Annotated in this window: 108 protein-coding genes, 1 tRNA gene and 1 pseudogene; 51 read left to right on the top strand and 59 right to left on the bottom strand. The window is 64.4% G+C overall.

Features of this window, described 5'->3' with window-relative positions:
* Window positions 1-21 precede the first annotated feature (21 nt).
* Complete coding sequence (locus tag XH80_RS22580) at window positions 22-1,266, top strand: MFS transporter (RefSeq protein WP_271600461.1); 1,245 nt, start codon at window positions 22-24, stop codon at window positions 1,264-1,266.
* Between the two features lie 107 nt (window positions 1,267-1,373).
* On the opposite strand, the gene XH80_RS22575 is transcribed toward XH80_RS22580, so the two are convergent.
* Complete coding sequence (locus XH80_RS22575; RefSeq protein WP_271600460.1) at window positions 1,374-2,633, bottom strand: adenylate/guanylate cyclase domain-containing protein; 1,260 nt, start codon at window positions 2,631-2,633, stop codon at window positions 1,374-1,376.
* A gap of 151 nt (window positions 2,634-2,784) precedes the next feature.
* On the opposite strand from XH80_RS22575, the gene XH80_RS22570 reads away from it, so the two are divergent.
* Both XH80_RS22570 and XH80_RS22565 read left to right on the top strand, forming a co-directional pair.
* Window positions 2,785-3,942, top strand: coding sequence for an MFS transporter (locus XH80_RS22570; protein WP_271600459.1), 1,158 nt, complete (start codon window positions 2,785-2,787; stop codon window positions 3,940-3,942).
* Between the two features lie 32 nt (window positions 3,943-3,974).
* Entirely contained in the window at window positions 3,975-4,166 is a 192-nt protein-coding gene (locus tag XH80_RS22565; protein ID WP_057756774.1) for a hypothetical protein, read from the top strand.
* 7 nt (window positions 4,167-4,173) lie between these two features.
* On the opposite strand, the gene XH80_RS22560 is transcribed toward XH80_RS22565, so the two are convergent.
* Window positions 4,174-4,998: an N-acyl homoserine lactonase family protein gene (locus tag XH80_RS22560; RefSeq protein ID WP_271600458.1), complete on the bottom strand. Its 825-nt coding sequence runs from the start codon at window positions 4,996-4,998 to the stop codon at window positions 4,174-4,176.
* Window positions 4,999-5,243: 245 nt separating this feature from the next.
* On the opposite strand from XH80_RS22560, the gene XH80_RS22555 reads away from it, so the two are divergent.
* From XH80_RS22555 to XH80_RS43760, 3 genes are all read left to right on the top strand, one after another.
* Complete coding sequence (locus tag XH80_RS22555) at window positions 5,244-6,062, top strand: chromate resistance protein ChrB domain-containing protein (protein WP_057756435.1); 819 nt, start codon at window positions 5,244-5,246, stop codon at window positions 6,060-6,062.
* Window positions 6,062-7,447 carry a chromate efflux transporter gene (gene chrA, locus XH80_RS22550; protein ID WP_271600457.1) on the top strand — a complete coding sequence of 462 codons (1,386 nt, stop codon included), beginning with the start codon at window positions 6,062-6,064 and terminating at the stop codon, window positions 7,445-7,447. Before XH80_RS22555 ends, chrA begins: the two co-directional genes overlap by 1 nt.
* Before the next feature lie 102 nt (window positions 7,448-7,549).
* Window positions 7,550-7,942, top strand: a complete 393-nt coding sequence (locus tag XH80_RS43760) for a DUF3551 domain-containing protein (protein ID WP_333932791.1) — start codon at window positions 7,550-7,552, stop codon at window positions 7,940-7,942.
* Between the two features lie 277 nt (window positions 7,943-8,219).
* On the opposite strand, the gene XH80_RS22540 is transcribed toward XH80_RS43760, so the two are convergent.
* From XH80_RS22540 to rpoZ, 12 genes are all read right to left on the bottom strand, one after another.
* A complete protein-coding gene (locus tag XH80_RS22540) occupies window positions 8,220-9,764 on the bottom strand; it encodes a GMC family oxidoreductase (RefSeq protein WP_271600456.1) in 1,545 nt (514 codons plus the stop codon).
* A gap of 110 nt (window positions 9,765-9,874) precedes the next feature.
* Window positions 9,875-12,133, bottom strand: a complete 2,259-nt coding sequence (gene parC, locus XH80_RS22535; RefSeq protein ID WP_271600455.1) for a DNA topoisomerase IV subunit A — start codon at window positions 12,131-12,133, stop codon at window positions 9,875-9,877.
* Between the two features lie 63 nt (window positions 12,134-12,196).
* Entirely contained in the window at window positions 12,197-12,472 is a 276-nt protein-coding gene (locus XH80_RS22530) for a hypothetical protein (protein ID WP_220005286.1), read from the bottom strand.
* A gap of 101 nt (window positions 12,473-12,573) precedes the next feature.
* Window positions 12,574-13,326, bottom strand: a complete 753-nt coding sequence (gene recO, locus XH80_RS22525) for a DNA repair protein RecO (protein WP_271600454.1) — start codon at window positions 13,324-13,326, stop codon at window positions 12,574-12,576.
* 138 nt (window positions 13,327-13,464) lie between these two features.
* Window positions 13,465-13,845 carry a hypothetical protein gene (locus tag XH80_RS22520; protein ID WP_271600453.1) on the bottom strand — a complete coding sequence of 127 codons (381 nt, stop codon included), beginning with the start codon at window positions 13,843-13,845 and terminating at the stop codon, window positions 13,465-13,467.
* Window positions 13,846-13,866: 21 nt separating this feature from the next.
* Window positions 13,867-14,793 carry a GTPase Era gene (gene era / locus XH80_RS22515; protein WP_220005283.1) on the bottom strand — a complete coding sequence of 309 codons (927 nt, stop codon included), beginning with the start codon at window positions 14,791-14,793 and terminating at the stop codon, window positions 13,867-13,869.
* Window positions 14,783-15,664, bottom strand: coding sequence for a ribonuclease III (gene rnc, locus XH80_RS22510; RefSeq protein WP_271600452.1), 882 nt, complete (start codon window positions 15,662-15,664; stop codon window positions 14,783-14,785). Before rnc ends, era begins: the two co-directional genes overlap by 11 nt.
* The gene (gene lepB / locus XH80_RS22505; protein WP_057756462.1) at window positions 15,661-16,425 is read right to left on the bottom strand and encodes a signal peptidase I; all 765 of its coding nucleotides are present in this window, start codon (window positions 16,423-16,425) and stop codon (window positions 15,661-15,663) included. The genes rnc and lepB overlap by 4 nt, the downstream gene beginning before the upstream one ends.
* Before the next feature lie 250 nt (window positions 16,426-16,675).
* Entirely contained in the window at window positions 16,676-17,095 is a 420-nt protein-coding gene (gene acpS / locus XH80_RS22500) for a holo-ACP synthase (RefSeq protein WP_271600451.1), read from the bottom strand.
* Window positions 17,092-17,844: a pyridoxine 5'-phosphate synthase gene (locus XH80_RS22495; RefSeq protein ID WP_271600450.1), complete on the bottom strand. Its 753-nt coding sequence runs from the start codon at window positions 17,842-17,844 to the stop codon at window positions 17,092-17,094. The genes acpS and XH80_RS22495 overlap by 4 nt, the downstream gene beginning before the upstream one ends.
* Window positions 17,845-17,889: 45 nt before the next feature.
* Complete coding sequence (locus XH80_RS22490) at window positions 17,890-20,178, bottom strand: RelA/SpoT family protein (RefSeq protein ID WP_271600449.1); 2,289 nt, start codon at window positions 20,176-20,178, stop codon at window positions 17,890-17,892.
* A 208-nt stretch (window positions 20,179-20,386) separates the two neighbouring features.
* Complete coding sequence (rpoZ, locus tag XH80_RS22485) at window positions 20,387-20,779, bottom strand: DNA-directed RNA polymerase subunit omega (RefSeq protein ID WP_027522935.1); 393 nt, start codon at window positions 20,777-20,779, stop codon at window positions 20,387-20,389.
* A 331-nt stretch (window positions 20,780-21,110) separates the two neighbouring features.
* On the opposite strand from rpoZ, the gene XH80_RS22480 reads away from it, so the two are divergent.
* Window positions 21,111-21,758, top strand: coding sequence for a LabA-like NYN domain-containing protein (locus tag XH80_RS22480; protein WP_018644573.1), 648 nt, complete (start codon window positions 21,111-21,113; stop codon window positions 21,756-21,758).
* A complete protein-coding gene (locus XH80_RS22475) occupies window positions 21,739-22,413 on the top strand; it encodes a uracil-DNA glycosylase (RefSeq protein ID WP_271600448.1) in 675 nt (224 codons plus the stop codon). Before XH80_RS22480 ends, XH80_RS22475 begins: the two co-directional genes overlap by 20 nt.
* Here the strand turns inward: XH80_RS22475 and XH80_RS22470 are convergent.
* The 4 genes from XH80_RS22470 to dapA are packed head-to-tail and all read right to left on the bottom strand — an operon-like array spanning window position 22,410 to window position 24,905.
* Window positions 22,410-22,991, bottom strand: a complete 582-nt coding sequence (locus tag XH80_RS22470) for a peroxiredoxin (RefSeq protein WP_057756480.1) — start codon at window positions 22,989-22,991, stop codon at window positions 22,410-22,412. The two genes, XH80_RS22475 and XH80_RS22470, sit on opposite strands and share 4 nt — an antisense overlap.
* Before the next feature lie 27 nt (window positions 22,992-23,018).
* Complete coding sequence (smpB, locus tag XH80_RS22465) at window positions 23,019-23,492, bottom strand: SsrA-binding protein SmpB (RefSeq protein ID WP_024341117.1); 474 nt, start codon at window positions 23,490-23,492, stop codon at window positions 23,019-23,021.
* A 59-nt stretch (window positions 23,493-23,551) separates the two neighbouring features.
* Window positions 23,552-23,965, bottom strand: coding sequence for a large conductance mechanosensitive channel protein MscL (gene mscL, locus XH80_RS22460; RefSeq protein ID WP_057756776.1), 414 nt, complete (start codon window positions 23,963-23,965; stop codon window positions 23,552-23,554).
* A 49-nt stretch (window positions 23,966-24,014) separates the two neighbouring features.
* Entirely contained in the window at window positions 24,015-24,905 is an 891-nt protein-coding gene (gene dapA / locus XH80_RS22455) for a 4-hydroxy-tetrahydrodipicolinate synthase (RefSeq protein ID WP_271600447.1), read from the bottom strand.
* 295 nt (window positions 24,906-25,200) lie between these two features.
* On the opposite strand from dapA, the gene XH80_RS22450 reads away from it, so the two are divergent.
* Together XH80_RS22450 and XH80_RS22445 are read left to right on the top strand one after the other, a co-directional pair.
* A complete protein-coding gene (locus XH80_RS22450; RefSeq protein ID WP_271600581.1) occupies window positions 25,201-27,615 on the top strand; it encodes a transglycosylase SLT domain-containing protein in 2,415 nt (804 codons plus the stop codon).
* Window positions 27,616-27,900: 285 nt separating this feature from the next.
* Window positions 27,901-27,993: transfer RNA gene (locus XH80_RS22445), tRNA-Ser, on the top strand.
* Between the two features lie 122 nt (window positions 27,994-28,115).
* Here XH80_RS22445 and XH80_RS22440 read toward each other — a convergent pair.
* From XH80_RS22440 to XH80_RS22405, 8 genes are all read right to left on the bottom strand, one after another.
* Entirely contained in the window at window positions 28,116-28,382 is a 267-nt protein-coding gene (locus tag XH80_RS22440) for a hypothetical protein (protein ID WP_057756490.1), read from the bottom strand.
* A gap of 1,517 nt (window positions 28,383-29,899) precedes the next feature.
* On the bottom strand, window positions 29,900-31,378 hold the full coding sequence (gene gatB, locus XH80_RS22435; protein ID WP_271600446.1) for an Asp-tRNA(Asn)/Glu-tRNA(Gln) amidotransferase subunit GatB: 1,479 nt from the start codon (window positions 31,376-31,378) through the stop codon (window positions 29,900-29,902).
* Window positions 31,375-31,677 (bottom strand): hypothetical protein, encoded by a 303-nt coding sequence (locus XH80_RS22430; protein WP_271600445.1) that lies wholly within the window; start codon window positions 31,675-31,677, stop codon window positions 31,375-31,377. The genes gatB and XH80_RS22430 overlap by 4 nt, the downstream gene beginning before the upstream one ends.
* Window positions 31,668-33,143, bottom strand: a complete 1,476-nt coding sequence (gene gatA / locus XH80_RS22425) for an Asp-tRNA(Asn)/Glu-tRNA(Gln) amidotransferase subunit GatA (RefSeq protein WP_271600444.1) — start codon at window positions 33,141-33,143, stop codon at window positions 31,668-31,670. Before gatA ends, XH80_RS22430 begins: the two co-directional genes overlap by 10 nt.
* Entirely contained in the window at window positions 33,140-33,352 is a 213-nt protein-coding gene (locus tag XH80_RS22420; RefSeq protein ID WP_057756502.1) for a hypothetical protein, read from the bottom strand. The genes gatA and XH80_RS22420 overlap by 4 nt, the downstream gene beginning before the upstream one ends.
* A gap of 82 nt (window positions 33,353-33,434) precedes the next feature.
* Window positions 33,435-33,722, bottom strand: coding sequence for an Asp-tRNA(Asn)/Glu-tRNA(Gln) amidotransferase subunit GatC (gene gatC / locus XH80_RS22415; protein WP_220005171.1), 288 nt, complete (start codon window positions 33,720-33,722; stop codon window positions 33,435-33,437).
* Between the two features lie 77 nt (window positions 33,723-33,799).
* On the bottom strand, window positions 33,800-34,876 hold the full coding sequence (locus tag XH80_RS22410) for an NAD(P)H-dependent flavin oxidoreductase (RefSeq protein WP_271600443.1): 1,077 nt from the start codon (window positions 34,874-34,876) through the stop codon (window positions 33,800-33,802).
* A 17-nt stretch (window positions 34,877-34,893) separates the two neighbouring features.
* Complete coding sequence (locus XH80_RS22405) at window positions 34,894-35,874, bottom strand: NAD(P)H-dependent flavin oxidoreductase (RefSeq protein WP_271600442.1); 981 nt, start codon at window positions 35,872-35,874, stop codon at window positions 34,894-34,896.
* 97 nt (window positions 35,875-35,971) lie between these two features.
* Between XH80_RS22405 and XH80_RS22400 the strand changes: the two genes are divergently transcribed.
* Genes XH80_RS22400 through XH80_RS22390 form a run of 3 tightly spaced genes read left to right on the top strand, consistent with a single transcriptional unit; the run spans window position 35,972 to window position 38,294 of the window.
* On the top strand, window positions 35,972-36,862 hold the full coding sequence (locus XH80_RS22400; protein WP_271600441.1) for a LysR family transcriptional regulator: 891 nt from the start codon (window positions 35,972-35,974) through the stop codon (window positions 36,860-36,862).
* Between the two features lie 13 nt (window positions 36,863-36,875).
* Window positions 36,876-37,367, top strand: coding sequence for a Holliday junction resolvase RuvX (ruvX, locus tag XH80_RS22395; RefSeq protein WP_271600440.1), 492 nt, complete (start codon window positions 36,876-36,878; stop codon window positions 37,365-37,367).
* A 3-nt stretch (window positions 37,368-37,370) separates the two neighbouring features.
* Window positions 37,371-38,294 (top strand): AEC family transporter, encoded by a 924-nt coding sequence (locus XH80_RS22390; protein ID WP_271600439.1) that lies wholly within the window; start codon window positions 37,371-37,373, stop codon window positions 38,292-38,294.
* A 49-nt stretch (window positions 38,295-38,343) separates the two neighbouring features.
* On the opposite strand, the gene XH80_RS22385 is transcribed toward XH80_RS22390, so the two are convergent.
* From XH80_RS22385 to XH80_RS22375, 3 genes are all read right to left on the bottom strand, one after another.
* Window positions 38,344-39,108 (bottom strand): CPBP family intramembrane glutamic endopeptidase, encoded by a 765-nt coding sequence (locus XH80_RS22385; protein ID WP_271600438.1) that lies wholly within the window; start codon window positions 39,106-39,108, stop codon window positions 38,344-38,346.
* Between the two features lie 136 nt (window positions 39,109-39,244).
* Complete coding sequence (locus tag XH80_RS22380; protein ID WP_271600437.1) at window positions 39,245-40,888, bottom strand: acyl-CoA dehydrogenase family protein; 1,644 nt, start codon at window positions 40,886-40,888, stop codon at window positions 39,245-39,247.
* Window positions 40,889-40,907: 19 nt separating this feature from the next.
* Entirely contained in the window at window positions 40,908-41,657 is a 750-nt protein-coding gene (locus XH80_RS22375) for a M15 family metallopeptidase (protein ID WP_271600436.1), read from the bottom strand.
* Window positions 41,658-41,836: 179 nt separating this feature from the next.
* Here XH80_RS22375 and XH80_RS22370 point away from each other — a divergent pair, with 179 nt between their 5' ends.
* The 4 genes from XH80_RS22370 to XH80_RS22355 all read left to right on the top strand — a co-directional run bounded on the left by XH80_RS22370 (window position 41,837) and on the right by XH80_RS22355 (window position 46,068).
* Complete coding sequence (locus XH80_RS22370; RefSeq protein ID WP_143845774.1) at window positions 41,837-42,784, top strand: aspartate carbamoyltransferase catalytic subunit; 948 nt, start codon at window positions 41,837-41,839, stop codon at window positions 42,782-42,784.
* Window positions 42,784-44,091 carry a dihydroorotase gene (locus XH80_RS22365; RefSeq protein ID WP_271600435.1) on the top strand — a complete coding sequence of 436 codons (1,308 nt, stop codon included), beginning with the start codon at window positions 42,784-42,786 and terminating at the stop codon, window positions 44,089-44,091. The genes XH80_RS22370 and XH80_RS22365 overlap by 1 nt, the downstream gene beginning before the upstream one ends.
* 35 nt (window positions 44,092-44,126) lie before the next feature.
* On the top strand, window positions 44,127-44,723 hold the full coding sequence (plsY, locus tag XH80_RS22360) for a glycerol-3-phosphate 1-O-acyltransferase PlsY (RefSeq protein ID WP_271600434.1): 597 nt from the start codon (window positions 44,127-44,129) through the stop codon (window positions 44,721-44,723).
* Window positions 44,724-44,892: 169 nt separating this feature from the next.
* Window positions 44,893-46,068, top strand: a complete 1,176-nt coding sequence (locus XH80_RS22355) for a patatin-like phospholipase family protein (RefSeq protein WP_271600433.1) — start codon at window positions 44,893-44,895, stop codon at window positions 46,066-46,068.
* Here XH80_RS22355 and XH80_RS22350 read toward each other — a convergent pair.
* Window positions 46,060-47,304, bottom strand: a complete 1,245-nt coding sequence (locus XH80_RS22350) for an amidase (RefSeq protein ID WP_271600432.1) — start codon at window positions 47,302-47,304, stop codon at window positions 46,060-46,062. The two genes, XH80_RS22355 and XH80_RS22350, sit on opposite strands and share 9 nt — an antisense overlap.
* A 91-nt stretch (window positions 47,305-47,395) precedes the next feature.
* On the opposite strand from XH80_RS22350, the gene dprA reads away from it, so the two are divergent.
* A complete protein-coding gene (dprA, locus tag XH80_RS22345; protein ID WP_271600431.1) occupies window positions 47,396-48,538 on the top strand; it encodes a DNA-processing protein DprA in 1,143 nt (380 codons plus the stop codon).
* On the opposite strand, the gene XH80_RS22340 is transcribed toward dprA, so the two are convergent.
* The gene (locus XH80_RS22340) at window positions 48,535-48,945 is read right to left on the bottom strand and encodes a winged helix-turn-helix transcriptional regulator (RefSeq protein WP_271600430.1); all 411 of its coding nucleotides are present in this window, start codon (window positions 48,943-48,945) and stop codon (window positions 48,535-48,537) included. The genes dprA and XH80_RS22340 overlap by 4 nt on opposite strands.
* Before the next feature lie 83 nt (window positions 48,946-49,028).
* On the opposite strand from XH80_RS22340, the gene XH80_RS22335 reads away from it, so the two are divergent.
* Window positions 49,029-49,637 (top strand): FMN-dependent NADH-azoreductase, encoded by a 609-nt coding sequence (locus XH80_RS22335; protein WP_271600429.1) that lies wholly within the window; start codon window positions 49,029-49,031, stop codon window positions 49,635-49,637.
* Window positions 49,638-49,706: 69 nt separating this feature from the next.
* Here the strand turns inward: XH80_RS22335 and XH80_RS22330 are convergent, their stop codons facing one another.
* Both XH80_RS22330 and XH80_RS22325 read right to left on the bottom strand, forming a co-directional pair.
* Entirely contained in the window at window positions 49,707-49,889 is a 183-nt protein-coding gene (locus tag XH80_RS22330) for a hypothetical protein (protein ID WP_057756550.1), read from the bottom strand.
* 173 nt (window positions 49,890-50,062) lie between these two features.
* Complete coding sequence (locus tag XH80_RS22325) at window positions 50,063-50,836, bottom strand: SDR family NAD(P)-dependent oxidoreductase (RefSeq protein ID WP_271600428.1); 774 nt, start codon at window positions 50,834-50,836, stop codon at window positions 50,063-50,065.
* 121 nt (window positions 50,837-50,957) lie between these two features.
* Here XH80_RS22325 and XH80_RS22320 point away from each other — a divergent pair, with 121 nt between their 5' ends.
* Complete coding sequence (locus XH80_RS22320; protein WP_271600427.1) at window positions 50,958-51,425, top strand: winged helix-turn-helix transcriptional regulator; 468 nt, start codon at window positions 50,958-50,960, stop codon at window positions 51,423-51,425.
* A 299-nt stretch (window positions 51,426-51,724) separates the two neighbouring features.
* On the opposite strand, the gene XH80_RS22315 is transcribed toward XH80_RS22320, so the two are convergent.
* Window positions 51,725-51,964 carry a hypothetical protein gene (locus XH80_RS22315; protein ID WP_271600426.1) on the bottom strand — a complete coding sequence of 80 codons (240 nt, stop codon included), beginning with the start codon at window positions 51,962-51,964 and terminating at the stop codon, window positions 51,725-51,727.
* 225 nt (window positions 51,965-52,189) lie between these two features.
* Between XH80_RS22315 and topA the strand changes: the two genes are divergently transcribed.
* From topA to XH80_RS22295, 4 genes are read left to right on the top strand one after another with little or no spacing between them, the layout of a single operon-like run.
* Window positions 52,190-54,946, top strand: coding sequence for a type I DNA topoisomerase (topA, locus tag XH80_RS22310; protein ID WP_271600425.1), 2,757 nt, complete (start codon window positions 52,190-52,192; stop codon window positions 54,944-54,946).
* A gap of 7 nt (window positions 54,947-54,953) precedes the next feature.
* Window positions 54,954-57,320 (top strand): ribonuclease R, encoded by a 2,367-nt coding sequence (gene rnr / locus XH80_RS22305; protein WP_271600424.1) that lies wholly within the window; start codon window positions 54,954-54,956, stop codon window positions 57,318-57,320.
* Window positions 57,314-57,754: a DUF983 domain-containing protein gene (locus XH80_RS22300; protein WP_271600423.1), complete on the top strand. Its 441-nt coding sequence runs from the start codon at window positions 57,314-57,316 to the stop codon at window positions 57,752-57,754. Before rnr ends, XH80_RS22300 begins: the two co-directional genes overlap by 7 nt.
* Window positions 57,755-57,784: 30 nt before the next feature.
* Window positions 57,785-58,534 (top strand): NUDIX hydrolase, encoded by a 750-nt coding sequence (locus XH80_RS22295; protein WP_271600422.1) that lies wholly within the window; start codon window positions 57,785-57,787, stop codon window positions 58,532-58,534.
* 121 nt (window positions 58,535-58,655) lie between these two features.
* On the opposite strand, the gene XH80_RS22290 is transcribed toward XH80_RS22295, so the two are convergent.
* On the bottom strand, window positions 58,656-59,198 hold the full coding sequence (locus XH80_RS22290) for a hypothetical protein (protein ID WP_271600421.1): 543 nt from the start codon (window positions 59,196-59,198) through the stop codon (window positions 58,656-58,658).
* Between the two features lie 303 nt (window positions 59,199-59,501).
* Here XH80_RS22290 and XH80_RS22285 point away from each other — a divergent pair, with 303 nt between their 5' ends.
* The 4 genes from XH80_RS22285 (at window position 59,502) to XH80_RS22270 (ending at window position 63,789) form a co-directional block, all read left to right on the top strand.
* Window positions 59,502-60,827 (top strand): LLM class flavin-dependent oxidoreductase, encoded by a 1,326-nt coding sequence (locus XH80_RS22285; protein ID WP_271600420.1) that lies wholly within the window; start codon window positions 59,502-59,504, stop codon window positions 60,825-60,827.
* Between the two features lie 125 nt (window positions 60,828-60,952).
* Window positions 60,953-61,120: a 50S ribosomal protein L33 gene (rpmG, locus tag XH80_RS22280; protein ID WP_057756569.1), complete on the top strand. Its 168-nt coding sequence runs from the start codon at window positions 60,953-60,955 to the stop codon at window positions 61,118-61,120.
* Window positions 61,121-61,282: 162 nt separating this feature from the next.
* Window positions 61,283-63,139, top strand: a complete 1,857-nt coding sequence (locus tag XH80_RS22275; protein ID WP_271600419.1) for a tetratricopeptide repeat protein — start codon at window positions 61,283-61,285, stop codon at window positions 63,137-63,139.
* A gap of 119 nt (window positions 63,140-63,258) precedes the next feature.
* A complete protein-coding gene (locus XH80_RS22270) occupies window positions 63,259-63,789 on the top strand; it encodes a hypothetical protein (RefSeq protein WP_271600418.1) in 531 nt (176 codons plus the stop codon).
* On the opposite strand, the gene XH80_RS22265 is transcribed toward XH80_RS22270, so the two are convergent.
* Together XH80_RS22265 and XH80_RS22260 are read right to left on the bottom strand one after the other, a co-directional pair.
* On the bottom strand, window positions 63,786-65,180 hold the full coding sequence (locus XH80_RS22265; RefSeq protein ID WP_271600417.1) for an ammonium transporter: 1,395 nt from the start codon (window positions 65,178-65,180) through the stop codon (window positions 63,786-63,788). The two genes, XH80_RS22270 and XH80_RS22265, sit on opposite strands and share 4 nt — an antisense overlap.
* A gap of 415 nt (window positions 65,181-65,595) precedes the next feature.
* Window positions 65,596-66,828: an MFS transporter gene (locus XH80_RS22260; RefSeq protein WP_271600416.1), complete on the bottom strand. Its 1,233-nt coding sequence runs from the start codon at window positions 66,826-66,828 to the stop codon at window positions 65,596-65,598.
* Window positions 66,829-66,984: 156 nt separating this feature from the next.
* Between XH80_RS22260 and XH80_RS22255 the strand changes: the two genes are divergently transcribed.
* Entirely contained in the window at window positions 66,985-67,560 is a 576-nt protein-coding gene (locus XH80_RS22255; RefSeq protein ID WP_057756786.1) for a TetR/AcrR family transcriptional regulator, read from the top strand.
* A 306-nt stretch (window positions 67,561-67,866) separates the two neighbouring features.
* Here the strand turns inward: XH80_RS22255 and XH80_RS22250 are convergent, their stop codons facing one another.
* From XH80_RS22250 to mdlC, 3 genes and pseudogenes are all read right to left on the bottom strand, one after another.
* Window positions 67,867-69,261 (bottom strand): MFS transporter, encoded by a 1,395-nt coding sequence (locus XH80_RS22250; protein ID WP_271600415.1) that lies wholly within the window; start codon window positions 69,259-69,261, stop codon window positions 67,867-67,869.
* A gap of 17 nt (window positions 69,262-69,278) precedes the next feature.
* Window positions 69,279-70,730 (bottom strand): aldehyde dehydrogenase, encoded by a 1,452-nt coding sequence (locus tag XH80_RS22245; protein WP_271600580.1) that lies wholly within the window; start codon window positions 70,728-70,730, stop codon window positions 69,279-69,281.
* 57 nt (window positions 70,731-70,787) lie between these two features.
* A pseudogene (gene mdlC, locus XH80_RS22240) lies at window positions 70,788-72,392 on the bottom strand (benzoylformate decarboxylase); the annotation flags it as partial.
* Between the two features lie 119 nt (window positions 72,393-72,511).
* Here mdlC and XH80_RS22235 point away from each other — a divergent pair.
* The gene (locus tag XH80_RS22235; protein WP_271600414.1) at window positions 72,512-73,426 is read left to right on the top strand and encodes a LysR family transcriptional regulator; all 915 of its coding nucleotides are present in this window, start codon (window positions 72,512-72,514) and stop codon (window positions 73,424-73,426) included.
* 164 nt (window positions 73,427-73,590) lie between these two features.
* On the opposite strand, the gene XH80_RS22230 is transcribed toward XH80_RS22235, so the two are convergent.
* Window positions 73,591-74,964: a PleD family two-component system response regulator gene (locus tag XH80_RS22230; RefSeq protein WP_057756587.1), complete on the bottom strand. Its 1,374-nt coding sequence runs from the start codon at window positions 74,962-74,964 to the stop codon at window positions 73,591-73,593.
* A 13-nt stretch (window positions 74,965-74,977) separates the two neighbouring features.
* Window positions 74,978-75,343: a response regulator gene (locus XH80_RS22225; RefSeq protein WP_008130064.1), complete on the bottom strand. Its 366-nt coding sequence runs from the start codon at window positions 75,341-75,343 to the stop codon at window positions 74,978-74,980.
* Between the two features lie 265 nt (window positions 75,344-75,608).
* Here XH80_RS22225 and XH80_RS22220 point away from each other — a divergent pair, with 265 nt between their 5' ends.
* The 3 genes from XH80_RS22220 (at window position 75,609) to XH80_RS22210 (ending at window position 78,594) form a co-directional block, all read left to right on the top strand.
* The gene (locus XH80_RS22220) at window positions 75,609-75,920 is read left to right on the top strand and encodes a DUF3572 domain-containing protein (protein ID WP_220005200.1); all 312 of its coding nucleotides are present in this window, start codon (window positions 75,609-75,611) and stop codon (window positions 75,918-75,920) included.
* Window positions 75,917-77,206, top strand: a complete 1,290-nt coding sequence (locus tag XH80_RS22215) for a DNA polymerase IV (protein ID WP_271600413.1) — start codon at window positions 75,917-75,919, stop codon at window positions 77,204-77,206. The genes XH80_RS22220 and XH80_RS22215 overlap by 4 nt, the downstream gene beginning before the upstream one ends.
* 215 nt (window positions 77,207-77,421) lie before the next feature.
* Window positions 77,422-78,594 (top strand): MFS transporter, encoded by a 1,173-nt coding sequence (locus tag XH80_RS22210; protein WP_271600412.1) that lies wholly within the window; start codon window positions 77,422-77,424, stop codon window positions 78,592-78,594.
* Window positions 78,595-78,981: 387 nt separating this feature from the next.
* Here XH80_RS22210 and XH80_RS22205 read toward each other — a convergent pair whose 3' ends face one another.
* On the bottom strand, window positions 78,982-79,902 hold the full coding sequence (locus XH80_RS22205) for an adenylate/guanylate cyclase domain-containing protein (protein WP_271600411.1): 921 nt from the start codon (window positions 79,900-79,902) through the stop codon (window positions 78,982-78,984).
* A 1,098-nt stretch (window positions 79,903-81,000) separates the two neighbouring features.
* On the opposite strand from XH80_RS22205, the gene XH80_RS22200 reads away from it, so the two are divergent.
* The 7 genes from XH80_RS22200 to XH80_RS22170 all read left to right on the top strand — a co-directional run bounded on the left by XH80_RS22200 (window position 81,001) and on the right by XH80_RS22170 (window position 85,170).
* On the top strand, window positions 81,001-81,285 hold the full coding sequence (locus XH80_RS22200; RefSeq protein WP_271600410.1) for a hypothetical protein: 285 nt from the start codon (window positions 81,001-81,003) through the stop codon (window positions 81,283-81,285).
* 133 nt (window positions 81,286-81,418) lie between these two features.
* A complete protein-coding gene (locus XH80_RS22195; protein ID WP_271600409.1) occupies window positions 81,419-81,673 on the top strand; it encodes a DUF1127 domain-containing protein in 255 nt (84 codons plus the stop codon).
* 345 nt (window positions 81,674-82,018) lie between these two features.
* Entirely contained in the window at window positions 82,019-82,234 is a 216-nt protein-coding gene (locus XH80_RS22190; RefSeq protein ID WP_057756602.1) for a dodecin family protein, read from the top strand.
* A gap of 67 nt (window positions 82,235-82,301) precedes the next feature.
* Window positions 82,302-82,613: a hypothetical protein gene (locus XH80_RS22185; protein ID WP_271600408.1), complete on the top strand. Its 312-nt coding sequence runs from the start codon at window positions 82,302-82,304 to the stop codon at window positions 82,611-82,613.
* 149 nt (window positions 82,614-82,762) lie between these two features.
* Window positions 82,763-82,939, top strand: a complete 177-nt coding sequence (locus XH80_RS22180; protein WP_271600407.1) for a hypothetical protein — start codon at window positions 82,763-82,765, stop codon at window positions 82,937-82,939.
* A 39-nt stretch (window positions 82,940-82,978) separates the two neighbouring features.
* Entirely contained in the window at window positions 82,979-83,305 is a 327-nt protein-coding gene (locus XH80_RS22175; protein ID WP_271600406.1) for a GcrA family cell cycle regulator, read from the top strand.
* Between the two features lie 491 nt (window positions 83,306-83,796).
* The gene (locus tag XH80_RS22170; protein ID WP_271600405.1) at window positions 83,797-85,170 is read left to right on the top strand and encodes a cytochrome P450; all 1,374 of its coding nucleotides are present in this window, start codon (window positions 83,797-83,799) and stop codon (window positions 85,168-85,170) included.
* Between the two features lie 130 nt (window positions 85,171-85,300).
* Here the strand turns inward: XH80_RS22170 and XH80_RS22165 are convergent, their stop codons facing one another.
* Window positions 85,301-85,702 carry a RidA family protein gene (locus XH80_RS22165; RefSeq protein WP_057751440.1) on the bottom strand — a complete coding sequence of 134 codons (402 nt, stop codon included), beginning with the start codon at window positions 85,700-85,702 and terminating at the stop codon, window positions 85,301-85,303.
* Between the two features lie 104 nt (window positions 85,703-85,806).
* The gene (locus tag XH80_RS22160; protein WP_271600404.1) at window positions 85,807-86,652 is read right to left on the bottom strand and encodes a cell envelope integrity EipB family protein; all 846 of its coding nucleotides are present in this window, start codon (window positions 86,650-86,652) and stop codon (window positions 85,807-85,809) included.
* A gap of 254 nt (window positions 86,653-86,906) precedes the next feature.
* On the opposite strand from XH80_RS22160, the gene XH80_RS22155 reads away from it, so the two are divergent.
* The 4 genes from XH80_RS22155 to XH80_RS22140 all read left to right on the top strand — a co-directional run bounded on the left by XH80_RS22155 (window position 86,907) and on the right by XH80_RS22140 (window position 89,927).
* The gene (locus XH80_RS22155) at window positions 86,907-87,374 is read left to right on the top strand and encodes a RidA family protein (RefSeq protein WP_271600403.1); all 468 of its coding nucleotides are present in this window, start codon (window positions 86,907-86,909) and stop codon (window positions 87,372-87,374) included.
* 5 nt (window positions 87,375-87,379) lie between these two features.
* Complete coding sequence (locus XH80_RS22150; protein WP_271600402.1) at window positions 87,380-88,126, top strand: glycerophosphodiester phosphodiesterase; 747 nt, start codon at window positions 87,380-87,382, stop codon at window positions 88,124-88,126.
* 54 nt (window positions 88,127-88,180) lie between these two features.
* The gene (locus tag XH80_RS22145; protein WP_271600401.1) at window positions 88,181-89,437 is read left to right on the top strand and encodes a GNAT family N-acetyltransferase; all 1,257 of its coding nucleotides are present in this window, start codon (window positions 88,181-88,183) and stop codon (window positions 89,435-89,437) included.
* A 64-nt stretch (window positions 89,438-89,501) separates the two neighbouring features.
* Window positions 89,502-89,927 carry an HIT domain-containing protein gene (locus XH80_RS22140; RefSeq protein WP_271600400.1) on the top strand — a complete coding sequence of 142 codons (426 nt, stop codon included), beginning with the start codon at window positions 89,502-89,504 and terminating at the stop codon, window positions 89,925-89,927.
* 3 nt (window positions 89,928-89,930) lie between these two features.
* Here the strand turns inward: XH80_RS22140 and tsaA are convergent, their stop codons facing one another.
* The 4 genes from tsaA to XH80_RS22120 all read right to left on the bottom strand — a co-directional run bounded on the left by tsaA (window position 89,931) and on the right by XH80_RS22120 (window position 92,659).
* Window positions 89,931-90,422: a tRNA (N6-threonylcarbamoyladenosine(37)-N6)-methyltransferase TrmO gene (tsaA, locus tag XH80_RS22135; protein ID WP_271600399.1), complete on the bottom strand. Its 492-nt coding sequence runs from the start codon at window positions 90,420-90,422 to the stop codon at window positions 89,931-89,933.
* 32 nt (window positions 90,423-90,454) lie between these two features.
* Window positions 90,455-90,805 (bottom strand): AzlD domain-containing protein, encoded by a 351-nt coding sequence (locus tag XH80_RS22130; protein WP_271600398.1) that lies wholly within the window; start codon window positions 90,803-90,805, stop codon window positions 90,455-90,457.
* On the bottom strand, window positions 90,802-91,542 hold the full coding sequence (locus XH80_RS22125) for an AzlC family ABC transporter permease (RefSeq protein ID WP_271600397.1): 741 nt from the start codon (window positions 91,540-91,542) through the stop codon (window positions 90,802-90,804). Before XH80_RS22125 ends, XH80_RS22130 begins: the two co-directional genes overlap by 4 nt.
* 154 nt (window positions 91,543-91,696) lie before the next feature.
* Window positions 91,697-92,659, bottom strand: a complete 963-nt coding sequence (locus XH80_RS22120) for a lytic transglycosylase domain-containing protein (RefSeq protein WP_271600396.1) — start codon at window positions 92,657-92,659, stop codon at window positions 91,697-91,699.
* 82 nt (window positions 92,660-92,741) lie between these two features.
* Between XH80_RS22120 and XH80_RS22115 the strand changes: the two genes are divergently transcribed.
* A complete protein-coding gene (locus XH80_RS22115) occupies window positions 92,742-93,380 on the top strand; it encodes an HAD family hydrolase (RefSeq protein WP_271600395.1) in 639 nt (212 codons plus the stop codon).
* Here the strand turns inward: XH80_RS22115 and XH80_RS22110 are convergent.
* Together XH80_RS22110 and XH80_RS22105 are read right to left on the bottom strand one after the other, a co-directional pair.
* Complete coding sequence (locus XH80_RS22110; RefSeq protein ID WP_271600394.1) at window positions 93,377-94,417, bottom strand: phenylacetaldoxime dehydratase family protein; 1,041 nt, start codon at window positions 94,415-94,417, stop codon at window positions 93,377-93,379. The genes XH80_RS22115 and XH80_RS22110 overlap by 4 nt on opposite strands.
* A 28-nt stretch (window positions 94,418-94,445) precedes the next feature.
* Window positions 94,446-95,462 carry a carbon-nitrogen hydrolase family protein gene (locus XH80_RS22105; RefSeq protein ID WP_271600393.1) on the bottom strand — a complete coding sequence of 339 codons (1,017 nt, stop codon included), beginning with the start codon at window positions 95,460-95,462 and terminating at the stop codon, window positions 94,446-94,448.
* 206 nt (window positions 95,463-95,668) lie between these two features.
* Between XH80_RS22105 and XH80_RS22100 the strand changes: the two genes are divergently transcribed.
* From XH80_RS22100 to XH80_RS22085, 4 genes are all read left to right on the top strand, one after another.
* Window positions 95,669-96,625 (top strand): helix-turn-helix domain-containing protein, encoded by a 957-nt coding sequence (locus XH80_RS22100; protein ID WP_271600392.1) that lies wholly within the window; start codon window positions 95,669-95,671, stop codon window positions 96,623-96,625.
* Between the two features lie 154 nt (window positions 96,626-96,779).
* Window positions 96,780-97,805, top strand: a complete 1,026-nt coding sequence (locus XH80_RS22095) for an aldo/keto reductase (protein WP_271600391.1) — start codon at window positions 96,780-96,782, stop codon at window positions 97,803-97,805.
* Window positions 97,806-97,891: 86 nt separating this feature from the next.
* Entirely contained in the window at window positions 97,892-98,053 is a 162-nt protein-coding gene (locus XH80_RS22090) for a hypothetical protein (protein WP_167353994.1), read from the top strand.
* A gap of 148 nt (window positions 98,054-98,201) precedes the next feature.
* Window positions 98,202-99,623, top strand: a complete 1,422-nt coding sequence (locus tag XH80_RS22085; RefSeq protein WP_271600390.1) for an MFS transporter — start codon at window positions 98,202-98,204, stop codon at window positions 99,621-99,623.
* Window positions 99,624-99,699: 76 nt separating this feature from the next.
* Here XH80_RS22085 and clpA read toward each other — a convergent pair whose 3' ends face one another.
* From clpA to XH80_RS22070, 3 genes are all read right to left on the bottom strand, one after another.
* Window positions 99,700-102,108, bottom strand: a complete 2,409-nt coding sequence (gene clpA, locus XH80_RS22080; protein ID WP_271600389.1) for an ATP-dependent Clp protease ATP-binding subunit ClpA — start codon at window positions 102,106-102,108, stop codon at window positions 99,700-99,702.
* Window positions 102,109-102,400: 292 nt separating this feature from the next.
* On the bottom strand, window positions 102,401-102,733 hold the full coding sequence (gene clpS, locus XH80_RS22075; protein WP_027530069.1) for an ATP-dependent Clp protease adapter ClpS: 333 nt from the start codon (window positions 102,731-102,733) through the stop codon (window positions 102,401-102,403).
* A 677-nt stretch (window positions 102,734-103,410) separates the two neighbouring features.
* Window positions 103,411-103,749 (bottom strand): phasin family protein, encoded by a 339-nt coding sequence (locus XH80_RS22070; RefSeq protein ID WP_271600388.1) that lies wholly within the window; start codon window positions 103,747-103,749, stop codon window positions 103,411-103,413.
* A 389-nt stretch (window positions 103,750-104,138) separates the two neighbouring features.
* On the opposite strand from XH80_RS22070, the gene XH80_RS22065 reads away from it, so the two are divergent.
* Window positions 104,139-105,941 carry a D-alanyl-D-alanine carboxypeptidase gene (locus XH80_RS22065; protein WP_271600387.1) on the top strand — a complete coding sequence of 601 codons (1,803 nt, stop codon included), beginning with the start codon at window positions 104,139-104,141 and terminating at the stop codon, window positions 105,939-105,941.
* A gap of 224 nt (window positions 105,942-106,165) precedes the next feature.
* On the opposite strand, the gene XH80_RS22060 is transcribed toward XH80_RS22065, so the two are convergent.
* From XH80_RS22060 to XH80_RS22045, 4 genes are all read right to left on the bottom strand, one after another.
* Window positions 106,166-106,891: a DnaJ domain-containing protein gene (locus XH80_RS22060; RefSeq protein ID WP_271600386.1), complete on the bottom strand. Its 726-nt coding sequence runs from the start codon at window positions 106,889-106,891 to the stop codon at window positions 106,166-106,168.
* A 64-nt stretch (window positions 106,892-106,955) separates the two neighbouring features.
* On the bottom strand, window positions 106,956-107,711 hold the full coding sequence (locus XH80_RS22055) for a VWA domain-containing protein (RefSeq protein WP_271600385.1): 756 nt from the start codon (window positions 107,709-107,711) through the stop codon (window positions 106,956-106,958).
* Window positions 107,712-107,863: 152 nt separating this feature from the next.
* Window positions 107,864-108,724 (bottom strand): alpha/beta fold hydrolase, encoded by an 861-nt coding sequence (locus tag XH80_RS22050; RefSeq protein ID WP_057751481.1) that lies wholly within the window; start codon window positions 108,722-108,724, stop codon window positions 107,864-107,866.
* 472 nt (window positions 108,725-109,196) lie between these two features.
* Window positions 109,197-110,120 (bottom strand): division plane positioning ATPase MipZ, encoded by a 924-nt coding sequence (locus XH80_RS22045; protein WP_057751483.1) that lies wholly within the window; start codon window positions 110,118-110,120, stop codon window positions 109,197-109,199.
* 272 nt (window positions 110,121-110,392) lie between these two features.
* Between XH80_RS22045 and panC the strand changes: the two genes are divergently transcribed.
* A complete protein-coding gene (gene panC / locus XH80_RS22040; protein ID WP_271600384.1) occupies window positions 110,393-111,244 on the top strand; it encodes a pantoate--beta-alanine ligase in 852 nt (283 codons plus the stop codon).
* On the opposite strand, the gene XH80_RS22035 is transcribed toward panC, so the two are convergent.
* Entirely contained in the window at window positions 111,241-111,681 is a 441-nt protein-coding gene (locus XH80_RS22035) for a DUF1489 family protein (protein WP_271600383.1), read from the bottom strand. The two genes, panC and XH80_RS22035, sit on opposite strands and share 4 nt — an antisense overlap.
* Between the last annotated feature and the right edge of the window lie 91 nt (window positions 111,682-111,772).

The raw sequence follows: 111,772 nt of genomic DNA, 5'->3' as shown, positions 1-111,772 counted from the left end.
CGAGTTTGCAGGAAATGCGCCATGTCAAATGCCCCTCGGCTTCCCGACACCTTCAACCGCCTCGCTTGGTCCAACCTCACGGCGCAATCGGCCGAGCAGATCGCGCTGGCGTCCGCCCCCATCGTCGCCGTGCTGACGCTGGGCGTTGCCGAGGGCCAGACCGGCGTGCTCCAGACCGCGCTCACTTTGCCCTTCGTGCTGTTCGCGATTCCCGCCGGCCTGCTGGCCGATCGCATCTCCCGCCGCGCGCTGATGGCAGGTGCCGAGGCGCTGCGGGCGGTGGCGCTGGCGGCGATCGTGCTGCTGCTCTGGCTCGGCGCGCTCAACCTGCCGCTGCTGGCGCTGCTCGGCTTTGCCGCCGTCTGTGGCACGGTCGTCTACAGCGTCGCCGCGCCGGCGCTGGTGCCCTCGCTGGTGAGCGCCGAGCTGCTGTCGGCCGCGAATGCCCGCATCGAGCTTGCGCGCACCATCGCCTTTGCCAGCGGGCCCGCGCTCGGCGGCGCGCTGGTCGGCTGGTGGGGCGCGAGCCCGGCCTTCGGCTTCGCCGCGGCGCTGTCAGCGATCGCCGTGATGCTGCTCTCCGGCCTCTACGAGCCCGCGCGTGCACCGGTGCCACGACGCCATCCGTTCCAGGACATTCGCGAGGGCGCCGGTTTTGTCTTCCACCATCCGCTGCTGCGGCCGGTGTTCATCACCCAATTCATCTTCAACACCGGCTGGTTTCTGCAGATCGCGGTGTTCGTGCCCTACGCGGTGCGCCATCTTGGTCTGACCGCGGCCGGCGTCGGCACGGTGCTGACGATGTACGGCGTCGGCATGGTGATCGGGGCGCTGTTCGCCACGCGCGTGATGAACCGCATCGCCTTCGGCACCGTGGTCGGCCTCGGCCCGATCACCGGTTTTATTGCCGCTGTGGTGATGGCGCTGACGGTGCTGGTGCCCTCGCCCTGGCTTGCTGCCTTGAGCTTCTTCCTGCTCGGCGTCGGACCGATCCTCTGGGTGATCTCGACCACGACCTTGCGCCAGTCGGTGACGCCGCCGCGCCTGCTCGGGCGCGTCTCCGCCATCAACATCATGAGCTACGGCGCCCGCCCGCTCGGATCAGTGCTCGGCGCGATCGTCGGCGGCCTCTGGAGCGCGGAAGCGTGCCTCTATGTTGCGGCAGCCGTGTTCGGCGTGCAGGCGCTGGTGATCTGGCTGTCGCCGGCGGTGGCGCTCGACCGGCAGCCGGCGATGGTGGGCGACGAAGCCGCGGCGCGCTGCTAGGCGCACCGTCATTGCGAGCGAAGCAATCCAGTATCTCTCGGCGGGGCAGTCTGGATTGCTTCGTCGCAAGGACTCCTCGCAATGACGGAGATGCGGAAGCAGCCGGGCTAATTCGCCAGATACCGCTCATAGCTGCCGGTCACCGGCTCGCTCGCATCGACTTCAGGGTCGAGCGTGTAGAGATCCTGCGCGCGGCCGATGCCGCGGAGCGCATAGCGGCCGGTGGAAACGAGGTAGCGGCGGCCGGCGGCATCCAGGCCCTTGTAGAACTCGGCTGACGCCAGCAGCTCCCGATCGACCGAGCGGCTCATCGAGGCGATGCGGGTGACCTCGTTCACGGTCGGCCCCACCACGGTGAAATCGAGCCGGTCCTCGCTGCCGATATTGCCGTAAAAGACCTCGCCGACATGCAGGCCGATATAGGCGGACGTGGTCGGGCGGCCCTCCGCCGCCCGGCGCGCATTCAGCGCCGCGACGTTCTGGCGAAACAGGTGCTCGGCCCGCAGCGCGGCCCGCCGCGCATCGGCCATGTCCTCGCCCCAGAACATCGCCAGCACGCCGTCGCCGATCAGCTTCAGCACGTCGCCACCTGCCTCGTGGATCGCGTCGATCACGGCCTGGGCGTAATCGTTGAGGAACGGGATGATCTCGTCCGGCGCGATGCTCTCGCTGATCCCGGTCGAGCCGCGCAAATCCGAATACCAGAGCACGGCATTGATGCGCTCGGTGACGCCGCGCGAGATCCGCCCGCGCAGGACCTGCTCGGAGGCATCGCGCCCGAGATAGACCCGCCCCAGCGTCCGCACGATGTCGACCTGCTGCGCCGATTTGATCGCAAGTCCCAGCACCGGCACGAGATCGCGCAGCGCGGCGAGCTCGGCTTCGCTAAAACCTTCGTCCCGCCGCGTCGTCCAGTAGGAGTAGAGGCAGTCCATCTGCCCGAGCGCTCCGGTCTCGCCGAAGCGGTGCACGAAGGCCAGGAAATGGCGGTGACCGTGTTCGGCGAGCTCGCCGATCTGCGCGAAATCGAGCGAGGGCGCGTCGGCAAGATCGATCACCATCTCGTCGTGGCCATGCTCGAGCAGATGGTAGAACACCGAGCGGCGCCAGTTCTTGGCCGCATCGCCATCCGCCGTCGAGCCGTATTCGATGACGTTGCTCTCGTTGCTCGGCGTGTCGCTCCAGCGGAAGGCACGGCCCTCGTAGATCGGATGCAGCGTGTCGATGACGACGAGGCCGCGCGAGAGTTCCAGCCCTTCAGCGCGGCAGCGCTCGCAGAAGCCGCGCAAGAGTTCGGGTTCGGGAAGGCCGGTGAGCCCCTGGCCGGCCACCCAGTTCATCAGCGCAAGGCGGGAGGTGAGTTGCATACGCCATTATGGCGTGCATTCGTGACGAACGAAAGGCCGCAACCAAGGCTCGCACGGCCAGCAGGTCGAATATGCCGCCAACGCTGTTGACGCGCTCTCGCCTCGGGTCGCAAATGCCGAAGATGACACCAAAGGCCAGAAATTCGACGACATGAGCCAGCGCCAGCTTCCGATCATCCTCGCGCTCGGCACCACGCAGACTCTGGCCTGGGCTTCGAGCTATTATCTGCCGGCCCTGCTTGCCGATCCCATGGCGCACGACCTCGGCATCTCCAGCAACTGGATTTTTGGCGCGTTCTCAGCCTCGCTCGTGATCTCCGCGATGCTGGGGCCCCGCATCGGGCGACAGATCGACCTCGTCGGCGGGCGGCAGGTGTTGTCCGCCTCGAACCTGACCCTTGCGGCCGGCCTCGTCCTGCTCGGCTTCTCCCAGTCGGTGGCGGTGATGACCTTCGCCTGGTTCGTGCTCGGCATCGGCATGGCGATGGGGCTTTACGATGCCGCCTTCGCTGCGCTCGGCCGCATCTATGGCGCAGAAGCGCGCGGCTCGATCACCGGCATCACCTTGATGGCCGGATTCGCCTCGACCGTCGGCTGGCCGCTCACCGCCTGGGGATTGGCCCATATCGGCTGGCGCGATACGTGCTTCGCCTGGGCTGCCGCCAACGTCCTGATCGGCTTGCCCCTCAATTTCTTCATGCTGCCTTCGATCAAGGGCGCCAGGCAGGCCGCGGCAACGGCGGAGAAACCGCACGTCCCGCTCGACCGCACCATGGTCCTGCTCGCCTTCGTCTTTGCCGCGGTCTGGACCGTCACCGGCGCCATGGCCGTGCACTTTCCGCGCATCCTGGAGGCGACCGGTGCGAGCCATGTCGAGGCGATCGCGGCCGGCGCGTTGATCGGCCCGGCCCAGGTGGTCGCGCGCATTCTCGAAGCCAGCGTCCTCTCCCGCTTCCATCCATTGTGGTCGACCCGCCTGGCCTGCGTCACCCACCCGATTGGCGCGGCCGTCGTCGCCATCTTCGGCGCGCCGGCCGCGAGCGCCTTTGCGCTGCTGCACGGCTCCGGCAACGGCATCTTGACGATCGCGCGCGGAACGCTGCCGCTGGCGATCTTCGGCCCGAAGGATTTCGGCTACCGCCTCGGCATCATCGGCGCGCCGGCGCGGATGGCGCAGGCGATCGCGCCGCTGGCCTTTGGCCTGCTGATCGACATGATGGGCGCCAAGGTGCTGATGGTCTCATCCGCGCTCAGCCTGTCAGCGCTGGCCGCGCTGTTCCTGATCCGCGCAGAGAAGCGGCCGGATTGACCGTGCCGCCGCTTTCGCGCACAAGCGCTGGCATGACCGACGACAAGAGCCCGCCCCGCACCCTCAAAGGCCTGATCCGCTGGGCCATGACGCCGCCGCAGGCCTGGGGCGTCTATCTGCTGGCTTTGCTCCTGGTGTGGCTGGTCTCGTTCTATGCCGGGACGCTGAAGCCGAAGAAGACGCCGGACGCAAGCCCGCCGCCGGTCACCGCACCGAAAAGCTGATCCTGTTTCAGTTGTAAAACTCCGGCGACATCTTCTGGGTGTCGCGCTGGGCCTTGTCGTGGTTGATCCAGAGCTGCGCCTTTTCCCTGTCGAGCGTGTCGGCAATCTTCTGCATCGAGGCCGCGCTCTGGTCCTTGTTCGCGTTCATGCTGGGAACGCGGCGGTTGTCCCAATTGTCCTTGAAGTGAACGGCATCGCCTGAGAGCACCACCACGCCGGTCTTCGGCAGCCGCACCATCAGCGATTGGTGCCCCGGCGTGTGGCCGGGCGTCGAGAGAATGGTGATGCTGCCGTCGCCGAACACGTCCTTGTCACCGGCGAGCAGCTCGACGGGATGTGAGGGCTTGAAGCGCGGCTCGTTGTTGGCGTCGGGCCAGTCATACTCGGCTTTCTGCACGTAGAGCGTCGCCTGCGGGAACATCTCGACATTGCCGATGTGATCGGGGTGCGTGTGCGAGACGCCCATCACCTTGACGTCGGCGGGCTTCACGCCGATCTGCTCGAGCTGCGAAGCCAGCGTCTTCGGGCGCCGCCAGGTGACGGCCTTGGGATCGGCCGGCACGAGGCCGTTCGGCATCGTCGCGACGGCGTCGGGAATCCCGGTGTCCCACAGGAACCAGCCCTGGCTGTGCTTGATGAGATAGCAGGTGTCGACGAAATCCATCGACTTGCCTTCGTTTACCCCCGGTGACCAGCGCCCGATATCGCCGGCGACGCCCTCCCCGCAATTCATGATGTAAAGCCTTTCGACGCCCGGCTTCTGTGCGAACGCAGCCTGGGCGGACAGCGCGAGTGCGGCCATGGCGAGAGCGAGCTTGAATTCGCGGGTCATCCTTGGTCCTTCCTGCAGCCTTCTCTTTGCGACCGAGGATCAACCCCGCCCCCGCCGCAGAATTCCGCTTCCACGCACTCCAGGCCTGAGCGAATATCATTCTTGCGCACAATGCCATGGTATCAGGCGATTGACAGGTCGGCGTGGTTTCGCTGTAATCATGACCTGGGGATTTGAGCGATCTCCCCACGAGGCGACATGCCCAAGTATCGCGTCCCGTTCAGTTCCCACGAGGACGCATCAACATGCCTACATTCACGACCATATCTTCAGATAAATTGGCGCGCCTGATCGGCACGGCCAATGCTCCTGTCCTGATCGATGTCCGCACCGAGGACGATTTTGCTGCCGACCGGCGGCTGATCCCCGGCTCGATCAAACTCAGCCACGAGACGGTTGCGGAATGGGGCGGGCAATTTGCCGGCCGCCGCACCATCGTCTCCTGCCTGCGTGGAGAAAAGCTCGCGCAGGGCACCGCGGCGTGGCTGCGCCAGCTCGGCGCCGAGGCCGAAACGCTCGAGGGCGGTTTCGAGGGCTGGAAAGCAGCAAATCTGCCGCTGCTCGACACCCGCAAGCTGCCCCCACGCGATGCCAAGGGGCGCACGGTCTGGGTGACGCGCGCCCGGCCCAAGATCGACCGCATCGCCTGCCCCTGGCTGATCCGCCGCTTCGTCGATCCCGCCGCGGTGTTCTTGTTTGTCGCGCCGCCCGAAGTGGTCGCGGTCGGCGAGCGCTTCAAGGCTGCGCCCTTCGACATCGAGAACGTGTTCTGGAGCCACCGCGGTGAACTCTGCACCTTCGACGTGATGATCGAGGAGTTCGGCATTGCCACGCCGGCGCTGCTGCGGCTCGCGACTTTGGTGCGCGGCGCCGATACGGCGCGGCCCGATCTGGCCCCGGAGGCCCCAGGCCTGCTCGCAGCCTCGCTCGGGCTATCGCGCATGTACGATGACGACCTCGAACAGCTCGAGGCCGGCATGCTGCTCTACGACGCCTTCTATCGCTGGTGCCGCGACGCCACGGCCGAGACCCACAACTGGCCGACCAACAAGGTGAAGGCGTAATGGACACCCGTAACGTTCAAGCAGGAGCTGATGCCGGTCACGGCATCAGCTTCGGTGAGGCCTTTCGTGTCTGGCTCCGTGTCGCGTCGTTGAGCTTCGGCGGGCCTGCGGGCCAGATCGCCGTGATGCACCGCATCCTGGTCGAGGAGAAGAAGTGGATCTCCGAAGGCCGCTTCCTGCATGCGCTGAACTACTGCATGCTGCTGCCGGGACCCGAGGCGCAACAACTCGCCACCTATGTCGGCTGGCTGATGCATCGCACCGCGGGCGGACTGATGGCGGGCGGGCTGTTCATCCTGCCCGGCATCATCGCCATCATGGGCCTCAGCTATATCTATGCGGCCTACGGCAATGTCAGCTTCGTCGAGGCGCTGTTCTTCGGCCTGAAGGCCGCCGTGCTCGCCATCGTCGTCGAGGCCGTGTTTCGCGTCGGCAAGCGCGCGCTGAAGAATCGCATCATGATCGCGCTGGCCGCGATCGCCTTCGTTGCCATCTTTTTCTTCGCGGTGCCCTTCCCTGTCATCATCATCGCCGCCGGCCTGATCGGCTATGCCGGCGCCCGCGCCGGCCGCACCGAGTTCGCGCCCGCGGGTCATGGCCATGGCGGCAGCAACGCCGCAATCGACAGCATGCTCGGCGAAGCCGTGCCCGAACATGTGCGTCCCGACACCGCGCGTGCGATCCGCACCGCCGCGCTCTGGCTGTCCCTGTGGCTCGTTCCGGTGATCGTTCTGCTGCTGGCGCTCGGCCAGGCCAGCGTATTCAGCCAGATCGCGCTGTTCTTCTCGAAGATGGCGCTGGTCACCTTCGGCGGCGCCTATGCCGTGCTGGCCTATGTCGCCCAGCAGGCGGTTGAGCATTATCACTGGCTGAAGCCGCACGAGATGCTCGATGGCCTCGGCATGGCCGAGACCACGCCGGGCCCGCTCATCATGGTGCTCCAGTTCGTGGGCTTCATGGCGGCCTATCGCGATCCCAGCGGGCTGTCGCCGATGCTGGCGGCAACCCTCGGCGGCTTGCTCGCCACCTGGGTCACGTTCACGCCCTGCTTCCTCTGGATCTTCGTCGGCGCTCCCTATATCGAGCGGCTGCGGGGCAATACGGGCCTTGCCGGCGCGCTGAGCGCGATCACAGCGGCGGTCGTCGGCGTGATCCTCAATCTGTCGATCTGGTTCGCGCTGCACACGCTGTTCCGCGAGACCGTGCCGGTGCACGCCTTTCCGCTGGATTTCGACAGGCCGGTATTGACGAGCGTCGATCTGCCGGCGCTCGTGCTGTCGATCGCGGCCGCGACCGCGATCTTTCGCTTCAAGCTCGGCATGCTGACGGTGCTGGCCGGGAGCTGCGCCGCCGGCGTGGCGTTACGGATGGTGGGAATGATCTAAAGCGGAATTCCGCGAGCGTTGACGTGGATCAATACTGCCGACGTTGGGAGTGCGACCGGTGTGTTGAACCCGACTTGGAGTACCGACTTGGAGGACGCTCCAATGTGTAAATGGGCTTTGACGATTTTGACCGTGGCTATCGCCTTAGCAGCGGGGCACGCACGGGCCCAAAGATTCGATCCGGCTTTTCCCGTTTGCTTGAATGTCGTCTCTCGCGGAATCAGTCCATACTATCGGTGCACCTATACGACGATGGACCAATGCAGGGCGTCGGCCAACGGTCAGATGTGCGTCCTCAACCCATATTACGCCGGTGCGACGGCCGGAGGGAAGAAGCGGCGCAATTCTCACCAAACATACACGCCGCCTGTGCCGCCGGTCCACTACCGGGCCGCGCCGTACAATCAATTCAATGAACCTTATTATGGCGCCTCCCAGGGTTACGCACCGGGCGAAAAAGAACGATTTCTCCAAAGTACGAGACAATACATGTGACGGATGATGCGCCGGTCGGGCAAAGCAGCCCCGATCGGGAGGCGCTTCTGTCAAGCCCTTCGGGCGCGATGGACGTTGCAACTCGCCGCGAGAAGGCAAAGGTGCGTCTGTCGTTTGGAATTTAGATTGGAGAGCGATGGCCTCTCCGCTTGCTCCGTCATTGCGAGCGCAGCGAAGCAATCCAGGGTCTTTCCGCAGAGGGATTCTGGATTGCTTCGCTGCGCTCGCAATGACGCCGAGATACCCCCGAGGACCAGCGCACACGAGGCCCGCAGCACTACCGCATCATCATCCGCGCGATGGCTTCCCCGATCACCACCGTCGTGAAGTGGGTGTTGGCGCGGCAGTCGGACGGCATGATCGAAGCATCGGCGACGCGCAGGCCCGAGATGCCCTTCACGCTGCCATCAGGATTGACGACACCGTCGGCATCATTGACGCCGCTCATGCGGCAGCTGCCGGCGGCATGCTGGATGTCGCCGGTTTCACGCCGCAACAATGCATCGAGCTCGTGATCTGGCAGGCTGGCGGCCTGCGGCAATGTCAGGTCGGTGTCGGCGAGCCTGATCCAGTCGGCGATGCCCGACAGCGCCGGCTGCGAGGTGATCACCGCGAGCCGCTTCACCGCATCCATCATGCGCAGCATATCGCGGGGATCGGCCAGCATGTTCTCCTCGACGATGGGATCGATCGACGGATCGGTCGAGGCCAGCTTGAGCGTGCCGCGCGAATAGGCGTTGAACAGACCGGCGCCGATCGCTCCGGGCATGCCGATGCCGCGATGATTGAACGCGATCAGGATCATGTCGCGCTTGCCGCCCTCGGCGAGACCCGAGGAATAGGTCACGCAGCAATTGGTGTGGCGGGTGTCCGGATCGGTCGGCCGCAGATCCTCGTGGAGCTGGATCGTGGCGCGAAACAGTGGATGATCGAAGAAATGCTTGCCCACAGGCAGATCGCGTTCCACCGCGATGCCCATCGCCTTCAGCTCTTCCGCAGGCCCGATGCCCGAGCGCAGCAGGATCGCCGGGCTGTGGATCGCGCCGGCGCAGAGCACGATCTGGCGCGCGCTGATCTCGTGGGTGCCCTGCCCCTCGATGTGGACGCGAAGGCCGGTCGCCCTGTTGTCGCTGATCAGGACGCGATAGACCAGCGCACGCCCGCGGATCTCCAGATTGGCGCGGCCACGCACCGGCTCCAGATAACCCTCATTGGTGGTGATGCGGCGGCTGTCGCGGCTGTTGATGGGATAGCAGGCGACGCCCTCACCCTCAGGGCCGTTGAGATCGGCGCACCAGGGATAGCCGCTCGCGAGCGCCGCATCGCGCAAGCCGCGATCGATCGGGCCCCATTTCTCCGGCGGTGCGCGATAGACCGGCAACGGTCCGCCGCGACCATGGCCTGGGGTGTCGCCGAACTCCAGATCGTCCTCGATCACGGAGAACAGCGGCATCACCTCCCGGGCCGACCAGCCGGTGCAGCCATTGGCCGCCCACTCGTCGAAGGCATCGGCAACGCCGCGGATGGCGATCTGGCCGTTCATCATCGAGGAGCCGCCCAGCCCCTTGCCGCGCCAATAGAAACGCGGCTCCTGCCCGGCGACGCGGCGCGTCAGCAGATCGGGCCATTGCCACTTCTCCTGATATTCGCGCTGGTGGATGATCGGGATCGGGTTCGGCGTCCTGACTTCCCAGGGCGCCTCGTCGGCGCGCCAGTCGAGCCCCGCTTCGAGCAGCAGGACGCGTCGTGCCGGATCCTCGGACAGCCTTGCTGCAACCGCCGCGCCGGCGGAGCCACCGCCGACAACAATGACATCGTACATCGCGTTACTTCTCAACGTTCCCAAAGACCGGCATGACGGACGGTATCAGACCGTGCAGACCGATGCAGCAATGGAGGAGCATTGCTGCATATCAGGAACGAGAGCCACGCCTACCCGATCACCTTGCCGAACTTGTTCGACTTCGGAAAACCCTTCGGCGGCAGCCGGCCGGCGTCGGCGCGGGTGCCTTGCCATTCGGCGAGCTCCTTCATGCTCGCCGAGAATTCGCGCCCCGCGGAGTCCTTCCAGGTCAGGCCGGCCTTGGCGTCGAACACAGCGACGTCGGACAGGCCGCCGTCCTTGTACTTCTGCAAGCGCACGCCGCGGCCGCGCGCCATCTCCGGCACCTGCTCGAGCGGGAAGATCAGCATCTTGCGGTTCTCGCCGATGACAGCGACGGTGTCGCCAAGCACCTCGGTGATCGCGCGCGCCTCGTTCGGCATGTCGACGTTGAGGACCTGCTTGCCCTTCTTGGTGGTGCCGACGCAATCATCCTCGTTGACGACGAAGCCCTGGCCCTCGTGGCTCGCCACCAGGAATTTGCGGCCCCCCTTGTGCACGAACAGCGCGACGGGCGCCGCCTCCTGCTCGAGGTCGATGAACAGGCGGATCGGCTCGCCGTGGCCACGACCGCCCGGCAGCTTCGCAACGTCGAGCGAATAGAACTTGCCGTTGGTGGCGAACAGCAAGAGCTTCGAGGTCGTCTCGGCGAAGAAGGCGAAGCCGAGCTTGTCGTCCTGCTTGAAGGCCAAGCCGGAAAGATCCTCGACATGGCCCTTCATGGTGCGGATCCAGCCCTTGTCGGAGACGACCACGGTCACCGGCTCGCGCTCGACGAGGGCTTCCTCCATCGCGGCGAGATCGTGCTCGGGCGCATCAGCGAAGGTGGTGCGGCGCTTGCCGAGCGGCGTCTTCGGTCCGAACATGTCACGGACCTTGCCGACCTGCTCGCCGACCTTCTTCCACTGCTCGGCTTCGGACGCGAGCAGGCTCTCGATCCCCTTCAGCTCCTTGCGGAGATCCCGGTCCTCGTTGCGGATTTCCATTTCCTCGAGCCGGCGCAGATTGCGCAGACGCATGTTGAGGATGGCTTCCGCCTGGATCTCGGTGAGCTTGAACGCCTTGATCAGGGCCGGCTTCGGCTCGTCCTCGGTGCGGATGATCTTGATCACCTTGTCGAGATTCAGATAGGCGACCAGATGACCGCCGAGGACTTCCAGGCGGTGCTCGATCTGCGCCTTGCGATAGCTGCTGCGCCGGATCAGCACGTCGCGCAGATGGTCGAGCCATTCGCGCAAGGCTTCCGCGAGCCCGACGACCTTGGGGATGCGGCCCTTGATCAGCACGTTGAGGTTCAGCGGAATCTTGTTCTCGAGCTCGGTCAGCCGGAACAACGACTCCATCATGAGCGCCGCATCGACGTTCTTCGACTTCGGCTCGATCACGATGCGGACGTCTTCGGCCGACTCGTCCCTGATGTCGCCGACCAGCGGCAGCTTCTTCTGGTCGAGCAGCTCGGCGATCTTCTCGATCAGGCGCGACTTCTGCACCAGGAAGGGAATCTCGGTGACGACGACGACCCAGGTGCCACGAGCGCCCTCTTCCTGCTGCCACCTGGCGCGGACACGGAACGAGCCGCGGCCGGTGGTGTAGGCTTCAGCGATCGCCTGCTTGGAATCGACGCAGATGCCACCGGTCGGGAAGTCCGGGCCCTTGACCCACTTCAGCAGCGCCTTGGATTTCGCGTCGGGCTTCTCGATCAGGTGCAGCGCGGCGTCGCAGAGCTCGGCGGCATTGTGCGGCGGGATCGAGGTCGCCATGCCAACCGCGATGCCCTGCGCGCCGTTGGCGAGCAGGTTCGGGAAGCCGCCGGGCAGCACGATCGGCTCCTTCGATTGGCCGTCGTAATTGGGGCGGAACTCAACGCCGTCCTCGTCGATGCCGTCGAGCAAAAGCCGCGCGACATCGGTCATGCGCGCTTCGGTGTAGCGGTAGGCGGCGGGGTTATCGCCGTCGATATTGCCGAAATTGCCCTGGCCGTCGACCAGCGGGTAGCGCGAGGAGAAATCCTGCGCCAGACGCACCATGGCGTCGTAGATGGCCTGGTCGCCATGCGGATGGAACGAGCCCATCACGTCGCCGACGATCTTGGCGGATTTCTTGAAAGCCGTGCCCGGGTCCAGCCTGAGCAGGCGCATGCCGTAGAGGATGCGGCGGTGGACAGGCTTCAGGCCGTCGCGCGCATCGGGCAGCGCGCGATGCATGATGGTGGAAAGCGCATAGGCGAGGTAGCGCTCTTCCAGCGCTTCCTGCAGCCGGACCTCGTGAATTTCGGCCGGTTCTTCCGGTGGAACGATTCGTTTTCCCATGCCGCCCGGTTAAACCGTGGAAGCGAATCGGGCAAGGAGGGAGTGGTTCCCTGTGGGCTGCTCCTACCCTCCCCAACCCGCCGTCACGGTCGGCTGGACGCTGGCCGGGGGTGTCGCCGGCATATTGGTGACACAGCGGCGGGCCGCCTCGATCTCGGCATCGGTTGCGCCATGGGACCGCGCCCATGTCTCTGCCGCCGCAGCGGAATATTTCGCCACATAGTACCGGACAAGGGTGCAGGAGGCGCGCCGAAACACGCCAGGTTGCGGTTCGCCGGCCATTGCGTCGGGCGCAAAAGCAAGCAGCGCCGCCGTCAGCGCAAAACCCTTGATCAACATCTGGGCTGTCCCCCGTCGTGGAACCAGCCCGGCCAACGCGGAAGCCCCCATTTTGTTCCAGAAAACCCCATGTCATCAGGTATTGCAGGAGCGCGATCTGCTCATGGCGCCGGCAGCGCCGCCTTGGCCTGCTGCCGCGTCAGGGCGTTGATGAAGCCGGCACGCGCATCGGAATGGCCCTGCCCGCGCGGCTCCAGCACATGACGCAGCAGAAACAGGCCGGTCAGCCGAAAGCCGTCCTGGAGATCCTCGTCGGTGAGGTCGTCAGCGGCTTCGCCATGGCGCAGGAAGGGCGGCAGCCGCAACAGCCGGTCGCGCCACGGCTCGCCCGCGCCGCGCGACACCGCACCGCCGGATTTCGGCGAGACGTAGATCAGATCCGTGGTCTCCCCGGTCACCGCGCAGTTTTCGAGTGCCAGCCCGAAGCCGAGCTCGGAGAGCATGGCCAGCTCGAAATGGATGAGATGCACGGCCGCGCTGCCGACGTCGTCGAAATCGTCGAGCGAATGCTCGAGCAGCGCAAAGATGTCCTCGTGCGGATCGCGCTCGGGCAGCAGCCGCGCAATCGAGGCCAGATGGGTGATGCCGTAGACACCGTGGGAGGATGCCAGCAGCGTTGCGGCGCGCAGCTTCAATCCCTCGATCGCGTAGGTGCCGAGATGCTCGTCGAGCCGCGCCCGCCACATCGCGCTGACGCTGTTGCCGGGCTGCAAGAGCGGCCGCAGCCGCGAGCTGGCGCCGCCGCGCACCAGGCCGAGATGCCGGCCGTGCTGACGCGTCAAGAGTTCGACGATGGCGCTCGATTCGCCATGCCGCCGCACACCCAGCACGATGCCTTCGTCGGTCCATTCCATGGGGATGAAGCTTATCGCATTTCGAGCTGTCGTAGGGTGGGCAAAGCGAAGCGTGCCCACCCATTTTTCGTGATCGAGAGAGGTGGTGGGCACGGCGCAAGGGCGCGCCTTTGCCCACCCTACGGAACCTCTCGAAATCTAGGCGTTGAACCAGCCCTTCGCATCGCCGGTGAAGGAGAAATACAGCCCGAATGCCGTCAGCACGCAGGAGACGATCTCGATGGCGCTGTCGAGCTCCAGGCCCCGCTCGCCGAGGATCTGAGCGAGCGAGATCGCCGACAGCACCAGCGCCGCTGCCAGCACCCAGCGCGGCCAGTTCTTGCGCCAGCGCGCAGCCAGCCAGACGAAATAGACCAGCAGCAGGATCATCCCGCCGGCGAGCAGCGTCGCCGTCATGATCATCTGCTCGGTCATCTCGATGGATGGCGTGCGGTCCTGCACCGCCACCGACAGCGAGTCGAGCATCAGCGAGGCATAGAGCAGCGCTTCGAAACGCTGGACGTTGCGGGGCACGCTCATAAAATACCGATCTGTTCTTGCTTATTCTTTGGGGAATTCCAGGCCCATCTCGCGGTAGCGATCGGGGTCGTCACCCCAGTTCTCGCGCACCTTGACGAACAGGAACAGATGGACCGGCACGTCCAGGATCTGCATCAGTTCCTTGCGCGAGTCCGCGCCGATCGACTTGATGGTGGCGCCGCCCTTGCCGAGCACGATCTTGCGCTGGCTTTCGCGCTCCACGAAGATCGTCTGCTCGATGCGCACCGACTTGTCCTTGCGCTCCTCCCATTTGTCGGTTTCGACCGTCGACTGGTAGGGCAATTCCTGGTGCAGCTTCTGATAGATCTTCTCGCGCGTGATCTCGGCCGCCAGTTGCCGCATCGGCGCGTCCGACATCTGGTCCTCGGGGTAAAGATACGGGCCCGGCGGCACCATTTCGGCAAGCGTGCTGCGGACGTCGTCGACGCCATCGCCCGAGATCGCCGCGATCATGAAGGTTCTGACAAACTTCATGCGCTCGTTGGCCGCCTGCGCCAGCGCCAAGAGCTTCTCGCGCTGGACCAGATCGACCTTGTTGATGACAAGGATCTTGTCGTGATTGACGCTGGCGGCCTTGGCGAGGATCGCCTCGGCCTCCTCGTCGATGCCGGTCTTGGCATCGAGCAGCACGCAGACGAGATCGGCATCATGCGCCCCGCTCCAGGCGGTCGACACCATGGCGCGGTCGAGCCGCCGCTTGGGCAGGAAGATGCCGGGCGTGTCGACCAGAATGATCTGTGCGTTATTCTCGATCACGATGCCGCGGATCAGCGCGCGCGTGGTCTGGACCTTGCGCGAGACGATCGTGACCTTGGCCCCGACCAGCGCATTGACCAGCGTGGACTTGCCGACATTCGGCGCGCCGATCAACGCGACGAAGCCGCAGCGCGTCGCAGTGGGCGTCTCGCCGCTTGTTTCAGCCGTCATTGCCACCGCCAACGCCTTCACGTTCGATCATCACTGAAGCTGCTACTTTCTCCGCCGCGCGCTTGCTGCCGCCGATGCCTTCGGCCGGCGCCAGTCCCGGCAGGTCGACGGCGACGCGGAACTGCGGATCGTGATGCGGGCCGGTCCGCTCGACCTCGCGATAGACGGGCGTCGGCAATCCCTTGCCCTGCGCCCATTCCTGCAGCACGGTCTTGGGATCGCGCAACGGGCGCCGCGGCTTGTGCATGCGCTCGGTCCAGTTGCGCTTGACGAATTCGTCCGCCGCCGCATGGCCGCCGTCGAGGAAGATCGCGCCGATGACGGCCTCGCAGATGTCACCGAGGATGGATTTGCGCAGGCGGGCATCGGCGCTGGAGCCGACCGAGCCGAGCTTGATGTCGTCGAGCAGGCCGAGCGACTTGGCAACGTCGGCGCAGCTCTCCTTGCGCACGAGCTCGGCAAGCCGCTTGGACAACTCGCCTTCATCGGCATTCGGGAAGGCATGATAGAGCATGTCGGAGACGACGAGCCCGAGCACGTGGTCGCCGAGGAACTCCAGCCGCTGATAGCTGTCACCGCGCTTGCGCCCGGACTTCAGCGCCGAGACATGCGTGATCGCCTGCATCAAGAGGTTCGGATCAGCGAAGTGGTGGCCGATGCGGGCCTCGAGCGCCGCGTTGGCGTCGGCCGCCGCCTTGGCCTTGTCCTTGGCCTTGCTGCTCCGCGTCCGCTTCTTCTTCGCCGGCGCCTTGCCTTCAGGTGCCTTGCCCTCGGGAGTCTTGCTCGCAAGCGTCTTGGTTGCAGCTTCGCCGTCAGGGGCGGCTTGCGCCTCGATCGATTGGGTCGCGACGTCCTTGGCTTCGTCTTTCATCGGACGATTTTGAAGAAGCGATTCCAGCGCACCGACCACGGCCAGCGCCAGAACATCCAGGCATGCTCGCCCTCGCCGATCGAGAAGAAGATCATCTGGGCGCGGCCGATCAGGTTTTCCGCGGGCACATAGCCGACCTGGCCGAGGAAGCGGCTGTCGGTCGAGTTATCGCGGTTGTCGCCCATCATGAAGAAGTGGCCGGGCGGCACCGTATAGACGTTGGTGTTGTCCATGTAGCCGTTGTCGGCGCAGTCGAGCGTCTCGTAGGAGACGCCGTTCGGCAGCGTCTCCTTCCAGCGCTTCACCCGCGAGATGCCGCCGCCTTCGGAGCCGCACGGATCCTCGCCGACATATTCGCTCATGCGCTGGCGCTCGACCGGGGTATCGTTGATGTAGAGCAGACCGTCCTTCATCTGGATGTGGTCGCCGGGCAGTCCGATCACGCGCTTGATGTAGTCGGTGCTGTCGTCCTTCGGCAGACGGAACACGACGATGTCACCACGGTTCGGATCCGAGCCCCAGATCCGTCCCGAGAACAGCGGCGGCGAGAACGGGATCGAATAGTGGCTGTAGCCGTAGGAATATTTCGAGACGAACAGATAATCGCCGACCAGCAGCGTCGCCTTCATCGAGCCGGACGGAATGTTGAACGGCTGAAACAGGAAGGTGCGGATCACCAGCGCGATCAGGAGAGCATGGATCACGACCCGGACCGTTTCGCCGACGCCGCTCTCAGTTTTCGTTCCTGAAGTCACGCTCATTGCTCTCTCAATTCCGGCCGGCGATCACAGAACGCTCTCCCTCCGCGAACGGCCCACCCGGCTCGCAGCCCAAGGAGATTGTCCTGATTCTGATAGTGAGGGCCAATTCCGGCGTAAAGCCGAATTCACCCAGCCTGATTTGCGTCGGCAAACTTTTAGACGGTTGTCGCAGGCCACGCAATCAAGGATCGCATCAAAAACTCATAAGCCATTGATTTGTAACAAGAATTATAAATTGACCACTCGTCGTTCAGGGCTTGGCCAGCGGCACGGCGGAAATGATCACGAACGCCTGCGCCAGCGGCCAGTCATCGGTGATCGACAGATCAATCTGGGCCTCGAACCCCTCCGGCGTCAGGGCCTGGAGGCGGACCAGCGCTCCCCCGGTCAGCCGCATCGACGGCTTGCCCCCGGGCAGATTGATCACCCCCATGTCGCGCCACCAGACGCCCTGCCGGATGCCGGTGCCGAGCGCCTTGGAGCACGCCTCCTTGGCGGCAAAGCGCTTGGCATAGGTCGCCACCACCATCTTCTCGTTCTTGGCGCGCCGCTCCGCCTTGGCGCGTTCGGCGGCGGTGAAGATGCGGTCGAGGAAGCGCTCGCCATGGCGCTCGATCACCTTGGCCACACGGGTGATGTCGATCAGGTCGGAGCCGATGCCGATGATCATGCACGGCTCCGGCCGCGATCCATCGCCGCCCGCATCCGGCGCACCGTCTCGGCAAGACCGACGAACAGCGCCTCGCCGATCATGTAGTAGCCGATGTTGAGCTCCATGATCTCGGGTAGCGCGGCAATCTTCTCCGCCGTCGCATAGTCAAGCCCGTGCCCGGCATGGACCTCGAGGCCCGCGTCCTTCGCCAGTTTCACACCCGCCACGATCCGCTGCCATTCCGCCTCGGCCTTGTCGGTATGGCCGTCGGTGACGGCGTCGCACCAGGCCCCGGTGTGGATCTCGATCACGGGCGCGCGCAGGCGGGCCGCCATCGCGATCTGCGCGGGATCGGCGGCGATGAACAGCGAGACGCGAATGCCGGCATCGTTCAGCCGCGCAATATAGGGCGCGAGCGCATTCTGCTGGCCGACCACATCTAACCCGCCTTCGGTGGTCACCTCCTGGCGCCGCTCCGGCACCAGGCACACCGCATGCGGCTTGGTGGCGAGCGAGATCCGCATCATGTCGTCGGTCGCCGCCATCTCGAAATTCAGCGGCTTGGAGATCTCCGCCTTCAGCCGCGCCATGTCCTCGTCGCGGATGTGCCGGCGGTCCTCGCGCAAATGCGCAGTGATGCCGTCGGCGCCGGCCTCGATCGCCAGCAGCGCGGCGCGGACCGGATCCGGATGGCGGCCGCCGCGGGCGTTACGGACGGTCGCGACGTGGTCGATATTGACGCCGAGGCGGAGCGGAGATGCAGGCATTTCAGGACTCGCAAGTTCGGAGAGACAGGCGATGACGAAACACGCCTATCCATTAACACGTTCGACTTTGGCGACGACCGCCTTGGCGCGCAGCTGGGCCAGGATCGCGCTCAAATGCTTGAGATCGTAGACTTCGAGATCGATCGTCGTCTCCGTGAAGTCGGGCGAGCGGCGCTGCATGCTGATATTGTCGATATTACCGTCATGCTCGGCGATCACGGTCGCGATCTGCGCCAGCGCGCCGGGCTCGTTGACGTTTTCGACCTTGATACGCGCCGGGAAGCGCTGCGGCGCGGAGTCCTCGATGTCCCAGCGGACGTCGAGCCAGCGCTCCGGTTCCTCCTCGAAATCCTTCAGCGCCGGCGACTGGATCGGATAGATCGTGATCCCCTCGCCCGGCGTGACGATGCCGACGATGCGATCACCCGGGACGGCACCGCCGTTCGGCGCGAACTTCACCGGCAGGGCGGAATTGTTGCCGCCAATCGGGATCGCAACCGGACTGCGCGACGGCTCCGGCGACTTCTCCTTGACCTTGGCCGCGAGTGCACCCTTCTTGATGCCGTACCGCGCGACACGCTCTTCCTTGTAGTCAGGATACATCGCGCGGGCGACATGGGAGGCCTTGATCTCACCGCGCCCCACAGCCGCCATGACGTCCTCGATCGAGGTGCGAGCCAGCCGCGGCAGCGCGCCCTTGAGTTTGTCGTCGGCGTATTCGATCTTGGCACGTTCAAACAGGCGCTCGACGATACGCCGGCCGAGGCCGACATATTGATCGCGCACGGCGGTCCGCGTGGCGCGGCGGATCGCGGCACGCGCCTTGCCGGTGACCGCGAGCGTCTCCCAGGCCGAGGGCGGTGCCGACTGCGCTTCCGAGGTCAGCACTTCGACCTCGTCGCCGTTCTGCAGCTCCGAGGACAACGGCGCGAACTTGCCGTTGATCTTGCACCCCACAGCGCTGTTGCCGACGTCGGTATGCACGGCATAGGCAAAGTCGATCACATTGGCATGGCGCGGCAACGCGATCAGCTTGCCCTTCGGGGTGAAGCAGAACACCTGGTCGTGGAACAGTTCGAGCTTGGTGTGCTCGAGGAATTCCTCGGGATTGGCGCTCTCCGAGAGGATGCCGATGGTATGGCGCAGCCAGGCGAACGCGTTGGACTCACGCTTGAGGAATTCGGTCGGCGATCCCACGCCTTCCTTGTAGAACACATGCGCGGCGATGCCGCGCTCGGCGATCTGGTCCATCGCCTCGGTGCGGATCTGCAGCTCGACGCGCTGGTTGCCGGGTCCGATCACGGTGGTGTGGATCGAGCGGTAGTCGTTCTGCTTCGGCGTCGAGATGTAGTCCTTGAACCGCCCCGGCACGACCGGCCAGGTGGTGTGGACGATGCCGAGCGCGCGATAGCAGGCCTCGATGTCGTTGACGACGACACGGAAGCCGAAGATGTCGGACAGCTGCTCGAAGCCGACCGATTTGCGCTCCATCTTGGTCCAGATCGAAAACGGCTTCTTGCGGCGGCCATAGACCCGCGCCCCCAGGCCGCGATGACGCAGATTATTGGAGAGCTGGTCCTCGATCTCGCCGATCAGATTGCGGTTACGCTCGGCGAGCGCATCGAGCCGCTGCATCACCACCGAATAGGCTTCGGGGTCGAGGGTGCGGAAGGACAGATCCTCCAGCTCCTCGCGCATCTCCTGCATGCCCATGCGCCCGGCCAGCGGCGCGTAGATGTCGAGCGTCTCCTCGGCGATGCGCCGGCGCGATTCCGTCGGCACGAAATCGAGCGTGCGCATGTTGTGCAGGCGGTCGGCGAGCTTGACCAGGAGCACGCGGACATCGTCGGCAATCGCCAGCAGCAGCTTGCGCAGGTTCTCGGCCTGCTTGGCCTCGCGCGACACCAGCTCGAGCCGCTTCAGCTTGGTCAGGCCCTCGACCAGCGCGCCGATCTCGGGGCCGAAGATCTGGTCGATCTCGGCACGCGTCGCCTCCGTGTCCTCGATCGTGTCGTGCAGCAGCGCGGCGACAATGGTGGCGTCGTCGAGCTTCAGATCAGTGAGAATCGCCGCCACTTCGAGTGGGTGCGAGAAATAGGGATCACCGGAGGCGCGGGTCTGCGACCCATGCGCCTTCATGGCGTAGACATAGGCGCGATTCAGCAGGTCTTCGTTGGTGTTCGGATTGTAGGACCGCACACGCTCGACGAGGTCATATTGACGCATCATCCGCGCGCGCGGCTTCGCCGGCCGTGCCACTGGCGCAGTCGGGGCCACGGCAACCGATTCGGTTGCGGCCAGCATCTGCGTGGGTCTGCGGCGTCGATACACCATGCCGTCCTGCCTTCAAACGGACCAGGAAGCGGCCCGTTGTATACATCCTAAGCTCCGATCGCGGCTGCGGCCGATCAATTCACTGACAGCCGCGGCGCGAACGAGCAACGCTATGGTAACCACGAAAACGCCAACAAAAGCAAAGGCCCGAACGCGGGTTCGGGCCTTTGATAAGATCACAAGAAGTCGACGATCGCGAGTAAGACGATTACTCGTCCTCTTCGGGCTGCTCTTCGGGCGGCGCGAGGCCTTCGAGACCCTTCAGAAGCTCCTCTTCGGTCATGCGCTCCACGGCAACTTCGGTATCGTCCGCATCGACGCTGGCGCCGGCGGAGCCGATCAGCGGAACCGTGTCCGGCTCGGGCTCGTCGACCTCGACGAACTTCTGGAGGGAGTGCACCAGTTCCTCGCGCAGGTCCTCCGGCGAGATGGTCTGGTCGGCAATTTCACGCAAAGATACAACAGGGTTCTTGTCGTTATCGCGGTCAACCGTTAGTTGTGACCCGGACGAAATCATGCGGGCGCGGTGGGCGGCCAGCAAGACCAGGTCAAACCGGTTGTCGACCTTGTCGATACAATCTTCTACGGTGACGCGAGCCATGGACTGTCGCTCCGTTGTGGGTGGGACGAAATATGTGGATGATCGGGGCTAGTTATAGGGGCCGGGCCGATTTCGCAAGGCCAAATTGTGATTTGGCCTCGCCAAACGGCTCTGCTACCCCCACATTATGGCTGGGATGGGTGGATCCCCGGGCGACCATGGAAAGTGGCGGCGGGTGTAAGCAGGGCCGCCATAACTATACCTTGATTGCCCCGACTTCTCCGGATTTGCGGTTTCGACGGGTTTCGGCAGCACGTTGAACTGCGCGGCACGCTGCCGCCGCGCCAACAATAAAACGATCAATCACGAACACACTACGCGAGCAAACTGAATGTCACCTTCCCCTACCAACAAGATCGCGCTCTTCATCGACGGGGCCAATCTTTACGCAACGGCGAAAACTCTCGGCTTCGACATCGATTACAAGCGCCTTCTGAAGGAATTTCAGAGCCGCGGGACGCTGCTGCGGGCGTTCTACTACACAGCAATCATCGAGGATCAGGAGTATTCCTCGATCCGCCCGCTGATCGACTGGCTTGATTACAACGGCTACACCGTCGTCACCAAGGCGACCAAGGAATTCATCGACGCCTCCGGCCGCCGCAAGGTCAAGGGCAACATGGACATCGAGCTCGCGGTCGATGCCATGGAGCTCGCCGAGCACATCGACCAGATGGTGCTGTTCTCCGGTGACGGCGACTTCCGCTCGCTGGTCGAGGCCGTGCAGCGCCGCGGTGTCAGGGTCACGGTGGTCTCCACCATCGCCAGCCAGCCGCCGATGATCGCCGACGAGCTGCGCCGGCAGGCCGACGTCTTCACCGACCTCGTCGAGTTGCAGTCCAAGCTTGGCCGCGACCCGTCCGAGCGCCCCGCCCCGCGCGACCGCGGCGAGCGCGGCGAGGGACGCCACCACGCCCCGCAATTCCTCCAGCGCGCAACCACGATGGCGCCGAGGGGCGATGACGACTTCGAGGAGTGAGGCGGCCCGGTCAAGCCTTAAGGCCCCGACTCTCATCCCCGACCGAGACTGTCCGCTCTGTCCGCGCCTGGTCGCCTTTCGCGAGGCGAACCGCGCGCGGGAGCCGCTTTGGCACAACGCGCCGGTCCCGCCTTTCGGCGACATTACGGCCCGTCTCCTGATCGTCGGTCTCGCGCCGGGGATGCAGGGCGCCAACCGCACCGGCCGGCCCTTCACCGGCGACTATGCCGGCGACCTGCTCTACGCCACGCTGCTGGAATACGGCTTCGCGAAGGGCCGCTATCAGGCCCGGCCCGACGACGGGCTGAAGCTGGTCGACTGCAGGATCGCCAATGCCGTGCATTGCGTTCCGCCGCAGAACAAGCCGCTGCCGGCCGAGATCAACACCTGCCGCCAGTTCCTCGTCGCGAATCTCGAAACCATGCCGAAGCTGCGCGCGATCATCGCGCTCGGGCGGATTGCGCACGACAGCGTGCTCAAGCCGCTGAAGCTGAAGGCATCCCAGGCTCCCTTCGGCCACGGCGCCGTGCACCAGGCCGGCCCGTTCAAGCTCTACGACAGCTACCACTGCTCCCGCTACAACACGAACACCGGCGTGCTGACGCCGGACATGTTCCGCAGCGTGTTCGCGAAGGTGAAGGCCGGTCTCGACTAGGCTTTGGCAGGATTGGCCTTCAGCCAGTCCAGCACGTCGCCGGCGTTCCGGTCCGGCGGGAATACCGGATAGAACACGTGGGTGATCTTGGCGTCATCAACGATCAGCGCAAGACGCTTGATCAGCGTCAAGCCCGCGACCTCCATGGTCGGCAGATTGAGCGCGCGCGTGAACGCCAGCTTCTCATCCGAGAGCACGGGGAACGGCAAATGCAGGCGCGAGGCCATCTCGGTCTGGTAGGCGTTGCTCTGCGTCGAGAGGCCGAACACGTGGGCGGCGCCGGCAGCCTTCAACTCCGCGAACAGGTCGCGAAACGCGCAGGTTTGCGGCGTGCAGCCGCGCGCACCCGGGATCATGTCCCAATCGTCGACCAAAGAGATCTTGCCGGGCTCGCCGGTGCGGGGATAAGCGAACACCACGGTGCGCCCCGGTAGCGCCGCCAGATTGACCGAGGTGTCATCGGTTGCGAGCAGGCTGATCGCGGGCACCATCAGCCCCTTCAGATGCGCGGCACCGCCATCGTCATCGGGAGCGGGAATTTGGCTCCAATCGACCTCGAGCAAGTTCTTCTGAGACATCTCGTCCTCTTGCCGTCCTCTCGGGCCCTATCCCCTCGCCCGCATCAGGCGGCCCTTCTCACGGCTCCAGTCGCGCTTCTTCTCGCTCTCGCGCTTGTCATGCAGCTTCTTGCCCTTGGCAACTGCGAGCTGCAGCTTGGCTCGACCGCGTTCGTTGAAATAGAGCTTGAGCGGGATCAGCGTCATGCCCTCACGATCGACCGCGCCCATCAGCTTGTTGATCTGCCGGCGGTGCAGCAGCAGCTTTCGCGGCCGCTTCGGCTCGTGGTTGAAGCGATTGCCCTGGAGATATTCGGGGATCGTGGCGTTGATCAGCCAGATCTCGCCGTTCTTGGAATCGGCGTAGGACTCCGCGATCGTGCTCTTGCCGTTGCGGATCGACTTCACCTCGGTGCCGGTCAGCGCAATGCCGGCCTCGATCGTATCCTCGATGGCGTAGTTGAAGCGGGCCTTGCGATTTTCCGCCATGACCTTGATGGGACGTTCGTTCTTATCGGCCATGTCAGACAAACCTGATCGAGATACGCAGCGAAACTAACAGATTGGATGAAATGCGCGCGTCACTTCTTGAGGAGATCGCGGATCTCGGTCAGCAGAACGACCTCCGCCGACGGCTTCGGCGGCTCCGCGGGCTTGGCCTCTTCCTTTCGCTTCAACGTATTCATGGCGCGGATCACCAGGAACAGCACGAAGGCGATGATGATGAAGTTGATCGTCAGCGTCAGGAAGTTTCCGTAAGCAAGCACGGCGCCTTGCTTTTTCGCATCCGCTAAGTTGGTGGCGGTCACTGCCTTCGACAAGGGGACGTAGTAGTTCGAAAAGTCGAGGCCGCCGGTCGCCGCGCCGATAACAGGCATGATGATGTCACCGACCAGCGAGGTGACGATGGCGCCGAAGGCCGCGCCGATGATGACACCAACGGCGAGGTCGACGACGTTGCCTTTCATGGCGAACTCACGGAACTCCGTGAGCATTTTCCGGCCCTTCTCGTCGACGCTCATAAACGGCTCCCCGGCAGGAAAATCAGTTGATCAGCCCGGCGTGCACCATCGCGCTGCGCACGGCAGCGCGGCTCGGCTCGGACACCGGGACCATCGGCAGGCGCAGCGTCTCGTCGAACTTGCCGAGCAGCGACATCGCGTACTTGATCGGCGCCGGATTGCTCTCGATGAACAGGTTGTTGTGCAGCGGCATCAGCTTGTCATGGATCGCGAGCGCCGCCTTGGTGTCGCCCTTCGCCCACGCCGCGTGGAACTCGGCGCACAGGCGCGGTGCGACATTCGACGTCACCGAAATGCAGCCGTGGCCGCCATGCGCCATGTAGCCGATGATGGTGGCATCCTCGCCGGAAAGCTGGTTGAAATCCTCGCCCATCGCGGCGCGCTGCTGCGACACGCGCACCATGCTGGCGGTCGCGTCCTTGACGCCGGCGATGTTCTTCAGCTCCCATAGCCGCTTCATGGTGTCGACCGACATGTCGATCACCGAACGCGGCGGGATGTTGTAGATGATGATCGGAATGCCGATCGCGTCGTTGATCGCCTTGAAGTGCTGGTACATGCCTTCCTGGGTCGGCTTGTTGTAGTATGGCGTCACCACCAGCACCGCATTGGCGCCGGCCTTCTCGGCGTGCTGGGCGAGCTCAATGGCTTCCTTGGTCGAGTTCGAGCCCGCGCCGGCGATCACGGGCACCCGCCCCTTGGCCTCCTCGATGCACCATTCGACGACCTTTTTGTGCTCGTCATGGGAAAGCGTCGGGCTTTCGCCTGTCGTGCCGACCGGAACCAGGCCGTTGGTGCCTTCCGAAATCTGCCAGTTGACCAGTGAGCGGAACGCCGCCTCGTCCAGCGAGCCGTTTTTGAACGGCGTGACCAAGGCGGTGAACGACCCCCGGAATTTCGTCTTGGCTGCCATGGACTTCCTCCGTACGCGGCGAGTTTTAGAGCAAGCCCTTTCATATCGGGTCTCACCCGCCCGTAAAAGGCCTGCATCCGCGTGACGCACCCGTTTAAGCCGCGATTTTGCCGCGGTGGTGGTGCAAACCCGGCGACGGTAAGCGGCTGTTGGTATTTTGTCCGCATATTCAATCAAATAAAGCCAGATCTTGTACACACAGGTCTTGGGCCAATTGACTGATTCGGGGCGACGAACCGCCGTGACCTCCTTATCCCGTTCCGCATGGCGATCTGCCGGTCTGGCGCTGTGCCTGATGGCCGGCCTGTCGGTCGGCTGCGTCGCTCTGGCCAAATCCAGCGAGACGACCGAGGACGGCACCAAGCAACCCGCCAAGCAGGCGGCAAAGGGAACCGCAAAGCCAGCCGCCAAGCAGCCCGCGAAGGATACGGCGAAGGGGTCCGCCAAGGAGACCTCGAAGGGCGCGGGCAAGGACAGCGCCAAGGATACTGCAAAGGATACGGCGAAGGGTGCAAGCAAGGGAACAACTCCGCCGACGGCCAAGGATGCTGCGAAGAAGCCTGCCGGCAAGGACGCCGCAAAGGACAAACCGAGACCTGCAGCTGCAGCCGCGGCACCAAAGTCACGACCAGCCGCTGGCGCGCCGGCGCCCCAGGCCGCGCCGGCGGTGACGGCCACCGTGAGACCCACTGCCCCTGCTCCAGCCTCCGCCAGACCCGTTGCAACGCCCGTGCTCGCGCCAGCGACCCGTCAGCATGCCGCACCGCGCAAGCCTGTGACGCCAGCCGCGGTCGCTGCGACCTCATCGACGTCGCAAGCCGACAAGGACACGCTGGAGAACGTCATCGAGCTCGTGCGCAAGCGCAAGCCGGGCGATGCCACCAGTTACGCAGATTCGATTTCCGATCCCGTCGCGCGAAAACTCGCCGAATGGATCATCCTGCGCAGCGAAGACAATGGCGCCAGCGTCGAACGCTACCGCGCCTTCCTCTCCGCCAATCCGAGCTGGCCGTCGCAGACCTTCCTGCGCCGTCGCCTTGAAGCTGCGATGTGGGACGACCGGCGCGACGATTCCGTCGCGTGGTCGTGGTTCGAGAACGAATCCCCTGTCTCGGCCAAGGGCCGCTTCGTGCTCGCCAAGGCGATGCTGGCGCGCGGCGACCGCGCCAATGCCGAGCGGCTGGTGCGCGAAGCCTGGCGCAACGATCCGATGTCGGAGGACACCGAGAACAACGCGCTCGACCAGTTCGGCGCGCTGCTGACGCCCGGCGACCAGAAGGCGCGGATGGACACGCTGCTCTATGGCAGCGAGCACGAGGCGGCGATGCGCGCCGCCCGACGTCTCGGCGCCGGCTATGTCGCGCTTGCGAAAGCCCGCATTGCCTCCTTCAAGAAAGCGCCGAACACGCGCGCATTGCTGGAAGAGGTGCCGCGCGAGCTGCACAGCGATCCCGGCTTCATCTTCAGCAAGATCCAGCTGCTGCGCCGCGAAGAGAAGTTTGCCGAGGCCGCCCAGCTGATGCTGGCGGCACCGAAGGATCCGAACCGGCTCTACAATCTCGACGAATGGTGGATCGAGCGGCGCCTGCTGGCGCGCAAGATGATCGACACCGAGGATTTTCGCAGCGCCTATCTGATCGCACGTGACGCGGCCCTGCCCTCGCGCGACATCTACAAGACCGAGCAGGAATTCACCGCCGGCTGGATCGCGCTGCGCTTCCTCAACGATCCCGCCGCGGCCGCCCAGCATTTTGCCCGCATCGGCGTCGGCAGCGTCAATCCGACCACGCTGGCACGCGCTGGTTATTGGCAAGGCCGCGCCGCGGAAGCCGCCGGCCGCCAGCAGGAGGCGCGCAGCGCCTATGCCCGCGCCGCCGAGCAGTCGACCAGCTATTACGGCCAGCTCGCGCGCGCAAAGCTCGGCCTGCCGCAGATCGAGCTGAACAGCCAGCCGCGCGGCCGCGGCGCGGAGCGGCTCGAGATCGTGCGCGCGGCGCAATTGCTCTACGAACTCGACGAGCGCGAGATGGCAGTGCCCATGCTTGCCGATATGGGCGAGAACGGCGATCCCGAGGCGCTCGCCGGCCTCGGCGAGCTGACCCAGCGCTATGGCGATGCGCGCGGCATGCTGCTGGTCGGCAAGGCCGCGCTCAATCGCGGGCTGCCGTTCGACTTCTACGCCTACCCCGTCAACGGCATTCCGCAGTTCACGCAGATCGGCCCCGAGGTCGAGCGCAGCATCGTCTATGCGATCGCGCGGCAGGAAAGCGCCTTCAATCCGGCCGTGGTCTCGCCGGCCCAGGCCTATGGCCTGATGCAGGTGACGCCGGATGCCGCGCGCTATGTCTGCAAGCGGCATGGCGCGACCTATGACCTGTCGCGGCTGAAGAGCGATTCGTCCTACAATGCCACGCTCGGCGCGGCTGAGCTCGGCGGCCTGCTCGAGGACTATCGCGGCTCCTACGTCATGACCTTCGCCGCCTACAACGCCGGTCGCGGCAGCGTGAAGAAGTGGATCGACCGTTACGGCGATCCTCGCGACCCCAAGGTCGACGCGGTCGACTGGGTCGAACTGATCCCGTTCTCCGAAACGCGCAACTACGTGCAGCGGATCATGGAGAATCTTCAGGTCTACCGCGCCCGCTTCGGCGGCGGCACGCGGCTTCAGATCGAGGCCGATCTGCACCGCGGCGCCGGCAGCGTGGAATAGCGGCCATCTCCGTTCCATTTGCGGACGAGATTTGTGCGGGAACGGGTTCCGATCTCGGCCAGTGTTGCGCAAATGGCACAAACAAACGCCCGAGCGTTCTTATCGTGTTGTTTTGATTTGGCTTTCTGAATCGACGCCGACGCCCACCCGATCTCTCCGGACAGCAGAAACGGCCTTGGCAGCGCTCCGGATGGGTTGCTTGCAAAAATCGCTGGGAAAATTCGCGCCCAAACACGCGCTTCGAAATTGACCAGCCCAAGCAATTAGATGCATAAGGCTCGCACCGGAGAGGTGGCCGAGTGGCTGAAGGCAACGCTTTGCTAAAGCGTCATACGGTCTCAAGCTGTATCGAGGGTTCGAATCCCTCTCTCTCCGCCACCCAATTCAAACGACCCGATAGCACCGCTGAAAGCCGGCGGCAGATCTCGCCCGTCAGGCTGGCGCTCCACTGATGGAGCGCGGTCCACGGCGCTGTCCCCGTTCCAATGAACGGCGATGGCTCAATGCGCGGACACCCAGGCCCTCGCCTCGCGCTGCGCAGCCGAGATCTCGGCATCCGACATCTGGCTGGCCACTTCCTGGCGCAGCGCGATGGCGTCCTTGCGGCCCTTGAGGGCGGCGAGGTTGAACCATTTGTGCGCGGCAACGAGATCGACCAGGCCGGCGCGACCGCTCGCCCAGTAGATCCCGCGCTCGAACAGAACGTCCGACAGCGCGCTTGCATCGATCGGCGTCGCCGTATCGAGATCGAAAGTCCCCTGAAACATAACGCATCCCCTTTTTCTTGTGCCGCCCCGAATCCGCCGAGCGCGGCTCCCGTCCAACTCCGATGCACGTGATCCTTCCGGATCGCGCGCTGTTCAACTCATCCCCAGGGCTTCTCGCCCATCGCCGTTTGCCGGCTTGTTGAAGGCGATGATGGCGGGCAAATTTGAATGGCAGTTTAAGTATCGCGATGAAGCAGACGTAAACGCGAGGCCGCGCGGGGCACGCGGGAACTTTAGGAAGTCCCTGATTCGCAGGCACTTCTGCGATTCGTCAGAATAGATTTACCCTGCGGTTTTCGGACTTCGATAACCATTGCGCATGGTGGTGGACCGCGTCCGCCCCGTCGTCCCTGCGCAGGCGGGGAATCCGGTACGCCGCGGCCCATCCCCTCAACCGCTGCCGCCTCGGCGCACTGGATCGCCCGGTTGGAGCCGGGCGATGACACCGAGAATGGGGAAGCGCCGCGCGAACAGCGTGCAATCGTGCCGCGGCTCTTGCTTGCCCCAGATAAATCCAGGGCAGAGTGGCCACGGCAGCGCGCGCACGCCTCGCGGTCAGATCAACAATGTGGGGAAAGGGATTGCCGGCAATACCCCGGCCTCAGGGAACGAGGGCGTCGGCGAACACGTCAGGACCAGATTCCAAATGAGCCCGAAGGCCGCTTGTGGAATTGCGGAGCCCTTTTGAGGGAGACCGCACCGAACGAAGAAAACTCTGTTTCTTCTGCCGGACCGTAAAGTCGAACGATCCGACCGTTGACCTGATGTCTCGCCGACACCCTCTTTCGTCGACCAGAACCTCTAGGAGGCGCTGATGACGTGCCGGCTACCAGGAGCCGGCAACTTCAGAAGTCGAAGTTACTTCTTCTTCTTCGCGACCTTGCGGGTCTTCTTCGCAGTCTTCTTCACTGCGCTCTTCGCCTTCTTCGCCTTCTTCGCTTTCTTGGCCATGTTGCCCTCCGATGTGTGAGATGGCTTTAATCGCTGTGCGCATTCGGGGATCGAATGCACTCACCCCGAATACACCAACACGACGAAAAAAACATCTTCTCACTTAAGGAAGTGTTGACGACGCCGCGCGCGTGGGCCAGCCGCGCTTGATTTGCCGGTCAGGGGAGACACGCGTTCGCGATCGCAAATGCGTCGCGCCGTATCGACGCGGTCGTGCAATGCGACTGCATGAAAACACTATGCAGCAAGTATGATTCTGCACGCGCGCATCGCGCGCGATCGATGCGATGAAGCGCGCGACTATGCGAGCGGTCGCCTCGCGAGGCGGAGTCGCGGACTCTGAGTCGCGATTTTTGGCAACGAAATTATTTTCATGCTTAACGGCGGAAGCGCTCGTCTGAGCGTGTGCAAGTCGCCGTTTTGAGCGAATCGCGCGAACTGCGATTCGCCTCGCCGCATCGCGCTCGGATGGGATGATAACGCCATCGGCGACGCGTGCGTGCGTCGCATCGCGAGGCTGACGCGAGGTGACGAAGCGTGTCGTCACCTCGTCCGAACGCGCGACGCTAGATGCCGAGCTTGGACTTGAGCAGCTCGTTGACCGCCTGCGGGTTGGCCTTGCCGCCTGAAGACTTCATCACCTGGCCGACGAACCAGCCGAGCGACTGCGGCTTGTCCTTCACCTGCGCGGCCTTGTCGGGATTGGCTGCGATGATGTCGTCGACAACCTTTTCGATCGCCGAAAGATCCGTCACCTGCTTCATGCCGCGGCTTTCGACCAGCGCGCGCGGGTCGCCGCCCTCCTGCCAGACGATCTCGAACAGGTCCTTGGCGATCTTGCCCGAGATCGTGCTCTCGCCGATCAGGTCGATGATGGCGGCGAGCTGCTCGGCGTTGACCGGAGAGTCCGTAATATCCCGGCCTTCCTTGTTGAGACGGCCGAACAGCTCGTTGATCACCCAGTTCGCCGCCATCTTGCCGTCGCGGGTGCGGTTGGCGAGCCTGTCCAGCACGGACTCATAGAACACCGCGCTCTCGCGCTCGGCGACCAGCACGCTCGCATCATAGGCCGACAGGCCGAAGTCTGCGACAAAGCGCGCCTTCTTCTGGTCCGGCAGCTCCGGCAGCTTTGCTTTCAGCTCGTCGACGAAAGCCTGACTGAACTCGAGCGGCAGCAGATCCGGATCGGGGAAGTAGCGGTAGTCATGCGCCTCCTCCTTGGAGCGCAGCGAGCGCGTCTCGCCCTTGTTGGCGTCGAACAGGCGCGTCTCCTGGTCGATCTTGCCGCCATCCTCGATGATCTCGATCTGGCGCCGCGCCTCGTACTCGATCGCCTGCCCGATGAAGTTGATCGAGTTCAGGTTCTTGATCTCGCAGCGGGTGCCGAGCGGCCCGCCGGGCTTGCGCACGGAGACGTTGACGTCGGCACGCAGAGACCCCTTCTCCATGTCGCCATCGCAGGTGCCGAGATAGCGCAGGATCGAGCGCAGCTTGGTCACATAGGCCTTGGCCTGCTCGGCATCGCGGATGTCGGGCTTGGAGACAATTTCCATCAGCGCCACACCGCAGCGATTGAGATCGATCAAGGACTGCGACGGCAATTTGTCGTGCAGCATCTTTGCCGGGTCCTGCTCCAGATGCAGCCGTTCGATGCCGACGGTGGCGGTCCTGCCGCCCTCGAGCTCGAGCAGCACCTCGCCCTCGCCGACGATCGGCGACTTGTACTGGCTGATCTGATAGCCCTGCGGCAGATCGGGATAGAAATAGTTCTTGCGGTCGAACACCGAGCGAAGATTGATTGTCGCATTCAGCCCAAGCCCGGTCCGGACAGCCTGCCTGACGCATTCCTCGTTGATGACGGGGAGCATGCCCGGCATCGCCGCGTCGACCAGCGACACTTGCGTGTTCGGCTCGCCACCGAACGCGGTCGAGGCACCCGAGAACAGCTTCGAGTTCGACGTCACCTGGGCATGGATCTCCATGCCGATGACCACCTCCCAGTCACCGGTGGCGCCTTTGAGAAGCTTGTGCGTGGCCGTGCTCATGTCTTGCTCCCAAGCAGCGCGGCAGCGATCCGATGCCACTCCGCTTCCAATGAATCCTTTGCCGCGACCTGGCCCGCCTGGCGATACCAGTAGCCGGCGTTACCAAGGTCACCTTCGACGCGGTGCAGATAAGCGTGCACCCAGGCGGCGTCGCGGCTGTTATCGTCCTGAACGATCTTGTGCGCCTGGTCCCAGTCGCCCTTCGCAGCCCACCAGAGACCCCTGAGCGGCGCGTTCAGCTCAGGCGCGGGTGCCGCGCCGTCGAGGCTCGCGATGAAATCAGCGACATTCACCACCACCTCGCGGGCGTGAAGCGGCCGGCAGCCTGCTCGATCACTTCACCGAGCGAGAACAGCGTCTCCTCCTCGAAAGGGCGGCCGATCAGCTGAAGCCCGAGCGGCAGGCCCTGTGCGTCCTTGCCTGATGGCACCGCAATGCCCGGCAGGCCCGCCATGTTCACGGTCACCGTGAAGATGTCGTTGAGATACATCTCGACCGGATCGGCACCGCCCTTCTCGCCAATGCCGAAGGCCGCCGACGGCGTCGCCGGGGTGAGGATCGCGTCCACGCCCTTGGCGAAGCAATCCTCAAAATCCTTCTTGATCAACGTGCGCACCTTCTGGGCCCGCAAATAATAGGCGTCGTAATAACCGGCCGAAAGCACATAGGTGCCGATCATGACGCGGCGGCGCACCTCCGCGCCAAAGCCGCTGGCGCGGGTGTTCTCATAGAGCTCGATGATATTCTTAGCCGACTCGCGCAGGCCATAGCGTACGCCGTCATAGCGCGCGAGGTTGGACGAGGCCTCCGCCGGCGCCACGATGTAATAGGCCGGCAGCGCGTATTTCGTGTGCGGCAGCGACACTTCGACCAGCTCGGCGCCGGCGCTCCTGAGCCAGGCCGCGCCCTCGCTCCATAGCTTCTCGATCTCGGCCGGCATGCCGTCGAGGCGGTATTCCTTGGGGATGCCGATCTTCATGCCCTTCACGGACTTGCCGATCGCCGCCTCGTAGTCCGGCACGGCAATGTCGGCCGAGGTGGTGTCCTTCGGATCGTGGCCGGCCATCGAGCGCAGCAGCATCGCGGCATCGCGCACGCTGCGCGCGATCGGACCCGCCTGGTCGAGCGAGGAGGCAAAGGCGACGATGCCCCAGCGCGAGCAGCGGCCATAAGTCGGCTTGATGCCGACGGTGGCGGTGAATGCCGCCGGCTGGCGGATCGAGCCGCCGGTGTCGGTCGCGGTCGCGCCCATGCAGAGTAGCGCGGCGACCGCCGAGGCCGAGCCGCCGGACGAGCCGCCCGGCACCAGCGTGGTGTTGCTTCCTTCGCGCCGCCAGGGATTGCCGACGGGGCCGAAGCACGAGGTTTCGTTGGCCGAGCCCATCGCGAACTCGTCATTGTTGAGCTTGCCGAGCATCACGGCGCCGTCGCGCCAGAGCTGCGAGGTCACCGTGGACTCATAGGTCGGCACGAAATTGCCGAGGATTTTCGAGCAGGCCGTGGTGCGCACGCCCTTGGTCGCGAACAGATCCTTGATGCCGAGCGGGATGCCGGCGAGCGGGCCCGCCTCGCCCCTGGCGAGCTTGGCGTCCGCCTCGCGAGCCATCGCGCGCGCCTGGTCGGGCGTCTCCAGAACATAGGCGTTGAGCAGGCGCGCTTGCTCGATCGCGGAAAGATGCGCGTCGGTCAGCTCGAGCGACGTGAAAGTCTTGTCGGCGAGACCCTTGCGGGCCTCGGCGAGCGTCAGCGATGTCAAATCGGTCATTTATTGATCGGGCTGCAGAAGAACGGAGACAGGGTCTTGTCGTTGGCCGGGTCGTCTTTTTTGGCGGCCGCATTCGCGGCGGCCTGGAGCTCGTCGAGCACTTCATTGACGGCGACATTGGGATCGGCAGCCTTGCCCTGCCGTTCCATCTTGTCGAGGTAATTCATGTAGGCCTGATAGGCCTTCTCATCGTCGCAAAGCAGACACATCGGAGCACGTCCCAGACTCTTTAGTTTGACGCGTTTTCTTTACGCGAACCGGTATCCACTTCGCTCGAAAACGCTATGCAAGTCACTCGACGACCTTCGGCACCAGAAAGAAGTGCCCCTCGGTCGCCGGCGCGTTGGCAACGATATCGTCGGCGATCCCGCCGTCATTGACCACGTCCTGCCGCTTCTTCATCTGCATCGGGGTGACCGAGGTCATCGGCTCCACGCCCTCGACATTGACCTCCGAGAGCTGCTCGACAAAGGCGAGCATGGCGTTGAGCTCGCCTTGCAGATGCGGAACCTCGTCCTCGGAAACCGCAATGCGCGCCAGATGCGCGATGCGGCGGACGGTGGTGGCGTCGACGGACATTATATAAGGCCTCTCACGGCAAAACCTATGTGCCGTATAGCAGAGGCCGGTTTTGCGCCGCAACCGGCGCCTTTCCCCTATCCAGCCAGCGCTTTCATGCGGGCGAGCGCCGATTTGGCGAGATCCCGGGTCAATTCGGCTGCCGGGACCTCACGGCCAAGCGCAATCGCCTGCCCGGCCCAGAGATTGGTGAAATCCACCCTGCCCCGCTTTTCTGCCGCCGCCTTCAACGGCCCCAGCGCGGTCGCCGCATGGGGAAACGGCGGCGCGTCGGGTGAGATCGGCCCGGCTTCGCGCATCAGGCGATTCTGGACCCCGCGCGCCGGACGCCCGGTCATGACATTCGTGATCACGGTGGAATCGTCACCCGCCTCGGCGAGCGCCTTGCGCCCTCCGGGCGTGACCTTGGATTCGGGACACCGCAGATACGCGCTGCCGATCTGCACGCCGGCGGCGCCGAGCGCGAAGGCCGCGGCGATGCCACGTCCGTCAGCGATGCCACCACAGGCGATCACCGGCACCTTCACGGCATCGACGACCTGCGGCACCAGCGCAAACGTGCCGGGCTGCTCGGCGATCTTGTCGGTCAGGAACATGCCGCGATGGCCGCCGGCCTCGGCGCCCTGCGCAATAATGGCATCGACGCCGCGCTGTTCGAGCCAGACCGCTTCCTTCACCGTCGTGGCAGAAGCTATGACGAGGCAGCCGGCCGACTTCACGCGCTTGAGCAGCGCCGGCTCCGGCAGGCCGAAATGAAAGCTGACGACCTCCGGCTTCAGCTCCTCGACGATTTTGCAGAAGGCGTCATCGAATGGTGCGCGGTTCGCCGCGTTGATCGGTGCTGACGGATCGAGACCATGCTCGGTGTAATATCCCGCAAGCCGCTGCTTCCACCGCGCTTCGGCCTCAGGCGTGAGATCGACCGGCTTGTGGCAGAAGAAGTTCATGTTCACCGGCGCCTTGACGCGCTGGCGGATCAGACCAACCTGCTCACGCGCTTGCTCCGCCGACAGCATCGCGCAAGGCAGCGAACCGAGCGCGCCACCCTGCGCGGCCGCGATCACCAACTCGGCATCCATCACACCGGCCATCGGCGCCAGCACGATCGGGAATTCGGTCTTGAACAGATCGATCAGTCGACGGTCAGGCCACATGGTGCGTCTCTCTTGGTTCAGGCGAACGATGCGATCGAGTTGCGTCGGCCGGCCAAAAGCTGCTCGGCTTCGGACGCAATCCGCTCGATGATCTCGGCCGCCGGTGGAATATCATGGATCAGCCCGACCGCCTCGCCCGCGATCACGGCAGCGACGTCGAAATTGCCCGCGGCTTTCGCCGCCGCATACTCTGCCGAAACTGCGGCGACATTCTGCATCAGCTCGACCTCGCGGCCGATCCAGCGGCGGGCGTGGTCATTGATCAGACACCGTCCCGTGAACGGCGCGGGCCAGACATTGTTGCGCGAGAGATCGAAGATGATGCCGCGCACGGTCGAGCCGCTGCTCGCCGCGCAGATGCGCCGCTTGGCCTCATCGGCGCCGTCGGCCTCCTGGCTCGCATAGAAGCGCGTGCCGAGCAGCACGCCACTTGCGCCCAGCATCATCATGGCGGCGAGACCGCGGCCGTCGGCGATGCCGCCGGCTGCCACCACGGGCACACGGCCCGCTGCGAGGTCGACGATGGCAGGCACGAGATCGACGCTGGTGCGTGAGGCGCCGTGGCCGCCCGCCTCTGTCCCCTGCGCGATCACAATATCGGCGCCGGCATCGAGCGCCTGCCGCGCCATCGTCTCGTCCTGCACCTGGCAGATCAGCCGCGCGCCGGCGGATCTGATCCGCGGCGCGAACGGCGCGGGGTCGCCGAACGACAACATGATCGCGGACGGCCTTGCGGCGAGCGCGATGTCGAGCAATTCGGGCCGCTTGGCGAGGCTCCATGTAATGAAGCCGATCCCGAACGGCGCACGCAACTCGGCGAGCTTCGCCGTCTCCTGCTCCAGCCACGCCTTCTCGCCGTAGCCGCCGCCGAGAATGCCGAAACCGCCGGCGGAGCTAACAGCCCTCACCAGACGGCTACCTGCGATGACGTCCATCGGCGCCAGCAGGACGGGATGCTTGATCTCCAACAGCCGCGTCAGCGGCGTCGCAATCGGCATGGCCTCTCCCCGGTCTGGACACGGAGACTAGGCGCGTCTAGCATTCTCGAAAAATGAATTGTTGCGAACGCTGCCATCACAAAAGCGGAACGACGCCATGGAACTGAGCGACATCAAGACCTTTGCTGCAGTCGCCCGCACCGGCGGCATCACCCGCGCCGCCGAAGAGCTCCACACGGTGCAATCCAATGTCACCCAGCGCATCAAGGCCCTGGAGGCCGAGATCGGCACGCCATTGTTCGAACGCCATAGCCGCGGCATGGCGCTGACAGGCGCCGGCAAGCGCCTCCTTCCCTACGCCGAGCGGATGGCCGCGCTGTCGCGCGAAGCCCTGCTCGCGGCGCGCGACGATGGCGAGGCGAAGGGACCGCTGTCGATCGGCTCGATGGAGACCACGGCTGCGGTGCGGCTGGCGCCGTTGCTGGCCGATTTCCACCGCCGCTTTCCCGCCGTGCGCCTGTCCTTGCGCACATCGCCGACTGCCGATCTCGTCGCCGGTGTACTCGAAGGCACGCTCGATGGCGCTTTCGTCGCCGGCCCGATCGCGCATGACGACCTCACCGTGACAAGCGCATTCCGCGAAGAGCTGGTGCTGGTCAGCGCACGGCGCTGGGGCTCGCTCGCCGAGCTGCGCGCTGCTACGTCCGAGTCAGGCCCGACCGCGCTGGTGTTCCGCACCGGCTGCACCTACCGCCAGCGCCTCGAGCAGATCTTTGTCGAGTTCGGCTGGCCCTCGGCGGCGCGCTTCGAGCTCGGCACGCTGGACGGCATGATCGGCTGCGTCGCCGCCGATATGGGCGTCACGCTGCTGCCGCGCGCGGTGATCGAGCGCAGCGCCATGACCGGCAGCGTGACCATGCACGCGCTGGGTCCGTCGCATGCGCGCGTCGAGACGCTGTTCATCCAGCGCCGTGCCGGCCATCAAACCAGCGCGCTCGTCGGGTTTGCCGCCTGCCTGAAGCAGGACGACGAAACCATCGCGGCATGATATGCGCTGGTCCATGCCCGCTCTTATCCTGCCCCTCGTCGATGCTGCATCCCACTGGCCCGAACGCGGCGCACTTGTCGGCCTTGACCTCGGCACCAAGACCATCGGCGTTGCCGTGTCCAATCCGGACCGCCGGCTGGCGACCGGCGTCGAGACCATCCAGCGCAAGCAGTTCAAGCAGGATGCCGCCCGCCTGCTCGCCATCGCCACCGAGCGCAAGGTGGTCGGCTTCGTGCTCGGCCTGCCCATCAACATGGACGGCAGCGAGGGTCCGCGCGCCCAGTCGACACGGGCGTTTGCCCGCAATCTGGCCAATCTGACCCCACTGCCCATCGGCCTCTGGGACGAGCGCCTGTCGACCGCCGCGGTCGAGCGCGAGCTGATCGGCATGGATGTCAGCCGCGCCAAGCGCGCCGAGGTGATCGACGAGCACGCCGCCATCTTCATCCTGCAGGGCGCGCTCGACCGGCTCGCCAATCTTCGCGCGGCATCGGGAAATGGCTGATTCATGGCCGTCGTGGTCGCGGCGCTGCTGCCGGTCTTCATCCTCATTGTGCTCGGCGTGGTGCTCAGGCACAGCCTGATGCGCCTCGACACGCAATGGCACGGAATGGAGCGGCTGACCTATTTCGTGCTGTTCCCGATGCTGCTGATCCAGACGTTGGTGAAGGCCGATCTTTCAAAAGTTCCGGTCGCCGGCGTCGGCGGCGCGCTGCTGCTGTCGGCGCTGGCGATGTCGCTGCTGTGCCTCGCGCTGCGCCCGGCCCTGTCGCGGCTCGACATCGACGGTCCCGCCTTCACCTCGATCTTCCAGGGCGCGACGCGCTGGCAGACTTATGTGGCGCTGTCCGTCTCCGCCAATCTGTACGGCGAGGTCGGGCTCGCGCTGGCCTCGGTCGCGATGGTCGCGATCATCCCGCTGGTCAACGTGTTCAGCGTCGCCGTGCTCGCCCATTATGCCTCGCCCGAGAAGCAATCCGCGCGTGCCATCGCCATGACCGTGATCCGCAATCCCCTGATCTGGGCCTGCGCCATCGGCATCGTCATCAATGTCGTCCATTTGCCGCTGCCAAAGATCTGGCACGAGGTCGCCGACGCGCTCGGCCGCTCCTCGCTCGCCATCGGCCTGCTCGTCACCGGCGCCGGCCTCCAGCTCAAGGGCCTGCTCCGTCCGAGCCTGGGGGCGACGATCGGCGTGGCGTTCAAACTGGTGCTGATGCCGGTGCTTGCGCTGACGCTTGCCGCCTGGTTCGGGCTGACAGGCACCAACCTCGCGATCGTCGCGATCTGCGCAGCGGTGCCGACCTCGCCGAGCGCCTATGTGCTGGCTCGCCAGATGGGCGGCGATGCACCATTGCTGGCGCAGATTATCACGCTGCAGACGATCCTGGCGGCAATCACGATGCCGATCGCGATCGCGCTGGTGGCGTAGAACCCGTCATCGGCGGAGCACATCTCTCTCGGTCATTGCGAGCGCCGGGCTAGCCCCCCAGCCACGTCGTCAGCACCACCGCGGTCATGTTGTTCAGTCCGTGCAGCACGATGGTGAGCCACAGCGAGCCCGCGCGATAGCGCATATAGCCGAACCACAGGCCGATCGAGAAAACCTCGGCAAGGAAGTAGAGATCGTACTGGATGTGCACCACCGTCCACACCAGCGACGACAGCACGATCGCGCCGGGCACACGCAGAAAGCTCTCCGACCAGCCGCGATAGAGGAAGCCGCGCGCAAGCACCTCTTCCGACATCGGCGCGGCTACGCTGAAGGCGAACAGAAGCAGCATCGCGCCGCCCTTGTCGCGGCCGGATTTGAGGAGATCGGTCATGAAGCCAGGCGTCGCCTCGCGGCCCAGCGAACGCGAGACAACTTCCCACGCGAGCACGATCAGGACGAGACCGACCGCACCCAGCAGGATTTGCCGCCATGACGGCCAATGCAGTGCGAGATAATCGACAAAGGAGGCCTTCCTGATGCGAATGGCAAGCCACGCCACGAGAAGCGTCGCGGGCAGCCCGGTGATGACCGACAGTGCGAGCGCCTGAGGCTCAGCGCCGACGAGTTGCATCGATGCGAGATCGAGCGGCAGACCGCGACTCACCACGAGCCACACAACCGCGCCGATCTGTCCGACGAACATCGCGACAAGGAGCATGAAACCCCACAACGCCGTGCCCCAGAATTTCCAGACGCGCGGCTGCGCCGGCGTCTCGGTCAGCGGCGGATGGTCGGGATTGAGGGAGTCCATCAGTGAGACTTTCGTTGGCTGCGCACCGTCATTCCGGGGCGGTCCGGAGGACCGAACCCGGAACCTCGAGATTCTCTGGTGCGCAACGGCGCACCATAGTTCGCCCTTTGGGCGCCCCGGAATGACGGATCAATAATCACGGCAGCGCCCGCTCGAGCAGCGCACGCACGTCGCCGTTGTCGAGCTCGACGGCGCCGTACATGCTGGCGTGATGGATGGCGAGGCGCGTGGCGGCGAACAGTTCTGCGTGATGCGGTGACACGCCATTGAGCGCGGCCGCGCCAGCCAGCAGCGCCAATTTCTCGACCGCGAGCCGCGCGACGCGCTCGCCGTCAGTGCGGCGAAACGCCTTGCCGATGAAGGCGACGGCCTCGCCTGCCCCGGGCAGGCCTTTCGTCTCGGCCCCGAGAGCCTGCAGCACCGCCACCGCCGCCTCGCCCTCGCGCGAGAGCGCGCGGAGCACGTCGAGGCACATCACGTTGCCAGAACCTTCCCAGATCGCATTGACCGGCGCTTCGCGGTAGTGGCGCGCCAGAATGCCGTCCTCGACATAGCCGTTGCCGCCGAGGCACTCCATCGCCTCGTAAAGGAATGACGGCGCGCTCTTGCAGGTCCAGTATTTGATCGCGGGCGTCAGCAGCCGCATATAGGCGGCCTCCGCAGCATCATGCGGCGCGCGGTCGAAGGCGCGGCAGAGCCGCATCACCAGCGCCGTGCTCGCCTCCACATGCAGCGCCATGTCCGAGAGCACGGCCTGCATCAAGGGCTGGTCGGCGAGATGCTTCTGGAACACGCTGCGGTGACGGGCGTGATGCAGCGCATGCGCGAGCCCCGAGCGCATCAGACCGCTTGAGGCGATCGCGCAATCCTGCCGCGTCAGCTGCACCATCTGGATGATGGTGCGGATGCCCTTGCCCTCTTCGCCGACGCGTTCGGCATAGGCGCCGACGAACTCGACCTCGGACGATGCGTTCGAACGGTTGCCGAGCTTGTCCTTCAGCCGCTGGAACTGGATCGCGTTGACCGATCCATCCGGCGCGAAGCGCGGCATGAAGAAGCAGGTCAGCCCCTGCTCGGCCTGCGCCAGCACCAGGAACGCATCGCACATCGGCGCCGACATGAACCATTTGTGGCCCGTGATGCGATAGGCGCTGCCGTCCCGCACCGCGCGCGTCATGTTGGCGCGCACGTCGGTGCCGCCCTGCTTCTCGGTCATGCCCATGCCGAGCGTCATGCCGCGCTTGTCCCACCACGGCGCGAAGCTCGGATCATAGTTTCTCGTCGACAGCACCGGCATCACCTTGCTGAGCAGATCCGGGTGCATCGCCAGCGCGGCGACCGAGGCGCGCGTCATCGTGATCGGGCAGAGATGCCCGGTCTCGACCTGCGCGGCCATGTAGAATTTCGCGGCGCGAATGACTTCGGCCGCGTCGCCCGCAGGCCTGCCGTCCGCGGTCCATGTCGAATTGTGGACGCCGGCATGCGCGCTGTGCGCCATCAGCTCGTGATAGGCAGGGTGAAACTCGACCTGGTCGCGGCGATTACCCTTGGCATCGAAGGTGCGGAGCTTGGGCGTGTTCTCGTTCGCGATGCGGCCGCGATCGGCCATCGCCGCCGAGCCCCAATGCCTGCCGAATTCGGACAGCTCCCGTTCCGCGGCGGCGCCGCCATTGGCCTTCACGGCCTCGACCAGCGGCTGATCGACCGTGAACAGATTCACGTCCTCGAATGGCGGCGACTGATTGAAGACCTCGTGGGTCGCGAATACAGGCTGTGTCATGGCGTGTCTCGGGCCGGAATCAGTTCCGCCGCGGCTGGATCGGGAAATCATAGGCCGCCCCGCCCGCCCCCGGCAGGGAAAAATGCCACCACTCCTTCGAATAGTTCACAAAGCCTTGCCTCGCCATCGCAGCCACCAGCCGCCTGCGCCAGGCGCGCTGATCGGGCGAGATCGACGGTGCTGCGGTATGCCCTTTCTCATCGGTGCAGTCATAGCCGGTGCCCATGTCGACGCTGCCTTCCGGCAGCCGCGCCGCGACCGGCGCCGTGCAATCAGCGTAGGACCTTGACGGATCGATCCTGGCGGAATTGTCGGCCTTGAGATCGACCAGCGTGAGATCGAGCGCGGCGCCCGTGGAATGCTGCGAGCGGCTCGCGATATAGCCGAGGCGGAACAGCTCGGTCTTGGGAATCTTCGGATTGTAACGCCGATCGGCCGCGGTCTCGCGGCCGTTCTGCGACCATCTCACCATGTCGAGCGAGGCCCGCGCCGGCCGGTAGCAGTCGAACATTTTCAGCGACAGGTTCTGCGTCGCCAGTTCCTGCTGGACCGCTTTCAGCCGCAGGCCGACTTCGCGCTTCACCACGCATTCGCCGGCACCATAGCCGGCGAGCGGACGGCCGACGAAATTGTTCGGCGTGGCGTAGCGGATGTCCTGGATGATGCTGGGATCGATTTCCCGCAGATAGACGAAGCCGCCGGGGAGTGACTGGGCGTGGGCGGCGGAGATTGAGACGATTGATACGAATGCAGCAGGAATTAGTCTCACGATGCCTCCGGGTCATTCCGGGGCGATGCAAAGCATCGGACCCGGAATCTCGAGATTCCGGGTCTGGCGCTTGCGCGCCATCCCGGAATGAGCGTGTAACAGAGTCCGCAGGGGATAACTCCCCGCCCCGGCATTGGCCCTTGCTCCATCAGCCATCCGCGCCTATAGCTCTCGCTTTAATGACATCGAAATCGACCTTCGTCCTCGGCCACCGGCATTTGCTGGGCATCGAGGGCCTTTCCGCGGCCGACATTACCGGCCTCCTCGACCTGTCCGAAGAATATGTCGAGCTCAACCGCCAGGTTGACAAGAAGCGCACCGTCCTGCGTGGACGGACGCAGGTGAACCTCTTCTTTGAAGCCTCGACCCGGACCCAATCCTCGTTCGAGCTCGCGGGCAAGCGCTTGGGTGCCGACGTCATGAACATGTCGGTGTCCTCCTCGTCCATCAAGAAGGGCGAAACGCTGGTCGACACCGCGATGACGCTCAACGCCATGCACCCCGACATCCTGGTGGTGCGCCATCACGCCTCCGGCGCGGTGGAACTGTTGGCGCGCAAGGTCGACGGTTCCGTGATCAATGCCGGCGACGGTGCGCATGAACACCCGACCCAGGCGCTGCTCGATGCGCTCACCATCCGCCGCAATAAGGGTCGGATCGAGGGCCTCGTGGTTGCGATCTGCGGCGACGTGCTGCATTCGCGCGTGGCGCGTTCGAACATCATCCTGCTCAACACCATGGGCGCTCGTGTCCGCGTCGTCGGCCCCTCCACGCTGCTGCCGCCGGGTATCGAGCGGATGGGCGTCGAGGTCGCGCGCGACATGCGCGAGGGCCTCAACGGCGCCGATATTGTGATGATGCTGCGGCTGCAGCGCGAGCGCATGAACGGCTCCTTCGTGCCGTCGACATCGGAATATTTCCATTATTTCGGGCTCGACCAGAAGAAGCTCGCCTACGCCAAGCCCGATGCACTGGTGATGCATCCCGGTCCCATGAACCGCGGCGTCGAGATCGACACCGCGGTTGCCGACGGCGCGCAGTCCCTGATCCGCGAACAGGTGGAGATGGGGGTTGCCGTGCGCATGGCGGTGCTGGAAGCACTCGCCCGAAACCTGCCGAACGCGTGATGCCCGTGCTGATCGACCGCCGCCCGATCCTGCTCGCCAACGCCCGCGTCGTCGATCCCTCCAGGGATTTCGACGGCCCCGGCGACGTCCTGATTGCCGACGGCATCATCCGCGAGACCCGCCGCGGCATTGGGGCGGCCGGCGTCCCCGAGGGGACCGACGTCATCAACTGCTCCGGCAAGATCGTGGCGCCGGGCCTGGTCGACATGCGCGCCTTTGTCGGCGAGCCCGGCTTCAGCCATCGCGAGACCTTTGCGAGCGCCAGCCAGGCGGCCGCGACCGGCGGCATCACCACCATCATCTGCCAGCCGGATACATCGCCCGTCATCGACAATTCCGCGACCGTCGATTTCGTGATGCGCCGCGCGCGCGACACCGCGATCGTCAACATCCAGCCGATGGCAGCGCTCACCAAGGGCATGCGCGGCGAGGAGATGACCGAGTTCGGCCTGCTCAAGGCCGCCGGCGCGATCGCCTTCAGCGATGGTGACCGCAGCGTCACCAATTCGCAGGTGATGCGGCGCGCGCTGACCTACGCCCGCGATTTCGACGCGCTGATCGTGCATCACACCGAAGACCCGGACCTCGTCGGCGAAGGCGTGATGAACGAGGGCGAGTTCGCCTCGCGCCTCGGCCTGATGGGCATCCCGAAGGCCGCCGAGGCCGTCATCCTCGAACGCGACATGCGCCTGGTCGCGCTGACCGGCGGCCGCTATCACGCGGCCTCGCTGTCCTGCATCGACTCGCTCGAGATCCTGAAGCGCGCCCGCGACGCCGGCCTTGCCGTCAGCGCATCGGTCTCGATCAATCATCTTGCGCTGAACGAGAACGACATCGGCCCCTACCGCTCCTTCCTGAAACTGTCGCCGCCGCTGCGCACCGAGGACGACCGCCGCGCCCTGGTCGAGGCGGTGGCCTCCGGCCTCGTCGACGTCATCATGTCCGACCACAATCCGCAGGACGTCGAGGTCAAGCGCCTGCCGTTCGCGGAAGCCGCTCCCGGCGCCATCGGGCTCGAGACCATGCTGCCGGCGGGCCTGCGGCTGGTCCACAATGAGGAGCTCGACCTCAAGACGCTGATCCGGGCCATGTCGACGCGGCCGGCCGAACTGCTTGGCCTTCCGGGCGGAACCCTGCGCGTGGGCAGCCCAGCCGATGTCGTGGTGATCGACCCTGATGTTCCCTGGGTGGTCGATCCCGCCGAACTGAAATCGCCCTGCAAGAACACCCCGTTCGACGAAGCCCGCTTTACAGGCCGGGCCATCAGGACCATCGTCGGCGGACGAACGGTTTACGAGCATGTCTAATGGGCGCTGGTTATGTCAGCCATGGAGAGGCCGCCATGGGGCTTGATGCATTCCTGCCGGTGGCCCTCATCATCGGCTACCTCCTCGGCTCGATTCCGTTCGGGCTGATCCTGACCAGGCTTGCCGGCACGCAGGATCTGCGCTCGATCGGCTCCGGCAATATCGGCGCCACCAATGTGCTGCGCACCGGCCGCAAGGGCCTTGCCGCGGCAACCCTGCTGCTCGACGCGCTCAAGGGCACCGCGGCCGTGGTGATCTCAGGCTACATCGCCGGCCCCAATGCCGCGATGCTGGCAGGTCTCGGCGCCTTCCTCGGGCACCTCTTCCCGGTCTGGCTCAAGTTCAAGGGCGGCAAGGGCGTCGCCGTCTATATCGGCATCCTGCTCGGCCTGTTCTGGCCGGCGGCACTGGTGTTCTGCCTGATCTGGCTCGCGACGGCCTTCACCACCCGCTACTCCTCGCTCTCCGCGCTGGTGGCGGCCTTCATCACACCGCTGTTCCTGTGGTGGTTCGGCCACCTTGCCCTGGCCTCGCTGTCCGTCGTGCTGACGCTGCTGCTGTTCTACATGCACCGCGAGAACATCAAGCGGCTGCAATCAGGAAAAGAAGGCCGCATCGGCGAGAAGGCCTAAACAGCGCTTTCGAATCCAAGATCGGAAAAAGTACGGATACCGCCGCGCCTCTTCCGCATTATATGCCAAATCCTGTTCGAAACTTTCACCCCACACGCGGGAGCTAGTGGCGGTCAGGTTCCATGCCTGTCATCCTGACAGTGGACATGGCGTTACGCGGTTGCTCAGAATGAGCGAGAAGATTGACGGCACGCATGAGGAAGGTAGCTCGCAGAGCACTGCGGCGAGCCGCCTGCTGCTGACGACCAATATCTGGTCTGACGTGCCTACACCGCCTCCCGCGCCAAAACCCGCTCCCGTTCCTCCGCCGGCGCCGCCGCCCGCTACCATCGTGCAAGCGCCCGCGCCGGTCGTAACGACAGCCGCGCCCGTTGCGCGGACTCGTCCCCAGCAATGGCCGCCGCGGAAACTCTCGCTGGCGCTCCAGGGCGGCGGCACGTTCGCCGCCTTCACCTGGGGCGTGCTGGAGCGGCTCCTGGAAGAGCCATCCATCGAATTCGACACCATCAGCGGCGCCAGCGCCGGCGCCATCAACGCGCTGCTCCTCGCCTGCGGCCTTGCCGAGGGCGGCCGCGAAGGTGCCCGCAACCGGCTGAACCGGTTCTGGACCCGGTTGATGCACGAGGCCTCTTTCCGCTCGCTGATGCTGGTCGGCGGCTTCTCGCCGGCAGGAAGCTCGGTCGCCTTCGGACCGACGCTGCGCTCCGGCCAGTTCGATCCGTTCGATCTCGACCCGCTGCGCCAGGCGCTCTCGCGCGACATGAATTTTGCCGCCTTGCGCGATGCGAAATGCCCGAAGCTGCTGATCGCGGCGACGCGGATCCGCGACGGCCAGCAGCAGATTTTCGGCAACGACGCCATCACCGCGGATGTCGCGCTCGCCTCGACCTGTCCGCCCCTCGTTCACTGCGCCGTCGAGATCGATGGCGAGGCCTATTGGGATGGCGGCTTCGGCGGCAATCCGCCGCTGCTGAAACTTGCGCAGCAATCGACGACTGCCGATCTGCTGCTCGTCCAGGTCACGCCGACGCGCGACAGCTATGTACCGATCACGCTCGCCGCGATCGACCGCCGTCTCGACCAGATTGCGGCCAATGCCGCGCTCAAGGCCGAGATCGCAGCGATCGAATGGGCGCAGGCGCACGCAGCGCCAGCGCTGCGGCTCTCCAAGATCGCCGCCGAAGACTCTGTTGACGGACTTGCGCAGCGCTCGTCGACCGATCTCGGCCGCGGCTTCATCCGCCTGCTGCACCGAAGCGGCCGCGAGGCCGCCGAGCGTTGGCTTGGCGCAACTGCCGCCGCGACCCAGCGCCCGTTGCCCGCCGCCGAACCCGCGCTAGCCTGATTTCGCCAGCGCATTCTCCAAAAACCACGCCGCCGCCAGCGCGCCGGGATCGTTGCCGAAGCGCGCGACCACCTGCACGCCGACAGGAAGGCCGCCGACCTTCATCACCGGCACGTTGACGCAAGGATTGCCCATCAGCGTCCACAGCCTGTTATAGCGGGGCGAGCCGGTCGAGGCGAGCTCCTTGGCCGGCGCGGTGCCGGGCGCGGAATAAGTCAGCAGCACGTCGAAACCCTCGAACAGCTCACCGAGCTCGCGGCGGCCGCGGCGGGCAATGCGGCGCGCATCATCATATTCCTTCGGCGTCAGCCCGACGGTCTCATCAAGGCTGGCGCGAAGCATCGGTGCAATCTCGTCGTGATGCTGGTCGAACTCCCAGGCGAGCGCGCGATGCGCCTCAAAATCCTGGATGATCGGGTGGATGCGCCAGGCTTCCTTGACCGCTTCGGGCAGATCGATGATCTGCACGCTGGCCCCGGCCTTCTCGGCCGCCTTGATCGCGGCCAGCAAGCCCTCCTCTGCCGCCGGCTCAGCGGCTTCGGCAAACTCCTGCCGGACCACGCCGATACGCGGCGCTTTCGCCGGCACAATGCCGGAGAACTCGGTGCGGCCGGTCATCGCCAACAGTCCGCGCGCGAGATCTTCCGCGCGCGATCCGAACAGGCCGACCGTGTCGAGCGCCCACGAATAGCATTTCACGCCGACCGTCGGCAGCATCCGGAACGACGGCTTGATCGCGGCGGCGCCGCAATAGGCGGCAGGCCGGATCACCGAGCCGCCGGTCTGCGTGCCCAGCGCCAGCGGGATCATGCCGGCGCCGACGGCGGCCGCCGAGCCCGACGACGAACCTCCAGGCGTATGACCGGGATTGTGCGGATTGAGCGTCGGCGTGGGATCGCGCGATGCGAACGCCGTGGTCGTGGTCTTGCCGATGATGGTGGCGCCCGCCCGCTTCAACATCATCACGACAGGCGCATCGGCGCGCGGCTGCCAGCCACGATAGATCTCCGAGCCCATCTCGGTCGGCATTTCAGCGGTGTCGATGATGTCCTTGATCCCGACGGCGATGCCGCGCAGCGGACCGGAGGCCTGCGCCTTCGCCGAGATGTCGTGGCGGACGAAGGCATGGACGTCCTTCTCTTTGGCCTCGATCGCCGCATGCGACTGGGAGATGGCGTGCTCGGGCGAAAGCTCGCCCGCTTCGATGCGGCGCTGGAGATCGGCGAGTGAAATCATGGCAATACCCTTCTTATTGGCATCGCTTTTAGCATTGCGACAAGGCCGCGCAAGCGCATGCCAACGCTTGCTCACAGCCTCAGGTTGTTCCATGCTGCCTCTGCAAGGAGACACCGTGGACGCCATCAACAAGAGCGTGGAGCTGAGCGAGCAAGAGCGGATCGACCGTCTGCGGCTGATCCGCTCGGACAATGTGGGGCCACGCACCTTCCGCTCGCTGGTCGATCATTTCGGCAGCGTCCGCACGGCGCTGGAGCGGCTGCCGGATCTGGCCCGCCGCGGCGGCGCGCAGCGGTCGGGGCGCATCTGCAGCGTGGACGAAGCGAAGGCCGAGCTCGCCGCAAGCCGAAAGTTCGGCATCGCCTGGCTCGCGCCCGGCGAGGACGGATATCCGGCGCGGCTTTCGACGCTCGACGATGCCCCACCTTTGCTTGCCATACGCGGCGACAGAGCGACGCTGATGCGGCCGATGATTGCGATCGTCGGCTCACGCAATGCCTCCGGAGCCGGCCTGAAATTCGCCGGCCAGCTCGCGCGCGAGCTTGGCGAGGCCGGCTTCATCATCATCTCAGGGCTTGCCCGCGGCGTCGACCAGGCCGCGCATCGCGCCAGCGTCGAGAGCGGCACCATCGCGGTGCTCGCCGGCGGCCACGACTGCATCTATCCGCCCGAGCATGGCGATCTGCTCAGCGCGATCCTCGATCATCAGGGCGCTGCGATCTCGGAAATGCCGCTCGGCCACGAGCCGCGCGCCCGCGACTTCCCTCGCCGCAACCGGCTGATCTCGGGCGCATCGCTCGGCGTGGTCGTGGTCGAAGCCGCACACCGCTCCGGCTCGCTGATCACCGCGCGCATGGCCGCCGAACAGGGCCGCGAAGTGTTCGCGGTGCCCGGCTCGCCGCTCGATCCGCGCGCCGCCGGCACCAATGATCTGATCAAGCAGGGTGCAACGCTTGTCACGGAAGCGTCCGACATCATCAATGCGGTGCAGCCGATCGTGGAGCGGCCGCTGATGAGTCCCGCGAGCGAGCCCGACAGCAAGCCGTTCGAGAGCGATCCGCAAGGCCACGACCGCGACCAGATCACCGGCCTGCTCGGCCCCGCCCCCATCTCGATTGACGATCTCGTGCGCTTGTCCGGCGCCTCACCCGCGATCGTGCGCATGGTGCTGCTGGAGCTCGAGCTCGCCGGCCGGCTCGAACACCACGGCGGCGGACTGGTGTCGCTGATCTAGGCGTTGTTGCGCTCGTCGAACCGCGTGCGCGCCGCCGCGATCTTCTCCTGGTGCGCGATCGCCCACTCGCCCAGCGCCTTCACCGGCTGCTGCAGCCCGTGGCCGAGATCGGTCAACTCATAATCAACGCGCGGTGGAATGGTCGGAAAAATCGTGCGCGTGACGAGGCCGTCGCGCTCCAGCCCGCGCAGCGTCAGGGTCAGCATCCGCTGCGAGATGCCGTTGATCATTCGCTTCAGCTCGTTGAAGCGCTTCGGCCCGTCGCTGAGCATCATGATCACGAGCACGCTCCATTTGTCGCCGACGCGCGCGAGGATCGAGGCGACGTTGCGGCAGTCGGAATGGTTGGGATCGGGCCTCCGTTCGGCAGGAAAATCGATGTGTCTCGGTTCCAAAGATGTGCCCATGGCTCAAAAATGTGCGTTCTTGCGGGGTTTTTGACAGTCACTCATGTAGTGCGGGTTACAAATCTATACCATGGGTGACCCCAATGAAACTCCTCCATATCGACTCCAGCGTCCTCGGCCCCCACTCCGTCTCCAGGCAGGTTTCCGCCGCCATCGTCGACCGGCTCAGGCAGGCCACGCCCTCGCTTGAGGTCGTCTACCGCGACCTGACCGAGACCCCGCTCGCGCACTTGTCCGGATCCCACTTGGCCGCCGCCCAGGGCGCACCCGCGCCTGCGGAGCTCGGACCTGACCTCGCCGCGAGCGAGACTGTCCTGAATGAGTTCCTCGATGCCGACATCGTCGTGATCGGCGCGCCCATGTACAATTTCACGATTCCGAGCCAGCTCAAGGCCTGGATCGACCGCGTGCTGGTGAAGGGGAAGACGTTCAAATATGACGCGAGCGGCCCGGAAGGCCTTGTTGGCGACAAGCGCGTGATCGTGGCGATTTCGCGCGGCGGTCATTATGGCGCCGAGACGCCGTACGCGGCCGGCGAACATCTGGAAACCTATTTGCGTTGGGTGTTCGGCTTCATGGGGATCACGAGCCTGGAATTCATCTCCGCCGACGGCGTCAATCTCGGGCCCGAACATCGCGAAAAGGCGCTTGCGGGGGCCCTCCAGGCCGCAACGGGTCTGCAGGCGGCCTGAGGCTACGCCGACGACGTCAGCCGCGAGCGGTGCTGCGGCGGCTGACAGATCGGCAGATTGTTTGCGAAGCTAAAACCAGGAGCCCTGGATGCCCAGGATTACGGCCACGAGCGACATGAGCAGGCCGATGCCGGAGAAGATGGCAACCCCGATGAACTCAGACATATCGGAGTGCTTGGCAGGAACTGCGGAGCGTTCAGTGTAAATACGCGGGTCTGAAATCGGAGCTAAAATGCGTGCTGCTTTTGGCATGACGGGCTCCCTCAAATGAGTCCTATGACCCCTGCCCGTAGAAAAGTCTTGGCAGCGCACGCAAAGGTTCAACGCGTCACGCAAGCTTCAGAAAATACCTCTCCCGAGACGCGGGAACCGGCCGGCGCAACCATTTTCGGAGGGCCGGCCGATTCAGTTTGAAACTGAATTGATCAGCCGCGATAGATCGGCGCGCCGGCGGGTGAGGCAACCGCGCCGCCATCGACGAAGATCTCCTGGCCCTGAATATGGGCGGCATCGTCCGAGGCGAGGAACAGCACCGTCTTCGAGATGTGATCCGGCTCGCCAATGCGTCCCAACGGCGTCGCGAGCCCGATACGCTTCTCGAACGCCTTCTCCGCGTCAGGCGTTGCAATCGCCGCGCCCCAGATCGGCGTGCGGACCGCGCCGGGCGCGACGACATTGACGCGAATGCCGCGCGGCGACAGTTCCGAAGCCATGATCCGCGCCATCGCCCGCACGCCGGCCTTTGCCGCGCCATAAGCCGAGTAGCCGGGGTTGCCGAGCACCGAGATCACCGAGCCGTTGAGAATGATCGAGGCATTGTCGTTGATATAAGGCAGCGCCGACTGCACCGTGAAGAACACGCCGGTGAGATTGGTGCTGATCACCTTCTCGAACACCTCGAGCGTCGCAGATCCCAGCGGCGTGGCGCCGGGAATGCCGGCATTGGCAAACAAAATGTCGAGCTTGCCGAACTTGTCGGTGCCCTTCTTGATCGCAGCTTCGGTCGCGGCGATGTCGGTGGCATCGGCAGCCAGCGCGATCGCGTTCGGGCCGAGTTCCCTGGCCGCGGCCTCCAGCGTCTCCTTGTTGCGCCCGGTGACGATCACCTTGGCGCCCTCGGCCACGAACAGCTTCGCCGTTGCCAGGCCAATGCCGCTGTTGCCGCCGGTGATCAATGCCGTCTTGTTCGTCAGCCTCATGCTCGTCTCCAGTGGTTGCATAATGAAACTATGTTGCCATCTAGGGCATATGGTTTTATGATGCAACCACACATCCGCGTGATCGGCGCCAAGACCGGGCGAATGCGACAGGACCAGCACCATGGTGAAGCGAACGAGTTTTGAGGGTGATGCCTGCCCGATCGCACGATCGCTGGAGGCGATTGGCGACTGGTGGTCGCTGCTGATCATTCGCGAGGCGCTGTTCGGCGTGCGCCGCTTCGGCGAGTTTCAGAGCAAGCTCGGCATGGCCAAGAACATCCTGTCGGCGCGGCTGCGGTCGATGGTCGACCACGGCATTCTGGATACAGCCCCCGCCTCCGACGGCAGCGCCTACCACGAATATGTGCTGACGCCGAAGGGCCGCGGCCTCTTCCCGATCCTGGTCGCGCTTCGGCAATGGAGCGAGGAATTCGACGATCATCCCGAGCAGATCGCGACCATCCTGGTCGATCGCGCGAAAGGCCGACCGGTGAAGAAGCTCGAACTGCGCGCCGAGGACGGCCGGCTGCTCAGTCATCCCGATACAATGGTGAAGCTGCGGCCGGCACCGCGCCGGCGGTCGGCCTGACAACCCTCGCGCTAGTCGCTCTGTGGCAAAGCTATAACCAAGCACTCGATGTCATCGGCCGCCTTGTGCGCGTTTGCGCACTGGGGCGGGCGATCCAGTATTCCAGAGACGGCGAAGGATACGGAGAAGCCGCGGCGTACTGGATGCCCCGCCGGAGCCTGTCATCGGGCTCGCCGAAGGCGAGACCCGGTGGCGGGGCATGACAGCCCCCGTAGCCCGGATGCAGCGAAGCGCAATCCGGGATTCTCCCGCGCAAAGGCCCCGGATTTCGCTTCGCTGCATCCGGGCTACGAACTCCCTCATGACAGCTTGCGCTTGCTCCGCAGCCGAAGGTGCTCATCGGCCTCCAGCTTGGTCATGCCCAGGAGATAATGGAGCACGCCCAGCTTGTGGCGCTCGGCGAGCTTGCGCAAGCTGGCCACCTGCTCGGCTATGAAGGCAACCGCCTCGTCAGCGCCGCCCTCGCCCGGTTCCTCGTTGCGCGAACGTGCTTGCGCGCGCGACGCGGCGCGCGCGCGTTTCCGTCCTGGTTTTGCCACCAGTCCACCCGAATCCATGCCCCGCGGGGACATTACGCCTACAGCGACCACAACTCCAAGGTGGTAATTTGCAACTTTCTCGATATGAAACTTTTCCCATTCGGCGGGCTTTCAACACCCTTCGATTTGACAGGACCCGCCCCACCACCCATGTTCGGGACGAAACGGCCGACCCGAATCTAGAGGAAATCGGCCCGAGATTTCCCCGTAAGTTACTGGAACTACATGAATATCGTCATTGTGGAGTCGCCGGCGAAAGCCAAGACGATCAACAAATATTTGGGCTCGTCCTATGAGGTTCTGGCCTCGTTCGGCCATGTTCGCGACCTGCCCGCGAAGAACGGTTCCGTCGATCCCGAGGCCAATTTCAAGATGATCTGGGAGGTCGACCCCAAGGCGGCCGGCCGGCTCAACGATATCGCCAAATCCCTGAAGGGTGCCGACCGCCTGATTCTGGCGACCGACCCTGATCGCGAGGGCGAAGCCATCTCCTGGCACGTGCTGGAGGTGATGAAGGAGAAGCGCGCGCTGAAAGATCAGAAGATCGAGCGCGTGGTGTTCAACGCCATCACCAAGCAGGCGGTCACGGACGCCATGAAGAACCCGCGCCAGATCGACGGCGCGCTGGTCGACGCCTATATGGCGCGCCGCGCGCTCGACTATCTGGTCGGTTTCACCCTCTCCCCCGTGCTGTGGCGCAAGCTGCCGGGCGCCCGCTCGGCCGGCCGCGTGCAGTCGGTGGCGCTGCGCCTCGTCTGCGACCGCGAGCTGGAGATCGAGAAGTTCGTGCCGCGTGAGTACTGGTCGCTGATCGCGACCCTGCTGACACCGCGCGGCGACGCCTTCGAGGCACGCCTGGTTGGCGCCGACGGCAAGAAGATCCAGCGCCTCGACATCGGTACCGGCGCGGAAGCCGAGGACTTCAAGAAGGCGCTGGAAGCGGCCACCTACGCGGTGACCGCGGTCGACGCCAAGCCCGCGCGCCGCAATCCGCAGGCGCCCTTCACCACCTCGACCTTGCAGCAGGAAGCCAGCCGCAAATACGGCTTTGCGCCGGCGCACACCATGCGCATCGCCCAGCGCCTCTATGAAGGCATCGACATCGGCGGCGAGACCACCGGACTCATTACTTATATGCGTACCGACGGCGTGCAGATCGATCCGTCCGCGATCACCCAGGCACGCAAGGTGATCGGCGAGGATTACGGCAACGCCTATGTGCCTGACGCCCCGCGCCAGTACCAGGCCAAGGCCAAGAACGCCCAGGAAGCGCACGAAGCGATCCGCCCCACCGACCTCACGCGCCGTCCCGACAACATGAGCCGCAGGCTCGATGCCGATCAGGCCAGGCTGTATGAGCTGATCTGGAAGCGCACCATCGCGAGCCAGATGGAATCGGCCGAGCTGGAGCGCACCACGGTCGACATCACGGCCAAGGCCGGCGGTCGCACGCTGGAGCTGCGCGCCACCGGGCAGGTCGTCAAGTTCGACGGCTTCCTCGCACTTTATCAGGAAGGCCGCGACGACGAGGAGGACGAAGACTCCCGCCGCCTGCCCGCGATGAGCCAGGGCGAGGCGATCAAGCGGCAGTCGCTCTCCGTCACCCAGCACTTCACCGAGCCGCCGCCGCGTTTCTCCGAAGCCTCGCTGGTCAAGCGGATGGAAGAGCTCGGCATCGGCCGGCCCTCGACCTATGCCTCGATCCTGCAGGTGCTGAAGGACCGTGGCTACGTCAAGCTCGAGAAGAAGCGCCTGCATGGCGAGGACAAGGGCCGCGTCGTGGTCGCGTTCCTCGAAAGCTTCTTCAACCGCTACGTCGAGTATGACTTCACCGCCAACCTGGAAGAGCAGCTCGACCGCATCTCCAACAACGAGATCTCCTGGCAGCAGGTGCTGAGGGATTTCTGGACCGGCTTCATCGGCGCCGTCGAGGAGATCAAGGATCTGCGCGTCGCGCAGGTGCTCGACGTGCTCGACGACATGCTGGGCCAGCACATTTATCCGCCGCGCGCCGATGGGGGCGACATCAGGCAGTGCCCGAGCTGCGGCACCGGCCGGCTCAATCTGAAGGCCGGCAAGTTCGGCGCCTTTGTCGGCTGCTCGAACTATCCGGAATGCCGCTACACCCGTCAGCTCGCCGCCGACGGAGAGACCACCGCCGACCGCTCGCTCGGCCAGGATCCGGAGACCGGCCGCGATGTCTGGGTCAAGGCCGGCCGCTTCGGCCCCTACATCCAGCTCGGTGAGCAGAAGGATTATGAGGAAGGCGAGAAGCCGAAGCGTGCGGGCATCCCGAAGGGCACCTCGCCCAGCGATGTCGACCTGGAGCTTGCGCTCAAGCTGTTGTCGCTGCCGCGCGAGATCGGCAAGCATCCCGAGACCGGCCAGCCGATCACGGCGGGCCTCGGCCGCTTCGGGCCGTTCGTGAAGCACGAGAAGACCTATGCCAGCCTCGAGGCCGGCGACGAAGTCTTCGACATCGGCCTCAACCGCGCCGTGACGCTGATTGCCGAGAAGGTCGCCAAGGGCCCGAGCCGCCGTTTTGGTGCCGATCCCGGCAAGGCGCTCGGCGATCATCCCACCCTCGGCACCGTCACCGTGAAGAGCGGCCGTTATGGCGCCTATGTCACCGCGGGCGGCGTCAACGCGACCATCCCGGCCGAGTTCGAAAAGGACACGGTAACGCTGGCGCAGGCGATCGCATTGATCGACGAGCGAGCGGCCAAAGGGGGCGGAAAGGGCGGCGGCAAGGCGAAGGCCAAGAAGGCCGCGAAGCCGGCCAAGGCCAAAAAGACGACAGAGCAGGCTGCGGACGGTGACGACACCGCGCCGAAGCCAAAGAAACCGGCCGCGAAGAAAGCCGCGGCCAAATCCGAATCCACAAGCAAGGCGCGCGCTGCCGTGTCGACGACTGCCAAGACGTCGCCGACCAAGAGCGCCGCCACCAAGGCTCCGGCCAAGAAGAGTGCCGGCAAGAATTAGAGGTTAAGTGAAACCAAAGAAAGACCGTGGCTTTCCCGACAGGCAAGCCATCGTCGCCTTCATCAAGGCACATCCAGGAAAGGTCGGAACGCGCGACATCGCGCGCGAGTTCGGCCTGAAGAACGCCGACCGCATCGAGCTCAAGCGCATTTTGCGCGAGCTCGCCGACGACGGCACCATCAAGAAGAAACGCCATACGGTCTCCGAGCCGGACGTCCTTCCGCCGACGCTGCTCGCCGATATCACCGGCCGCGACCGCGACGGCGAGCTGATCGCCTCCCCCGCCGAATGGGACGAGGTCGAGAGCGGCGAGCCGCCAAAGATCCTGATCGAGATGCCGCGCCGGCCCAAACCCGGCACCGCCGCCGGAATCGGCGACCGCGCATTGCTGCGGGTCGAGCGCACGGACGAGGGCGAAGGCCCGGCCTATCGCGGCCGTATCATCAAGCTCATCGACAAGGTCAAGAGCCGCATCCTCGGCGTGTTCCGCGCGCTGCCTGAAGGCGGCGGACGGCTCATCCCCGTCGACAAGAAGATGGCCGACCGCGAGCTGAATATCGCCGCCGCCGACACGAAGGGCGCGCAGGACGGCGACCTCATCAGTGTCGACATCGTCCGCACCCGCAGCTTTGGCCTAGCCTCAGGCCGCGTCAAAGAGAAGCTCGGCTCGGTCAAGTCGGAGAAGGCGATCAGCCTGATTGCGATCTACGCCCACGACATCCCCCTGCAGTTCTCCACCGCCGCCGAGCGCGAGGCGGAAGCGGCGGAGCCTGCGAATCTCAGGGGACGCGAAGACTGGCGCGACGTCCCCCTCGTCACCATCGATCCGCCTGATGCCAAGGATCACGACGACGCGGTGCATGCGCAAGCAGACCCTGATCCGAACAACAAGGGCGGCTTCATCGTCGACGTCGCCATCGCCGACGTGAGCTTCTACGTCCGGCCGGGCACCGCGCTCGACCGCGACGCGCTCGACCGCGGCAACTCGGTCTATTTCCCCGACCGTGTCGTGCCGATGCTGCCCGAGCGCATCTCCAACAATCTCTGCTCGCTGGTGCCGGGCGAGCCGCGCGGCGCGCTCGCGGTGCGCATGATCGTCGCCCCTGATGGCCGCAAGAAGTCGCACAGCTTTCATCGCATCCTGATGCGCTCGGCTGCGAAGCTGAGCTACGCGCAGGCGCAGGCTGCGATCGACGGCCGGCCGGACGACACCACCGGTCCCCTGCTCGACACGATCCTGAGGCCGCTCTATGCGGCTTACGCCTGCGTCAAGCGCGCGCGCGATGAGCGCGATCCGCTCAATCTCGATCTGCCCGAACGCAAGATCCTCTTGAAGAGCGACGGCACCGTCGACCGCGTCGTCGTGCCGGAGCGTCTCGACGCGCACAAGCTGATCGAGGAGTTCATGATCCTCGCCAATGTCGCGGCCGCCGAGATGCTGGAGAAGAAGTCGCTCCCGCTGATCTACCGCGTCCATGACGAGCCGACGCTGGAGAAGGTCCATGCGCTCGCAGAATTCCTGGAGACGCTCGACGTCCCCTTCACCAAATCAGGCGCGCTGCGCCCGACCCTGTTCAACCGCGTGCTGGCCCAGCTCGAAGGCCATGACTACTACCCGCTGGTGAGCGAGGTGGTGCTGCGCGCCCAGGCCCAGGCGGAATATTCGTCGGAAAACTATGGACACTTCGGCCTGAATTTGCGTCGGTACGCGCATTTCACCTCGCCAATCCGTCGCTATGCCGACCTCGTCGTGCACCGCGCGCTGGTCCGCGCGCTCGGGCTCGGCGAAGGCGCCCTGCCCGACAGCGAGACGCCGGAAACTTTAAGCGAAGTCGCGGCCCACATTTCGCTGACCGAGCGGCGCGCGATGAAGGCGGAACGCGAGACCGTCGACCGCCTGATCGCGCATCACCTCGCCGACCGCATCGGCGCGACCTTTCAGGGCCGCGTCTCCGGCGTCACCCGTGCCGGCCTGTTCGTGAAGCTGAGCGACACCGGCGCCGACGGATTGATCCCGATCCGATCCCTCGGCACGGAATATTTCAACTATGACGAGAGCCGCCACGCGCTGATCGGCACGCGCAGCGGCACCATGTACCAGCTCGGTGACGTCGTCGACATCAGGTTGATTGAAGCTGCCCCCGTTGCCGGCGCGCTGCGTTTCGAGCTGCTGTCGTCCTCCAGCGAGACGAGCCCGCGCGATCGCAGGCGCCCCAATCCGCAACGCCGCCCCTCCTTCAAGGCCCATCCCGGCCGCAGCCCGGATAAAAAACGCAAGCCATCAAAGCAAAAATCCGGCAAGGCGAAGGGCAAGGGAAAGGACAAGGGAAAGAACAAGGGCAAGAGCAAAGGCAACAAGGGCAAGGCTTGGTGACCATGAGCACGGCGCCAAAAATCTGGACGCGCGAGACTGGCCTCATCGAGAAGCGCGACCTCTGGGCGGCGATGAAGCGCGGCTTTCGCGGCCGCTGCCCGCGCTGCGGCCAGGGAAAGCTGTTCCGCGCCTTCCTGAAGACGGCGGACAATTGTGCAGCTTGCGGCCTCGACTTCACGCCGCACCGCGCCGACGATCTGCCCGCCTATCTCGTCATCGTCATCGTCGGCCACATCGTGGTGCCCACCATCCTCTGGATCGAAACCAATTACACGACGCCGGTCTGGCTCAGCTTCGTGGCCTATTTGCCCTTCACCTTCTTCGCCTCGCTCGCCCTGCTGCAGCCGGTGAAGGGAGCTGTGGTCGGCTTGCAATGGGCTCTGCGCATGCACGGGTTTGACGAGAACCCGCCGGGTGGTATTCCGCCTGTGTAAGCAATAAGCAAGAACCGTCTGGGTGAGGATATGAGCGATACGGCGCAGACAGCCGAGAAGGCCAAAGTCCACGAGGAAAAGGAAGCCGATCACCATCCCTATTTCCGCCCTCGGGATGCGGCAACGCTGATCCTGGTCGATCGCAGCGGCAGAATTCCAAAGGTGCTGGTCGGCAAGCGCCACGACAAGGTCGTGTTCATGCCCGGAAAATTCGTCTTCCCCGGCGGCCGCGTCGACAAGGATGATCATCGCGTGCCGTGTGCGGCCCCCATCACGCCAGAGTTAGAGGCCAATCTCGCCAAGGGCAGCCCGAAGACGCCGGCCTCGCGCGCCAAATCGCTGGCGATCGCCGCGATCCGCGAGGCCTGCGAGGAAACCGGCCTCTGCCTCGGACGCAAGGCTGAAGGCAAGGCGAGGCTCGAAGGCCCCTGGAAGCCGTTCGCCGATGCGGGCCTCCTGCCCGATCCCTCCAGCCTGTTCCTGATCGCCCGCGCGATCACCCCGCCCGGCCGCGTCAAGCGGTTCGACACGCGCTTCTTCACCGCCGATGCGTCGGCGATCACCCATCACGTCGAGGGCGTGATCCATGCGGATGCGGAGCTGGTCGAACTGGTCTGGGTCGAGCTCGGCTCAAGGCCGCTCGCCGATCTGCATCCCATGACGCGGAATGTGCTCAACGAGCTCCACACCCGTCTTGCCACCGGCCCCTTGCGCCACGACGCGCCGGTGCCGTTCTTCCATTTCTACGGCGGCGAGATGCAGAAGGATATTTTGAGCTGACCTGTCATTCTGGGGCGCGCGCAGCGCGAGCCCGGAATCCATCCCGTGTCAGTCTCTGCGGCCCGATGGATTCCGGGCTCGCCGCTTGGCGGCGCCCCGGAATGACAACTGCGTGCTTTTTCTAATCCGCGTCGGGCTCCGTGCCGACATAATCGCGCGCCGGCAGCTTTAAGACGCGGCCGAGTTCGCTGGCGAGCTTGTTTGCATCCTCGCGCTTGGTGAAGCTCTGCAGTGTGATCGGCTCGGTGCCCTTGTTGCCGCAGAGATTGACGTCGTAGGTCGTCAGCTCGGGATCGTAGTCGTCGGTGATGCTGATGAAGTGATAATCGGCGAGATCGCGCGATTTGCGAAAGTTCAGCGGGCCGAATTGCCTGGTGACGACGATCTGGCGCAGAGCCGCGTTGAGCACGACGAAGCTGCGGAAGGTCAGCAGGATCAGGCCGGGAATGCCGACGAGCAGCCCGAGGCCCGAAAACACCAGCACCGGCACAAGGTCGTCGGCAAGCCGGCCGAAGCCGGAGAAATCCTGGCGCAGGCCGAGCGCGACATTCCACAGCAGATAGAAGCCCGCCGCCAGCAGCGGCAGCGACAGCAGCCGGCCGAACCACGGCATCGGTCGGTCGATCCGGACGATGCCGCCGTCTACGGTCGTTGCGCTGGCCATGAAAGGTCTCCTCGGGAGCGAAGGTCATGGCTTGGTCGGCGCGGGTGCCGGATTGGTTCGACGGCTTGCTCTCTCCCCGTCATTCCGGGGCACGCCCCTTGGCGCGAGCCCGGAATCCATCGCTCGACGGTCACCGCGGCCCAATGGATTCCGGGCTCGCCGCTAACGCGGCGCCCCGGAATGACGGAAACGTGCTGAACGTGTCGCAAAAAACAAAAAATTCTTCTTGGCCATCCCAATGGCGGAGTTCCGCCGCGTGCCTATGTCTTTCCCCAACAACACCAGAACGGGATTTTGGGCGCGATGGCACAACGGCAACTCAAGCTTGGCGCGTTCATGCGCCCGATCAGCATCCACACCGGCGCCTGGCGCTATCCCGGGGCCTGGCCCGACGCCAATTTCAACTTCTCACACATCAAGACGCTGATCAGAAAACTCGAGGCCGGCAAGTTCGACGCCTTCTTCATGGCCGATCACCTCGCCGTGTTGAACATGCCGGTCAACGCGCTCAAGCGCAGCCATACCGTCACCTCGTTCGAGCCGTTCACGCTGCTCTCTGCCCTTTCCGCCGTCACCGAACGCATCGGCCTGATCGCGACGGGCTCGACCACCTTCGACGAGCCCTATCACGTCGCTCGCCGCTTCGCCTCGCTCGACCATCTCAGCGGCGGCCGCGCCGGCTGGAACATCGTCACGACCTCGAACCCGGACGCCGCACTGAATTTCGGTCTCGACGACCACATGGAGCACGCCGAGCGCTACAAGCGCGCCCGCGAATTCTACGACGTCGTCACCGGCCTGTGGGATTCCTTCGCCGACGACGCCTTCGTGCGCGATGTCGAGAGCGGGCTGTTCTTCGATCCCTCGAAGATGCACGTGCTCGACCACCACGGCAAATATCTGAGGGTGCGCGGCCCGCTCAACATCGCCCGCCCGGTGCAGGGCTGGCCCGTAATCGTTCAGGCCGGCGCGTCGGAAGACGGCAAGCAGCTTGCGGCCGAGACTGCGGAAGCCGTCTTCACCGGCGGCGGCAGCCTCGCCGACGGGCAGAAGCTCTATGCCGACATCAAGGGCCGCATGGAGAAGATCGGCCGCGACCCTGAACACCTCAAGATCCTGCCGGGCGCCTTCGTCGTGGTCGGCGACAGCGTCGACGAGGCCAAGGAGAAGCGCGCCCTGCTCGACAGCCGCGTGCATTACGACAGCGCCATCGCCTCGCTCTCGGTGATCCTCGGCACCGACGCCTCCGGCTTCGATCCCGATGGACAGCTCCCCGAGATCCCCGAGACCAACGCCAGCAAGAGCGGCCGCCAGCGCATGGTTGACCTCGCCAAGCGCGACAAGCTCACGGTGCGCCAGCTCGCCCAGCGTGTCGGCGGCTATGGCGGGCTGTCCTTCGTCGGCACGGCCAAGACCATCGCCGACCAGATGGAGGAATGGCTGGTCGGGCGTGGCTCCGACGGCTTCAACATCATGTTCCCGTTCCTGCCCGCCGGCCTGGACGATTTCGTCGACAAGGTGGTCCCGGAGCTGCAGAAGCGCGGGATTTTCCGCAAAGAGTATGAAGGGGCCACTTTGAGGGAGAATCTGGGCCTGCCGCGGCCGAAAAACCGCTTCTTCGAGGCTTAATCGGCCCGATTTGAGTGGTTTTCCGGCCCTAAATCCTTGACTTCCCCCGGTTTCTGGCTAGGTTGCCGGCCAACGCGGGCCGTTTGGCCGGCTCCAGATTCCCCTGATTTTCTGAGGTTCAGAACATGGCCAAAGCGGTCACCATCAAGGTCAAGCTCGTGTCCTCGGCCGACACCGGCTTCTACTACGTCGCCAAGAAGAATTCGCGCACCATGACCGACAAGCTGGTCAAGAAGAAGTACGATCCGGTCGCGCGCAAGCACGTCGAGTTCAAGGAAGCCAAGATCAAGTAAGATCGGCGAAAGCGTCGATACGTTTTGCGGGGCCCTTTCGGGGCCCCGTTTTCTTTTGCGTGTCCGATCTCTCCACACGTCATTGCGAGCGCAGCACACCGCCAGCCTCGCGAAATCCTGGCGTGGTTAGAGTGGATCCGACTACCACCGCTCCAACCATTCATGAATCGCAGACAGCGCCGGGCCGCGGCGGCCAAACAAACCGGAAGAACCTCGCCGGCCGCACTCTGCCAGGCCGGCTTTGCGCATTTTCAGTCGGGGCGAATTGCCGAGGCCGAGCTGTGCTGCCAGCAGGCGCTGACACTGGATGAGCAGCACCCGGATGCGCTCCATCTCCTGGGTGCGCTTTGTTTTCACGCGAAGCAGCCTGACGCCGCCGAGGAATGGATCGGCCGAGCCGTCCGGCAAGCGCCGAAGGCCGAGTATCTCCTCAGCCTCGCCACAGTGCTGGAGCGACAGGGCCGGCTCGAGGACGCACGGCACCACTACGGCCATGCCTTGAGCCTGAAGCCCGACGATGCCGGCCTGTGGAATCACCTCGGCAATCTGCTCTGGCAGCTCGGGCACAAGGACGAAGCGGCGCAGCACCTGTTGCAGGCCTTGAAGCTCAATCCGCACTATTGGGAAGCCGCGCACAATTGCGGCATGCTGCTGCTTGAACTCGAACGGCATGCGGAAGCCGTAAGATGCTTTGACATCGCCGAGAGGCTGAACCGAAGCTCCGCGGCCCTGCATCAGATGCGCGCCGTTTGTCTCTCGGTGCTGGGCCGCTTCGACGAAGCAGAGGCCGACTACGAAAAATCCATCGCGCTCGATCCGAACCTTGCGGAGACGCACAACAATCTCGGCCTCCTGCACTGGCGCTTTGGCCGGCTGGAGCAGGCTTTTGCCTGCTTCGATCGCGCGCTCGCGCTCCGCCCCGATTTCCGCGCCGTGCTCAACAACAAGGCCGTGGTCCTGCTGCATCTGCAAATGCTGGACGAGGCCTTTGCGACCCTGCGCAAATCGCTCGCCGCCGCACCTGATGATGCGCAGACGCTGTTCTATCTGGCGACGCTTCAGCTCCTCACTGGCGATTTCGAGCACGGCTGGGTTGCGCGTGAGGCGCGTTGGCGGTTGCCTTCAGTCGGCCTGGTCGATCGCGGATTTTCGCAAGCCCTTTGGCGTGGCGACCAGCCGCTCGCAGGCAAGACCATCCTGCTGCACTCCGACGAGGGGCTGGGCGATGCGATCCAGTTCGCCCGCTATGTGCCCATGGTGGCGGCATCAGGCGCGCGCGTCATTCTCGAGGTCGAGCCTCCGATCCAACAGCTTCTGGGCGGCATCGAAGGGGTCGCAGAATGCATCGGCCGCTCCTCGACGCCGGAATTCGACTTGCACTGCCCCCTGGGAACGCTGCCACTGGCATTCGGCACGCGGCTCGATACGATCCCGCTCGCGCACGGCTACGTTCCTGCGCCGCCGGCAACGCGAATGACAGCGTGGGAAGACCGGCTTGAACAGCGGCTTGGCGCTCACGATCGCTTCCGCGTCGGCCTGGTCTGGGCCGGCAATCCTGACCACAAGAACGATCACAACCGATCGATGGCGCTGCGCACGCTCGCGCCGCTGCTGGATTGCGACGCCCAGTTCGTCTCCCTGCAAAAAGGCGTTCGCGATCAGGACCGCGCCTTCCTCGCCGAACGCCGTGACATCGTCGACCTTACGGAGCATCTCACCGACTTCAGCGAAACAGCGGCGCTGATCTCCTGTCTCGATCTGGTGATCACAGTCGACACCAGCGTCGCCCATCTCGCCGGCGCGCTAGCCGCGCCCGTCTGGACGCTGCTGCCCTTCAATCCGGATTGGCGCTGGCTGATCGAGCGCGACGACAGCCCGTGGTATCGATCGATGCGGCTGTTCAGGCAGACAACGCGCGGCGACTGGGCCAGCGTGGTGGACGACGTATGCCGCGCACTCGAAAAGCAGATCGCCGCGTGGCGCGCAAGGGAGGATCAGGCGTCCCTCCTGCCTGCCTGATGAGCGCGCAGGCGGCCAAGTCGGCGAGATCAAAGTAAGATCGGCCAATGCTGCCGAGTTTTACGGGGCGCTCGCGACCCCGTTTTTATTTGCGACCAATGGTCGTAGCCTCCAAATCCATGATCGCAGCCTTGGACGAGGGACATGTCGGTGGCTATTCGGTCGCTTACGGCCGCGACGATACCTATTTTCCGGTCTACGTCACGGCGGCGCTCGCCGCGATCTTCTGCACGGCTGCGCTTCTCACCGGCGCGATCTACTGGCTTGCGCTCGCGGCACTCGCGGCCGGGTTCACCTACTACAACATTCCGCTGCTCGAGTCCGGCCGGCCCACGATCGGCGCGAACCAATACGGCATCTTCATCCAGGCCTTCGGCCTGATCCGGTGGCGCGCCATCGAGCGCATCGATCTCGTCGAGATCGCCGAGCGCGCCATGACGGTGCATGAACTCCAGATCGTGCTGAACGCACCGCTCACCAGCGCGCTCGTGGCCGACTGGCGCAAGCAACCGTCCTGGCGCTGGCTGATGCGCCTGCCCTGGCGGATGAGCCACACCAACATGGTACGGATCAATGTCGAGCCGTTCGATCAGCCGCCGGACATGATCCATCGCACCTTCCTGCGGATGTGGCGCTACTACCGCAGCTAGTGCACGACCTCGCCATGCAGTGCGAGGTCGAGACCGTCGCGCTCCATATCCTCCGACACCCGCAAACCGACGAACAGCTTGATCACGGAGAGGATGATCAGGCTGACGACGGCGTCGTAAACAAAGACGGTAGCGACGCCGATGCACTGGTTGACGAACTGGCCGGGATTTCCTTCCAGCACGCCCGCAGTGCCGCCATATTGCTCGACGGCAAAGACCCCGGTGAGCAGCGCGCCGACGATGCCGCCGAGGGCATGGACGCCGAAGCAATCGAGCGCGTCGTCATAGCTGAACATGGCCTTGAGCCCGGTGCATCCCCAGTAGCAGAGAACGCCGGCCGCGATGCCGATCACGAAGGCCCCTACCGGGCCCACGAAACCGGACGCCGGCGTGATGGCGACGAGGCCCGCGACCGCGCCCGAGCAGATGCCGACAACCGTCGGCTTGCCCTTGAGCGACCACTCCACCAGCATCCAGGTGAAGCCGGCGACCGCCGTTGCGATCTGCGTCACCAGCATCGCCATGCCGGCCTGCATGCCTGCCGTCACCGCGGAGCCCGCGTTGAAGCCGAACCAGCCGACCCACAGCAGCGAGGCGCCGATGAAGGTCAGCACCATGTTGTGCGCCGGTCCCGTTTCCTTGCGCTTGCCGAGCATGATGGCGCACATCAGGCCCGCGACGCCGGCGTTGATATGCACGACGGTTCCGCCGGCGAAATCGAGCACCTTGACCCAGGCGGCGTCGTTGCCGGACGAGAAGATGCCGTCGGGGCCCCACACCCAATGCGCGATCGGCGCGTAGACGAAGATCGCCCACAGGCCGATGAACCAGAGCATCGCGGAGAATTTCATCCGCTCGGCGAACGCCCCTGCAATCAGCGCCGGCGTGATGATCGCGAACGTCATCTGGAAGCAGATGTAGACGCTTTCGGGAATCGTCGCCGCGAGCGGATTGGGATTGCCGATCCCGCCCTTGCCGATGTCGCTGAGGATGTCCCTCAGGAACATGCGGTCCAGCCCGCCGATGAACGGCGTGCCGGCGCGGAAGGCCAGGCTGTAGGTCAGGATCGCGAACAGGATGGTGACGAGGCAGGTCACCGCGAAGCTGGTCATCACGGTGTCGCCGACGTTCTTCTTGCGCACCATGCCGCCATAGAACAGCCCAAGCCCCGGAACCGTCATCATCAGCACCAGCGCAACGGAGGTGAGCATCCAGGCGGTGTCGCCGGAATTGGGCGTGCACTTTTCGAGGATCTTGCCGCCGCAGGCGGGCGGGGCCGTATCCTCGGCGAGCGCAACCTCGCCGAGGGCGAGGTAGAGAAGCGCAATTCCCAACAGCGCGACCACCAGTGTCACGAGCCTTTGGCGCGTGGATATTCTCGACTCCATCATCGTCCTCCCAAGTCTCAAGAGATCAATCGCGAGAGATTGGCTTCCGGGCATTGTTTGCATGGAGCCGCAGGGATGATCATTCGCGCCGGAGCGACAGCGCCAGCGTGATCGGCTCGGATTTTCGGGGCAAAATGATCGAGGCTCGACGCGATGAAGTCGTCGAGCGTCGATGTCTGGAGACTGGCATCGACCAGCCTCATGGCTTATCGGCCTTTCCCTTGTCGCCAGATCGGAAGGCGTTAGACGCGGTTCCAATTCCAGGCGAAAGGAGAGATGCAAGATTCGCACCATCGAAACGATTCAATCAAGCTGCTGAATGCGCTTCGATTCCAGTTTGCTGCTGTGCGGAAGCCGCGCCACGCGCTGCTTCACAGAGGTGCGCATCGCCCAACGGATGAGCAGCGGCTGATGATGCCTACGCGGTTCGCAGCAAGGGCGGCGCGGTCGGTTTGATCAGCGCGAATGCGATCTGGACGATGCCGCCGGCAAGGCCGAGCGCGACGCCGATGCGCCAGGCCATGGAGTATGAGCCGAGCGTGTCATAGATCAGCCCTCCTCCGTAGGCGCCGAGGAAGCTGCCGATCTGGTGGCTCATGAAGGCCAGGCCCTGAATCATCGCCTGCCAGCGCAGGCCGAACATCTCGGCGACGGCGCCGGCAACCAGCGGGCCGACGCCCATCCACAGGAAGCCCATGATGGCGCCGAACAGCAGCGTCGAGAACGGCGTCGCCGGCAGCATGAAGTACCAGGCCAGCGCGAGCGAACGCAGGAGGTAGATCGCGCCCAGCAGCGCCAGCTTGTTCCAGCGCTGGCCGGCCCAGCCGAAGAACAGCGAACCCAGCACGTTGAAGCCGCCGATCATGCCGAGCGTCTGCGCGCTCAGCATCGGATCGAGCCCGCAGATGGCGAGATAGGACGGCAGATGCGTAGTGAGGAACACGAGCTGCATGCCGCAGACGAGATAGGCGCAGGTCATCACCACGAAGGAGGCGTTGCCGAACGCGGCCCTCGTCACGGAGGCGGTCGTGGCATCGCCGATATCGTCGGCAGCAGGCTTTGGCAGCGGAATGGCATCGACGCGGCCGGCGTACCACGCGGCCGGGATCATCAGCACCGACATGACGACAAAGCCGGCAAGGCCGATGCGCCAGCCAAAACCCTCGTTGAGCATCTGCCCGATCGGCGCCGACAGCAGCGCACCGAGCGAGCCTGCGCCCGAGACCATGCCGAGCACGGTCGAGCGCACCGTCGCAGGCACCGCGCGCGCCGCCACCGACATCGCGATCGCAGCCGCGGTGCAGGCCAGCGAAGTGCCGATCAGCACGCCGGCGCCGACCATGATGCTGACGAGCCCGTTCGCCGTCGCCATCAAAGCGAGGCCGGCGATGTACATCAGCGCGCCCGCGATCATGATCGGGCGGAAGCCGTAGCGCACCGTCATCGCCCCGGCGAGCGGCTGGAGGAAGCCCCAGGCGAGGTTCTGCACGGCGAGCGCCAGCGTGAAGTCCGACACCGAGAGATGGATGTCGTGCGTCAGCGGCGGCATGAAGATGCCGAGCGACTGCCGCAGCCCCATGCTCAGCGTCAGCATGATCGAGGCGCCGATCAGGATCGGCAATGTCGGACGCAGGACCTGCAACAGGGGCATTTTTGTTCTCCCTCATGGGCGCTGGCCGCGCGCCGGCATCTGCATTATCGGTCGATTTTGGTTACACAGACCTGTGTAATTAGTCTATAGGTAACGGGCGCTGTCAAGGTGCTTGTTACACAGGTCTGTGTTATGCCGTCCGCCGAAAAATCCGACATGAAGGAACGGATCCTTCAGACCGCCGACAGGCTGTTCTATCTGCAAGGCATTCGCGCCATCGGCGTCGATACCATCGCGGCCGAGATCGGCATCAGCAAGCGCACGCTCTACAACCACTTCCCGTCCAAGGACGCGCTGATCGCAGCCTATCTGGAGCGCCGCTTCGTCAGCGCCCGCCCCTCCGACAAGCCGCCGGCCGAGCAGATCCTCGCCACCTTCGATTCGCTGGAACGGCGCTTTGCGGCCAAGGATTTTCGCGGCTGCCCGTTCGTGAATGCGGTCGCCGAGCTCGGGCCCACGGACCGCGCGGTGAAGAAGATCGCCATCGCCTTCAAGGAAAGCCGCCGCGTCTGGTTTCGCGAGCGACTGACCGAGCTCGGCGTCGCCGATGCGGACGCGCTCGCAACGCAGCTCGTGCTGCTGGTCGACGGCTCGATCGCCCAGGATTTAGTGCGTGACGATCCCGCGATGGCGCGCGCGGCGAAGGAAGCGGCCAAGGTGTTGCTGCGGAATGCCGGCGTGGATGTGGGTGGCGATGCGAAGCCGGTGAAGGGCAAGCGGTCATCTCAATAACCGCTGTCGCCGCACCTCTCGGTGTCCTCACCCGCGAAAGCGGGTGATCCAGTATTCCAGAGGCAGTTGTGATTGAACCGAGACGCCGCGGCGTACTGGATTCCCCGCCTGCCGCCTACGCTAAAGCTTCGGCGCCCCTAGACCTCAACCCCGGCGAAGCCTTGGCGTAGCCGGGTCGCGGGGAATGACAGCAGAGTTTGCGCGAATAGCGGAGCGCAACAACCGAGCAGAGATCACCCCGTCAGAACATTGTATTCCGCCCGAGGTTTCGACATCATAGGCTGCCCCTGCCTTGCATTGTCTCGATCATGATCGTTGCAGATCGCTTGCCGGAATTGCGACAGCGGCGGCTTGAGGCCTCTCAAGAGGCGGAATGTGGCGCCTGACGGCCGCAAGCGCGACGAAGACCAGGATCATGGCCCCGCCGAGCATGAGCAGATAGGCCGACGCACCTCCCGAAGTGATCACGGCAGCTCCCGCGAACGCGCTCAGGATCGCACCAAATCGGCCAAAGGCGAGCGCCGACGCCGTCCCGGTCGCGCGCACGGCCGTCGGATAGACATAGGCGCACAACGCAAACATGGTCGACTGCACCGCATTGACGAACAGCCCGTGCACGCCGAGGCCGGCAATTAACAATGACGTCTGGTCCTTCGTGCCGAGCTGCTGGATGACGAGAGCGCTTGCGGTCGCGCCGATACAGCATGCCAGAAGCGGCCAGCGAGACCCGAAGCGTGCAATGGCGACAGCGCAGAACAAGGCGCCGAATACGCCACCCATGTTGTAGGCGGTCAGCCCGGAAGCTGCCACCGCCACGTCGAGGCCCTCCGAGGTCAGCATCGTCGGCAGCCAGCTGAAGGCGCTATACACGGCGAGCAGGCACATGAAGAACGCGCACCAGATCGCAATGGTGTCGCGAGCAAGCCCCGTCTCGAACAATGCGGCCAGTCCCTTGCGCTGCTCCGCGCGCTGTTCGATCCTGTCGCTGAACGTCGCGTCCGCGGGGATCGTCCGGGACATGCGCGCGAGCAAGCCTGACAGTTCCGCCCAGCGCGCCGAGCGGCGGACCAGGAAGCGCGGCGATTCCGGCAGGCCCAACACCAGCAGCAGACTGAGGATCAGCGGCAGCGAGCCGCCGATGAAGAAGAGCGCACGCCAGCCCAAGGCCGGGAGCACGGCGCTGGCGAACAGGCCCGCGAGCATCCCGCCCAGGGGCACGCAGACGATGGTTGCCGTCACCGCCAAAGTGCGGTGGCGGAGCGGCGTGAACTCCGCGGTCGTCGTCGTCGAGGTCGGCAAGGCACCGCCGATGCCAAGCCCGGCGACGAAACGAAGGCAGCCGATCGTCAGGAGATCCGGCGCAAGGCCGATCGCGCAAGTCGCGGTGCCGAACACAAGGACGCTGCCGATCACCGCCCAGCGGCGGCCAAAGCGGTCCGCGAACAATCCCGCACATGCGCTGCCGATCGCCATGCCGACCAGGCCGGCAGCGACCACCGGCGCAAACGCCCCGCGAGTGACGCCCCATTCCTTGATGATCACCGGAATCGCAAATCCGATGAGCTGACCGTCGAACCCGTCCATCACGATCGACAGCGCGGCCAGCAGGACCGCGATCTTCTGGAACGCCGTGAAGGGACCCTCGTCGAGCAACTGGCCGACGTCTATTGCATTCGCTGCGCGTGCACCCGTGAGATTCATGATCTCTCGCCTTCTGTTCAGAACGGATAGTGACGTGGGGAGGTCTGCATGGTGATCCAGCGCAGCTCGGTGAACTCGGCGATGCCGGCCTTGCCTCCGAAGCGCCCGAAGCCAGAGTCCTTGACACCCCCGAACGGCATCTGGGCCTCATCATGCACGGTCGGACCGTTGATGTGGCAGATTCCGGATTCGATCCGCGCCGCCACCCGCATGCCTCTGGCGGAGTCCGTGGTGAATACGGCCGACGACAATCCGTAGGCATTGTCGTTGGCGCAGACGATCGCGGCCTCCTCGCCCTTGACGCGAACGATCGGCTTGACGGGACCGAAGGATTCCTCGCTGTAGATCCGCATGTCGGCCGTCACGTTGTCGAGCAAAGTGGTCGGCATCAGCGTCGAGTCCGCCTTGCCGCCGCAGAGCAGCTTCGCGCCCTTGGCGAGCGCATCGTCGATCAGCTCGTTGCAGCGAGCGACCGTCGCCATGTCGACGACGGAGCCAAGCACCACCGGGCCTTTCCTGGGGTCACCGACCGGCAGCTTGCCGGCCTTATCGGCCAAGCGCTGGACGAACACATCGGCAATGCTCTCGTCCACGATGATCCGTTCCGTGGACATGCAGATCTGCCCGGAATTGGCGAACGCGCCGAAGGCGGCGCCGTTGACCGCGGCGTCAAGATCGGCGTCGTCGAGCACCACGAGCGGCGCTTTGCCGCCAAGCTCGAGCACGACGGGCTTCAAGTACTTGGCGCAGACGCCGGCGATGATCTTGCCGACACGGGTCGAGCCGGTGAAGTTGACGCGGCGAACCGAGGGCTCGGCGATCATCGCCTCGACGACGGCGGCGGCATCCTTCGGCGCATTGGTGACGTAGTTGACGACGCCGGCGGGAAAGCCCGCCTCCCGCAACGCTTCGACGATGAGACCATGCGTCGCCGGGCAAAGCTCCGAGCCCTTCAGCACCACTGTGTTGCCGCAGGCGAGCGGCCATGCGACCGCGCGCACACCGAGAATGACCGGTGCGTTCCAGGGCGCCATGCCGAGGACAACGCCGGCCGGACGGCGCACGCCCATCGCCAGGCTCCCCGGCACGTCGGACGGAATGATCTCGCCGCCGATCTGCGTCGTCATGGCGGCGGCCTCGAGCAGCATGCCGGCGGCAAGATGGACATTAAAGCCGCTCCATAGCGCCGACCCGCCTGTCTCCGCGGCAATCGCCGCCGCAAAGGCATCGGCCTTGGCTTCGAGGCAATGCGCAGCCTTGGTCAGAAGCGCGCGCCGCTCGGAGGGGCCGACGGCAGACCAGGACGGAAATGCGCGTGCGGCGGCCCGCACCGCCGCAACTGCATCGGCCGCGGTCGCCGCAGGAGCCCGTGTCGCAACGGTCGAATCGAGCGGGTTCTTCCGTTCGAAGGTTGCGCCATGGCTAGCCTGCTGCGGCTCTCCGTCGATCAGCATGGAAATCGTGTTCATGGTTTTCTCCCCTTCCTTCTCGATTTGTTTTGCTGCCAGGCGATCGTCGACCTCAACGTCGATGAGCATCGGCCCATCCGAGGCAAAGGCCTTGTCCAGCGCGGCATGCAGCGCCTCGGCATTGTCGACGCGGACTGCGGGACAGCCCATTCCCTTGGCAATCGCCACGAAGTCGAGGTCCGGCAGGTCGGTGCCCTGAACTGGCTCTTGCGAGGCAAAGCCGAACGACGGAGCAAAATCCTGCAGCGCGGCGTAGCGGCCATTGTTGACGATCACGAAAGTGATCGGCAGCGAGAGCTTGGCCGCGCTCCAGACCGACTGGATCGAGTAGAGGCTCGAGCCGTCCCCGATCACGCCGATCACCCGCGTGCCCCGCTTTCCCAAGGCGACGCCGACGGCCGCCGGCATGCCGTAGCCGAGTCCGCCGCTGTCCATGGTGTAGAAGCCTTCGCTGCGGACAATGGGTAAATGAGCGTGCATCACCGACCGCGCGCTCGGCGCCTCCTCGACGATGATGCTCTCGGCCGGTCGCCGCTCGGCGAGCGACTGGAAGAGATAGGCCGTCGATAGCGGAGCGGTCGGCTGGACCTGCGGCGCAGCCGCTCGCGGTGGAGGCGCGAGACGCGCAGGCGGCTTCGCCCGTTCCAGCAGATCGATGAGCCCGAGCCGTATGCTGCCGACGGCGGCCATGCCCTGCGGCGTCCACGTCGCGGTTTGGGGATCGTCGATCAACTGGACGAGCGTGGCGCCGGCAGGCACGTGTGGCCCGAAGCCCTCGACGTGATACGTGAACGCCGGAGCACCGATCGCGAAGACGAGGTCCGCGCCCTTGAGCAGAGAGACAATTTTCTCCCGCATGGCCGGCAGGAAGCCGGCGAACAGGCGATGGTCCTCGGGAAAGCTGCACCGGCCGGACATCGGCGCCACGAAGACACGGGCATTGTGAGCTTCCGCCAGACGGACCACTTCAGAGAACGCCGAGTCGCGGTCGACCGCACCGCCGACGACGAAGGCCGGGCTCGTCGCGCCGTCGAGGGCCCGGGCAATCTGGTCGAGAACATCGGGATCGGGCCGGATCTGCTGACTGACGAGGCGGACCGGCAGATATTCCGACGGACGATCCCAGTCGTCGACCGGGACCGACACCAGCACCGGCCCGCGCGGCGGCATCATTGCAAGATAGTAGGCCCGCGCGATCGCGTGCGGCACATCCTCGGCGCGCGCAGGTTCGATGCTCCATTTCACGTATGGCTTTGGCAGCTCGGTCGCCTCGCGCGAGGCAAGGAACGGATCAAGGGCCAGCATGGAGCGTGCCTGCTGACCAGCCGTGATCACCATCGGCGTGCGGTTCTTGAACGCGGTGAAGATGTTTCCCATCGCGTTGCCGACACCGGCCGCCGAATGCAGGTTGACGAACGCGGCATTGCGGGTTGCCTGCGCGTAGCCATCGGCCATTCCGACCACGACGGCTTCTTGCAGGCCTAGAATGTAGCGAAAGTCGTCCGGAAAATTCCGGAACAGCGGCAATTCGGTCGACCCCGGATTTCCGAACACCGTGGTCATGCCGAGCCGGCGCATCAGGTCGCAGACGGCGTCACGAACAGTGAGGTGCGTGGCCTGCGAGCGCGCACGGTCGGTCGCAGAGCGTATGGCTTCCTGCATAGGCGTTTCCAAATGTTCTTGACGGCGTTGTTGGCGGCTTCGTCCGGCCGGCGCGAACTATGGAAAGCGGAGACTTGTTTTGAAATTGCCTTTTTACGGCAAAGTCATTACCTTTGTGCATGACCTTCGATTTGCGACAGTTGAACGCGTTCATGACGATCGTCTCGGCCGGCAGCCTCGGTCGTGCCGCGGACCTGCTGCACATTACGCAGCCTGCGCTCAGCCGCACTGTACGTCGCCTCGAGCAGCAGGTTGGTGCGCCGCTGTTCGAGCGTCATTCCAAGGGGATGCAACTGACGGCCGTCGGCAGCGCCCTGCTTCCACATGCAACGCTGCTGCTGCGCGAGGCTGAAAACGCGACCGAAGAAATCAATGCGATGCGCGGACTTGCGAAGGGAACAATTCGCGTCGGCGCCGTCGGCAACATCGCGAGCCTCATTCTTCCGCTGGCGATCAGCGCCGTCCTGAAGAAGTGGCCCAACCTCACCGTCTTCGTGATCGAAGGCGTGTGGGACCGGCTTGCGGAGGCCCTCGTCAAGAATGAGATCGATCTCGCATTGGGTGCCGCGACCGAGACGCTCGATGAGATCGAAGCCCTCGCCGATTGCCGCTGGCAGGATCAGAGCCACGTGGTCGCCGCCACCCGTCATCCGCTGCGCAGCAAGCGGAAGCTGACACTGGAAGATACGATGACGGAGCAATGGGCGATCACGCCACGCGGCACCGCGCCCTACGAGGATTTGCTGCGGGTGTTCCGCACCCGTGGTCTAGGGCTGCCCAACATCGTTGTCGAGACCAGGTCAACCCTCGTCCTGAAGAGCCTGATCGCTCGCTCGGGCTTTCTTGGCTGGATGCCGGAATCGATCTACGACGCCGAGCGCCGCGCTCGCATGGTGGACGCCCTGAACATCCCGGGAGCCACAAGCGCAAGAACGCTGACGGCTTTCAAACGAAGACAGGGAATCTTGCCCGCGCCAGCGATCAAGCTCCTCGATGAACTGCGGAAACTCGCGGCTCGTCCCGCGAGATGGTGATGAGCGCGGGCCGTATCAGGTGCCAGAACCCCATCATGCCAAAATGCGCCTGTTTTGCCCGAATACTCGGAGTTGCCAGCTTCGCGCTACAACCACTTCCTGTGGTTATGGCTTTCGCCAGGACGACGCCGGTGGATGTGGCGCGCAGCGCGCCCCTCGCCGTCTCACGCCGCGTGCGACACCACGCGATTGCGTCCATCATGCTTGGCGCGATAGAGCGCCATGTCGGCGCGCTTGAGGACGTCGGCGACCGCCTCGCCCTTCTGCTCCAGCGTGGTCAGCCCGATCGAGATCGTCACCTCGACGCGCTTGGTACCCTTGTGGACGGTGAACGGCTCGCCGGCAATCGAGCGGCGCAGGCGCTCGGCGACCATGCCTGCCACGTGCAAATCGGTCTCCGGCATCACGATGACGAACTCCTCGCCGCCGTAGCGGCAGGCCAGATCGATGCCGCGGATCGACTTGCGCACGCGCACCGCGAATTCGCGCAGCACATCGTCGCCGCCGTCATGGCCGAAATTGTCGTTGATCGACTTGAAATAGTCGATGTCCAGAATCATCAGCGCCAGCGGCTTGCCGCGCGTCGCGGCCTGCTCGGCGAGCGTTGCCAGATGGCTCTCCATGTAGCGGCGATTGTGCAGGCCGGTGAGCGCATCGGTGATCGCCATCTCGATCGAATTCTGCACGTTGTCGCGCAGATGATCGGTGTAGCGGCGGCGGCGAATTTGCGTGCGGGCGCGCGCCAGCAGCTCGGTCTTGTCGAGCGGGCGCAGCAGATAGTCGTTGACGCCGATCTCGAGGCCGCGCAGCAGCCGGGTCGAATTCTCCGCTTCCGCGATCGCCAGGATCGGCACGTGGCGCGTGCGCTCCAGCGAGCGGGCCTGGCTGCAAAGCCTGAGGCCGTCGAAATTGTTCAGATCGAGCGAGACGATCAGGAGGTCGTAATTGCCCTCGGCCGCATGGAACAGCGCTTCGGTCGGATTGGGCTCGACGTCGACAGTGTGCTCGGCGGCAAGGATCGACGCCAGCCGCTGATAGGACGATTCGCGATCGTCGACCAGCAGGACACGGCCGCCCTTGCCGGTATCGGCGACAGCACTGCGCTCGGGCGCCTGCATGCCGATCTCGAGCGAGGTGATGGCGCGCATGCGCAGCTCGTCGGTCATCATCTTCAGCCGCGTCAGCGAGCGCACGCGCGCGATCAACACGACGTCGGAGACGGGTTTTGTCAGGAAATCGTCGGCGCCGGCCTCGAGACCACGATTGCGATCGGCCGGGCTGTCGAGCGCGGTGACCATGACGACGGGAATGTGGTGGGTGGCCGGATCGGTCTTGAGGCGGCGGCAGACCTCGAAGCCGTCCATGTCGGGCATCATCACGTCGAGCAGGATGATGTCGCATTCGGCGCGGCGGGCCAGCGCCAGCGCCTCGGTGCCGTTCGAGGCGGTCATCACGTCGAAGTATTCGGCCGACAAACGAGCTTCGAGGAGCTTGACGTTGGCGGGAACGTCATCGACGACAAGGATACGCGCGGACACCGAAACTCACTCCCTACCCGATAAAACGCCGGACCGTCTCAATGAATTTGCCGACCGAGATCGGCTTGGACAAATAGGCTTCGCAGCCGCCCTCGCGGATGCGCTCTTCGTCGCCCTTCATCGCGAAGGCCGTGACCGCGACGACGGGGATGGAACGCAGCTCCGGATCGTCCTTGATCCAGCGCGTCACTTCGAGCCCCGAGACCTGGGGCAATTGGATATCCATCAGCACGAGGTCGGGCCGCATCTTGCGCACGAGGTCGAGCGCCTCGTAACCGTTGCTGGTGCCGGAGGTCTGGTAGCCATGCGCCTCCAACAGGTCGCGGAAGAGCTTCATGTTGAGCTCGTTGTCTTCCACGATCAGGACGGTCTTAGCCATCCCGCCCTCCTGTTTGGTCCCGACGACCGATGCATGGTAACGCCTCAGGCGCCGCTTTCCGGCGCTTCGAAAACTGGATTCAAACTAGCCCCAGAGTCGCTTGAGTTTGGTTAAACCCAAGGGGCCACTTTCTGCGATGTGGTTTCCAGTTGCTTGTCTGGGGCCGCAAGGCTCACGCCCAAGCCTCAACATAAAGACTCAGTCTCGAGACTCGGGCATAGTCCAAAGTAGACACCGAAAGTTAACGGAAAGGCAAACCGGGCCCGTGAAAAAGCCTGTTCACAACCCCCGCGAAGTCGCTGAAATCGTTGCGATTCAGGCGCTGTCCTTCGTCGCCGGCGAGCCTGAAAGGCTGGGCCTGTTCCTGGCCGAGACCGGGGTCGGCCCGGAAACGCTCCGGAATGCCGCCTCGGACCCGCATTTCCTGCTCAGCGTGCTCGATTTCGTGCTGCGCGATGACGACACCGTCAAGGCCTTTGCCAAGGCCTCGGAACTGCACCCGACCAACGTTGCCGCAGCGCGGCAGGTGCTGGGCGATGCGCTCGGCGACCGGACCTGGGAGCGCGACGTGCCGTGACCGCCCTGGAGGCAGCCGGGCCCCGCTGCTTCTGCCGGGATTGTCTGGCCGATCAGGATATGGGCGGGCGGCGCTGTTCCGCCTGCGGCTCCCCCCGCCTCGTCCGCCACCGGGCGCTTGCAGGGCTGACCATCGCCCATGTCGATTGCGACGCCTTCTATGCGACGGTCGAGAAGCGCGACAATCCTGACATCGCCGACAAGCCCGTCATCATCGGCGGCGGAAAACGCGGCGTGGTCTCGGCGGCCTGCTACATCGCGCGCACCTATGGCGTCCGCTCGGCGATGCCGATGTTCAAGGCGTTGGAGGCCTGCCCGCATGCGACCGTGATCCCGCCCAACATGACGAAGTACGTCCGCGTCGGCCGCGAGGTGCGGCAGGCCATGCAGGCGCTGACGCCGCTGGTCGAGCCGCTCTCGATCGACGAGGCCTTCCTCGATCTCTCCGGCACCGAGCGGGTGCACGGCATGATCCCGGCAAAGGTGCTGGCGCGCTTTGCCCGCGAGGTCGAGCGCGACGTCGGCATCACCGTCTCGGTCGGCCTGTCCCGCAACAAGTTCCTGGCCAAGATCGCCTCCGATCTCGACAAGCCGCGCGGCTTCGCCGCGCTCGACCAGGAGGAAGCGCGCACCATGCTGGCCGAGAAGCCGGTCGGCTTCATCTTCGGCGTCGGCCCCGCAACGCAAGAACGTCTCATGCAGCGCGGCTTCCGTCTCATTGCCGATCTGCAAAAGGCCGACGAGATCGAGCTGATGCGGCTGTTTCCCAGCGACGGCCGCCGGCTCTGGCGGCTCGCGCGCGGCATCGACGATCGCCGCGTCGAGCCCGATCGCGGCGCCAAGACGATTTCCAGCGAAACGACGTTCGAGACCGACATCCGCGATTTCGCGACGCTGGAGAAGATCCTGTGGCGGCTGTGCGAGAAGACATCGTCGCGGCTGAAAAGCAGTGAGCTTGCCGGCTCGACCGTCACGCTGAAGCTCAAGACCGCCGATTTCCGCCAACGCACCCGCTCGCAGTCGATCGCAGCCCCGACGCAGCTTGCCGCAAAGATCTTCTCGATCTGCCGCGAGATGCTGGCGAAAGAGATCGACGGCACCGCCTTCCGCCTGATGGGCGCCGGCGTCAGCGCCCTGCGCGACGGCTCGCCCGCCGACGACACCGACATGCTCGACCGCCGCGCCGCGCACGCCGAGCGTGCGGTGGACAGCCTGCGCAAGAAGTTCGGCAATGCCGCCGTCATTCGCGGCATTGCGTACGAGGGGCCCGAGAAGGCGCAGGAGTGATGGCGACCTGCCTCCACATCGTCATTGCACGGCGGGGCCCGTGTCATAGGCCGCTGGCCGACTGATCTCTGCTCAACCCATGCGATTGGAACCGGGTTGTCCCGTAGTTTTCGGTGTTTGGGCTCAGATTCTTGGGTCAAGCCGAGATCGCGGCTTGCTTCGCGGGAGCTTCGACGTGACACTGGCCGGATGCAATCGTTGGACCGGGGGGCCACGTGGAATCGAAATGGCGAATTCTGGCGCTGCTTTTCACCGCGCGCTGCGTCATGGGCATGCAGTTCGAAAGCGTCGGAGCGCTCGGCCCGCTGCTTCGAGCTGAGGGCCTCGATTACGCCCGGCTCGGCATCCTGGTCGGCGCCTATCTGGCACCCAGCGTCCTGGTTGCGCTTCCCGGCGGAATAGTGGTCCAACGGCTCGGCGAACGACCGACGCTTCTCCTCTGCGCGGCGCTGATGTTCGCCGGCGCCGTCGTCGATCTGTCGAGCGACTGGAACGCGCGCCTGCTGGCCAGAATCGTCGCGGGTACGGGCGCGGTGGTGTTTACCATCGCCGGCACCAAGATGATCGCCGATCTATTCACTGGGAGGCAGTTCGGCCTTGCGATGGCGGCGTTCGCCGGCTCGTGGCCGTGCGGGATAGCGCTGGCGTTGGTCGCATTACCGCCGATCGCGGACAAGTTCGGGCTGATCGGCGCGTCGGTAGCGATGGTGATCCTGACCCTGATGGCGCTGATCCTCTTGTTCGCGCTGCCGAAGCAGGCGCGGCCGGTCGTGCCGTTGTCCGCGGCCTTCCCAGGCGCGGCCGTCACGGCCGCGGTGGTCATTGCAGGCCTCGTCGCTGGCACTGCCAACGCCACTTTCGCCAATGCGTTTGCGTTCGGTCCGCTGCTTCTCACCGAGAGGGGCTATACGGCCGAGATCGCCGCCTCTCACGTCAGCGTCGCGCTGTGGGTCACCATCGCGGCCATCCCACTCGGCGGCGCGCTTGCGATCCGGCGAGGTGCCGGCATCTGGATCGCTGCCGCGTCCCTCCTGCTCGCCGCGCTCGGGATGGCAGCCATTCCGCTGTCCGACCACGACGTTCTCATCTTCGCAGCACTGGGGCTGGTGGCCGGTCTGTCCGGTGCGACCTTCGCCAGCCTGCCGACATGGGCGCTTCCCGTCCAGGCGCGCGCGGTCGGAATGGGAATCTACTTCTCCGCGTTCTACGGCAGCATGCTGGCGTTGCCGCCGATCGCCGGCGTCTTCGCGCACCGGGCCGGCAGTGCGGGCATCGCCTTCAACGTCGCAGCCGTCGCGCTTTTTATCGCCATCCCGCTGCTCGGGGCCTTCGCCGCACTGGTTTCCACCCCGAGCTTGGCTCCAGCGGTCGAGGAAGGTGCGGCCTAAGGCTTGCGATTTTTGGGCGGCAGCCGGAAGGGATCGGTATGTTGTCGAGATTGGGTCCTCTTTGCTTCTTGTATCTGGTGATTGCCTCGGGCCCGGCCATCGCGGAGTGCACGTCTCCGGGATTCAACCCTGGGAAAGATTTTTGCAACAACTGAAACGCGTCGGCTGCTACGGCGGCAGCGCCGATGGCAAATGGGACGACAGCTCCCAGAAGGCGCTCGGCTTGTTCAACACAAGCGCGCAAACCATGTTCGACCGCTCGGGGGCAATTGTGTCCACGTCAGCAGCGAGGCTAATTCGAAGACTTGCAACTTAAGATTCTGGTTTGCAGCCAAAGGAGCCATAGCTGCCGCAGCCGCACGGCGGATTGATCCGGCCAAGTGGCGGCTAACGCAAGATAAAGGCTGTCAGCAGCTCGGCCTTTCCTTTCAGTTCCAAAGTTGCGCGGTCGGCCTGCGGCTTCTTCTCAGAAAGGGCATCGTAAACCGTCTCGGAAATTAGAATCTCATTAGCTTTGGCCGCACTCTGCAGGCGTGCAGCCGTGTTCACCACGTCCCCGATAGCTGTAAAATTCTTCGATCCTCCTGTGGCCAGGGAGCCAACTTGCGCCTTGCCCATATGAATCCCGACACTAACCGGCAGCGACTCCGTGACCTTCCCCTCGGCCTGGATCAGCCGTCTCGTCGCTGCGACCATGATGTCCGCCGTTCGCGCGCCGAGCGAGGGCATATCGACAAGGTAGATAGCCATGACTTGGTCACCTATGAAGTCGACCAAGGCGTCATCGGAGGTGAGCACCCGATTAGCTCTCGCGTAGAAAGCGCTCACCAAGTCAGCTGCGGCGCTCGAGGTGTGGGTCTCGGACCACGAGGTGAACCCACGTAGGTCGGCGAAAAGCACTCCGACTTTCAGCTCGTGAGTTGTTGTCGGCAAGGCTTCGAAGCAGCTCCGGCAGTAGTTTGGGTTGGGCGGCGACGGCCTGATGCCGAACACTTTGCCCAGGCCACCGAACGGCACCATGCAGAACCTACATCGCGGCTCTGACGGGAGCAGCCTCAGCATTCGCCGGTGCCTGCCAACGAATCCAGTTCTGCATAGCGGCAAGATCAGCGGGTTCTCCAGCGTCGATAGACGTCGCACGACCCAGGCATCATAGTTGCAAATCAGCGAGACCAATCCCAGGAGGAGCACCCCGAGCAGAAGAAGGCCGGCCCAGATGGAGACGTACACGGCCAAAAGGAGCGCAAGCAACACCGCGATGATTTCGAGGCAGTCCACCCCGATCTCGAAGTATCTCGCCTTCGTCATGGGCGCACCAACTAAGTCGCAGGTTACCGGGGGTTCACCGGCAGGGACGCCGCGCTTTCAGCCACTTCAAGGAGGCGACATGGGGTCAAAGCTAGGGCACGTTGACTGGCGGCATAGGCGCCGTCGCGCGCGGCAAGAAATCAGTTTGATGCTGGCCGCGCGCCGCCAACATCAGCGCGAAAACGACAAAGAGTATTAAGAGCCCTCGCATCGTGCGCTGTCAAATCAAGGCATAGCCACCATGAGAGCAAGAGCAGCCCCGCCACTTCCCGGACCAGCTGCCGCAAAATATAGCGCAGCTAGGGCGATAATCCCCAGGACGCAGTAGCCGGCGATAATCCGTCCGTCGCAATCCCTTGTTAGCTGGGCTGACGGCGCGTGAGTATATGCTTTAGCTGCCATGACCTAAGTCCTTCCAGTTTGTGCTCGATGAGCGTGCTGAGACGAGGCGATGGTGTGTGTGGTGAAATGACAGTTAGTGAGCTGATCGATTGTCGTCGCGCAAGGTGGCGTGTTGTTCCATGCCACCCGACATAACCATGCTCTGGTGGAGACCAATCGCAACAGCGCCAGCGAAGAACAAGACGGCGTACAAGGCTAGGACAGCTCTCGCCCAGCGCCTGTGAGTGATCCTGTCTTCGTGAGTTCTGGCAGCAGGTTCGTCTAGTGAAAACGGCTTGGTAACGTGGGCGGAATCCTCACTAAAATAATCCATAGGAAAACTCCTTGAATTTGGTTCTGTGAGTGTTTGGGATTTCCTCTCCGGATTTGGGATACTGCAAATCCAGGTACCTTACACGTCAGCGCCGAGGGCGTTGTGTTAGCCCGTTCTCTTATGGGTCCCCACGGATTTCCCATAGTTCAATCGCATTACGAATTTAACAGGTCAGCGCTACTGCACTTCACGAGTAAGCGAAGACCGTTTTCGTTCGGCGGTATCCGACTAAGCACCACGTGCGGCAGTTGGTTATGCTTCGCTGATAACGTGCATCGGAATTCGATGCGACACGTGAACTGGCTCACAGGGGGCGCCGGAGAAACCGGCTAGAGTGAACACGGAAGTCGTGCTGCGAATATTTCTTTGCGTAGGAGATTTCCATGAAGAAGCTATTTTCGATCGGAGCTATTGCAGCTCTCCTCAGTATAGCCAGAGCGTCGGCTGCGGAGCTTCCAACGTTTGAACTTGCGGCCTTCCCGATCACGGCACACCAAGTTGCCTTGATAGGAGGAACGAATGTTGAGGAGCAGGCGCCCACACCAACGCTTATGCTCAACGGCATGTCCGCCTCCCCCCATCAGATTGCAGTCTTGGCTCCGCGCTCCAAGGTGACGGCGGCTACAATCGTTGCGAAGCAGGCATCAGTCGGATTGTCAGCGCGATAATCCAACCGGATGCATTTGCGGGTCTGATCGGCTTCGGTCGTCATCCTGTCCGTTGCTGTCTACTCGATCTCGAGGATTGCACCGCGACGCTGATGCGCGTGCCGGCCAAGTTGAAGAATCCGGAGATTGCACAATGAGCACGACCTATGGTGCAACAGGGCGGGCCAGACGGCTCGTTTTTGCGGGGCGAATTATCGGCTTCCTGGAGAGATATTGGGATGCGTTTCAAGAGCGGCGCAAACGCGAAAGATTATGCGCCGTCTTGGCCAATCTAAATGACGCGGAACTGATGGACATCGGGATTTCACGCGGCGAGATCGACCACGTCGCCTCGAACCGGGACATCGACCCGCGAGGCGTCCGATCGATCCCTCCGATGAACGTCTGATGTCAGGTATCGAGGGATTCTGGAATTGGACGCGGTGGCGTACCAATTTTTCGGGGCCGACTTTCTATGGGTCAAAGTGCAATGAACTCCGCTTATCTTGGTCACTGTAATGACGGGCGACCGTTCGGCATCGCTCAGTTGTGGTGCAAGTGGCCGAGTTTCGAGAAGTAGAGCGGGACCCCCAATCGAATACCTGTTCAATGGGTACGAGGTCCTGATCCCGAAGCCATCGGGCCGAACAGGAAAGTGACAGCCAGTCGGACCCTTTCCGCCGCATTCCCGAGACGTATCAGCGTCGAGATCCTGGTGCTAGACTTCCTGCTCCTACCGATTAGGAGGACGAATATGCCCGACAGCGTCTACAAGGTCATAGAACTGGTCGGTACCAGCACCGACTCATGGGAGAAGGCGGCCGCTAATGCGGTCGAGCAAGCTGCTCGATCTCTCCGAGATCTTCGCATTGCAGAGGTGGTCAAGCTCGATATGCAACTGGATGACAAGGGGAAAGTCGAGGCCTATCGCGCCAAGCTCAACGTATCGTTCAAGTTCGAGGGCTCCTGAGCCTCAGCACCTCGCCCCTTCTAGGGCGAGGATGGCTCCTGTTGGAAAAAGGGCGCGTGGTGGCCCCATGTACATGGTCATTCGCAAGTACAGCAAGGTTCGTTCGGTAGCGGACGCCGCTCGTCGCGCTCGGAGCGGCGTTGGCGAGATCCTAAGGCAATCGCAGGGATTCAGATCTTACCATGTGCTGGATGCGGGCGACGGCGTCGGTATCGCGGTGATGATTTTTGACGATCGCGAAAGTGCCAACGCGGCGAACGCCAAGATACTGGCATTTGTTCAAGCCAGTCTACATGACCTCGATCTTGGGGTTCCTGAAATCGCTGCCGGCGAGGTTTTGGTAAACATAGAGCCTAATGGGTCCTCAGGCATCAAGTAGCCGAAAACGCTGCCTGCTGCATGGCCTGCCGCCCGCTGATGATGCAGTCAACCTGACCCGCATCACGTTTGCGGCGATCGCGCCCTGGCACCGGCGTTTGCCGGCAAAGACTTTGCGACTGCGCATATGTTTTCAAGGAGCACACGGACATGAAGCAACACACCTGCGAAGCATTTTCCACTGCAGCGATCGGCCGGGCACTACTCATGCTGACGCACAGCTTGATGCCACCCAGGAATCCCGACGAGGACGAGGAGGACGAAGACGAAGACGAGGAAGATGATGCTGACGAACCGGCGGTCGTGCGCGAGCCGGACGAAGACTAGACTAGCCGGTGTCTGGCAGTCAGCGTTATAATATCTACCATGGGCTGGGATGCGAAAGACATAGCGCTTCTCAAAAGGCTCTGGTCCGCAGGACAGAGCGCGGCGCAGATTGCCCGACACCTCGGCTGCAGCCGTAACGCGGTCTGCGGTATGCTGAACCGTTTGGGCCTCAAGCGGGGCCATAAGCCGCCCACAGCTCGGCCCCAGATAAGGCCGGCCCCGAAGCTGACGCCGTCGTCGGCAGCCTGCGCCCGTCCCGTCGCGCGGAAGGTGGCGTCGAATACAGCAGAGAGCCAGCCGCCAAAGGAGTTCAACAGGCAGCAGCTTTACGCCATTTTAGCTGAGGCGGTCAGAAACACTGGTTAGGAGCTCACCACGAACGTCATTGCGCTCCGGTCAATCTCAGGCCCACCACGACGGTTCGGCTGTTGCGAAGCTTCCCAACCCTTCGTCTGCTTCGGGGAGCCCCTTGTTTCCCTGCGCAAGCCCGAGCGGCTGTCGCGTGGCTAAGCATTTCACTATCGGGTCACAAGCAGGCTTACGATGCTTGTACAATCTTGGTCCGCCTTAAGTCAGTCGGCGGACATTCCGAGGCTGATGATTGAAGCCAACGAGAGCCGAGCCGAACTTGGATCGTCAAGCTGCGGGTCCGTCAGGGTGGAGATGGTCGTCGTTCCGAATGTCGGAGTCGTAGCACATCACCTTGCGCGATGGCTCCGGATGCAGCCTACACTTCTCGTCGGCGCGAAGGAAGTGTACGCGGTTGATCAGTGCGGCCGCGGCAAGTAAAAGGTGAAACAGGAACTTTTTGCCGATTTTTCCCGTTTCCGACATTCTGGTTCAGTCATTCACGGCCCATGTTGCATCGCAACGAACCCTGCCCACCCGCGCCGGTTCCTCCACAGGGCCGGCTGGGCCTTGTCGACATCCTGATCCGGCTGAAGCGCAATCCGCTCGAATGCTGGAGCGAAGATTTCTTTCGCGATCCGATTTGCAAGCTTCGCCTTCCTTTCCTTGACGCGTTCCTGGTTCACGAGCCGCAAGCCATCAAGCGCGTGCTGATGGACAATGCGAAGAATTATCCGAAAGACGCGATCCAGCGCCGGATTCTCTCCTCGGGCCTCGCCGACGGACTGCTCAGCGTCGAGAGCGAGCGGTGGGAGATCCAGCGCAGGGCGCTCGCCCCGTTGTTCGCGCGGCGGACGGTGAATTCGTTCACGAGAGCGATGCTGACGGCAGCAGACGAGTTGGTGGTGAAATGGTCGAAGCTGGGAGCAACCACGATAGACGTTGCCGCGGAGATGACTCTGATCACTCTGAGGGTGCTCACGCTGACGATCTTCTCCGACGGAATCGGCGGCGACCTCGGCGAATTCAGCTCGGCGATGACCGCTTACTTCGACGTGGTCGGGCGCATCGGAGCTCTCGATCTGCTCGGGGTGCCCACCTTCGTGCCGCGTCCCGGCCACGGACGCCTGCGGCGCACGATGGCCTATTTCGAGGGCATCATCGACAGGATCGTTCAGATGAGGCACGAACGGCTTGCCCGGGAAGACGCCCCCGACGATCTTTTGACGCTCTTGCTGAAGGCGCTCGATCCGTCGACAGGCCAGCGGCTGGATTCGACGGAGATCCGCTCGAACATCCTGACGTTTCTTTCAGCCGGTCACGAGACCACGGCAAATACGCTCACCTGGTCGTTCTTTCTGCTTTCACAATCGCCCGAGTGGCGCGCGCGCGTCCGCGAAGAGGCCGAGCGCGAGCTCTCTTCGCCGGACGGCCTGGCCGACCGGCTTGTCGTAGCCAGAGCGGTCGTGGAGGAGGCGCTTCGCCTGTACCCACCGATCGCAGCGCTGAGCCGTTCTGCCCTCGAGAGCGACCTGCTGGGCGACGTCAAAGTCGGGCGGCGCTCGCTGATCGTGATCGCGCCTTACGTGCTGCACCGGCACAGGGCCATATGGGACCGGCCCAACGTTTTCGACCCGTCGCGCTTCCTGCCGGAGGCGCGGTCCACCATTCCGCGGTTCACCTATCTGCCGTTCGGTATCGGCCCACGGACCTGCATCGGTTCTTCTTTCGCGCTGCAGGAAGCCACCATCATCCTGGCCGTCCTGATCCGGAACTTCGATATGCGCCTGTCTGCGGACGCCGACGTCTGGCCGGTTCAGCGGATCACGCTGCGAACGGCCAAAGGCCTGCCCATGCGGATCAGCCGCCGCGAACGGCCATGATGGCATAGTACTCCTGTTTTGCCCGACGGGTCAAAGGAAATTCTGCAAAAACGAAATGGCGCGCCGTTCGAGACGGCGTTTCTACTGTGCATGGGGTTGTTTTCAAGTTTTGCGAAAGCGGCCTGCGACCTCAATCCGCCACCGCGATCGCCTCGATCTCGATCAGCCATTCCGGCGCGGCCAGCGCGGAGACGCCGACGAGCGTACTGGCCGGCGGCTCCATGCCTTCGAAGAAGGCCGAGCGGGCCTTGCCGATGATCGGGCGCAGCTCCGGCTTGTAGCCGACGACGAAGGTCGTGATCTTGACGATGTTGGCGTAGGTGGCGCCCGCTGCCTTCAAGGCGTGGCCGAGATTCTGCATCACCTGCGTGGTCTGCGCGGCGATATCACCCTCGCCGACGATCCGCCCCTCTTCGTCCACCGACACCTGGCCGGAGATGTAGATCGTTCGCGCCCCGGAGGCGGTGACGACGTGAGAATAAGCGGGATTGTGGTGCAGGCCGCTGGGGCGGAGATGATCAAGCTTGGGCAACGCTTCCTCCCGACGTTTATGGTTGGACGGGAGCGTAACCGGAGATGGCGCTCCGGGCTAGTGTCGCCGCTCAATTACAGGGCTTCTTCAATTACAAGGCTTCTTCAATTACAGGGCTTGCTGTCCTTGACGTCGAACTTGCCCATCGCGCCCGAGATCACGAAATCGTTGTAATCGAGCACGAGCTGGCGGGAGACGCCGTTCTCGTAGAGCTCGAACGACATCGCATAGACCGGCGTCTGCTCGCCTTCCTTCTGCTGGGCTTCGCGGTCGAAATAGCTGACCGTCACCGGCCAGCGCGTCAGCGATTTCATGTGCTCGTCGGACGTCGACGGATCAGGCGAGGCGGTGCGGTCTGCGGGGATCGGCTGACCGATCACAGTCAGCGTATTGTAGACCTTCTGGCCGTCATCGGAGCCGTCATAGACGGAGAGCTCCAGCAGCGACTTGCCGTCCTTGGCGGCGGCAATGATGCGCTGGATCTGCTCGGTCGGGAACACGATCTTGCCGTCGAGGGTGAAGCTCTTCGGCGCCGGCAGTTTCAGCTTGACGTTGATGTGGTCGCCGTCGCGCTCCGCCGAGCCGTCGACGAGGCCGGCCTCGGCCTCGTTCATCCGCGTCTCGATCTTGAAGCGATAGCTTTTCCCGGCGGCATCCTCCCAGGAATTGGAGCGGAGGTCGCTCAGCGTGACCTTGCCCTCGCCGCTGTCGAGCTCGGAGACCTGGCGGAATTCGGACGTGTAGCCCTCGCAAGAGCTTCCGGCGAAATTGTAGAGGATGCGGCCGCGCGCGCTGTTGATCGAATTGGAGCGCGATTTGACCAGGCTGAGATCATAGAGCGCCTGGTGCGCGAGGAACGGACCGTTCGCGGCATGCGCGCCGCTACCGGCGCCGAGAGTGGCCACCGCGAGCGCCATCACACCGAGTGAAGTCCGGAAAAGGTGCACCATATCTATTCCCTGGGGACGCGCAGATTCGACACAATAATGACCGTTCCATTGCGTCGCAACTACGGCGGCTTCACTTAAAGTTGCGCCCCTCCGTCGAACCTTCTGATCTGCCTCAGGAAAATGCAGAGCGCGCCAGCCTCTCGCGGACAAATCCGCTTGCTTGCATGTGGCGGCACGATGGGCGAAACAGGGCCGCCCGGGCAGTTCCCAGACGCACCGGGCTTGGACGAGTTTTCAGACATCGAGGTCGAGACATGGCAGGCATGGTCGAGCAGAAACTGGCGGAACAGGGCATCAAGCTGCACGAGGCCCCCTCTCCCGTGGCCAATTACGTCCCGTTCGTACGGACCGGCAATTTGCTGTTCGTCTCCGGCCAGGTCTGCTTCGATCCCGCCGGCAAGCTGATCGCCAAGGGCAAGCTGGGCGCCGGCGTCTCGATCGAGGACGGCGCTGCAGCCGCGCGCGGCTGCGCCGTCAATCTGCTCGCGCAGGTCAAGGCCGCACTCGGCGACCTCGACAAGGTCACGCGCGTGGTGCGCCTCGGCGGCTTCATCAACTCGGCGCCGGACTTCCTGGACGGGCCGAAGGTGCTGAACGGCGCCTCCGACCTGATGGTCGCCGCGTTCGGTGACAAGGGCCGCCACGCCCGCACCACCGTCGGCGTCGCCTCGCTGCCCGCCGATGCGGCGGTCGAGGTCGAGGGCGTGTTCGAGGTCGCCTGACGTTCATGCGTGCTCCGGATTGGCTGACAGCGCGGCCGGTCGCCCATCGCGGCCTGCATGACATCTCCCGTGGCATCGTCGAGAACATGCCGGGGGCGGTACAGGCCGCAATCGCAGGCAATTTTGCGATCGAGGTCGATATCCAGCTCTCCGCTGACGGCGAGGCCATGGTGCATCACGACCATGCGCTCGGCCGCCTCACCGACGCCAGCGGCCCTGTGGTCGCGAAGACCGCCGCCGAGCTGAAGGCCATCACGTTCAAGGATACGCCCGAGCGGATGATGTCGCTCACTGACCTCTGCGCCATGGTCGACGGCCGAGTGCCGCTGGTGATCGAGGTGAAGAGCCATTTCGACGGTGACCGCAAGCTGGTGAAGCGGATGGCCGAGGTGCTGGCGTCCTATCGGGGCCATGCGGTCGGCATGTCCTTTGACCCCGACCAGGTGCTGGCGCTGCGCGAGCTGCTGCCCTCCCGCCCGCGCGGCATCGTCGCGCAGCGGAGCTATGAGGACGAGTACTGGGCGTACCTGACCCAGGAACAGCGCGACACCATGCTGTACCTGCGTCACGGCTTTCAGACCCAGCCGCATTTCGTCGCCTTCAGGGTCGACGACCTGCCCGCGCCCGCCCCTTGGATCGCCCGGAACATCTTCGGCTGCGCCCTGCTCGGCTGGACCACCCGCACATCAGAGCAGCGGACGCGGGTCGCGCGATATGCCGACCAGATGATCTTTGAGGGCTTCGTCCCGTAAGCTTGATGGTCCGGACCCTTGAAGTCGCTGCTGCAATGCACGATCTTGGGCGCAATGGCATCATCCGAAATCACCCTGGAGGCGGTCCCGTCCATTGGCGAAGTCTCGCCGGAGGATTGGGACGCCTGCGCCAATCCTGGCAAGGCTCTCAACGAAAAGGCCTGCAACGGGCATGGCTTGGGAACCTCATCCGGGCCTCCAGGCGATTCGCTCGGCCTGTTAAAGCCCGCCTATAACCCGTTCGTCTCTCACGCCTTTCTTTCCGCGATCGAGAAATCGGGTTCGGCCACGATCCGCACCGGCTGGGGACCGCGGCACCTCGTGGCCAAGATCGAGGGCCGCGTCGCCGGCGTCGTGCCCTGCTATCTGAAATCACACAGCCAGGGCGAATACGTTTTTGACCGCGGTTGGGCGGATGCTTATGAGCGCGCCGGCGGCCGGTACTATCCGAAGCTTCAGGTCGCTGTTCCCTTCACACCAGCCACAGGGCCGCGGCTGCTGGTGCGCGACGGCGTCGACCGCGAGCGCATCATGGAAGCGCTGGCGAGCGGCCTGGTGGCGCTGTGCGGTGTCAGCAAGGCGTCCTCGGTGCACGTCACCTTCGCGCGCGAGGCGGAGTGGAAGCTGCTCGCCCAGCACGGCTTCCTCCAGCGCACCGACCAGCAGTTCCACTGGCACAATGAGGGTTTTGCCACCTTCGACGATTTCCTGGCGACCCTGAACTCACGCCACCGCAAATCCATCAAGCGCGAGCGGCGCGATGCGCTTGCCGCAGGGATCAGCATTCACTGGCTCTCGGGCAAGGACATCACCGAGGACGCCTGGAACGCCTTCTTCAAATTCTACATGGAGACCGGCTCGCGCAAATGGGGCCGGCCCTACCTCACGCGCGAATTCTTCTCACTGATCGGCGACACCATGAGTCGGGACGTGCTGCTGGTGATGGCCCGTCGCAACGAGCGCTGGATTGCTGGCGCGATCAACTTCATCGGCTCGGACACGCTGTTCGGCCGCAACTGGGGCGCAGTCGAGCATCATCCGTTCCTGCATTTCGAGGTCTGCTACTACCAGGCGATCGATTTTGCGATCAAACATGGTCTTGCGCATGTCGAGGCCGGCGCGCAGGGCGAGCACAAGATCGCGCGCGGCTACCTGCCACGAACGACCCATTCCGCCCACTTCATCGCTGATCCGGGCCTGCGTCGCGCCATCGACGATTACCTCAAGCGCGAGCGCGCCTATGTCGCGGAGGCTGGGCGGGAGCTGGCCGAGCTCGGCCCGTTCCGGAAAGGCATCGACGAGGCGCCTTGACGCGCCGGTGCGGCTGGTGACAGTAAGCGCAAAATTGAGCTCAATATTCCCGGGAGCCGCCGCCATGACCGCCTATGACCCGAACAACATCTTCGCAAAGATCCTGCGCGGCGAATTTTCCTGCCACAAGATCTACGAGGATGAGCATGTGTTCGCCTTCCTCGACATCATGCCGCGGGTAACGGGCCACACGCTGGTGATCCCGAAGGCCCCTGCGCGCAACATCCTCGACATCAAGGCGGATGACTACGCCCACGTCGCCCGCGGCGCGCACAAGATCGCCGCGGCCGCGATGAAGGCATTCAAGGCCGACGGCATCACCGTGCAACAGTTCAACGAGCCCGCCGGCGGACAGGTCGTATTTCATCTCCACATGCACGTGCTGCCCCGGCACGACGGCGTCGCCATGCTGCCGCCCGCGAGCCGCAAGGAAGACGTCAAGGTGCTGGAAGAGAACGCGGCCAAGCTGATCGCGGCGCTGAAAGCCTGACCGTCACTCCGTCTGGGAATCCCCAGCCTGCGCCGCGGCCAATGGGGTGAACTCGCAGCGATCCGGCTTGATATCGATCAGTGGCGTATTGTCGATGCAATCGAGGCCGCGCACCAGAATCGCATTGCCTTCGATGCCGACCAGCTTGACGATCGAGGTGCCGATCGGATTGGGCCGCACCGGCGAGCGTAGTGAAAAGGTGCCGCGGGTCTTCTCGTTGTTCTTCGGGCTTTGCAGCACGATGTCGCGACGCGACTGGTCGAGCCAGTAGAGCACTTCGAGATTGCTGTAGAAGTCGACGCCCTTGATCGCCGGCACGAACGGCTCAAAGATCTCGAGGCGGCAGATCGGGCCGTCCTGGCGCCCCTGCCGTGGGGTCTCCAGCCGCGAGGTCCAGGGCGTGCGGATGCGGCCGATGAAGACGAGGCCGGCATCTTCCGTGGACGGCAGCTCGATGGCGACTTCGCCCTCGCGGAGCTCGTTTTCGCGAACCATATTTCCGGTTCCTTGGCTATTCGCTGGTGGTTTTAGCCCAACCACCACTTGCCGGCCAGCATGAAGACTTCGCCGGCGACAACGCCCGCGAAGATCGAACGGCGGGTCAGCAGGAAGACGACGAGGCCGGCGGCCACTGCGCCATAGCGCAAGCCATCCGGCACGCTGGCGAGCGCGCCGGGCGGCTGGACCACGATCTGGGCGATGACGCCGGCGAGGATCGCGGTGGCGATCGCCCTCACCCAAACCAGCAACTCCGAGCCCTCATCGATGCCGCCGCCGAACCACAGGCCGAGCATGCGCCAGATCTGGTTGGGCACGACCCCGGCGACGAACAGCACGACCAGCGCATGCCAATCGCCGATCAGTTGCGCAGCGTTCATGCGCGCACCTCGCGCCACCAGTGCACGCCATAGGCGATGGTGCCGGCGGCCACGCCGCTGACGAGGATGTCGAGGCCGGAGTTCATCTTCGCCGCCAGCGGATAGAGCAAGATGCCGAGCGCAAGTGCGACCACGTCGGCAACCTCGCGGCTGTTGCGCGCAGTCGAAAACAGGAAGGATAGCGGCGTTAGCAGCAGGATCGCGGCGCCCAATGCCTGCGTCAGATTGGCGGCGAGGAAGTAGCCGACCGTATTCGCGGTGAGACACACCGAGACCAGGCCGAAGCCGAGCCCGTTGACGAAGGCGATGCGCCGCTCGCGCGGCACAAGCGGCAGGAAGCGATGGCATTCGACCCACAGCGTCACCGCCGTGAGATGGGCTGCAAAGAACAGCTCGCGCCGCTTGGTCGTCGGCGTGCGCATCAGGGGCAGCACCGAGACCACCATCGGAAACAGCCTGATCGCACTGACCGTGACCGCGATCGCCGACTGGATGATGGTGGCGCCGGAGCCGAGCGTCGTGATCAGGATGATCTGCGCCGGCCCCGCCCAAACGAACAGCGTCGAGCAGAGCGCCCAGAGCAGGCTGAAATGGGTGTCATGCGCGAGCGCGCCGATGCCGAGATAGGTCGCGAACAGGACGAGCGTGAGGATCGTCTGCGTGATCGAGCGCACTCCCCAGGCGAAGGCGCGCCAGGAACTTTGCCATTGCGGGGAATCGAGCGGAGGGAGCGCCACGGGAGCTTGGCCGAGGGTTGCGGAATCGTGCCTGCATAACGGGCAATGCCGGTCGCCTCGTCAAGGAAGCCCGCGGCGGGGCTGGCATGCGCGTACAGCCAACGGCCGTCATTCCGGGGCGCCGCGCAATGACAGGAGGTGAGAAGCGCACCGCCTATCCGCTCACGCCGCGGTTCTTCAGCACGAAGCAAGCCCCGCCTGCTTTCCGGATGCGGTTGCAGAGATCGTCCGCCTCACTTCGCGTATCGGCACCAATGCGCACCTGGTAGAAAGCGTGCGAGCCGCGGCTGCGCACCACCGAACTGAGCAGGCTCGGATCGCGCTCACCGATCACGCCGCTAAGCCGCGTGACGGCACGGGAATACATCGCCAGCGCCTTGTTGCGGTCGAAGCCCGCGGCCAGCTGAACCCCCCAGATCTTCGCAGCGGCGAGCTCGACATGCTGCTCGAGTTCTGCGACGAACGGGTTCGGCGCGCGCTTCAGCAGCGCCATCAGGTCGCGGCAGCTCGTCGGCGGCGAGCTCGGCGGTCCCTTGCCGCTGCTGCCGGCCTTGGCCCATGTATCAACGCTCGCGCCGGTGATGGCATAGACGTAATTGCGCGTCTGCTCTGGCATGGGACCAGTGCCCGCGAGCCATTCCTGGACCCGCCGCGGACCGGCATTGTAGGCGGCGGCGGCGAGGCCAAGATTGCCGAACTGGTTGCGCAGCTCGTTCAAGAACTCGGCGGATTTCGGCAATGCCTGAACCGGATTGAAGGGGTTGAGAAGCCCGCGCTCGCTCGCGGTCCCCGGCATGAACTGCGCGATCCCCTGCGCCTGCTCGCCGCTGCGCGTCACTGGTCCGATCGCATCGGCCTGGAAACGGCTTTCCTGCCAGATCACACGGGCGAAGAATTCCAGCGGCAGATTGGCATCACGCGCGGCCGCCTCGACGATCAGGCAGATCGACTCCCGCGTGTCGCTCTCGCGCGCAGGCTCGTTCCCTGCCGGTTTTGCCGGCGCCTCGGGGCCAAGCTGTGTCGGAGGGACCGGAGCATCCTCGGCCAGCACCGGCGTGCAAACGAACGCCGCCGCAAGCAGCCACCAGATCCGCTTCTGAGCCCCGACGAATGCCATGTCGCTCCCAAACTCGGCCCTTGAACTCGGCCCCCAAGGCAACTAGCAACGGCGGGAATTAGCAACGTTGAGCCCGGCCAGGATGCAGACAATCTATTTTGATCTCGACGGCACGCTGACCGATCCAAAGCCCGGGATCACCGGTTCGATCCAGTACGCCCTGAAAAAACTTGGGCAAGCGGTCCCTAGCCAGGATGAATTGACCTGGTGCATCGGGCCGCCGCTGCATGCGAGCCTCAAGAAGCTGACCGGAACCGACGCATTGGCCGACCAGGCGCTTCTGCTCTACCGCGAACGGTTTTCCGAGGTCGGGCTGTTCGAGAACACACCCTATCCGGCCATCCACGACACGCTGGCGGCGATCGCCGCAACGGGCGCGCGCATGTTCGTCGCGACCAGCAAACCCGCTGTCTATGCAAGCCGCATCATCGAGCACTTCGGCCTGAAATCATATTTCGAGCGGGTGTTTGGTTCGGAGCTCGACGGCACTCGCGTCGACAAGCGCGACCTGCTGCGCTACGCGCTCGAGGAGACCAAGGTCGACGCCGCCAGTGCCATCATGATCGGCGACCGCAGCCATGACGTGGTCGGTGCCCGGACCAACGGCATGACGGCGATCGGCGTGCTCTACGGCTATGGCAGCGAGGCCGAGCTCAGGGATGCCGGCGCGCATCACATTTGCGCGGTGCATCCGGAGCTGCTCGGCCACTGCGTCGCCTAAGCGGCAACCGTCTCGACCGCCGCAAGCATTCCCGTCTTCGGATGGCAGTTCAGATATTCGAAGAACTGCTCATCAGCAGCCGCCACCGTAACCTCGTGATAAAGCCGCAGCTTCGCTGATGGCCCCAGCGTCGAGAGATATTTCATCGCCGCGCCGAAGATTTTGACGTGGGTCGGGTGCGACTCCGCCCAGCGCTCCAGTGCAGCCAAGCTCCTCCACCAGCTCTGGCCGTATGATTTTTCACTTGCCTTGCCGTCAGCCGAGAGCACCCGCATGTAGCGGTTGGCATAGCAACCGATTCCGAGCCCGTCATCGCGCAGGAAATCCATGCCCTCGCGCAGCACCGGTTCGACATCGTCGAGATAGAGCTTGCGTTCCGACGCTTCCGTATCGCTCCAGTCCTGCCCGGAGCGGATCAGGCAGAGATTGTCGTGCGCCTTCACCCGCAGGCGTGCACCGTCACGGATCAGCTCAGGATTGCCACCAGGCGACATCGGGTCGGTCTGCGACAGCGGAATGCGATCGCGCATGCCGCCCCAATAAGCATGCTCCTGCACCTCACCGCTCATGCCCTCGGCGATAGCCGCAACGCCTTCGGACCTGCCTAACGAGGAGAATAGCGTCTCGTGCCGTGCCACCGCGGGGCGCAATACCTCGATGAAGGTGCCGATGCCGTCGCGCGACTCTCCGGTCCACGCCTCACGCGCCGGCGCAAACCAGGTGTCGAAGCGTGCAATGTCGTCCCAATAGGCCACCGAAACGATGTTGGGGTGTCCGGCCTGGTCGACATAGTGCGCGCGGTCCCAATGCGTGGGACCGCCCTCACCGGCAAACAGCCTGCCGATTTCGGCGAGCGCTTCCGTCGCAGCCGCCGATAGCGCTCCACGATGCTGCACCCCGAAATAGGCCATCACCACGCGGCTCACTCCGGGTTTGTAGCGCGCCACGAAAGATGGATATGGCGGCTGATAATCATCAGGCACGCGCTTGTGACGCGTGCGCGGGGTTTCGAGATGCGCGGGAATTGCGGATTCCATGATCATACCCTCCCCTCGATCGCAGCGATCAGCTCGCTGCCGCGCCGATTTCCACCGGCTCGACGGTGTCGACCGGCAGCGCGAACTGCTCGACCCGCTTGTACGGCTTCTTGTTGAGCAGCAGCCGCGTGACGTCGGGCCGCGAATAATGCCCGGCGGGATCGGCTGCGTTCTTGGCGACGCCGATGGCGCCGAGGTCGATCTCGGCGATCAGCAACCCTTCCTGGTCCGGCGCGAGCTTGTCGCCGATCTGGCTGCCGTCGGGCCCGTAGATCGCGGCAAACCCGCCGCCGACATGCAGCAGCGCATTCTTGTCCGGCCGGTCGCAGAGCTCGTCGATCATGGCCTGCGACACCGTCGCGCACGGCGCCAGCACGAAGCAGGAGCCTTCCACCGCATAGACGCGCGAGGCGGCGTTGTTGACCTCGGCCCCTAACGCCGGCGCGAACGGATCATAGAGCGAGAAGCTCGGCCAGGCCGCGACATGCACCTGCTCGTTCTGGGCGTACATCGCGTATTTCGACAGCGGCTGGAGATGCTCCCAGCAGCACAGCGCGCCGAGGCGGCCGATGTCGGGCCGCGCATGGACCGCGAGATCGCTGCCATCCCCCTCGCCATACACCGTCCGCTCGGCATGGGTCGGTCGCAATTTGCGGCGTTTTGCGATGGTCTCGCCGTCGGGTCCGATCAACCATTGCGCCAGGTAAAGGCTGCCGCCGTCGCGCTCGGACAGGCCCATCACCGCGGTGAGCCGAGCTTTCCGCACCGCATCGCGCAGTCGCTCCGCCTGCGGGCTGTCATAGGCCAGCGAATTGTCAAAGTAGCGCTGCACAAAACCGCGGCCGATCGCCCAGGCCGGCGAGTCCAGCCAGATATGCCAGGGGTATCCGGGGATGAACGCTTCCGGAAATGCGATCAGCTTGGCGCCCTTCTCGGCGGCCTCCCTGATCAGCGCGACCGACTTGTCGATCGAGGCGTCGAGATCGAGCCAGGCTGGCGCTGCCTGCACCACCGCGACCTTGTATTTCGGATGTTCGATGCCCATTGCCGCCTCCCTTGCCGGTTGATCCAAAACCACGTCCGATGCAGTCTATTGGGCCAAGCCGGGCGGCCGCGCTCGACCACGGCGGAACAAAAACTCGACTGGCAAGAACACGAGTAGGGAGCGCGACCCGGTATGGAACTTGCCTGCAATCAGGCATGATCTGTGTCACCCATGCGGTTTGCTGGACGTGAAGGGGAGGCCTGACAATGACAATCCAGTTCACGACAGACGGCAGCCCGGGCTACCGGCGGCTTGCTCTCTGGCAGGACATCGTCTGCGATGTGTTCGTCGGGCTCGACTGCAAGTCCGACCTCGGCAGCGCCTTTCACGGCTCGGTCACGCAGGCCCCGCTCGGCAAGGCCGTCTGCTCCGAGGTCTGCTCCGAGCGCCAGCACGTCTTCCGCACGCCCTCGCGCATCGCACGTTCGGATCAGGACTATGTCCTCGTTGCACTCGGCAATCGCGGCGATGGCGGCGTGGTGCAGGACGGCCGCGAGACCGTGATCCATCCCGGCGAGTTCGCGCTCTACGACACCACGCGTCCCTATGAGTTGAAGTTCAAGGACACGTTCTCCCAAACCATCTTCAAGGTGCCGCGCGAGATGCTGCAGCGGCGGCTGGGCGGCACCGAGACGCTCACCGCGATCACGTTCGGGACCGATGCGCCGCTCGAGCGGCTCGCCTATGATTTCATCTTCAAGCTTTGCCAAAGCGCGGATCGGCTCGCGCCGAGCAGTGCGGCCGCCCTTTCCGAGCAGGCGGTCGACTTGCTGGCGATGGCGCTGAGCGAACGGCTGGGCGGGACATCACTGCCGTCCTCGACGCATCGCTCCGCCCTGCTCTACCGGCTCAAGGCGCATATCCGCGCGCGCCTCGCCGATCCCGATCTCTCGCTGGCCGAAACGGCCGCTGCTCTCGGCATCTCGCCCCGCTACGTCAACGACCTCCTCGCCGACGAGGACACTTCATTCCAACGCCATGTGCTTGCCGAACGTCTCGCGCAATGCCGGCGCGACCTCGCCTCGCCCCTGCTCGCCCATCGCCACATCAGCGAGATCGCGTTTGCCTGGGGCTTCAACGACGTCTCGCATTTCGGCCGCGTCTTCCGCGAGCATTTCGGGATGTCGCCGCGCGACTACAGGCAAAGCCAGCTACGGCACTAGGATCTGCCAACTCGATGACATGCGTCTGCACGAGTAGGCCATTCCGCCAGCAAGGCGGGTATGTCAACGCGCCGTAGGACAACACATCTGCTTGCACTACGATCTCTCCCCAGGGCCGCGCCAATCAATCAGCGGCTAGCCGAGGAGCAGTTCGATGGAACACCGACGCTTGGGCCGATCCGGCCTCATGGTGCCCGCTTTGAGCCTTGGCACGGGCACGTTCGGCGGCGTCGGCCGCCTCGCGGCCTGGGGGACGACCGACGCGACCGAAGCGCGGCGCCTTCTGGACATCTGTGTGGAAGCCGGCGTGTCGATGTTCGACACCGCCGATGTCTATTCGCTCGGCGAATCCGAACGCGTGCTCGGCGAAGCCATCAAGGGCCGGCGCGACAAGGTGCTGGTCTCCACCAAGGCAACCTTCCGCTTTGGCGACGGCCCCAATGACATTGGCTCATCGCGCCAGCATCTGCTCGCGGCCATCGACGGCTCGCTGAGCCGTCTCGGCACGGACTATATCGACCTGTTCCAGCTTCATGGCTTTGATGCCATGACGCCGCCGGAAGAGGTGCTTGCCACCCTCGACGTGCTCGTGCGCGCCGGCAAGATCCGCTATGTCGGCGTGTCGAATTTCTCGGGCTGGCACCTGATGAAGTCGCTCTCCATTGCCGACAAGCACGGCTTCCCGCGCTACGTCGCCAACCAGACCTACTATTCGCTTGTAGGGCGCGACTATGAGTGGGAGCTGATGCCGCTCGGCCTCGACCAGGGGTTAGGTGCCGTGGTCTGGTCACCGCTCGGATGGGGCCGTCTCACCGGAAAGATCCGCCGCGGCCAGCCGAGGCCTGAGGTGAGCCGCCTGCCCCAGACTGCGGATTTCGGGCCGCCCGTGCCAGACGAACACGTCTATCGCGTCGTCGACGCGATCGACGAGGTCGCCAGGGAGACCGGCAAGAGCGTTTCGCAGATCGCGCTGAACTGGCTGCTGCAGCGCCCGACCGTGTCGACGCTGATCATCGGCGCCCGCAACGAAACGCAATTGCGCGAGAATCTCGGCGCGGTCGGATGGTCGCTGACCAAGGACCAGATCGCCAAGCTCGACGCGGCGAGCAAGGTGACGCTGCCCTATCCGTACTGGCACCAGCGCGGGACCTTCTCCGACCGCAATCCGCCGCCGGTGTGATCGGCTCTCTGGTAAGAGCCGGCTTGAGCTGCATCAATCCGGTCCACGCTGACCATGGCACCATGCTGGCCCCACGAGGCAATCCGATGCGCCGATTTGCCATGAAGGCTCTGTTCACAGCCCTCAATCTCGACCGTGCAGAGCGGACACGGATCGACTGGGATCGCCGCATCGTAATTTTCTCTACGGCCGTCACGATTGGGCTGATAGCACTCTACATCTACGGCAAGGCGACCTCGCGCTGGTGAGTGTGCGAACAGCGCGCCGATCCATGTCCCCAGCGCTGCCAGACCTGCTTCCGGCACAGGAACCGGCCGTGTCCTGCCGGGTTGCGATGGACAGCGCAATTTCCTAATCGAGGGGACACTCACGGCTCGAATCAAGCACGCCCCCACCATGTCGTCTGTCCCGATCGAGCATGCCGACGGCTTGCCGCAACCCCAGCGCAACCAGGCGGTGCTGACGATTGCGCTCGGCATCATCATGGCCGTCGTCGACAGCGCCATCGCCAATGTTGCGTTGCCGACGATCGCGACCGACCTGAACGCGAGCCCGGCCTTCTCGATCTGGATCGTCAACGGCTATCAGCTTGCGATCACGATCTCGCTGCTGCCGCTGGCATCGCTCGGCGAGATCGTCGGCTATCGCCGCGTCTATCTGGTCGGCCTTGCGCTGTTCACGCTCGCCTCAGCCTTCTGCGCGCTGGCGCACACGCTGCCGCTGCTCACGATCGCGCGCATCCTCCAGGGCTTCGGCGCAGCCGGCATCATGAGCGTCAATTCGGCGCTGGTCCGCTTCACCTATCCGCGCAACCTGCTGGGCCGCGGCATCGGGCTTAATGCGCTGGTCGTCGCCTTCTCCGCCGCGGTCGGGCCGACGCTTGCCGCCGGCATCCTCGCGGTCGGCAGCTGGCCCTGGCTGTTCGCCATCAATGTGCCGCTCGGCGTGGTCACGCTGGTGCTCGGCCTGCGCAGCCTGCCGCACACGATCCTGGCGAGCCATTCATTCGACTGGCAGAGCGCGGCGCTCTCGGCGATCACCTTCGGCGTCGGCATCGCCGCGATCGACAGCGTCGGTCATGGCGAGGCGACGCTCACCTGCCTCGTCCAGTTCGCGATTGCGATCGTCGCCGGCGCGCTCCTCATCTACCGCGAGACGCACATGAAGTCGCCGCTGCTGCCGGTCGACCTGCTGCGCATCCCGGTGTTCGGACTGTCGATCGCGACCTCGATCGCCTCTTTCTGCGGGCAGATGCTGGCCTTCGTCGCGATCCCCTTCTACCTCCAGAGCCGGTTCGGCTATTCGGCCGTGCATATGGGTCTGTTGATCACGCCATGGCCGATCGCAGTGGCGTGCGCGGCTCCCCTCGCCGGCCGCCTGGTCGAGCATTATCCAGCCGGCCTGCTCGGCGGCATCGGGCTGACACTGTTTGCCTGTGGCCTCGGCGCGCTCGCTTTCCTGCCGGCAAATCCGACCCCGCTCGACGTGGTCTGGCGGATGGCGCTGGCGGGCGCCGGCTTCGGCCTGTTCCAGACCCCCAACAACCGCACGATGATCGCGGCCGCACCGCGCGAGCGGGCCGGTGGCGCCAGCGGCATGCTGGGCACCGCGCGACTGCTCGGCCAGACCACGGGTGCGGCGCTGGTTGCGCTGTTCCTCGGCCGCTATCCGGTCGACGGGACCCGGATCGCTCTGCTCGCCGGCGTCGGATTTGCACTCTGCGGCGCCGTGCTGAGCATGTTGCGGCTGTCGCCGGCCGGCGCGCGCGGCGCCGAGCACGTCCGCGTACAGGACGATCAGCGCCTGCGCGGCGAGTAACACCGCCCACCACAGACGACGACCCAAACAAAAAGGCCGGCTCTGCAGCCGGCCTTTTCGATTCATGATGCGCCGATCAAGCCTTGACCAGCGGGCCCTTCGAGGTCGGCCCCTTGGAGCCGCCGGGGCCGCCCGGCTTGTTGGGCTTGCCCGGCGGACGCTTGCGGGCGGGCAGCTTTTCCTGCTTCGGGGTGACCGGCCCCTCGACGAACTCGAAGCCGATCTTTTCCTTGGTCTCGTCGGCCTCGTCCTTGACCAGGACGACGCGAACGTGGCCACCGCCCTTGAGCTTGCCGAACAGCACCTCGTCGGCCAGCGGCTTCTTGATGTGCTCCTGGATGACACGGGCCATTGGCCGCGCGCCCATCTGCTCGTCATAGCCGTGCTGGATCAGCCAGGTCTTGGCGGGCTCGGACAGCTCGATGGTTACATCGCGGTCGCCGAGCTGCGCCTCGAGCTGAAGCACGAACTTCTCGACCACGGTGCCGATCACCTCGACACTGAGATGACCGAACGAGACGACGGCGTCGAGACGGTTGCGGAATTCCGGCGCGAACTGCCGGTTGATCGCCTCGTGGTCGTCGCCTTCCCGCTTGGAGCGCGTGAAGCCGAACGCCTGCCTGGCCAGATCCGCCGCGCCCGCATTCGTGGTCATGATCAGGATCACGTTGCGGAAGTTGACCTGCTTGCCGTTGTGGTCGGTGAGCCGGCCGTGGTCCATGATCTGGAGCAGCACGTTGTAGAGATCCGGATGCGCCTTCTCGATTTCGTCGAGCAGCACCACGCAATGCGGATGCTGGTCGACGCCGTCGGTGAGCAGGCCGCCCTGGTCGAAGCCGACATAGCCGGGAGGCGCGCCGATCAGCCGCGACACGGTGTGCCGCTCCATGTACTCGGACATGTCGAAGCGCAGCAGCTCGACGCCGAGCGTCGCCGCGAGCTGCTTGGCGACTTCGGTCTTGCCGACGCCGGTCGGACCCGAGAACAAATAGCAGCCGATCGGCTTCTCCGGCTCACGCAGGCCGGCACGGGCCAGCTTGATCGACGCGGCAAGCGACTCGATCGCCTTGTCCTGGCCGAACACGGTGCGCTTCAGGGTCTGCTCGAGATGCTTGAGCACTTCGGCATCGTCCTTCGACACGCTCTTCGGCGGGATCCGCGCCATCGAAGCGATCGTGGTCTCGATCTCCTTGATGCCGATCGTCTTCTTGCGCTTGTTCTCGGCTACCAGCATCTGCGCCGCGCCTGATTCGTCGATCACGTCGATCGCCTTGTCGGGCAGCTTGCGGTCGTGGATATAGCGCGAGGACAGCTGCACCGCAGCCTCGATCGCCTCATTCGTGTATTTCAGCCGGTGGTAGTCCTCGAAGTACGGCTTGAGGCCCTTGAGGATGGCGATGGCGTCCTCGACCGTCGGCTCGTTGATGTCGATCTTCTGGAAACGCCGCACCAGCGCGCGGTCCTTCTCGAAGTGCTGGCGATATTCCTTGTAGGTGGTCGAGCCCATGCAGCGGATCGTGCCCGAGGCGAGCGCCGGCTTGAGCAGGTTCGAGGCATCCATCGCCCCGCCCGAGGTCGCGCCTGCACCGATCACGGTGTGGATCTCGTCGATGAACAAAATGGCGTTGGGATGCGCCTCGAGCTCCTTCAGCACCTGCTTCAGGCGCTCCTCGAAGTCGCCGCGATAGCGCGTGCCCGCGAGCAGCGTGCCCATGTCGAGGGAGAACACGGTGGCGGCTGCCAGGACCTCCGGCACTTCGCTGTCGACGATGCGCTTGGCGAGGCCCTCCGCGATCGCGGTCTTGCCGACGCCGGCCTCACCCACGAACAGCGGATTGTTCTTCTGCCGGCGGCACAGCACCTGGATGGCGCGGTTGATCTCGGAATTGCGTCCGATCACCGGATCGATCTTGCCGTCGCGCGCCTTCTTGTTGAGGTTGACGCAATAGGTCTCGAGCGCCTCGCCCTTCTTCTTGGAGTCGTCGGTGCCCTTGGTCTCGGTTTCCTCGTCGACGCCGCGCACGGGCCGCGCCTCGGAGACGCCCGGCCGCTTGGCGATGCCGTGGCTGATATAGTTGACGGCATCATAGCGCGTCATGTCCTGCTCCTGCAGGAAGTACGCGGCATGGCTCTCGCGCTCGGCGAAGATCGCGATCAGCACGTTCGCGCCGGTCACCTCTTCACGACCGGAGGACTGCACGTGGATCACCGCGCGCTGGATCACGCGCTGGAAGCCGGCGGTCGGCTTGGCGTCGTCGGCGCCATCCGTCACCAGATTCTCGAATTCGGTCTCAAGATAATTGACAAGGCTCGTGCGGAGCTTGTCGAGATCGACGCTACAGGCGCGCATGACCGCGGCTGCATCGGAGTCGTCGATCAGCGAGAGCAAAAGATGCTCGAGCGTCGCGTATTGGTGATGACGCTCATTGGCGATCGCCAGCGCACGATGCAGGGATTGTTCAAGGCTTTGGGAAAAAGTCGGCATTCGCGTCCTCTATGGCCCCCACCATCATGATCGCCATCGCCCGGTCAGGCAACAACAACCTTTGTCACATATAGTTATACAAGATCGCGGCAAAAGACCGGTTCCGCGACTCTACGGGCATTGCGCGCCCACCGCATCCTCAATGCAAAACCCGTTCCGATTTGGGCAAAACTGCCCATTTGGGCAGGACAGACGCCGGCGCTGAGTCGGCCGGATCACGCCGCGGCATGCGCTGGCGTCACACACCGCACGAACAGAAGCACTCCAAGGAACGCCGGATTCGAACGCGCGGTTACTTCTTTTCCATCACGCATTGCAGGGGGTGCTGGTGCTTGCGGGCGAAATCCATCACCTGCGTCACCTTGGTCTCGGCAATCTCGTAGGTGAACACACCGCACTCGCCGATCCCGTGATGATGGACATGCAGCATGATCTTGGTCGCGGCCTCGACGTCCTTCTGGAAGAATTTCTCCAGCACATGGACCACAAACTCCATCGGCGTGTAGTCGTCGTTCAGGATCAGCACACGATAGAGGTTCGGCCGCTTGGTCTTGGGTTTGACCTTGGTAATGACAGACGTGTTCGGCCCCGCCGGGCCACCGGAACGGTTCTCGTCGTTGCTCATCCGGGGAGCATGGGCGGCGGCCGCCGCGGACAGGTCGAGTCTGGAAGTCAATTGCAGCATGGCTCAGGCGTTCAAATTCCCCACGGAAGCGTCTGACGGTCCGCCGCGCCGCCCACACGCGTGGGTCTCGCGCCGGCGCGCCGCCTTGTCGGATCGCCGCTTCCAACCGGTCCGGTCGAGCCGGATCGATTGCAGGCAATATGGGCCCGCCCCCGGCTCGCCGCAAGCGTGCAAAGGCCCAGCCGATGCGGCCGCGGCGCCCCGATTCCCGGTCCGGGCGATCCTGGACAAGGTTAGTCAATCCAGACCGGTTTGACAAAAACTTCCCGCCCGCCTGTTCAGAACACGCTGATCAGGAACCCGACATCGACATGACCGCGACGTTTCGGCCCGGCCATTCCTCCGGGTTTCTACGGTCCGCTTCATCCGTTGTTCAACACTGAGGCGTGAGATCCAGCAAGACCACAATGACGCCGTCGTCATATTTCGCCGGCCCGCTGACAGCCGCCTTTGACGAAGGCGGCCCTATTTCAATGCGCTGCTCGTCGATACGTCCGCGCTGCCGAACATCACGCTCACCGCGGACCTACACCGGGAGCGCTATGCGAAGAGAGCCTCGTGCAAAATAAAAAAGCCCGGCTGATGCAGCCGGGCTTTGTGATCAGGAGTTCAGAAAATTAGTGGGCAGCCGGGGTGAACTTCGACACGACCGTCTCAACCGGCTTGAACGCCTGCTTGGCGAGGTCGCTGTAGAGGCCTGCGATCTTCTGCGATTCCGCGACGAAGGTTTCGTAAGCGGAACGGGCGAAATCGGTCTGCGCTTCAAGCGCCTTGTCCAGCGACTTCACGCCGGAAAGCTTCTCGACGAACGACTTGGTGTCTTCGAACGACTTCTTGGTGTAGTCGCCATAGGCGCTGGCGATCGCCTGGAGGCCGTGCTGCACCGAGGTTGCGGAGGCAACGTAGGTCTCGAAATGCTCTTTCCCGTAGTTCTGGAAGTCTTCAACCTTGAACATCTTGGAATCCTTTTTCCCTGGCTCGCGTCCGGAAGCCCCGGCTCCCTGACTCTGCCCACAATTAGTGCAATGCACAAAAAAGTCAAGAATCTTGTGCGGCGCACAAAAAATCGAGACCAGTTACGGAAATTCCCGGGCTTTCCCGCAAGGGTTTCTTAAGCTTTTGGAAACCGCCAGCCCCTACCCTGATTCCTTGGACGTGTTCGCTTCCGCAGGCGGCCAAAAGCCGTTTGAGAACATCACCTTAGCCAGAACAGCGGCTTAGGCCCAACGTCCCCCGCAGTGAACACCAGCGGAGGGACAGCCTGAGCAGGTAATGATCCCGGGTCCGCAGGGCACAATTTCGCCTCACGAGCCGGTGATCAAGTCACAAACGGGGACGGGGTTCCATGCTTCGTAGCAACTGGTCTTCCTCGCGCTTGGCGCGGGTTGGCGTTTTCGGGTTTCTCACGGTCACCACAGCCGTCATCTTCACGACCGATGCAGCCGACGCACGGCGCTATCGGCGCCACTATGCGCACCACCGGGTGCATCACGAGGCCTCCGAGAGCTACAGCCCGCAATTCGCGTCGATCATCGTCGACGGTAATTCCGGTGCGGTGCTGCAATCGACCAGCCCCGACGGCATTCGCCATCCGGCTTCGCTCACCAAGATCATGACGCTCTATCTTCTGTTCGAGCGTCTGGAATCCGGCAAGATGAAGCTCGATACCGAGCTGCCGGTGTCGCAGCACGCCGCCGACCAGGATCCGACCAAGCTGAACCTGCGTGCCGGCCAGACCATCCGCGTCGAGGACGCGATCAAGGGCCTCGTCACCCGCTCGGCCAATGACGCCGCTGTCGTGATCGCGGAAGCGATCGGCGGCAACGAGGACGATTTCGCCGCAATGATGACGCGCAAGGCGCGCGCACTCGGCATGTCGAAGACGGTCTATCGCAACGCCAATGGCCTGCCCAACGACGAGCAGGTGACCACCGCGCGCGACCAGGCGACGCTCGGCCGTGCCATCCAGGAGCGCTTCCCGCGCTACTATCGCTATTTCTCGACCACCTCGTTCACCTGGCGTGGCGAGCAGATCCGCAACCACAATCACCTGCTCGGCAGCGTCGAGGGCGTCGACGGCATCAAGACCGGTTACACCCGCGCCTCCGGCTTCAACCTCGTCACCTCGATGCGCCGTGGCAACCGCCACCTCATCGGCGTCGTGCTTGGCGGTCGCAGCGGCGGCTCGCGCGATGCCATCATGCGCAATCTGCTCGCCGAGAATCTCGAGAAGGGCGCAACCACCCACACGGTTGCCGCAGTGACCGAGCGCAATAGTGCCGATGCCAGCACCGACGTCGCCGATGCATCGGAGACCCCGGCACGCCCCGTCCCGCCGGTCCAGGTCGCGGCCGCTCCTGCTCCCGAGGCCCCCGCGCCGCGTCCCGCCTCGCGCTTTGCGGCGCTGGCGGCTGCAACCGCAGCGATGCCGCCGGTGCAGCCCAAGCCTGAAGCCAAGCCTACCGAGTCCAAGATCGAGCCGGCGCCTCTCACCAACGGCGTGATCTCGAGCCAGCCGCTTGCCCTCATTCCGGGTTCGTCCGAGCCGATGAAGCCGGTCCGGGTCAAGACGGTTCAAGTCAAGGCCGGCGCAGTCAAGGTCGCCTCCGCCGCCCCGACGCAGGTCGCACCGCAGGTCACCAACACGATTCCGGCCCGCGGTGACGTCGCCGAGACGTCCGGCGCCGTCGTCGCCAGGGCCGACATCGTCAACAAGCCGGAGCCCGCCCGAGCCGAATTGCCGCCGCAGCCGGCAGGCTTCGGCACCGGCAACGGCGTTCTTGGCGTGCTGCCGGCGGCCACCGCTGCCGCACCGGCGCCCGCGCCGGTTGCCAAGCTTGCCTCCGCCGATCCGGCGCCGCAGCCGATCCAGATGAGCGCCAGCAAGCCAGCCGTCACCCATAGCGGCTGGATCGTGCAGGTCGGCGCGCTCGAGAGCGAGAGCGAGGCCCAGCAGCGCATTGAAGCTGCCCGCAGCTCGGCCCGTGGCCTGCTGAGCAAGGCCGATCCGTTCACCGAGCCGGTCGTCGCCAGGGACAATCGCAAGCTCTACCGCGCCCGCTTTGCCGGGCTCGAACGGGACCAGGCCGAAGCCGTGTGCAAGACGCTGAAGCGCGCCGACATCTCCTGCATGACCGTCCGCAACTGATCTCTCGATCCTTTCGAATCAAAATGCCCGCGCCTTGCGCGGGCATTTTTGTTTTTGGGGACGTGGTGGCGCTGCAGGCTGTTCCGCGACAACCTCTCGTCAAGAATTTACGGTTAAAACTTTACCCAAGGGATCGACCACGCCGACAATGGCGGGCATCGGGGCGACGGCAAACAGAGCAAGGAAGCTCACGCGGTACGGGCGTTTGTGGCGTAGTGCCGGAGTTAGCCGTTATGCGTACGAAGCAGAGTATCCTTGGCCTCGTTTACCCGGGCAGCGAGGTACGTCGAGCCCCCCTGGTCGGGATGCAGTTTCTTCATGAGGGATTTGTGCGCCCGGCTGATGTCGTCGCGCCCCGCTCCCGGCTGCAAGCCAAGGATCTGATAGGCTTCCTCCGCCGTCATTTTGCCGCTCGCCGCCGTGCGGCGCTGCCCCCCTGCCGCGTTGCCCTGCGTGTTCTGACGCCAGGCGGGAAACCGGCGGTCCAGATAGCTTTCAAGTAAGGCCACGCTCTCGGCGTCGAACGCCGGGACCATCGCCAGCAGGCCGGCAAGATCGAACTCGTCGAGGCTGCGCCCGGCATACGGCCCGGAGACGATCTCGCCCGAGAGCTGGCCGGAATCGTGATCGAGCCGCATATCCAGGAATTGCGATCGCACGCGCGAGGCCCGACCGGAAGAGCGCGATGCGCCACCACCGAACAGCCCTCCGACATTGCCAAAGCCCGCATTCGCGAGCGGCGTCCAGCCGAGCAGTCCGGCTCCGAAAAGTCCGAGCGGGATCGCCACCGCCAGTTCGCCCCTCAAGCCGGTAAAGGCGGCGACCGCGAGCGCAACTACACCCCCGCCGAGCTTGATGGTGCGCGCCAGCACCGCCGGATTGGCGGCGCGGAACATCTGGAGCAACAAATAGAGCGTGATAACGGCGACAACGCCGGCGATCAGAGTCATGGCGTGAATATAGTCGCCCAATTGCCAAAAAGCATGCTGTCGCGCCGAACCGGAGGGGCCAGCCTCACTTCATCTGTCCGATCAACTGTGCAGCTCCGCCCGTCGTCTTCGCCAATCGCAGCAACGCCTCGCGGCCGCCGGCGGCATAGGCGGCGGCGGCTCGCAACAGCTCGCGGAGCTGTGCCGCCGCGCCCGGATCGAACCGGCACCAGGCACCGCCGGTCAAACGCGCGATCTCGCGAAACGCCTGTTCGGCGACCGCATCATGGCCTTCCTGAAACAGGAACACCGGCACCTTCAGCATGCCGAGCTCGCCGGCCTTGGCGCAGAGCGCGTCGACCTTTTCCTCCATGGCGTCACCGACGAAGACCACGGCACGTACGCCTGATCTAACCGCCTCGCGCCGCGCATCGGTCAGCACTCTGCCGATCTGGGTGTCGCCGCCGCGGCAATCGATCTTGCTCATTAGTGTTGCCAGCTTGCTGCTGTCGGAAATCCACCCCGTCGCGCGGCATTCATTGTAGCCGCGATAGTAGACCAGTCGGATGTCGAGGCTGCCAAGCGCCGCAGCCTCGCGAAACATGTCACCCTGAAGCGCGCAGGCCATGTCCCAGGTCGGCTGCCGGCTCATCGTCGCATCCAGCGCGAAGATCAAGCGGCCCTTCGCACCCGGTGCATGCGGAGACAATGCACGCGCCTTGGCGACGAAGGCGGCGACATCCTCCGAGGTCGAGGTCTTTGCCTGCGGCAGCGCGCCGTCGCTCTCGGCTCTCTCGGACACGGGATCGCTATGGCGCGGTTTGATGGGATCGCCGGACATCTGGCATCGCCCTTGGTGTCTCGCCACCAATGTGGATAGCGTGCCCTGCCCGGTCAATGTGCAAAGCCTCCGCAGGCGGGGCCGGCGGAGGCTTTGAGACTTGTTTCGGTCAGCTCTTCAGATCAGCTCTTCTCGGATCAGCTGTTCCAGGATCAGCTCTTGGCGGGCGCCATCAGGGCAACCGGACCGGGCTCCAGCACCTTCGGCGGCGACGACGTCGTGTCGACCGGCGCGATCGAACTATCGGTATCGCTCAGGAATTTATCGAGCATGCCCTGGATCGAATTCTTGGCATCGTCTGGACCGGTGTCGCGCATGTCGTTGTGCTGGAAGTCGGTCTTCACGACCTGGATACCGGCCTTCTCACACTCCTCGTCGGTCGGCAGCACGCCCGGATCGGTCTTGAACTGCGGATCGTGGGAGCGGAACGACAGGATCTTGAACTTGCCGGCGGTGACGAAGGGGACGCGGAGATTGTCCAGCGTCACGACTTTCTTGACCTCGTCCGGATACTGCTTGGCGAAATACATCGTGATGTCGCCGCCCATGGAATGGCCGACCATCGTCACCTTGGTGTAGTCGGCGTTGGGCTGAACCTTCTTCATCTCCTGCATCGCCAGATGGATATTGGCGACACCGCGCAGGATCTGCGGCAGGCGGCCGACATAGAGCTCGCCGGGCTTGGTCACCATCGGCGGATCGGTCGGCAAATCGTGCTGCGGGCTCACGACCATGTAGCCGCGCGCAGCGAAGATGTTGGCGAGGAAGCCGTACTCGGTGTTCTTGACGGTGTTGCCGTGATTGATCACCGCGACCGGAAGCGTGATCATGCCGGCATTGGCCTGCATTTCCTTGTCGCGACGGATTGCGATGTCGACAGGCACGGGACGATTGTCGCGCGAAGCGTCGTAGAAGGTGATGGTCTCGTGCTTGATGGCCCACTTGCTCGCCGTGAAATAGGCGACACTGAAGAGGGCTCCCACAGAAACCAGAACGGCAATTCCACGCTTCATTTTCGTCCTCAGCCTCAGGCCGTGCGGCCTGATCCCTGTTGAAAATCGTGTTTCTTCCGAGGCTCTTCGGCCCCTGGTCGCCTATTCCCGAATATATGTCACAGGCGCGTGACAGGAAGGCTAAATATTGTGAACCGACAGCCCTTTCATTGTGCGACGCACACGTTTGGTGGGCACCGCGTCTGATACCGCTACTTCGGGATACAGATGACCATCCGACGCACCCCGTCACGATCGGGTTCAATTTCACGGTGAATACTAGGTGAAAACAAACTTCAGGCCCAGCCGGTTCCCGCGGGAACCGGCCGGCCCTGATCGACCGGAAGTAGCGACGTACCGCGCCTAAAACATGATCCGGAAAAGTGTGAAGCGGTTTTTCCCTCGCGACATCAGCGGAACGCGTTTTGCGCGGAGATCATGCTCAAACAAAGAGCTAAAACGCGATGACGGTTCAACCCGATGTCATCGCGCTTCAGGCGCCTAGGATGTCGTGGACCTCGAGCGGTTTGTCCACCTGGCTGAACCACTCGGCGCGATTTGCCGCACGTCGCCGGCCCCGCTCGTCGAGCGGCAGCTTGAGCTGGCGCAGCAGGCTCGTGACCTCCTCCCTCGCGGTGAGGTGGCCGAGATTGGGTCGCATCCCGAGCGTCGCCTCGTCGATCTCGTCGAGGGCGGTCAGGCCGCGCGGAAAGAACTCGCGATAGACGACACGCTCGGCGAAGCCGTCGACGTAGCGGAAGCCGAGCCGCAGCGACAAATCCTTCAGCCCATCGGCGACGAGCTGCTTGTTGCGCGAGCCGAGCATCGACAGGCGATTGCGCACCACGATCCAGTCGGTGGTCGAGCCGTCGAGCTGACGGCGCTTGCGCCTGACATCGCGCACCATCTCGGCGTAATGGCTTTCCCCTGTTACCGCGTAGTTGGCGGGGTCGACGGTGCCGAGCACGTCGAAATCGAGGAAGCTGTCGTTGATCGGCGTCACCAGCGTGTCGGCCATCGAATGGGCCAGCCGCATCAAATAGCTGTCGGTGCCAGGTGTGTCGATGACGATGAAGTCGAAACTGCTCTCGACCGCCGAGACCGCCTCCATGAACTGCTGGAACTCGGAATTCTCGTTCTCGGCGATCAGCATGGTCTCGCCGAGCTTGATGCAGCGATGCACCGGCAGCTCGAGGTCGAGCTTGGTGCGGCGCGCCCAGGCGGACCGGTTGTTGATGTAACGAGTGAAGCTTTGCTGACGGCAGTCGAGGTCGATGGTGGCGACGCGCTGACCGGCCTTCAGGAGCGCAACCGCGATGTGCAGGGCGGTGGTCGATTTGCCGGAGCCGCCTTTCTCATTGCCGAGCACAACAACGTGCGCCGAGCCAGATTGGCTTTGGCTAGCCTGCACAAGCATGGCGATCCTCAACACCCCTTAAGCAATATCTTCGATTTGGCCGCGTCTGCGGTCAAGTGAAATGCGTGACAGGATAACGAAATCACAGTGCGATGATGGTCATCATGAATCGCGCGCGGCCTCGCCTGCGTGATCCAGCCCACAATGGCGCGACATCCTCGCTGTCAGCACGTGCTGTGCCCGATGTCGATGCATGGCGTCCACGGCCGGCGCTTGTTAAGGTTAGCCGGCTGCGCGGCTGGCGGCGCCCACCCCAACCTTCCCGAGCTCTGATGTCACCAAGCCCCTTGATCACCCGCACGGTGCCCGCCCTGCGACGCGCCGTCGACAATCTTCGCAAGCGAACGGCCACGGTCGCGCTGGTGCCGACCATGGGGGCACTCCATGACGGCCATGTGTCGCTGGTGCGCCTCGCCAAGCGGCGCGGCAGCCGCGTCGTCGTATCGATCTTCGTCAACCCGACGCAGTTTGCGCCATCGGAGGATTTCGGCGCTTATCCGCGGACTTGGACAGCCGACATCGCCAAGCTCGCAGCCGAGGGTGTCGACATCGTCTGGCACCCCGGCGTCGAGGCGATGTATCCGGAGGGTTTTGCGACTCGCATCGTCCCGGAGGGACCGGCGCTGGCCGGCCTCGAGGACCGCTTCCGCCCGCACTTCTTCGGCGGCGTCGCCACCGTCGTCGGCAAGCTGTTCACGCAATGCCGGCCCGACGTCGCGATCTTCGGCGAGAAGGACTTTCAGCAATTGCGCGTGGTCACGCAGCTGGCACGCGACCTCGACCTCGGCGTGAAGGTGATCGGCTCCCGCACCGTGCGCGAGCGCGACGGGCTCGCGATGTCCTCCCGCAACGTCTACCTCTCGCCCGAGGAACGCCAGACCGCGACCGTGCTCTACCGCGCCATGAAGGACAGTGCCGGCCGCATTCGCGCCGGCGAAGCGATCAGACCCGCGATGGCCCGTGGCGCCGAGACCATCGCCGCTGCCGGCTTTGCACTCGACTATTTCGAGGTGCGCAACGCAAAGACGCTGGCCCCTGTCACGTCGCGCAACGATGGGCCGCTGCGAATCCTGGTCGCCGCCAAGCTCGGCACGACGCGGCTGATCGACAATGTCGCGGTTTAGAGCAGTCCGAGATCGCGCAGCTCCCGCCGCATCGGCTCAGGCATCGCCGCGATGGTGCCCGCAGCCGACTTGCTGAGATCGGGCGGCACGGAATCCTCGGTGAGATAGCGCCAGCCCTGGAACGGACGCATCGGTCGCGGCGACACCGAAATGACCTTCGGCTGCATCACGATCCGGCAGCGTCCGATGCCATCCTTGTCCCGGAATGGCTCGATGCCGATGATCTTCTCACGTGCGGCGATCTCGCCCTTGATGACCCAATAGAGCGATCCGCCGGCGAGAATCTCGGCGTCGCGCTTCGGCACCATGCGGGTGATGTGGATGTGGTGTTGCGGCAGGCCTTTTTTCTTGGCTGTCTGCATCCGTTCGGCGACCCACCCCTTCAATTCCTTGACGGAGTCGCAGCCGACGGCAAGCTTGATCAGATGGAGTGGCATGGCCCAGCATTAGCGGGCCATGCACAGGTTTTCAAAGCCGAACTAATCGTTATCCGCAGCCGCGGGAGCCGCGCCCGGCGGCGGTGCGAGC

The organism is Bradyrhizobium sp. CCBAU 45384, from assembly GCF_028128665.1.
In the GTDB taxonomy this organism is placed as follows: domain Bacteria; phylum Pseudomonadota; class Alphaproteobacteria; order Rhizobiales; family Xanthobacteraceae; genus Bradyrhizobium; species Bradyrhizobium manausense.
Note: the sequence above shows the minus strand (reverse complement) of the source record. Positions and strands in the feature narration are given on the sequence as shown.

What these genes read in the sequence shown, in the direction of transcription:
- XH80_RS22580 (WP_271600461.1), top strand. Translation starts at nt 22, where the DNA reads ATGTCAAATGCCCCTCGGCTTCCCGACACCTTCAACCGCCTCGCTTGG.
- XH80_RS22575 (WP_271600460.1), bottom strand. Translation starts at nt 2,633, where the DNA reads ATGCAACTCACCTCCCGCCTTGCGCTGATGAACTGGGTGGCCGGCCAG.
- XH80_RS22570 (WP_271600459.1), top strand. Translation starts at nt 2,785, where the DNA reads ATGAGCCAGCGCCAGCTTCCGATCATCCTCGCGCTCGGCACCACGCAG.
- XH80_RS22565 (WP_057756774.1), top strand. Translation starts at nt 3,975, where the DNA reads ATGACCGACGACAAGAGCCCGCCCCGCACCCTCAAAGGCCTGATCCGC.
- XH80_RS22560 (WP_271600458.1), bottom strand. Translation starts at nt 4,998, where the DNA reads ATGACCCGCGAATTCAAGCTCGCTCTCGCCATGGCCGCACTCGCGCTG.
- XH80_RS22555 (WP_057756435.1), top strand. Translation starts at nt 5,244, where the DNA reads ATGCCTACATTCACGACCATATCTTCAGATAAATTGGCGCGCCTGATC.
- chrA (WP_271600457.1), top strand. Translation starts at nt 6,062, where the DNA reads ATGGACACCCGTAACGTTCAAGCAGGAGCTGATGCCGGTCACGGCATC.
- XH80_RS43760 (WP_333932791.1), top strand. Translation starts at nt 7,550, where the DNA reads ATGTGTAAATGGGCTTTGACGATTTTGACCGTGGCTATCGCCTTAGCA.
- XH80_RS22540 (WP_271600456.1), bottom strand. Translation starts at nt 9,764, where the DNA reads ATGTACGATGTCATTGTTGTCGGCGGTGGCTCCGCCGGCGCGGCGGTT.
- parC (WP_271600455.1), bottom strand. Translation starts at nt 12,133, where the DNA reads ATGGGAAAACGAATCGTTCCACCGGAAGAACCGGCCGAAATTCACGAG.
- XH80_RS22530 (WP_220005286.1), bottom strand. Translation starts at nt 12,472, where the DNA reads ATGTTGATCAAGGGTTTTGCGCTGACGGCGGCGCTGCTTGCTTTTGCG.
- recO (WP_271600454.1), bottom strand. Translation starts at nt 13,326, where the DNA reads ATGGAATGGACCGACGAAGGCATCGTGCTGGGTGTGCGGCGGCATGGC.
- XH80_RS22520 (WP_271600453.1), bottom strand. Translation starts at nt 13,845, where the DNA reads ATGAGCGTGCCCCGCAACGTCCAGCGTTTCGAAGCGCTGCTCTATGCC.
- era (WP_220005283.1), bottom strand. Translation starts at nt 14,793, where the DNA reads ATGACGGCTGAAACAAGCGGCGAGACGCCCACTGCGACGCGCTGCGGC.
- rnc (WP_271600452.1), bottom strand. Translation starts at nt 15,664, where the DNA reads ATGAAAGACGAAGCCAAGGACGTCGCGACCCAATCGATCGAGGCGCAA.
- lepB (WP_057756462.1), bottom strand. Translation starts at nt 16,425, where the DNA reads ATGAGCGTGACTTCAGGAACGAAAACTGAGAGCGGCGTCGGCGAAACG.
- acpS (WP_271600451.1), bottom strand. Translation starts at nt 17,095, where the DNA reads ATGATCATCGGCATCGGCTCCGACCTGATCGACATCACCCGTGTGGCC.
- XH80_RS22495 (WP_271600450.1), bottom strand. Translation starts at nt 17,844, where the DNA reads ATGCCTGCATCTCCGCTCCGCCTCGGCGTCAATATCGACCACGTCGCG.
- XH80_RS22490 (WP_271600449.1), bottom strand. Translation starts at nt 20,178, where the DNA reads ATGGTGTATCGACGCCGCAGACCCACGCAGATGCTGGCCGCAACCGAA.
- rpoZ (WP_027522935.1), bottom strand. Translation starts at nt 20,779, where the DNA reads ATGGCTCGCGTCACCGTAGAAGATTGTATCGACAAGGTCGACAACCGG.
- XH80_RS22480 (WP_018644573.1), top strand. Translation starts at nt 21,111, where the DNA reads ATGTCACCTTCCCCTACCAACAAGATCGCGCTCTTCATCGACGGGGCC.
- XH80_RS22475 (WP_271600448.1), top strand. Translation starts at nt 21,739, where the DNA reads ATGACGACTTCGAGGAGTGAGGCGGCCCGGTCAAGCCTTAAGGCCCCG.
- XH80_RS22470 (WP_057756480.1), bottom strand. Translation starts at nt 22,991, where the DNA reads ATGTCTCAGAAGAACTTGCTCGAGGTCGATTGGAGCCAAATTCCCGCT.
- smpB (WP_024341117.1), bottom strand. Translation starts at nt 23,492, where the DNA reads ATGGCCGATAAGAACGAACGTCCCATCAAGGTCATGGCGGAAAATCGC.
- mscL (WP_057756776.1), bottom strand. Translation starts at nt 23,965, where the DNA reads ATGCTCACGGAGTTCCGTGAGTTCGCCATGAAAGGCAACGTCGTCGAC.
- dapA (WP_271600447.1), bottom strand. Translation starts at nt 24,905, where the DNA reads ATGGCAGCCAAGACGAAATTCCGGGGGTCGTTCACCGCCTTGGTCACG.
- XH80_RS22450 (WP_271600581.1), top strand. Translation starts at nt 25,201, where the DNA reads ATGGCCGGCCTGTCGGTCGGCTGCGTCGCTCTGGCCAAATCCAGCGAG.
- XH80_RS22440 (WP_057756490.1), bottom strand. Translation starts at nt 28,382, where the DNA reads ATGTTTCAGGGGACTTTCGATCTCGATACGGCGACGCCGATCGATGCA.
- gatB (WP_271600446.1), bottom strand. Translation starts at nt 31,378, where the DNA reads ATGAGCACGGCCACGCACAAGCTTCTCAAAGGCGCCACCGGTGACTGG.
- gatA (WP_271600444.1), bottom strand. Translation starts at nt 33,143, where the DNA reads ATGACCGATTTGACATCGCTGACGCTCGCCGAGGCCCGCAAGGGTCTC.
- XH80_RS22420 (WP_057756502.1), bottom strand. Translation starts at nt 33,352, where the DNA reads ATGTGTCTGCTTTGCGACGATGAGAAGGCCTATCAGGCCTACATGAAT.
- gatC (WP_220005171.1), bottom strand. Translation starts at nt 33,722, where the DNA reads ATGTCCGTCGACGCCACCACCGTCCGCCGCATCGCGCATCTGGCGCGC.
- XH80_RS22410 (WP_271600443.1), bottom strand. Translation starts at nt 34,876, where the DNA reads ATGTGGCCTGACCGTCGACTGATCGATCTGTTCAAGACCGAATTCCCG.
- XH80_RS22405 (WP_271600442.1), bottom strand. Translation starts at nt 35,874, where the DNA reads ATGCCGATTGCGACGCCGCTGACGCGGCTGTTGGAGATCAAGCATCCC.
- XH80_RS22400 (WP_271600441.1), top strand. Translation starts at nt 35,972, where the DNA reads ATGGAACTGAGCGACATCAAGACCTTTGCTGCAGTCGCCCGCACCGGC.
- ruvX (WP_271600440.1), top strand. Translation starts at nt 36,876, where the DNA reads ATGCCCGCTCTTATCCTGCCCCTCGTCGATGCTGCATCCCACTGGCCC.
- XH80_RS22390 (WP_271600439.1), top strand. Translation starts at nt 37,371, where the DNA reads ATGGCCGTCGTGGTCGCGGCGCTGCTGCCGGTCTTCATCCTCATTGTG.
- XH80_RS22385 (WP_271600438.1), bottom strand. Translation starts at nt 39,108, where the DNA reads ATGGACTCCCTCAATCCCGACCATCCGCCGCTGACCGAGACGCCGGCG.
- XH80_RS22380 (WP_271600437.1), bottom strand. Translation starts at nt 40,888, where the DNA reads ATGACACAGCCTGTATTCGCGACCCACGAGGTCTTCAATCAGTCGCCG.
- XH80_RS22370 (WP_143845774.1), top strand. Translation starts at nt 41,837, where the DNA reads ATGACATCGAAATCGACCTTCGTCCTCGGCCACCGGCATTTGCTGGGC.
- XH80_RS22365 (WP_271600435.1), top strand. Translation starts at nt 42,784, where the DNA reads ATGCCCGTGCTGATCGACCGCCGCCCGATCCTGCTCGCCAACGCCCGC.
- plsY (WP_271600434.1), top strand. Translation starts at nt 44,127, where the DNA reads ATGGGGCTTGATGCATTCCTGCCGGTGGCCCTCATCATCGGCTACCTC.
- XH80_RS22355 (WP_271600433.1), top strand. Translation starts at nt 44,893, where the DNA reads ATGAGCGAGAAGATTGACGGCACGCATGAGGAAGGTAGCTCGCAGAGC.
- XH80_RS22350 (WP_271600432.1), bottom strand. Translation starts at nt 47,304, where the DNA reads ATGATTTCACTCGCCGATCTCCAGCGCCGCATCGAAGCGGGCGAGCTT.
- dprA (WP_271600431.1), top strand. Translation starts at nt 47,396, where the DNA reads ATGCTGCCTCTGCAAGGAGACACCGTGGACGCCATCAACAAGAGCGTG.
- XH80_RS22340 (WP_271600430.1), bottom strand. Translation starts at nt 48,945, where the DNA reads ATGGGCACATCTTTGGAACCGAGACACATCGATTTTCCTGCCGAACGG.
- XH80_RS22335 (WP_271600429.1), top strand. Translation starts at nt 49,029, where the DNA reads ATGAAACTCCTCCATATCGACTCCAGCGTCCTCGGCCCCCACTCCGTC.
- XH80_RS22330 (WP_057756550.1), bottom strand. Translation starts at nt 49,889, where the DNA reads ATGCCAAAAGCAGCACGCATTTTAGCTCCGATTTCAGACCCGCGTATT.
- XH80_RS22325 (WP_271600428.1), bottom strand. Translation starts at nt 50,836, where the DNA reads ATGAGGCTGACGAACAAGACGGCATTGATCACCGGCGGCAACAGCGGC.
- XH80_RS22320 (WP_271600427.1), top strand. Translation starts at nt 50,958, where the DNA reads ATGGTGAAGCGAACGAGTTTTGAGGGTGATGCCTGCCCGATCGCACGA.
- topA (WP_271600425.1), top strand. Translation starts at nt 52,190, where the DNA reads ATGAATATCGTCATTGTGGAGTCGCCGGCGAAAGCCAAGACGATCAAC.
- XH80_RS22295 (WP_271600422.1), top strand. Translation starts at nt 57,785, where the DNA reads ATGAGCGATACGGCGCAGACAGCCGAGAAGGCCAAAGTCCACGAGGAA.
- XH80_RS22290 (WP_271600421.1), bottom strand. Translation starts at nt 59,198, where the DNA reads ATGGCCAGCGCAACGACCGTAGACGGCGGCATCGTCCGGATCGACCGA.
- XH80_RS22285 (WP_271600420.1), top strand. Translation starts at nt 59,502, where the DNA reads ATGGCACAACGGCAACTCAAGCTTGGCGCGTTCATGCGCCCGATCAGC.
- rpmG (WP_057756569.1), top strand. Translation starts at nt 60,953, where the DNA reads ATGGCCAAAGCGGTCACCATCAAGGTCAAGCTCGTGTCCTCGGCCGAC.
- XH80_RS22275 (WP_271600419.1), top strand. Translation starts at nt 61,283, where the DNA reads ATGAATCGCAGACAGCGCCGGGCCGCGGCGGCCAAACAAACCGGAAGA.
- XH80_RS22270 (WP_271600418.1), top strand. Translation starts at nt 63,259, where the DNA reads ATGATCGCAGCCTTGGACGAGGGACATGTCGGTGGCTATTCGGTCGCT.
- XH80_RS22265 (WP_271600417.1), bottom strand. Translation starts at nt 65,180, where the DNA reads ATGATGGAGTCGAGAATATCCACGCGCCAAAGGCTCGTGACACTGGTG.
- XH80_RS22260 (WP_271600416.1), bottom strand. Translation starts at nt 66,828, where the DNA reads ATGCCCCTGTTGCAGGTCCTGCGTCCGACATTGCCGATCCTGATCGGC.
- XH80_RS22255 (WP_057756786.1), top strand. Translation starts at nt 66,985, where the DNA reads ATGAAGGAACGGATCCTTCAGACCGCCGACAGGCTGTTCTATCTGCAA.
- XH80_RS22250 (WP_271600415.1), bottom strand. Translation starts at nt 69,261, where the DNA reads ATGAATCTCACGGGTGCACGCGCAGCGAATGCAATAGACGTCGGCCAG.
- XH80_RS22245 (WP_271600580.1), bottom strand. Translation starts at nt 70,730, where the DNA reads ATGAACACGATTTCCATGCTGATCGACGGAGAGCCGCAGCAGGCTAGC.
- XH80_RS22235 (WP_271600414.1), top strand. Translation starts at nt 72,512, where the DNA reads ATGACCTTCGATTTGCGACAGTTGAACGCGTTCATGACGATCGTCTCG.
- XH80_RS22225 (WP_008130064.1), bottom strand. Translation starts at nt 75,343, where the DNA reads ATGGCTAAGACCGTCCTGATCGTGGAAGACAACGAGCTCAACATGAAG.
- XH80_RS22205 (WP_271600411.1), bottom strand. Translation starts at nt 79,902, where the DNA reads ATGACGAAGGCGAGATACTTCGAGATCGGGGTGGACTGCCTCGAAATC.
- XH80_RS22200 (WP_271600410.1), top strand. Translation starts at nt 81,001, where the DNA reads ATGAAGAAGCTATTTTCGATCGGAGCTATTGCAGCTCTCCTCAGTATA.
- XH80_RS22195 (WP_271600409.1), top strand. Translation starts at nt 81,419, where the DNA reads ATGAGCACGACCTATGGTGCAACAGGGCGGGCCAGACGGCTCGTTTTT.
- XH80_RS22190 (WP_057756602.1), top strand. Translation starts at nt 82,019, where the DNA reads ATGCCCGACAGCGTCTACAAGGTCATAGAACTGGTCGGTACCAGCACC.
- XH80_RS22185 (WP_271600408.1), top strand. Translation starts at nt 82,302, where the DNA reads ATGTACATGGTCATTCGCAAGTACAGCAAGGTTCGTTCGGTAGCGGAC.
- XH80_RS22180 (WP_271600407.1), top strand. Translation starts at nt 82,763, where the DNA reads ATGAAGCAACACACCTGCGAAGCATTTTCCACTGCAGCGATCGGCCGG.
- XH80_RS22175 (WP_271600406.1), top strand. Translation starts at nt 82,979, where the DNA reads ATGGGCTGGGATGCGAAAGACATAGCGCTTCTCAAAAGGCTCTGGTCC.
- XH80_RS22170 (WP_271600405.1), top strand. Translation starts at nt 83,797, where the DNA reads ATGTTGCATCGCAACGAACCCTGCCCACCCGCGCCGGTTCCTCCACAG.
- XH80_RS22160 (WP_271600404.1), bottom strand. Translation starts at nt 86,652, where the DNA reads ATGGTGCACCTTTTCCGGACTTCACTCGGTGTGATGGCGCTCGCGGTG.
- XH80_RS22155 (WP_271600403.1), top strand. Translation starts at nt 86,907, where the DNA reads ATGGCAGGCATGGTCGAGCAGAAACTGGCGGAACAGGGCATCAAGCTG.
- XH80_RS22150 (WP_271600402.1), top strand. Translation starts at nt 87,380, where the DNA reads ATGCGTGCTCCGGATTGGCTGACAGCGCGGCCGGTCGCCCATCGCGGC.
- XH80_RS22145 (WP_271600401.1), top strand. Translation starts at nt 88,181, where the DNA reads ATGGCATCATCCGAAATCACCCTGGAGGCGGTCCCGTCCATTGGCGAA.
- XH80_RS22140 (WP_271600400.1), top strand. Translation starts at nt 89,502, where the DNA reads ATGACCGCCTATGACCCGAACAACATCTTCGCAAAGATCCTGCGCGGC.
- tsaA (WP_271600399.1), bottom strand. Translation starts at nt 90,422, where the DNA reads ATGGTTCGCGAAAACGAGCTCCGCGAGGGCGAAGTCGCCATCGAGCTG.
- XH80_RS22130 (WP_271600398.1), bottom strand. Translation starts at nt 90,805, where the DNA reads ATGAACGCTGCGCAACTGATCGGCGATTGGCATGCGCTGGTCGTGCTG.
- XH80_RS22120 (WP_271600396.1), bottom strand. Translation starts at nt 92,659, where the DNA reads ATGGCATTCGTCGGGGCTCAGAAGCGGATCTGGTGGCTGCTTGCGGCG.
- XH80_RS22115 (WP_271600395.1), top strand. Translation starts at nt 92,742, where the DNA reads ATGCAGACAATCTATTTTGATCTCGACGGCACGCTGACCGATCCAAAG.
- XH80_RS22110 (WP_271600394.1), bottom strand. Translation starts at nt 94,417, where the DNA reads ATGGAATCCGCAATTCCCGCGCATCTCGAAACCCCGCGCACGCGTCAC.
- XH80_RS22105 (WP_271600393.1), bottom strand. Translation starts at nt 95,462, where the DNA reads ATGGGCATCGAACATCCGAAATACAAGGTCGCGGTGGTGCAGGCAGCG.
- XH80_RS22100 (WP_271600392.1), top strand. Translation starts at nt 95,669, where the DNA reads ATGACAATCCAGTTCACGACAGACGGCAGCCCGGGCTACCGGCGGCTT.
- XH80_RS22095 (WP_271600391.1), top strand. Translation starts at nt 96,780, where the DNA reads ATGGAACACCGACGCTTGGGCCGATCCGGCCTCATGGTGCCCGCTTTG.
- XH80_RS22090 (WP_167353994.1), top strand. Translation starts at nt 97,892, where the DNA reads ATGCGCCGATTTGCCATGAAGGCTCTGTTCACAGCCCTCAATCTCGAC.
- XH80_RS22085 (WP_271600390.1), top strand. Translation starts at nt 98,202, where the DNA reads ATGTCGTCTGTCCCGATCGAGCATGCCGACGGCTTGCCGCAACCCCAG.
- clpA (WP_271600389.1), bottom strand. Translation starts at nt 102,108, where the DNA reads ATGCCGACTTTTTCCCAAAGCCTTGAACAATCCCTGCATCGTGCGCTG.
- clpS (WP_027530069.1), bottom strand. Translation starts at nt 102,733, where the DNA reads ATGAGCAACGACGAGAACCGTTCCGGTGGCCCGGCGGGGCCGAACACG.
- XH80_RS22070 (WP_271600388.1), bottom strand. Translation starts at nt 103,749, where the DNA reads ATGTTCAAGGTTGAAGACTTCCAGAACTACGGGAAAGAGCATTTCGAG.
- XH80_RS22065 (WP_271600387.1), top strand. Translation starts at nt 104,139, where the DNA reads ATGCTTCGTAGCAACTGGTCTTCCTCGCGCTTGGCGCGGGTTGGCGTT.
- XH80_RS22060 (WP_271600386.1), bottom strand. Translation starts at nt 106,891, where the DNA reads ATGACTCTGATCGCCGGCGTTGTCGCCGTTATCACGCTCTATTTGTTG.
- XH80_RS22055 (WP_271600385.1), bottom strand. Translation starts at nt 107,711, where the DNA reads ATGTCCGGCGATCCCATCAAACCGCGCCATAGCGATCCCGTGTCCGAG.
- XH80_RS22050 (WP_057751481.1), bottom strand. Translation starts at nt 108,724, where the DNA reads ATGAAGCGTGGAATTGCCGTTCTGGTTTCTGTGGGAGCCCTCTTCAGT.
- XH80_RS22045 (WP_057751483.1), bottom strand. Translation starts at nt 110,120, where the DNA reads ATGCTTGTGCAGGCTAGCCAAAGCCAATCTGGCTCGGCGCACGTTGTT.
- panC (WP_271600384.1), top strand. Translation starts at nt 110,393, where the DNA reads ATGTCACCAAGCCCCTTGATCACCCGCACGGTGCCCGCCCTGCGACGC.
- XH80_RS22035 (WP_271600383.1), bottom strand. Translation starts at nt 111,681, where the DNA reads ATGCCACTCCATCTGATCAAGCTTGCCGTCGGCTGCGACTCCGTCAAG.